This is a genomic window from Streptomyces umbrinus (assembly GCF_030817415.1).
Taxonomy (GTDB): domain Bacteria; phylum Actinomycetota; class Actinomycetes; order Streptomycetales; family Streptomycetaceae; genus Streptomyces; species Streptomyces umbrinus_A.
In genome coordinates this window covers 7,438,345-7,553,687 of the sequence record NZ_JAUSZI010000002.1, presented here as the reverse complement: position 1 = coordinate 7,553,687, position 115,343 = coordinate 7,438,345, and the positions used below count along the sequence as shown (strand labels likewise).

Genomic DNA, 115,343 nt, shown 5'->3' with positions numbered 1-115,343 from the left:
TTCGTGTCCCGGGTGGAAGCAGATCCGCCACGTCATACGTCTGAACGGGCCTTACGTCTCTATGGCCCGTCCGCCAATGTGCGGCCGTGCACACCCGATGACGGGGACCTCCGGCGCGGGGCCGTAGCGGGCGGGGAGTCGTCGCTCGCACTTCGCTCCTGCCAGGGCGAAGCGGCTTCCCGCGCCGGAGGCGATCAGGACCCGGGCGGGACGGGGGGCATGCGCGAAGTCGGTGACTCCGGCGAACACGCCCTCCCTGCCCGGGAGTTCAAACACTTTGTCCTCTTTATTCCCCTCTGTGCGCACAGTACAACCGCCGCCGGGGAGGTGTGGCTCGTCGGTCATGTCGGCTTCCCCTCACAGCAGCCCGACGGCGGTGTCGACCGCCGCCCCGACATCGCCGTCGGCCGGGTAGAGCAGCGAGCGACCGACCACCAACCCCTGCACGGTGGGCAGTTGGAGGGCGCCGCGCCATTTCTCGTACGCGCCCTCCTGGTCGGCGCCGACCTCTCCGCCGAGCAGGACGGCCGGGAGCGTGGAGGTCTCCATGACGCGGGCCATGTCGTCCGGGTTCTCCGTGACGGGGAGCTTCAGCCAGGTGTACGCCGAACTGCCGCCCAGGCCGCTCGCGATGGCGATGGACCGGGTGACGGCGTCGGCGCCCAGGCCGTTGCGGAGGGTGCCGGTGGTGGGGTCACGGCGGCTGAGGAACGGCTCGACGAACACGGGGAGCCGGCGCTCGGCCATGTCGTCCACGGCACGGGCCGTCGACTCCAGGGTGGTGAGCGAGCCCGGGTCGTCGTAGTCGATCCGCAGCAGCAGCTTGCCCGCGTCGAAGCGGAGCCGCTCGATGTCCCGCGGGCGGTGTCCGGTGAACCGGTCGTCCAACTCCCAGGCCGCACCCGCGAGTCCGCCCCGGTTCATCGAGCCCATGACCACCTTGTGGTCCAGCGCGCCGAGCAGCAGCAGGTCGTCGAGGATGTCGGCGGTCGCGAGCACGCCGTCGACTCCCGGGCGGGAGAGAGCGAGGCAGAGCCGTTCGAGCAGGTCGATCCGGTTGGCCATGGCGAGCCTGCGGTCGCCCACGGAGAGGGCTCCGCGGGCGGGGTGGTCGGCGGCGACGATCATCAGCCGCCCGGACTCACCGAGGAGCGGCCTTCGGGGCCGCCGCGCGGCGGCCTCCTCGACGGCTTCGGGGCGCTGGGCCCGGATCCGGACGAGTTCCGAGATGTCGATGCGCGTCGGGGCGCCCGCCGCGGAGGCGTACGCCCCCGTGGCGCCCTCCTCGCGCCGGCCGGCCCCCTCGTATCCCGCTCTCACAGCACCGCCCCCGCCTTCAGGGCCTGCTCGACCTCCGCCGGGGTCGGCATGGCGGAGGAGCACTCCAGGCGGGACGCGACGATGGCGCCGGCGGCGTTGGCGTGCCGCATGATCCGCTCCAGGTCCCAGCCCGCCAGGAGGCCGTGGCACAGGGAGCCGCCGAACGCGTCGCCCGCGCCCAGTCCGTTGAGGACCGTCACCGGGAGGGGCGGGACCTCCGCCGACTCGCCCTTGCGGTTCACGGCCAGGACGCCCTTGGGGCCCTGCTTGACCACGGCCAGCTCGACACCCGCGTCCAGGAGGGCGCGGGCGGCCGCGTGGGGCTCGCGCACGCCCGTCGCGACCTCCACCTCGTCGAGGTTGCCGACGGCGACCGTGGTGTGGCGCAGGGCCTCGGCATAGAAGGGCCGGGCGGCCTCTGGATCACTCCAAAACATCGGCCGCCAGTCCAGGTCGAAGACCGTGGTGCCGGACTTGGCGCGATGGGCGAGGGCCGCGAGCGTCGCCGTACGGCTGGGCTCCTCGCTCAGGCCCGTACCCGTGACCCAGAAGATCCGGGTGTCGCGGATGGCGTCCAGGTCCAGTTCGTGGGCGTCGATCTCCAGGTCGGGCGCCTTGGGGAGCCGGTAGAAGTACAGCGGGAAGTCGTCCGGCGGGAACACCTCGCAGAAGGTGACCGGCGTCGGCAGCCCGGGCACCGGCGTCACCCAGCGGTCGTCGACCCCGAAGTCCCGCAGCGCCTCGTGCAGATACGCCCCGAAGGGATCGTCACCGGTCCGCGTCACCACGGCCGTACGCCGCCCGAGCCGAGCCGCCGCGACCGCCACGTTGGTCGCCGAACCGCCGAGGAACTTCCCGAAGGAGGTCACCTGCGGGAGCGGCACCCCGGTCTGCAGCGGGTAGAGGTCCACGCCGATCCGCCCCATGGTGATGAGGTCGTACGCACTGGACTCCGCCGACTCGGCCATCGAGTTCCCTTCGTATCGGTTGACCCAAGGTCTAGCGGCGCCCGCAGAGCCCTGTCAATTGGTTGTCCGGACATTCGGACCAGGCCTTGACACCTCTCCCCGGCGGACCTGAAGCTGGCGCTCATGACGTCGTTGTCGCCTCAGTCATCGCCTCAGTCCTCACTGTCGCGCATCCGCATCGGCTCGGCCCCCGACTCGTGGGGCGTGTGGTTCCCCGACGACCCCCAACAGGTCCCCTGGCAGCGGTTCCTCGACGAGGTCGCCGAGTCCGGATACGAGTGGATCGAGCTGGGCCCGTACGGCTATCTGCCGAGCGAGCCGGCCGTCCTCGCGGACGAGACCGCCCGCCGCAACCTGCGGGTATCGGCCGGCACGGTCTTCACCGGGCTGCACCGCGGCCCGGACGTGTGGGACGCCACGTGGGCCCATGTCTCGGACATCGCCGCGCTCACCCAGGCGATGGGCGCCGAACACCTGGTCGTCATCCCGTCCTTCTGGCGGGACGACAAGACCGGCGAGGTCCTGGAACCCGACACGCTCACCGCCGAGCAGTGGCGCCACCTCACCACGCAGACCGAGCGGCTCGGGCGCGAGGTGCGCGAGCGGTACGGGCTGAAAATCGTCGTCCACCCGCACGCGGACACGCACATCGACAGCGAGGAGAACGTGGCGCGTTTCCTCGACGGCACGGACTCGTCGCTGGTCTCGCTGTGCCTGGACACCGGCCACTACGCCTACTGCGGCGGCGACAGCGTCAAGCTCATCGAGACGTACGGGGAGCGGATCGGGTACCTCCACCTCAAGCAGGTGGATCCCGAGATCCTGGCCGACGTGCGGGCGAACGAGGTTCCGTTCGGGCCGGCCGTGGCGCGTGGCGTGATGTGCGAACCGCCGTCCGGGGTGCCGGCGCTGGAGCCGGTACTGGCTGCCGCGCAGAAACTGGACGTGGAGTTGTTCGCCATCGTCGAGCAGGACATGTATCCGTGCGAGCCGGACAAGCCGTTGCCCATTGCTCAGCGCACGCGGGCGTTCCTGAGGTCCTGCGGAGCGTGAATCGGCTGCGGGCCGGTGGGGGCTTGTCGCGCAGTTCCCCGCGCCCCTAAAGGGGCGCGATGCGTCAGCCGTGTCACAAAAGACCGCTTCCTGTCACACATGTCGCGTGTACGCGGGTCTTGCGTCACACCCGGGCGACAGGCACTACCCGGCGATCACGCTGTGTCGTTGAGCGGGCACAGGCTTTGTGATCGCCAGCGCAGTGCCCGGCTCCCCCGACGGCCGCCCCTCGGCCGCCGCTGTGGCGCGCGCAGGGAGGTGCAACTCATGACCGACCGAAGGCTCTGGTCGTACAAGGAGATCGCGGCGCACATCAAGGTGCAGCCGGACACCGTGCGGTCCTACCGCAAGCACGGGCTGCTGCCCCCGCCCGACCACGTGGAGAGCGGCAAGCCCTACTGGTACGCCGACACGGTCCGCGCCTGGGCCGCCTCGCGGCCCGGCAACAGAGGCCGCAGAGACGACTGATCAGCTCCCGGCACGCCAACTCGGTCCCCGCACGGCAGACGTGCGGGGACCTTCTCATGTCGGCCCGGGAGCGAGCACCTCACGCCCACGGCTCGATGATCGTCACTCCCGCCCCCGGCGCCGTCCCCATCTCCGCCAGCGCGGCGGGGGCCTCGTCCAGCGGAATCGTGGACGTCACCAGGAGGTCGGGGCGCAGCAGCCCGGCCCGTACGGACTCCAGCATCGGCGGGTAGGCGTGGGCGGGCATGCCGTGGCTGCCGAGGAGTTCGAGTTCGAGGCCGATCACCCGGGACATCGGCAGTGTCGGGTCCTGCGGCAGCAGGCCGACCTGGACGTGCCGGCCCCGGCGGCGCAGGCTGCCGACCGACGCCGCGCAGGTGGCCGGAGAACCGAGGGCGTCCAGGGACAGGTGGGCGCCCCCGCCTGTCAGTTCACGGACGGCCTCCGCCGTCTCCTCGGGCCGGGCGTCCCGGGACACCGCCACGCACTCCGCCGCCCCGAACTGCCGTGCCAGCTCCAGCGCCCGGGGCGAGAGGTCGACCGCGACGACCCGTGCGCCGGCCGCCGCGGCGATCATCACGGCGGAGAGCCCGACCCCGCCGCAGCCGTACACGGCCACCCACTCCCCCGGCGCCACCCGCCCCTGCGCGACGACCGCACGGAACGCCGTGGCGAACCGGCAGCCCAGCGAGGCCGCCGTCCCGAAGGACAACTCGTCCGCCACGGCGACGAGGTTCACGTCGGCGTGGTCCAGGGCCGCGAACTCGGCGAACGACCCCCAGTGCGTGAACCCCGGCTGGGTCTGCCGCTCGCACACCTGCTGATCGCCCGCCGCGCAGGAGGCGCAACTGCCGCAGGCGCAGACGAAGGGCACGGTGACGCGGTCGCCGGGGCGCCAGCCGGTCACCAGGCCGCCCACCGCCTCTACTGTTCCGGCCAGTTCGTGTCCGGGCACGTGCGGCAGGGTGATGTCCGGGTCGTGACCCTGCCAGCCGTGCCAGTCGCTCCGGCAGAGGCCGGTGGCTGCCACCCGGACCACGACGCCGTGGGGCGCGGGTGCCGGGTCCGGGACGGTTCGCAGTTCGGCCGGCTTTCCGTATTGCTCGAACACCACTGCGCGCATGTGGTTTGCCCCTCCGCCGTTGGCACGTGGATCACTGTTCCCGAGCGAACGCTGGACGCCCCGCGGGGAGCACCGATTTTGCCTGCGGGTCCGTGGGGGCTGGGCGCGCAGTTCCCCGCGCCCCTATCGGGGCCCGGCCTGCATATGCCAGAAAGGCGCATAACAACCACTTGCCACAAAGTGCGGACAAATCTTCCGAGGCCGGCTCTCCGAGTCGCACTTTCGAGTCCGAGGGACCTGTCGTGACCCAGCCCCCGCCGCCCGGCGCACCCCGAGCGCGCATCCCCGGCCCTCAGCAGCCCCCTCCCTCCTATCCGCGGACCCGCACCGGGCTGTGGCGGCGGTGCCTGTGGGGCGGGCTCGCGCTCTGGGGACTCGGCACGCTCGTCACGTACGCGACCGGGAACACCACCCTGCTGCCGACCCTGATCCTGCTCGGCAGCTTCCTGGTCCCGGTCGTCTTCGTGCTCTGGGCGTACGAGCACCACGGCCGCGATCTGGGCGTGAACGTGATCCTCGGCTGCTTCCTGACCGGTGGCGTACTGGGCGTGCTCGGCGCCTCGGTGATGGAGTACTACCTGCTCCATCCGTCCCTCTGGATGTTCGTCGGGGTCGGGCTCATCGAGGAGGCGGTGAAGGCGGCCGCGCTGATGTTCGTACTGCGCCGGCAGACCCGTATCCGCGGACTGCGCGCCGGACTCGTGCTCGGGGCGTCGGTCGGGTTCGGGTTCGCGGCCCTGGAGAGCGCGGGGTACGCCTTCAACGCGGCCGTCTCGACCGAGGGCATCGATCTGCGGGCGCTGCTGGAGACCGAGATCCTGCGGGGCGTGCTCGCCCCCTTCGGGCACGGCCTGTGGACGGCGATCACGGGCGCGGTCCTGCTCGCGCACCGCCGCCCGAGCGGACACTTCGCGTTCACCGCCCCGGTCGTCGGCACGTACGTCGGTGTCGCGCTCCTGCACGCCCTGTGGGACTCGACACACGGCATCGCGCTCTGGCTGGTGGCGCGGCTGACAAGTGCGCCGCTCAACCCCGCACTGTTCGGGCCGGGTTACCTGCCGGCCGTGACGGACCAGCAGAAACATCTCTTCACGCTGTTCTCGGTCGGTGGCACGGTCGCCGTGTCGTTGATGGGCATCGCCTGGGTGCGTTCGCCGGCCCGTCGCGACCCCTCTTGGCGAAATACCCCCTAGGGGTACGGTGTGGATAGTGTGAGGCTCTCGTGGGCCACGCACGCCCCACACGTCTCGACGAGGAGCAACGACATGACCGCCCAGACCGACACCCCGGGCTCCCTCACCACCGTCTATCAGGTGAGCGGGATGAGCTGCGGACACTGCGAAGGCTCGGTGTCGAGCGAGATCTCCGAGATCGCCGGTGTCACCTCGGTGAAGGCCGTCGCCTCCACCGGCGAGGTGACCGTGGTCTCCGCCGCCCCGCTCGACGAGGAGGCCGTGCGCGCCGCCGTCGACGAGGCCGGCTTCGAGCTCGTCGGCAAGGCCTGACACCGGCGAAACCCGGAGCACGGAGATGACCAGCACCACCGCAACCACTCCGATAGGCGCGACCTCCGAGGTCGAGCTGACGATCGGCGGAATGACCTGCGCCTCCTGCGCGGCCCGCGTCGAGAAGAAGCTCAACCGCATGGACGGGGTCACCGCCACGGTGAACTACGCGACGGAGAAGGCGAAGGTCTCGTACGCGCAGGGGGTGCTGGTCACCGACCTGATCGCCACGGTGGTGAAGACGGGGTACACGGCCGAGGAGCCGCCCCCGCCGAGGATCGAGCCGCCGGAGGCCGACGCCGGAGAAGCGGTCGAGCCGGACCCCGAGCTGTCCTCCCTCCGCGAGCGCCTCACCGTCTCCGTCCTCCTCGCCCTCCCCGTCGTGCTGCTGTCGATGGTCCCGGCGCTGCAGTTCGACAACTGGCAGTGGCTGGCGCTCACTCTCGCCGCGCCCGTCGTCGTGTGGGGCGGACTGCCCTTCCACCGGGCGGCGTTCACGAACGCCCGGCACGGCGCGGCCACCATGGACACGCTCGTCTCGGTCGGCACGCTGGCCGCGTTCGGCTGGTCCCTGTGGGCGCTCTTCTTCGGCGACGCGGGGATGGAGGGCATGCGGGACGAGGGCTTCTCGCTCACCGTCTCCCGTACGGAGGGCTCGTCGGCCATCTATCTCGAAGTCGCCGCCGGAGTCGTCGCCCTCATCCTCCTCGGCCGCTATCTGGAGGCCCGCTCCAAGCGCCGCGCGGGTGCCGCCCTGCGCGCCCTCATGGAGCTGGGCTCGAAGGACGTCTCGGTCGTACGGGACGGCCGTGAGGTCCGCGTTCCAGTGGCCGCTCTGGCCGTGGGCGACTGTTTCGTCGTACGGCCCGGGGAGAAGGTCGCCACGGACGGCACGGTCGTCGAGGGTTCCTCGGCGGTCGACGCGTCCATGCTGACCGGCGAGTCGGTGCCGGTGGACGTGACGGTGGGTTCGGCCGTCACGGGCGCGACGGTGAACGCGGGCGGACGGCTCGTCGTCGAGGCGACCCGGGTCGGCGCGGACACCCAGCTCGCGCGGATGGCACGGCTGGTCGAGGACGCGCAGAACGGCAAGGCCCAGGTGCAGCGCCTCGCCGACCGGGTCTCCGGCATCTTCGTACCCGTCGTGCTGCTGATCGCGGTCGGCACGTTCGGGGGCTGGCTCGGTGTCACCGGTGACATGGCCGCCGCGTTCACCGCGGCCGTCGCCGTGCTGATCATCGCCTGCCCGTGCGCCCTGGGCCTCGCCACCCCGACCGCGCTCATGGTCGGCACCGGCCGCGGCGCCCAGCTCGGCATCCTCATCAAGGGCCCCGAGGTCCTGGAGTCCACCCGCCGCGTCGACACGGTCGTCCTGGACAAGACCGGCACGGTCACCACCGGCCGCATGACCCTCCAGGAGGTGTACGCGGCCGACGGCACCGACGAGGAGCGCGTGCTGCGGCTCGCGGGGGCCCTGGAGCGCGCCTCCGAGCATCCGGTCGCCCGGGCGGTCGCCGCGGGCGCCGAGGCCCGCACAGGCCCTCTGGCGGCCGTGGACGGCTTCGAGAACGTGGCCGGGCTCGGTGTGCGCGGCACGGTCGAGGGCCACGAGGTCCTCGTCGGGCGGGCCCGCCTCCTCGAAGAGGCCGGGATCGCGCTGCCCCAGGAGCTGGTCACGTTCAAGACGCGGGCCGAGGAGGACGGACGTACGGCGGTGGCCGTCGCCTGGGACGGAGTGGCACGCGGTGTCGTCACCGTCGCCGACGCGGTCAAGGAGACCAGCGCGGAGGCGGTACGCGCCCTGCGCGCCCTGGGCCTGCGGCCGGTGCTGCTGACCGGGGACAACCGGACCGTCGCCGAGTCCGTGGCCCGCGCGGTCGGCATCGACACCGCCGACGTGATCGCCGAGGTACTGCCGCGGGACAAGGTCGACGTGATCGAGCGGCTGCGGAGCGAGGGGCGGACGGTGGCGATGGTCGGCGACGGCGTCAACGACGCGGCCGCGCTGGCCACCGCAGACCTGGGCCTGGCCATGGGCACCGGCACGGACGCGGCGATCGAGGCGAGCGACCTGACACTCGTACGGGGGGATCTGCGGGTGGCCGCGGACGCCATCCGGCTGTCCCGGAAGACCCTCTCCACGATCAGGGGAAACCTCGTCTGGGCCTTCGGCTACAACGTGGCGGCGCTGCCGCTCGCCGCGGCCGGACTGCTGAACCCGATGATCGCGGGCGCGGCCATGGCCTTCTCCTCAGTGTTCGTGGTGACGAACAGCCTGCGGCTCAGGGCATTTTCATGACGAAGAGGTAAGAGTCCCCCTAGAGTCCGGCACACGCCTTCACATAAGCTCTTCACAAGGCTCGCGCATCATCCTTACGCTTGGGTTCCGGTAGCGATATCGGAGCGCTTGCGCATCTTCAGGACATACGCAAGAGACGCAGATCACAGTGATGTGAACGTAACCATCGAAGGGGTTCGTGAGTCTAGATTGACGATGTCAGAGACGTCTTGGGGGGCGAATCTGACATCTGGGGACGTCTTGGGGGACGTTCTCGGAATTGCGTTGCCGGGGCACGTACAGCGGGGAGCTTTGAGCGGCCCTCCCGTACGTACGGGTCCCGGCAGACCGCAGCTCACCAGTCCGACCAGTTTTGCTCGTTTTGCTCGCAGCGACTCAGGCGCTGCCTTCAGACGCCCGGCCGGATCCCGTGGGGGGAATCCGCACCGGGACATGGGAAGGCGCCCCGATCTACGGCCCGTGGGGGGACCGTAGCGGGGCGCCTTCTGTTATCCGTACGACTTGTGCAACTGAGGAGGGGGCGTCCCTGGCCAGGGACGCCCCCTCCTCTTTCAGGGGCGCGGGGAACTGCGCGACCAGCCCCCGCGGACCTGCAGACGAACGAACTGCCTAACGCTCTTCAACAGGAACGAAGTCCCGCTCGACAACACCCGTGTAGATCTGGCGCGGGCGACCGATGCGCGAACCCGGCTCCTTGATCATCTCGTGCCACTGGGCGATCCAGCCCGGCAGGCGGCCGAGGGCGAACAGGACCGTGAACATCTCGGTCGGGAAGCCCATGGCCCGGTAGATCAGGCCGGTGTAGAAGTCCACGTTCGGGTAGAGGTTGCGCGAGACGAAGTACTCGTCGGAGAGCGCGTGCTCCTCCAGCTTCAGCGCGATGTCCAGCAGCTCGTCGGACTTGCCGAGGGCCGAGAGGACGTCGTGCGCCGCGGCCTTGATGATCTTGGCGCGCGGGTCGAAGGACTTGTACACCCGGTGGCCGAAGCCCATCAGGCGGACGCCGTCCTCCTTGTTCTTCACCTTGCGGATGAAGGAGTCGACGTCGCCGCCGTTGGCCTTGATGCCTTCCAGCATCTCCAGGACCGACTGGTTGGCGCCGCCGTGCAGCGGGCCCCAGAGGGCGCTGATGCCGGCGGAGATCGAGGCGAACATGTTCGCCTGCGACGAGCCCACCAGACGGACGGTGGAGGTCGAACAGTTCTGCTCGTGGTCCGCGTGCAGGATGAGCAGCTTGTCGAGCGCGGAGACGACGACCGGGTCCAGGTCGTACTCCTGGGCGGGGACCGAGAAGGTCATGCGCAGGAAGTTCTCGACGTACCCGAGGTCGTTGCGCGGGTAGACGAAGGGGTGACCGATGGACTTCTTGTACGCGTACGCCGCGATCGTCGGAAGCTTGGCGAGAAGACGGATCGTCGAGAGGTGACGCTGCTTCTCGTCGAACGGGTTGTGGCTGTCCTGGTAGAACGTCGACAGGGCGCTGACCACCGACGACAGCATCGCCATCGGGTGGGCGTCGCGCGGGAAGCCCTGGTAGAAGCGCTTGACGTCCTCGTGCAGCAGGGTGTGCTGCGTGATCTCGTTCTTGAAGACGGAGAGCTCGTCGACCGTGGGCAGCTCGCCGTTGATCAGCAGGGAGGCCACCTCAAGGAAGGTGGAGCGCTCGGCCAGCTGCTCGATCGGGTAGCCGCGGTAGCGGAGGATGCCCTGCTCACCGTCGAGGTAGGTGATGGCGGATTTATAGGCGGCGGTGTTTCCATATCCGCTGTCCAGCGTCACCAGACCGGTCTGGGCGCGGAGCTTCCCGATGTCGAAGCCCTTGTCGCCGACGGTGCTGTCGATCACCGGGTAGGTGTACTCGCCGTCGCCGTACCGCAGTACTACAGAGTTGTCGCTCACGTCATCCCTCACCGACGTTGTGCCTCTTCTTCGAGGTGCCCTGACTGTCTCTACCATCCCCCATTTGGCGCAGGAGAGTGCACTCGGGGTCGACCATTGGGCCTATTGGCGGCACTCAGTGCCGCCAACCTGTTCATCCTGCCCGGTTCCTCCTTCTTCCGAAAGTGCCGTGTGACGTTTCCGACTCGTTTGATCGATCATTTTTTGCGGGTGTGGCTTGGGTGGGGCTGGTCGCGCAGTTCCCCGCGCCCCTAAAGACGCGCCAGCCGTGTGGTGTCTGGTCGGGGCCGCGACGGGGCATCCGATCGCAGCTGTGTCATCCCGCACCCATTGGTTGCCCATCAGAGGTCGTGCTGCGATCGGATGCCCCGACACGACCCCTTCGGCCGGAGGGCGACTGCCGGAGGGTGGGGGCGGGCCCCTTCAGGGGCGCGGGGAACTGCGCGCTCAGCCCCCGCCGGGCCGGCAGATGCGCACCGTCCTCGGCCACGCTCGTTGGGGGCGCGGGGAACTGCGCAATCTTTTGGCTTTTAGGGGCGCGAGGAACGGCGCGAGCAACCCCCGCCGGGGCGACGGGTGAGGTCAGTCCGGGAGCCGTGTGCCGGAGAGGCGGTGGGCCAGGGCCGTGCAGCGGCGGCCGGCGGAGACCGTGCGGACGGCCTGGCCGAGGGCCTTGCGGGAGCCGACAAGGACCACGATCTGCTTCGCACGGGTGACGGCCGTATACAGAAGGTTGCGCTGGAGCATCATCCAGGCCCCCGTGGTGACGGGGATGACGACGGCGGGGTACTCACTGCCCTGGGACCGGTGGATCGTCACCGCGTACGCATGGGCCAGCTCGTCGAGTTCGTCGAACTCGTACGGGACCTCCTCGTCCTCGTCCGTCAGGACGGTGAGGCGCTGGTCGTCGAGGTTGAGGGAAGTCACCACCCCCACCGTGCCGTTGAAGACGCCGTTCTCGCCCTTGTCGTAGTTGTTGCGGATCTGGGTGACCTTGTCGCCGACCCGGAAGACGCGGCCGCCGAACCGCTTCTCGGGCAGGTCGGGGCGGGCCGGCGTGATGGCCTGCTGGAGAAGGCCGTTGAGGGTGCCTGCGCCTGCGGGGCCGCGGTGCATGGGCGCCAGGACCTGGACGTCACGCCGGGGGTCCAGCCCGAACTTGGCCGGAATGCGCCGCGCAGCCACATCCACCGTCAGGCGCCCCGCCTCCTCCGTGTCGTCCTCGACGAAGAGGAAGAAGTCCTTGAGGTTGTCGGTGATCGGATGCCGGCCCGCGTTGATCCGGTGAGCGTTTGTCACCACTCCCGATTGCTGGGCCTGACGGAACACCCGGGTGAGACGGACCGCCGGCACCGGGCCTCGCTCGGCGAGCAGGTCGCGCAGCACCTCGCCCGCGCCCACACTCGGAAGCTGGTCGACGTCCCCGACGAAGAGCAGATGCGCCCCCGGAGGGATCGCCTTCACCAGCTTGTTGGCGAGTAGGAGGTCCAGCATCGATGCCTCGTCCACGACCACCAGGTCGGCGTCCAGGGGGCGGTCCTTGTCGTATGCCGCGTCGCCGCCCGGCTTCAGCTCCAGGAGCCGGTGCACGGTGGAGGCGTCCGCGCCGGTCAGTTCGGCAAGTCGCTTGGCTGCGCGCCCTGTCGGCGCGGCCAGCACGACCTTGGCCCGCTTCGCCTTGGCCAGCTCCACGATCGAACGGACCGTGAAGGACTTGCCGCAGCCGGGGCCGCCCGTGAGCACCGCGACCTTCTCGGTGAGGGCGAGCCGGACCGCCGCCTCCTGCTCGGGGGCCAGCTCCACCCCCGTACGGTCCTTGAGCCAGGCCAGCGCCTTGTCCCACGCCACGTTCCTGAAGCCCGGCATGCGGTCCTCGTCCGTACGCAGGAGGCGCAACAGCTGGGCCGAGAGCGACAGTTCGGCTCGGTGGAAGGGGACCAGGTAGATGGCGGTGACCGGTTCGCCGCCGTCCAGGCCGGGCACGCGCTCCCGTACGACACCCGGCTCCTCGCTCTCCTCGGACGGCGCCGCCAGTTCCGCCAGGCACTCGATGACCAGGCCCGTGTCCACCTGGAGCAGTTTCACCGCGTCCGCGATCAGCTGCTCCTCCGGGAGGAAGCAGTGGCCCTGGTCGGTGGACTGCGAAAGGGCGTACTGCAGACCGGCCTTGACGCGCTCCGGGCTGTCGTGCGGGATGCCCACGGACTGGGCGATCTTGTCGGCGGTGAGAAAGCCGATGCCCCAGACGTCGGACGCGAGCCGGTAGGGCTGGTTCTTGACCACCGAGATCGACGCGTCGCCGTACTTCTTGTAGATGCGGACCGCGATCGACGTCGACACCTCGACGGTCTGGAGGAAGAGCATGACCTCCTTGATCGCCTTCTGCTCCTCCCAGGCCTCGGCGATCTTCTTGGTCCGCTTGGGACCGAGCCCGGGCACCTCGATGAGCCGCTTCGGCTCCTCCTCGATGATCTGGAGGGTGTCCAGGCCGAAGTGCTGCGTGATGCGGTCGGCGAAGATCGGGCCGATGCCCTTCACCAGGCCGGAGCCGAGGTAACGGCGTATGCCCTGGACTGTGGCCGGCAGAACCGTCGTGTAGTTCTCCACCGTGAACTGCTTGCCGTACTGCGAGTGGGAGCCCCAACGCCCCTCCATACGCAGGGACTCCCCCACCTGCGCACCGAGCAACGCCCCGACGACCGTGAGGAGATCACCGCCACCTCGACCCGTGTCCACCCGGGCCACCGTGTAGCCGTTCTCCTCATTGGCGTACGTGATCCGCTCCAGCACGCCTTCCAGAACCGCCAGGTTCCGCGCCGCGCTCTCGGCCTGGGTCCCCGCCTGATTGGACATGATCCGACGTTACCGCCCACGTCTGACAGCGCGGGGCGAGCCGTCGGCAGTGCCTGGCCGCCGGAACCGAGAGGACGTTCCCAGGCCCTTATGACTCTTGACCTTGCCCAAAGGTGAAGGCCGACAGTGTCTGTGGCGACCATGCCGGCGAGCTGAGCGCGCTTGGCTCTGACCGAACCCGGATGCGAGGAACCCGCATGGATGACGACGCTCTCCTGGCAGAGCAGATGGCCTACTACAGGGCCGGCGCAGCCGAATACGACCGGCCCTATGCGGAGCGCGAAGACCTGCAGGAGTTGCTGGCTGTCATGGATGACCTCCCGATTGCCGGGGATGTGTTGGAGTTGGCCTGCGGAACAGGCCAGTGGACCGCGCTGCTCGCCGTGCGGGCTCAGTCGGTGACGGCTGTCGACGCGGCAGCCGAAGTGTTGGCCCTCGCACGTGCGCGCACCGCGTCCCCCGCCGTCCAGTTCCTTGAGGCCGACCTGTTCGAATGGCAGCCGCCACGGCGCTACGACACTGTGTTCTTCGCCTTCTGGCTCTCCCATGTCCCGCCGACGCGGTTGCCCGACTTCTGGAACACCGTCGCCGCCGCAGCCGCAGAGGAGGAAGTCCTCGCGAACGAGCCGGCCCCAGCGGCGCTGCGCCGGCTCGATGACGGCAGCCAGTACCGCATCGTGAAGGTGTTTCACGATGCCCGGACACTCACGGACGACCTCACAGCGCTGGGATGGTCGGTCCGCATCAAGCCCCTGGCCGGGAACTTCATCGGCATTGCAGAACCGCCGACCACCGCCGGCCAAGAAGGCGCACCCTCGGCAGCATTCTGAGCCGTGCGGTGAAGATGCCGTGCTTGATACGTCACTGGGCCAGGAACTGCGTTATACGGGTTGGTACTGGTGGCATCAGCCGACTACACGGGGCGCTGCTGATTCTCGATGTACTGGCGTACAACGGTCAGTGGTGCCCCGCCGCAGGAGCCGGCGAAGTAGGAGCCGGACCAGAAGCGTCCGCCCCACAGGTGGCGGCGTACATGTGTGCCGTACTCCTTGCGCAGGTAACGGGAGGAGACGCCCTTGAGACTGTTGACCAGCTTGGAGAGCTGGACGGTGGGCGGATAGTGCACCAGCAGGTGCACGTGGCCCTCTCCGCCGTTGAACTGCTGCAGTTCGGCCCCGAAGTCCGTGCAGACCTCGTGCATGATCTCCTCGCAGCGCGTCAGCATCTCGTCGGTGAGCGCCCCATGCCGGTACTTGGTGACAAAAACCAAATGAACATGAAGACTATCGATCACATGACGACCAGCTCTGACATCGAGATTCGGCGTCCATCTAGGTGACATAAACCAAATGCTACAGTGATCACGTGAGTAGCGAACTCGCATGGGAGAAGCGGCAGTTCGGGCACCGTGCCCGACTGGCACTGATGCCTGCGCAGGCCCGGCTCCTGGACGACCAGGCCCACGCCGCCCGTACGACGTGGAATCTGTTGCACGACCTGTGGACGATGACACCCAAGTGCCAGCGGTCCCTGTCCCGCATGGACGCGGCTGTGCGCCGGGCTCGCAAAGAGATCGAATGGCTCGGCGTCCTGCCCGCGCAGGCCGCGCAGGCAGTCCTCAAGACCTATGTCCAGGCTTGGAAGAACTGCTGGGACGGGCGCGCCGAAGAACCAAACTTCAAGGCCCGTATCCGCACGGTGATGTCCGTGGACATCCCCCAGGGTCGGGACCTGAACATCACCCGCGTGCACCGCCGCTGGGACATGGTCAACATTCCCAAAATCGGCCGCGCCCGGTTCCGCTGGACCAGGGATCTCCCCGTCGGCAAGCACGCCAACAAGGAGAACCGCATCACCGGGGCCCGGCTGGTCAAGGACGCCCTTGGGTGGCACATCGCCTTCCGCGTACAGACCTTGGAGGTCATGCCCGAGCCCCACCAGGGGCCCGAGGTCGGCATCGGCGCTGGGGTGAACCTGCCCCTCGCCCTGTCTGACAGCAACCACCAGGACCACGGCCGCCACGCCCGCACCGAGGGCGGAAAAGCCGACCGGGACAAGTGGCTGACCGCCGAGGAAAAAGCCAAGTTGCTCCGCCTGGAGCAGCGGGCCGCCCACCGCAAGAGCTTCCGCAAGCCGAAAGAACACAGCTCGAACCGGCTGCGGAACACTTACGACCAGATCAAGCAGCTCCGCGCAACAGCCACGCGCCGCGCCGCTGACTGGCAGCACAAGACCACCACCAACCTCGCCCGCACGTACGGCACGGTCGTGGTGGAAGCACTCAACATCGCGAACATGGTCAAGTCCGCCAAGGGAACCATCGAGCAGCCGGGGAAGAACGTCGCGCAGAAGTCCGGCCTGAACCGTTCCATCAGCCAGGAGGCATGGGGCCGTACCGTGACGATGCTGACGTACAAGACCGCCCGGTACGGGGGGACCCTGCACAAGGTCCCCGCCCCGAACACCTCCCTGCGCTGCTCCGCCTGCGGCTTCATCACACCCGGAAGCCGGGAGGACCAGGCCACGTTCGTATGCAAGAACCGGGACTGCGGATGGTCGGGCCATGCCGACTGGAACGCGGCCCGGAACGTCTTGCACCTGTACCGGATGGGCCGCGCGCTCATCCCGGCTGCTGGGAGAGCAGTCGTCAGGCGCACTCGTGGCGTCAAGCCCACCACCGCAAGGTAGGTAGGAATCTCCCTCCTGAGGCTTGCCGAAGGAGGGAGAGCACTTCAACAGGAGTTCAACCTGGTCCCCGATCTGACGGTCGCCGAGAACATCTTCCTCGGCCGCCAGCCGCGTCGCTTCGGGATGATCGACCGGAAGACGATGGAGGCTGACGCCGCCGTGCTCCTGGAGCGGGTGGGCGTGAACGTGTCCCCCCGCGCGCGGGTGCGTGAACTCGGTATCGCGCGTCTCCAGATGGTCGAGATCGCCGCCTTCGGTGTGACCTTCGTGATCGTCTCGGCGGGCATCGACCTGTCGGTCGGTTCCGTCGCCGCGCTGTCCGCCACCGTCCTTGCCTGGTCGGCGACTTCGGAGGGCGTACCGGTCTGGATCGCGGTGATCCTCGCGATCGCCACCGGCATAGCCTGCGGCCTGGTCAACGGCGTCCTGATCTCGTACGGGAAGCTGCCGCCGTTCATCGCGACGCTCGCCATGCTGTCGGTGGGCCGCGGTCTGTCGCTGGTGATCTCGCAGGGCAGCCCGATCGCGTTCCCCGAGTCCGTCTCGCACCTCGGTGACACGCTCGGCGGCTGGCTGCCGGTGCCGGTCCTCGTGATGATCGTCATGGGGCTGATCACGGCCCTGATCCTGGGGCGTACGTACATCGGGCGTTCCATGTACGCGATCGGCGGCAACGAGGAGGCGGCCCGTCTCTCCGGTCTGCGGGTGAAGAGGCAGAAGCTCGTCATCTACGCGCTGTCCGGTCTCTTCGCGGCCGCCGCGGGCATCGTGCTCGCCTCGCGCCTCTCCTCCGCGCAGCCGCAGGCCGCGCAGGGCTACGAGCTGGACGCGATCGCCGCGGTCGTCATCGGCGGCGCCTCCCTCGCGGGCGGTACGGGCAAGGCGTCCGGGACGCTGATCGGCGCGCTGATCCTGGCGGTGCTGCGCAACGGCCTCAACCTCCTCTCCGTGTCGGCGTTCTGGCAGCAGGTCGTCATCGGCGTGGTCATCGCGCTGGCGGTGCTCCTCGACACCGTGCGACGCAAGGCCGGGGCGACTCCGGTCACGGCCGGTGCCGGGGGCTCGTCGGGCCTCAAGGGGCCACAGGCCGTCAAGTACGCGCTCGCCGTGGTCCTCGTGGCGGCGATCGTGGGCGGGCTGAGCCTGTTCAACAACGGCTCGTCCTCGTCGAACCCGAAGGTCGGCCTGTCCCTCTCCACCCTGAACAACCCCTTCTTCGTACAGATCAAGGAGGGTGCGCAGGCGGAGGCGAAGAAGCTCGGCGCCGACCTGACCGTCACGGACGCGCAGAACGACGCCTCGCAGCAGGCCAACCAGCTGCAGAACTTCACCAGCGAGGGCGTCGACTCGATCATCGTCAACCCGGTGGACTCGGACGCGGCGGGCCCGTCGGTGCGCTCCGCGAACAAGTCCGACATCCCCGTCGTCGGCGTCGACCGTGGCGTCAACAAGGCGGAGACGGCCGCGCTCGTGGCCTCCGACAACGTCGAGGGCGGCAAGCTGGGCGGCAAGGCGCTCGCCGAGAAGCTGGGCGGCAAGGGCAAGATCGTCATCCTGCAGGGTCTGGCCGGTACGTCCGCGAGCCGTGAGCGCGGCGCGGGCTTCGCCGAGGGCCTCAAGGCCTACCCGGGCATCGACGTCGTCGCCAAGCAGCCGGCCGACTTCGACCGCACCAAGGGCCTCGACGTGATGACGAACCTGCTCCAGGCCCACCCGGACGTCCAGGGCGTCTTCGCCGAGAACGACGAGATGGCGCTCGGCGCGGTCAAGGCGCTCGGCTCCAAGGCCGGAAAGTCCGTCCAGGTCATCGGTTTCGACGGCACGCCCGACGGTCTGAAGGCTGTCAAGGAGGGCACGATGTACGCCTCCGTGGCACAGCAGCCGAAGGAACTCGGCAGGATCGCGGTGGAGAACGCGCTGCGGGCGGCCGACGACAAGGAGGTCCAGAAGACGGTGAAGGTTCCGGTGAAGGTGGTCACGGCGAAGAACGTGGACGAGTTCACCGGCTGACCCCGACCGATGTCGAGGGGCGGGTGGACGGCGGCTGCCGTCCACCCCGCCCTCAACTCACCCCCACAGGGAGACTGTTCATGTACGACTACGACCTGCTGGTCGTGGGATCGGCCAACGCCGACCTCGTCATCGGTGTCGAGCGGCGGCCGGGCGCCGGGGAGACCGTCCTCGGCTCCGACCTGGCCCTCCACCCGGGCGGCAAGGGCGCCAACCAGGCGGTCGCCGCCGCCCGGCTCGGGGCGCGTACGGGTCTGCTGGCCCGGGTCGGCGACGACGCGCACGGCCGGCTGCTGCTCGACTCGCAGCGGGCGGCCGGGGTCGACACGGCCGGGGTCCTCGCCGGCGGGGCGCCCACCGGGGTCGCGCTGATCACGGTGGACCCGTCCGGCGACAACAGCATCGTCGTGTCGCCCGGCGCGAACGGCCGCCTCACCCCGGCCGACGTCCACGCGGCCTCGGCCCTGCTCGCGGCCTCCCGGGTGGTCTCGGCCCAGCTGGAGATCCCGCTGGAGACGGTCGTGGAGGTCGTACGCGGTCTGCCGTCCGGCACCCGATTCGTACTGAACCCGTCCCCGCCCCGGGAGTTGCCCGAGGAGGTGCTCGCGGCCTGCGATCCGCTGATCGTGAACGAGCACGAGGCGCGGGTGGTGCTCGGCGCCGACGCGGGCGACACGCCCGAGCAGTGGGCCGAGGCGCTCCTCGCGCTCGGTCCGCGCTCGGTGGTCGTCACCCTGGGCGAGGAGGGCGCGCTGGTCGCCGACGCCTCCGGCACGGCCCGGGTGCCGTCCGTGAAGGTGAACGCCGTGGACACGACTGGCGCGGGCGACTCGTTCACCGCGGCGCTGGCCTGGCGCCTCGGCGCCGGGGAGTCCCTCGCGGACTCGGCGGCGTACGCGGCCCGCGTGGGCGCCGTCGCCGTCACCCGTGAGGGCGCTCAGGCGTCCTTCCCCACCGCCGAAGAGGTTGCCGCACTGTGAAGAAGGCCGGAATCCTGAACCGTCACCTCGCGGGTGCGATAGCCGAGCTGGGTCACGGCGACGGCGTACTGATCTGCGACGCGGGCATGCCCATCCCGGCCGGGCCGAGGGTGGTGGACCTCGCCTTCCGCGCGGGCGTCCCGTCCTTCGAGGAGGTCCTGGAGGGCCTGCTGGAGGAACTGGTCGTGGAGAGTGCCACGGCGGCGAAGGAGGTACGGGAGGCGAACCCGGAGGCGTCCGCGCTGCTGGCCCACCGCTTCCCCTACGCGCTGACCCATGTCTCCCACGAGGACCTGAAGATCCTCTCGGCGAACGCCCGCCTGATCGTGCGGACCGGCGAGGCCCGCCCGTACGCGAATGTGCTGCTGCACTGCGGGGTCTTCTTCTAGGCCCCGGTGAGCCCTGGGCATGAGTGCCCGGACAAGCTTCGAGCCGGACAAGCTTCGAGGGGGCCCGGTCCGTCGACCGGGCCCCCTCGGTTTCCCCTCCCCCAAAACCAGAACCCCCGCGATCCCCCCGGATCCCCCTCCAGAAGTCCTGATGCCAAGTACGACCCACGGAGTGCGGGGAGGGTTGCACGGTCTCTTGAGATTTTTTTGAGGTCCGACGAGGGGGCTGATGCGAGGCCCGTCGGCGCCGGTCCCGCCGGAGACGGTCGCTGCCTCAGTCGCCCTCGGCGCGGACCCGGTCGGCGATGCCCAGGGTCAGCTTCTCCGCCTGGTCCTCGAGGTTCCACTTGCCGTCCTGGTAGGCGTGGTTGCTCACCCAGTACACGAGGACGCCGTCGCGCAGCGACCTCGTGAGGACCGCCAGCGACCAGTCGTTGCCCCCGTCGTGCCACACGACGCGCCCTTCGGGGCTCTCTCGGACGGCCCAGCCGTATCCGTACCAGCCCTCGTCGGAGTCGGGCACCCGCACGCGGGGCGCGAACAGCTTCTGCCTGGCCCGCTCCGGCAGGACCGCGTCACCCGAGAGGGCCCGGTGCCAGCGGAACATGTCCTCGGCGGTGGAGAGCATTCCGCCGTTGCCGCGCAGGTTCCAGTACGGCCCGTCGGCGGCCCAGGGATGGTCGAGGGGCCTGCCCTTGCTGCGCCCCTTGCTGTCGTACTCCACCGCGACCAGGTGCCGCGGCCACCGGGGCAGTACGTATCCGGTCCGCTCCATCCCCGCCGGACCGAACAGCTGCCGGGCGAGGAACGGCTCGTAGCCCTCCCCGGACGCCTTCTCGACGATCGCGGCGAGCAGGCTGTAGCCGGTGTTGGAGTAGTGGAACTCCTTCCCCGGGGCCGACTGCGGCTTCGACGCCAGGGCCTGGCGCACCATCTCGTCGCGGGAGACGGGGTCGTAGTCGTCGCCGAGCCCCTCGACCAGGCCCGATGTGTGCGTGAGCAACTGCTCGATGGTGATGTCCTGTTTGTCCTCGGGGACCGGGCCGAGGAACCGGCTGATCCGGTCGCTCACCCGCAGCCGGCCCATCACCTCCAGCTTCAGGATCGCGGCGGCGGTGAACTGCTTCGTGATCGACATGACGTCGTAGACCGTGCGGCAGCTCGCGGGGGTACCGGCCGCGCGGTCCGCCGTCCCGAAGCCTCCGCAGTACGCGAGTTCGTCGCCGCGTGCGGCGATCACGGTCCCGCCGGGACCGGCGGGAATGGTCCGGCGCAGGAAGTCGGCGACCGACTCCCCGTCGCGCGCCTTCGCGGCGGACCCGGCGGCCGGCCGCTCCTTGGCAGGCACTTTGGCGCGCTCCTTGCCTGGCCCGGCGGCGCGTTCTTCGGCGCAGGCACCCAGCGTCAGCAGGGTCGCCAGGGCGGTGACGGCGACGGCGGTACGGCGGCAGCGGGGCAGACCCATATGACCTATGACCTCCAACATCGGGAATCCGCACCGAGGTTGACCGCCGCCGTCGCCGTTCCTCAAGCTGTCAGGGTGTTCGAGCTTGTGCGAACCCGTGTACGTCCAGCTCACCAGGGGGACCACCGTCATGCCCACCGCACCGCCCATCCCGCCGGACACCGACGCGGCCGCCTTCGTGGCGGCACTGCGGCGCCTCAAGGCGTGGTCGGGCCTCAGCTATCGCCGGCTGGAACGCCGGGCGGCGGAGGCGGGCCACTCCCTGCCGTACTCCACGGCGGCGACCATGCTCGGCCGGGAACGGCTGCCCCGCGAGGAGTTGGTCGCCGCGTTCGTCGCGGCATGCGGGATTCGGGGCGCCGAGGCGGAGGCGTGGCTGGACGCGCGCACCGGCATCGCGTGCGGGCCGCCGCCTGCGCTTGTGCCTGTGCCGGTGCCTGTGGACGCCACACCTGCGTCCGTGCCTGTGGTCGCCACGCCCTTGAACACCGCACCGGCGCGCACCAGGCCCTGGCGCGCGCGTTGGACCCTCGTCGCTGCGGCTGCGCTAGTCACCGCGCTCCTCGGCGGGGCGTCGGCGTCCGGTGTCTTCACCGACGACGAAGAGGTGCACGAGACGCGGACGTCGGTCCGCCTGTGACGGGGTCACGGGCGGACCGACGTCCGCGGTCCGGGGCGTATGGAACGGTACGGCCGTTCCTCAGGCCGCGTGTTCCACGAACCGTGCCGCCGTCTCGGCGAGGACCTCGCGGCCGTCCCTCGCCCACAGCCCGTCGTTGAACAGTTCGACCTCGATCGGGCCGGTGTAGCCGGCCGCCTCGACGTACGCCTTCCACTCGCGCATGTCGATCGAGCCGTCGCCGATCTGACCCCGGCCGTTCAGGACGCCCTCAGGCAACGGGGTTGTCCAGTCGGCGAGTTGGAAGGTGTGGATGCGGTCGCCGGCACCCGCGCGGGCGATCTGTGCGGGGGCCTGGTCGTCCCACCAGATGTGGTACGTGTCGACCGCGACGCCGACCTGGTTCGCGGGGAAGCGTTCCGCCAGGTCGAGGGCCTGGGTGAGGGTCGAGACCACACAGCGGTCGGAGGCGTACATCGGGTGCAGCGGCTCGATGGCCAGCCGGACACCGTTGGCGGCCGCGTACGGGCCCAACTCCCCCAGCGCGTCCGCGATGCGCTCCCGCGCGCCGTGGAGATCCTTCGAGCCCGCGGGGAGGCCGCCCGAGACGAGGACGAGCGTGTCCGTGCCCAGGGTGGCCGCCTCGTCGATGGCGCGGCGGTTGTCGGCCAGGGCCTCGGCGCGTTCGGCCGGGTCGATGGCCGTGAAGAAGCCGCCGCGGCAGAGGGTGGTGACGTCCAGACCTGCGTCGCGGACCAGCTTGGCCGTCTCCTCCAGGCCGTACGTCTGGACCGGTGCACGCCACAGGCCGACGCCCGGTACGCCCAACTCCAGGCAGGCCCCGACCAGTTCGGGCATCGAAAGCTGCTTGACCGTCATCTGGTTGATGCTGAAACGGGAGAGGTCGCCGAGGGGGTGAACAACAGTCGCATTTTTCATCAGTAGTTATCTGCCTTCATCAGCTTTTATCCTGATTGCGTGAAGCTTTCCGAGTGGGCGGCGCGCAACGGCGTGCACTACCAGACCGCGTGGAGCTGGGCGAAGGAGGGCCGTATGCCGGTCCCTGTTGCGCAGACGCCGTCCGGTATGTGGCTGGTCGAAGAGTCCACTCCCGAGGTCGCTGGGCGGACGGTGGCGTACTGCCGTGTCTCGACCGGCGACCAGAAGATGGATCTCGACCGGCAGGTCTCCCGTGTTGTTCAAGGAGCAGGCGGGCTGGGGCTCGCCGTTGCCGAGGTTGTGACCGAAGTCGGGTCGGGATTGGAAGGGAAGCGGCGGAAGCTGCACCGTGTCCTGTCGGACCCGGCCGTTACCGTCATCGTCGTGGAGCATCGCGACCGGCTGGCCCGCTTCGGCGTCGAGCATCTGGAATCGGCACTGTCGGCTTCTGGCCGGCGCCTGGTGGTGCTCGACCCGCAGGAGACGACCAGCGACCTGGTTCGGGACATCACCGAAGTCCTCACCTCGATGTGTGCCCGGCTGTATGGGCAGCGGGCGGCGAAGAACCGGGCGGCACGCGCTATCGCCGAGGCCACCGCCCCGGCGGCGGAGACGACCGGGTGAGCGGGGTGGAGCCTGCCGGGAGCGAGAAGAAGAAGCGCCGGGGGTTCGAGGCGCGGCCCGGCTTTCACGTCGTGGGCCACAGGCTCGCCCTCGACCCCAACGCGTCCGCCCTGCAGGCCCTGGCCTCGCATTGCGGGGCGGCGCGGGTCGCCTACAACTGGGCGGTGCGGTATGTACTGGCGAGTTGGTCGCAGCGCGCAGCGGAGGAGACCTACGGCGTCCCCGAGGCAGAGCGCGTTCCGTGGCGGTCATGGTCGCTGCCGTCGTTGCGGAAGGCGTTCAACGATGCCAAACACACCGACCCGTTCCTGCGGGAGTGGTGGGCGCAGAACTCGAAGGAGGCCTACAACACCGGCCTCGCGAACGCTGCCGCCGCGTTCGACAACTACGCCAAGTCCCGGCGTGGCGAGCGCAAGGGCGCCCGGGTGGGCAGGCCCCGTTTCAAGCCGAAGCGGAAGTCTCGTCCGGCGTGCAAGTTCACCACCGGCACCATCCGCCTCGATGACCGGCGGCATATCGTCCTGCCCCGCCTCGGCCGGATCCGCCTCCACGAGGACGTCCAGCCTCTCGTAGACGCGATCACCGAAGGCGGGATGCGGATTCTGTCGGTGACGGTGCGGTTCGAGCGGGGCCGCTGGTTCGCGGTCCTGCAGACCGAGGAACGCCACACCATCACCCCTGCCACCCGGCCCGGCACGGCAGTCGGGATCGACCTCGGCGTGAAGACCCTCCTCGTCACGGCGGACTCGGCCGGCGAAGTCCGCGAAGTCGCGAACCCCAAGCACTTCGACCAGGCCCTCACACAGCTCCGGAAGGCCTCCCGGACCGTCTCCCGCCGACGCGGCCCGGACCGGCGCACCGGACAGGCCCCGTCCCACCGCTGGGAGAAAGCCAACGCGGTCCGCAACCGGGTGCACCACCGGGTGGCGAACCTGCGGGAAAACCATCTCCACCAGGCCACCGCGCGTATCCCCGCCGAGTACGGCACCGTCGTGGTCGAGGACCTCAACGTCAAAGGCATGGTCCGCAACCGGCGTCTGTCCCGCCGAATCTCCGACGCGGCGTTCGGGGAACTGCGGCACCAGCTCACCTACAAGACCCAGCGCCACGGTGAACGCCTGATCGTCGCCGACCGCTGGATGCCCTCCTCGAAGACCTGCTCCCGCTGCGGTGTGGTGAAAACCAAGCTGCCCCTCGGCGTGCGTGTCTTCGAGTGCGACGCCTGCGGACTCGTCCTGGACCGGGACGCGAACGCAGGCCACAACCTGGCCGCCCTCGCGGCGGCCAACCGTAAGACGGGTACCGGAGTGGCCGGAGACCCGGGCCCCACCCTGATGGTGGTGCCGAAGCCTCGTGGAGCCAAGCAGAAGACCCGCACCGCCCGAACCCGCAAGGGGACGGGCACGCGGGCGGCTGGCGCAACACCCCGCCAGGGGACGGAAACGAGAGATCGTCGACAGGACACCAGGCGCGAGCAACTCGCGCTCTGGTGACACCGTCACGAACCTTCCGTGCGGAAACGCCCGGAATGCTGAGAGTCGCTGAGACTCGAAGCAACGGCTCGTGCTCACTGGTTCACCTCACACTCCCACTCCGTACAGAGAGAGCAGGTTCTTCATGCGTGCTTCCGCGAGGGCCGGGTCCGGGAACAGGCCCAGCCCGTCGGCGAGTTCGTACGCGCGGGCGAAGTGCGGGAGCGAGCGGGACGACTGGAGGCCGCCGACCATCGTGAAGTGCTCCTGGTGGCCCGCGAGCCAGGCCAGGAAGACCACGCCCGTCTTGTAGAAGCGGGTCGGGGTCTGGAAGAGGTGGCGGGACAACTCGACGGTGGGGTCGAGGAGTTCACGGAAGCCGCCCGTGTTGCCGGTGTCGAGGACCCGTACGGCCTCGGCGGCCAGGGGCCCCAGCGGGTCGAAGATGCCGAGCAGGGCATGGCTGAAGCCCTGGTCGTCGCCCGCGATCAGCTCGGGGTAGTTGAAGTCGTCGCCGGTGTAGCAGTGCACCCCGTCGGGGAGCTTGCGGCGCAGGTCGATCTCGCGCTGGGCGTCGAGGAGGGAGACCTTGATGCCGTCGACCTTGTCGGGGTGGGCGGCGATGACCTCCAGGAAGGTGTTGGTGGCGGCGTCGAGGTCGGTGCTGCCCCAGTAGCCTTCGAGCGCCGGGTCGAACATCGGGCCGAGCCAGTGCAGGACCACCGGCTCGGCGGCCTGGCGCAGCAGGTGGCCGTAGACCTCCAGGTAGTCCTCGGGCCCCTTGGCGATGGCGGCCAGCGCCCGCGAGGCCATGAGGATGGACCGCGAGCCGGATTCCTCGACGAGGGCCAGCTGCTCCTCGTACGCGGCCCGCACCTCGTCCAGGCTGTACGGGTAGCCGACCTCGGTGACCGGCAGCTGGTCGGTGCCGACGCCGCAGGCGATCAGGCCGCCGACCGCCTTGGCCTCGGCCGACGAGCGGCGGATCAGCTCGGCCGCGCCCGCCCAGTCGAGCCCCATCCCGCGCTGGGCGGTGTCCATCGCCTCCGCGACGCCGAGCCCGTGGGCCCACAGATGGCGGCGGAAGGCGAGGGTGGCGTCCCAGTCGACGGCGGCCGGGGAGTCGGGGGTGGTGTCGGCGTACGGGTCGGCGACCACGTGCGCCGCCGAGTAGACCGTACGGGAGGTGAAGGGGGCGCCGGTGGTGAGGGGCAGTGGTTCGGTGCGGGGGGTGTAGGCGCGCAACACGCCGTCTGCGTTGGGTAGTTGGATCTGCCCGTTCGTCACAGCGCGATCTCCGGTACGTCGAAGCGGCGGCCCTCGGCCGAGGACTTCAGGCCCAGTTCGGCGAGCTGGACGCCGCGGGCGCCGGCCAGCAGGTCCCAGTGGTAGGGCGCGTCGGCGTAGACGTGCTTGAGGAAGAGCTCCCACTGGGCCTTGAAGCCGTTGTCGAACTCGGCGTTGTCGGGGATCTCCTGCCACTGGTCGCGGAAGGAGTAGGTGGCGGGGATGTCGGGGTTCCAGACCGGCTTGGGTGTCGAACTGCGGTGCTGGACACGGCAGTTGCGCAGGCCCGCGACGGCCGAGCCCTCGGTGCCGTCGACCTGGAACTCGACGAGTTCGTCACGGTTGACGCGAACGGCCCAGGAGGAGTTGATCTGGGCGATCGCTCCGCCTTCGAGTTCGAAGACACCGTAGGCGGCGTCGTCGGCCGTGGCGTCGTACGGCTTGTCCTGCTCGTCCCAGCGCTGCGGGATGTGCGTGGCGGTCAGGGCCTGGACGGACTTCACGCGGCCGAACAGCTCGTGGAGTACGTACTCCCAGTGCGGGAACATGTCGACAACGATGCCACCGCCGTCCTCGGAGCGGTAATTCCAGGACGGGCGCTGGGCCGACTGCCAGTCGCCCTCGAAGACCCAGTAGCCGAACTCTCCGCGGATGGAGAGGATGCGGCCGAAGAAGCCGCCGTCGATGAGCCGCTTCAGCTTGAGCAGGCCCGGGAGGAAGAGCTTGTCCTGGACCACGCCGTGCTTGATGCCGGCGGCGGTGGCCAGGCGGGCCAGTTCCAGGGCGCCGTCCAGGCCCGTCGCGGTCGGCTTCTCGGTGTAGATGTGCTTGCCCGCGGCGATCGCCTTCTGGAGCGCCTCCTCGCGGGCCGAGGTGACCTGGGCGTCGAAGTAGATCTCGACGGTCGGGTCGGCGAGGACCGCGTCGACGTCCGTGGAGATGTTCGCCGGGTCCAGGCCGTGCTGCTCCGCGAGTGCCTTCAGGGCGTGCTCGCGGCGGCCGACGAGGACCGGCTCGGGCCACAGCACGGTGCCGTCGCCGAGGTCGAGACCGCCCTGTTCGCGCAGGGCGAGGATCGAGCGGACGAGGTGCTGGCGGTAGCCCATGCGCCCCGTCACACCGTTCATCGCGATGCGCACCGTCTTGCGTGTCACGTGATTCCCTTCGTACGCGTCCCGCGCCGCGTACGCCCCACAGGTGGACCCCGGTACGTCCGGTGCACCCTGGTGAACTGGTGAGCGTCACAGCAAGCGCTTTCTATATGTAGAGAAGCTAGCCTCTGAGGAGCGGTCTGGACAAGACCGTGACGGGGATGAGTTGTTCGAGGGGGCGAACAACTGGGGGGTTCGGCCTTAAGGTCTGCACGGAGCGGTGCGGTGTGCCCGTGCGGTGTGTGCACGTGCGCGTCGGGGCTTGGAGCGCCCGCGTGTGCAGGGGCTTGGACGAGACGTATGACGAGATGCGCGACCGGAGGACGACGAAGATGACGGTGACCCTGGCGGACGTGGCGGCCCGCGCGCAGGTCTCGCCCGCGACGGTGTCGCGCGTGCTGAACGGGAACTATCCCGTGGCCGCCTCCACCCGTGAGCGGGTGCTGCGGGCCGTGGACGAGCTGGATTATGTACTGAACGGCCCCGCGAGCGCGCTCGCCGCGGCGACGTCCGACCTGGTCGGGATTCTGGTGAACGACATCGCCGACCCGTTCTTCGGGATCATGGCGGGGGCGATCCAGGGGGAGATCGGGGGGCCGGGGGGTCGGGCCGGTGGGGAGCGGCTCGCTGTCGTGTGCAACACCGGGGGTTCCGCCGAGCGGGAGCTCACGTATCTCACGCTGCTTCAGCGTCAGCGGGCCGCGGCGGTCGTGCTGACCGGTGGGGCCGTGGAGAACACCGCGCATGCGGAGGCCGTGGCCACGAAGCTGCGCAAGCTTGCGGCCGCGGGGACGCGGGTCGTGCTGTGCGGGCGACCGCCCGCGCCGGCCGACACCGACGCGGTCGCTCTCACCTTCGACAACCGGGGTGGGGGGCGGCGGCTCACCGAGCATCTGATCGAGCTCGGGCATCGGCGGATGGGGTATATCGCGGGGCCCGAGGAGCGTACGACGACTCGGCATCGGCTGGAGGGGCATCGGGACGCGCTTGCCGCGCACGGCATCCCTGACGAGGCTTCGCGGACCGTGCATGGACGGTACGACCGGCGGGCCGGGTACGAGGCGACTCTTGAACTGCTGCGTCGTGATCCGGAGTTGACGGCTGTTGTCGCGGCGAACGACACGGTTGCGCTTGGGGCGTGTGCTGCTCTGCGGGACTCCGGGTTGCGGATTCCGGATGACGTGTCTGTCGTGGGGTTCGATGATCTTCCCTTCAGCATTGACGCGGTGCCTGCGTTGACGACTGTGCGGTTGCCGTTGGCGGAGGCGGGGACTCGGGCTGGGCGGATCGCGATGGGGCGGGAGGAGGCTCCGCCTGGGGGGATTGCCACGATTCGGGGGGAGTTGATGGTGCGGGGGTCTACGGGGGCGCCCAAGAACTCCTGAGGTTGGGGTGTTGGGTGCGGGTTGTGTGTGGCTGGTCGCGCAGTTCCCCGCGCCCCTGAAAGATGCGCCTGCCGTTTGTCGTCCGGTCGGGGCCGCGACGGGGCATCCGATCGCAGCTGTGTCATCCAGCGCCTACACGTTGCCCATCAGAGGTCGTGCTGCGATCGGAAACCCCGACACGACCCCTCAGGGAGGAGAGCGGCTGCCGGAGAGTGGGTGGTCATTTGAAGCCCTTCAGGGGCGCGGGGAGCTGCGCGCCCAGCCACGCTGCCGGAGGAGGACGTGCGGCTGATCGCCCGCCGTAAGCACTTCCATGGCGCACGCGTCATCAACTACCTGCGCCTGACCGGACGTCTCGCCCCCGACCGGCACTCGGATGCGGCCTTGGCCGGGGCCCGGCACCTCGCCGACACCGCCCCCCGTTCCGCGGCCCGCTCAACCGGTGGATCGACGTCCTGTGCGGCACGGCCCAATGACCCAGCCGGCCGCTCGCCCCGTCGACCATCTGCTCCTACCTGCGCCTGGCCGCGCCCCCGCTGCACACCTGGTACGAGGACGGCATCACCAATCTGCGGGCCGTCACCCGTGCCCACATTCGAGCAGGCCCTCGAACCGGTACAGGGAGAAGCCCCCAAGTCCCTGGCCACCGCCCTGCGCTCCCTGTTTCACGCCCTCAAACGCGAGAGACTCATCTTCCGCGACCCGGCCCGCGCTGTCTCCCTGACCACCGCCGTCGTGCTGCCGCGACCGCTGGCCGACGACATGCTGCGCGGCGCTCTCGGCTGCCTCCCCACGCCCGCGACCGGCTCAGCTTCGCGCTCGCCGCCGCGCACGCCCTGAGCGTCCACGACCAGCGCCATCTGCTGCTGGACGACCTCGGCCACAGCCGCGCCACCCTCCTCGTGCGCCGCACCGGCAAGCCCGTCCACACCCTCTACCTGGACGAACTCACCTACCGCCTAATGGGACCTGCCGGGTCGGAGAGACTCGGTGCCGTAGCCGCCAGCAGGTGAGCACTTTCGCCGCCGGAAGCAGTCGAGTTCTGGTGTCAGACCGTGCCCCTGCTGGTCGGCCGGGAGGCCAGACCGCTGATGGGGTGGCGTGCCCGCCGGGCAGTGGGGCGTGAGCACTGGATCCATTAGGCCGCGCGCCGCCTTCCGCGGGCTGCAGGAAGCGAAGTGCCGTGCAAGGAGGGAAAGTTGCTGCTGATCGGCGATGACTGGGCCGAAGACCATCATGACATCGAGGTCCAGGACGAGGCAGGCCGGAAACTCGCTGCGGCGAGGCTGCCGGAGGGCGTGCAGGGGATCGCGAAGCTGCACGAGCTCCTCGCGAAGCACGGTGGCAGGGACCTGGATCCGGCTGCGGTGGTGATGGGGATTGAGACTGACCGGGGCTCGTGGGTGCAGACCCTGATCGCCTCCGGCTACCAGGTCTACGCCATCAACCCGAGGCAGGTCGCCCGGTTCAAGGAGCGGTACGGCACGTCCGGCGCGAAGAGTGACAAGGGCGACGCGCACGCGCTCGCGGACATGGTCCGTATCGACCGGGACCAACTGCGGCCCGTCGCCGGCGACAGTGAGCAGGCCCAGGCCGTCAAGGTCGTCGCCCGTGCCCACCAGACCATGATCTGGGAACGTACCCGCACTTTCCAGCGTCTGCGCAGCACGCTGCGGGAGTACTTCCCCGCCGCCCTGTCCGCTTACGCAGACCTGGAGCTGACCAGCACGGACGCCCTGGAACTGCTGATCAAGGCGCCCACCCCCGCAGTCGGGGCGAAGCTGACGCGCACCCAGATCACCGCGGTCCTGGCCCGTCACCGCCGCCGCCACCGCGACGCGAAGGCCGCGACCATTCAGACCGCCCTGCGCGAGCCGCAGCTGGGCCTGCCCGAGCCCGTCACGGCCGCCTACGCGGCCACCGCCACCGCCCACGCACGGCTGATCATCGCGCTGAATGAGCAGATAGCCGCGCTGGAAGTACAGGTGAAGGCCCATTTTCTGGCGCACCCGGATGCTGAGATCTACCTCTCGATGCCCGGCATCGCAGAGATCACCGGCGCCCGGGTGCTCGCCGAGTTCGGAGACGACCCCAGCCGCTACGCGTCCGCGAAGGCCCGCAAGAACTACGCCGGCACCAGCCCCGTCACCCGGGCCTCCGGCAAGAGCCGCACCGTCCAGGCCCGTTACGTCCGCAACAACCGCCTCGCCGACGCCCTCCAGCGCCAGGCATTCGCAGCCCTGCGCGCCTCACCCGGCGCCCGCCACTACTACGACAAGCAACGCGCCCGCGAAACGGGTTACAACCCGGCCCTCCGCCAGGTCGGCAACCGCCTCGTCGGCATCCTCCACGGCTGCCTCAAAACCCGCACCCACTACGACGAAGCGACCGCCTGGTCACACCACACCCACACCCATGCCGCTTGACCTCAAACGACATGGGGTGTCTGACACGGCAGTGGCTGGCCGAACGCCACCGACGCCGGCCCACCACCAGACCAGCCGTCTGCGCGTGGACCGCATCCTCAACGAGGCCCAGCACACCGACGACCCCCTCCACCTCATCCGCCTCTTCGGTTACTTGGGCAGCGGATCAGGTCGACGAGCGGCGACCGAGGGGCTCTGGCCCTTGTTCTTGCCCGAGGTGATGACGAGTTTCTGGGCGATCTGCGGTACGGGCACACCCTGGCGGTCGCCGCGTTCGTTTACGTGGTCGGCCACACAAGTGGTCGGCGCACCCCGAAGCGAGCCGCAGTGGCTACCTTCACCCCCACGTCCGCAAATACTTGGCTAGCCACATGATTACTGTTACGTTGATTAGGTGGCCAGCCACACTTTTGGTGGCCAAAGGAAATGGAGTCATCATGGAAGCAATCGTTTTCGACCAGTTTGGCGGCCCGGACGTGCTGCACCAGGCGGACATCGAGGTCCCGCAGCCCGGCCCCGGGCAGATCCGCGTCCGCGTGAAGGCGGCCGGGCTGAACGCGCTGGACGGCAAGATCCGCTCCGGGGCCCTGGAGGCCGTGTTCCCCACGCCGCTGCCCTCCGTCCCCGGTCACGAACTCGCCGGGGTGGTGGACGCCCTCGGTGAGGGCGTGCAGGACGTGCAGGTGGGCGATGAGGTGCTGGGATGGTCGGACACCGGCTCGTACGCCCAGTACGCGCTGGCCACCACCGTGGCCCCCAAGCCCGCCGGCCTCGACTGGCAGCACGCGGTCGCGCTTCCGGTGGCCAGCGAGACGGCCGAGCGGGTCCTGAACCTTCTCGGCGTCACCGCCGGGGAGACCGTGCTGATGCACGGCGCGGCCGGAGGGGTCGGCACCCTGGCGGTCCAGGTCGCCACCGCCCGCGGAGCGCGTGTCATCGCCACCGCCGGCCCCGCCAACCAGGACTACCTCGCCTCGCTCGGCGCCACCGCGACCGTTTACGGCGAGGGCCTGGTCGAGCGGGTCCGGGCACTGGCCCCCGACGGCGTGGACGCGGTGTTCGACGTGGCCGGGAAGGGAGCCCTTGAGGACTCCATCGCCCTGCGGGGCGGCACCGAGCGCATCGTCACCATCGCCGACTTCCGCGCACACCAGCTCGGCATCACCTTCGCCAGCGGTGGCCAGGAACGCTCGGCCGCCCGTCTGGCCGCCCTGGCGCAGGATGCCGCGACCGGCAAGGTCGTCACCACCGTCACCGCCTACCCGCTCGATCAGGCCGCCACGGCTCAGCAGGTCAGCGATGCCGGGCATGTCCGGGGCAAGCTCGTCCTCACCGTCGACTGATCACGCCCGCCTCTCCTCCGCCACGCCCCTCGCTTTCCCGATGACCACCTGGCCATCACCGCACCGAAGGACCATTCATGCTGAATTCCCTGTGGACGCCGACCACCGTCGGTGACGTCTCTCTCCCGCACCGCCTGGTCATGGCCCCCATGACCCGTGACCGCTCCACCCCTGAAGGCGTGCCGACCGAGCTGAACGCCGAGTACTACGCCCAGCGGGCCTCGCACGCGCTCATCATCACCGAGGGAACCCAGCCCTCCGCAGACGGCCAGGGCTACCTCCTCACTCCCGGCATACACAATGACGAGCAGATCGCCGGGTGGCGCAAGGTCACCGACGCCGTGCACGCGGCCGACGGCCGGATCGTCATCCAGCTGATGCACACCGGACGCATCGCCCATCCCGACAACACCCCCCACGGGCGCCGGCCGGTCGCCCCTTCGGCGATCCGGCCGCAGGGCGCGATGTTCACCGCGTCCGGGCCCCAGGAGATGCCGGTCCCCCGTGCTCTGTCGACGCAGGAGGTCGCGGCGACCGTCGAGGACTTCCGCCGCGCCGCAGCGGCCGCCGTCGCGGCAGGCGCCGACGGCGTGGAGATCCACGCCGCCAACGGCTACCTGGTGCACCAGTTCCTGTCCGACAACACCAACCAGCGCACCGACCGCTACGGCGGCTCCCTCGACAACCGCATCCGCTTCGCCGTCGAGGTGGCCGCTGCCGTGGCCGACGAGATCGGTGCCGGCCGCACCGGCCTGCGCATCTCTCCCGGAAACCCCTACAACGACATCGCCGAGTCCGACACCGCCGAGCTGTATCCGGCGCTCCTGCGCGCCCTCAGCCCGCTCGGCCTTGCCTACCTCCACGTGATGCACGCGGGCGACGACTCGCTGCTGGGCACCCTGCGCGCGCTGTGGCCGACCACGCTGATCCTCAACCGGGCCGGTGCCGACCTGCCCACCCGCGCCAAGGACGTCGACAACGGCACGGCCGACCTTGTCGCCGTCGGCGCCCTCGCGCTCGCCAACCCGGACCTGGTCGAGCGGCTACGCTCTGACGCGCCGCTGAACACTCCCGACCCGGCGACCTTCTACGGCGGCGGAGTGGTCGGCTACACCGACTACCCCACCCACACCGTCTGAGGAACCCAACCATGCCCGCCCCCACACCTCGCCCCCCCACCACGGCCAGTGAGGGGCAGATGAGCTACGCGATCTACCAGCTCGCCCGCGCTCACCGCGCCCGCGCCGCCGCCATACTCCGCGAGATGGACCTGCATCCCGGACAGGAACTGCTGCTGATGCACCTCCTCGACCGGGACGGCCAGACCCAGTCCGAGCTGCTCGATAGCCTCGACGTGGACCACTCCACCATCTCCAAGGCACTGCGCCGCATGCAGGACGCCGGCCTGCTCGTCCGCGAGCCTGCCGAACACGACCGGCGCGTCATGGTCGTCCACCTCACCGACAAGGGCCGTGCCATGCGCGAGCCGATCGCAGCCATGTGGCGGGCCCTGGAGGAAACCTCCGCGCGGAACCTGTCGGCGCAGCAGGCAGAGTCCTTCGTCCGTATCGCCTATGCCATAGCCGACGCGATCAACAACCCCGCTCTTCCGCAGGAAGAGTCCGAGTAACTCCCCGACTGTCGGAAGAAGCCCGGCGAGTCGAGCCGACGGATGCCGCTGGCCCCCTTACGTCAGGGAGAACAAGGCTGAGCGGGGCCCCAGCGCCAGGGGCAAGCACGAGCTGTCCCGGTGCAGGCAGGCGGAACTCGTCCGGGGGAAGGGGCAACACCCCCAAGGGGATGTCGAGCTTTTCCCGGTCGTCGGCCGGCCGCACATCGAGGACGGGCGCATCACCCGCGTCCGGGTCGCCTTCGACCTACGCAAGCTCCCGCAGGCCGGCGGTGACCCGCGCCGCGGATCCGCCCACCACAGGCCCGCCCCCTGAGCGACCGGGCCGACGGCGCCCACGTCCGCAGGCACCACTGCCCCGCCGGCCCAATCCCCTCACTACTGACCTGATGAAAGTGAGACCCCCATGACCACCCCCCTTCCCGTCCTCGTCGTCGGCGCGACCGGCTCCCTCGGCGGCAAGGTCGTCGACGAACTGCTGGCACGCGGCAAGAACGTCCGCGCCCTGGTCCGGCCGACCACCGACGCGAGCAGGCTCGAAAGCCGGGGTGTCGAGATCGCCCGCGGCGACATGCTCGACCTCGACTCGCTCGTCGCCGCCATGAACGGCGCCGATGCCGTCATCACCACCGCTGCCGGCTACACCCGCGGCGGCAAGAACGCGCACGACATCGACACCGTCGGCAACGCCAACCTTGCCGAGGCCGCCCACCGCGCCGGCATCCGGCGCTTCGTCCTGACCAGCATCCTCACCAGCGACCAGACGCCCCACGTCCCGCACTTCTGGCACAAGAAGATCGCCGAGGACAAGCTCGAACAGCTCGGCGTCCCGTTCGTCGCACTGCGCCCGGGGGCGTTCCTCGACCAGATCGCGACGATGGCGGGCAACCCGATCGACAAGGGCCGCCTGATTTGGATCGGCAAGACCACCGTCCCGCTGACCTTCGTCCACACCTCCGATCTCGCGGCCTACCTGGCGGCCGCAGTCGACTCCGAGGCCGACAACGGTGAGCGCATCGACATCGGCTGGGACCGTCCGGTCACCATGCGCGAGATGGCCGACCTGATGGGCAACCGGGCCGGAAAGAAGATCAAGGTGTGGGCCGTACCTTCCGCCGTCGCCCGCACCGCAGGAGCCGTCGTCGGCCGCTTCATGCCTCTGGTCAAGGACATGGCCGCGATGTTCGGCTGGTTCGAGACCGGACGCTACGTCGCCGACCCCCGCCGCCAGGAGCAGCTGTTCGGCCCCGCCCCCACGGCCGAGGACGCTCTCGTCCGGTACACCGACGAGCTGCGCACCGCACAGCACCGGTGACAGGCCCGCGTCCCGTTCTCGCCACACGACGGCCTGACCAGGACGCCTCGGCCCTATCCCTCCTGGACCCGCGGAAGGAAACACTCTGCGGAGGACTACAGCGCGTCCAAGCGAGCCCGTTGGCCCGGGCTGAGGCGGAGCCCGCCCGCCGCCACGTTCTCCTCCAGGTGGGCGACCCTCGCCGTGCCCGGGATCGGCAGCATCACCGGTGAGTGGCCGAGGAGCCACGCCAGTACGACCTGCGTGGGCGTAGCGCCCAGTTCGGCCGCCACCGCCGCGATCTCCGCCGTGTCCCCCGACGACCCCCACGCCACGGTCCGCCACGGCAGGAAGGCGATCCCCGCCGCCGCGCAGGCATCCAGCACCGGCTCGTGCTCCCGGTCGAGCAGGTTGTAGCGGTTCTGGACGCTCGCGATGTCCACGACCTTCCGAGCCTGGTCGAGCTCCTCGACGGTGACCTCGGACAGCCCGATCCGCCCCACCTTGCCCGCGTCCCGAAGCTCCCGCAGCGCCCCGAGCTGGTCGGCGAGCGGGGTCGCCGGGTCGATGCGGTGCAGCTGCAGCAGTTCGATTCGCTCCATGCGGAGGCGGCGCAGGGCCTTGTCGACCTGGGCCCGCAGGACCTCCGGGCGGCCGTTCAGCTCCCACTCCCCCGAGGACTCCGACCGTTCGAGGCCGATCTTGGTGGTGACGAGCAGCCCGTCCGCGTATGGGTACAGCGCCTCGGCCAGGAGTTCCTCGTTGGCTCCCCCGCCGTACATGTAGGCGGTGTCGATCAGTGTCACTCCGAGGTCGACGGCCCGTCGGGCCACCGCGATTGCTGCCTCGCGGGCGTCGGCCGGCTCGGTGGGCAGGTGCATCGCCCCGAACCCGAGCCGGCCCACCTCCAGGTCCCCGCCGATACGGAACGTGCTCGATGTGGTCGTCGTCATCTACGAGTCTCCCCCTCGTTCGAACGGCCACGCTAACAGCGCACCCAGACCAACAAAACCCGTGCGCGTATCGGCCACAGCGGGCATAATCTCTGACTGAGTCAGCTATCCAGCCCGGTGTGTGAACCCCAAGGCAGGTGTCAAAGGCAGGTGCCGGACGTCATGACCATTCAAGAGATCCGTGCTTTCAACCGCTTCTACACGAACCTCATCGGCGCGCTCGACTACAGCCGCCAGCTCCACGCCCCGTACACGCTCACGGAGTCCCGCGTGCTGTACGAACTCGCCCACTCGCCCCGTACGGACGCGGCCGACCTCCGCGGTGAACTCTGTCTGGACTCCGGGTACCTGAGCCGCCTGCTCGCGAAGTTCGAGAAGGACGGGCTGATCGAGCGGGCTCCGTCGGAGAAGGACACCCGGCGGCGCCGGATCACGCTCACGGCCCGCGGCCGGGAGACCGCCGATCTGCTGAACGAGCGCTCGCGGGAGGCCGTCGGCTCGCTGCTCTCGACCGTGCCACCGGAGGATCGGTCCCGGCTCACCGACGCCATGCGGGACATCCGCGAGATTCTTTCGGACGCGAGCCGACGGCCGCCCCGTCGGGAGGACGTACTGCTGCGCGAGCCGGGGCCCGGCGACCTCGGCTGGGTCGTGCAGCGCAACGCCGCGCTCTACGCCTCCGAGTACGGCTTCAACACGGACTACGAGGGCCTGGTCGCCCGGATCGTCGCCGACTTCGCCGAGGACCACGACCCGCACCTGGAGCGCGTGTGGATCGCGGAGCTCGACGGTCGTCCGGTGGGCTGCGTGATGTGTGTACGGGACGAGGCACCCGGCGCCGCCCGGCTGCGCCTCCTGCTCGTCGAGCCGGACGCGCGCGGTCTCGGCATCGGCGATCAACTGGTGGGCGCCTGCGTCGAGTTCGCGCGCGGTGTCGGCTACCGGGAGATGGTCCTGTGGACGAATGACGTCCTGTCCGCTGCCCGTCGCATCTACCAACGCCACGGCTTCGTCCTCGTCGACGAGAAGCCCCACCGCTCCTTCGGCACCGACCTCAACGGCCAGGACTGGCGCCTGGACCTGCACGGCATGGGCTGACACACCTGGCCGGGCGGGGCGCCCCTCATGGGGCGCCCCATGAGGGGCGCGGGGAACTGCGCGACAAGCCCCCACCGGGCCCGCAGCCGACCCACTTACGGACCCCCGACGGAGTCACACGTGCGGGCGTCGCCCCTTCTCCTTCGCCCGTTCCAGGTGTTCCGCCGTGTCGTCCGGGAGGCGTGGTGCTCGCGGGCGGGAGTGGGAGAAGCGGAACGCGGAGGTGAGGTCGCCGAAGGTGTCGCCCGGAGTCGGCGTCCGGACCCGTCCGCCGCGCGGGAGTGACAGAAGACGAGCGGCGGGTACTGTCCGACTCATGAAGCTGGCCTTCTCCACCCTCGGCGTTCCCGGACTCCCGATCAGCGACGTGGTGCGCCTCGCCGCCACGCACGGCTATCACGGCGTCGAGCTGCGCGCGCATCCCGAGGAGCCGGTCCACCCCGGCATCGACCTAGCCGAACGGGCCGACGTGGCGGCCGAGTTCAAGGCCGCGGGCATCGAGATCCTCGGCCTCGCCGGGTACGCGCGCGTCGCGGCGCCGGGCGATGACGGCCCCGTGATCGCCGAGATCCGCGGCCTCCTCGAACTGGCCCGGGACCTCGGCGCCCCCTACATCCGCGTCTTCCCCGGCGGCGGCCCCGACCAGACCCCCGAGGAGGCCGACGCCACGGCCGCCCGGCGCCTGGGCACGGCCGCCGAGTACGCCGCCGACCTGGGCGTACGCATCCTTCTTGAGACCCACGACTCGCATCGCACGGGAGCCGACGCGATCCGCATCCTCGGCCTGGTCGGCCACCGCCAGGCCGGCGCCCTGTGGGACGTCATGCACACCTGGCTCGGCGGCGAACAGCCCCCGTCCACCTTCGCCGCGCTCTCCCCGCACCTCGGCTACATCCAGGTCAAGGACATCGCCTCCGCCGACGACACCACCCCGCTGCCGCTCGGCACGGGCGTCCTCCCCCTCACCGAGTGCGTCGAACTCCTCTCCCGCGAGGGCTGGGACGGCTGGCTGTGCTGGGAGTACGAGAAGCGGTGGTACGAGGCCGCGGCCCCACTTGAGGGGTTGCTGGGAGCCGGGCGGGAGCATCTGTCGCGGTTGCTGAACGAGTCGGCGTAGGGCGGCGCCGCCTCGACTGGCCCGTTGGGACGCCCATAGGGGTGCCTACCGTGTGAGCACCCTCGCCCATACCGTCTTGCCGATCACTCTGCCTCTGAGTTCCCAGCTCTCCGCCAGGGCCGCCACGAGGGGCAGGCCTCGACCCGACTCCGCCTCCAGGGACGGGACTTGGGGTTCCGGGAGGCGGGGCGACGCGTCGGAGACCTCCACCTCGACCGCCTTGTCGCCGTCGTAGGTGAGCGCCACCTCGAAGAAGCGGTCGGGTACGCGGGCGTGGCGTACCGCGTTCGTCGCCAGCTCCGACACGATCAGTTCGATCGCCTCCGCCGCGTCGGTCGGGATCCGCCATTCCGTGAGTACGGACCTGGCCCCTCGGCGGGCCTCCGGTACGGAGCGGGTCACCGGTGTGAGCCTGCGCCGCCATGTCCGGACTCGAAGGTCGCGGACGTCTCGGAAGTCTCGGAGGTTTACTCCGTCACTTTCTGTGTTCACATGAACACTGTCGGCCCTGGTGGCTACCGTCACCAGTGACCGAGCGTCGACGCCTCCGGTGGGCAACTGGGCTTGTGTGGGCGTTGATTGGCGTTGAGGCGTGTTGAGCACGGTGGCCGTGTGAAGGGGGAGGTTCGCGATGGCGCAACCCAAGAAGAACTCGTCGTCACCCGCCGCGCAGTATTTCGCGGAGGTACTGCGGATGCTGCGTACGAAGGCGGGGTTGTCGCAGAACGAGTTGGGCGAGCGGATGGCTTATACGGGGGCCGCGGTGAGCGCCGTCGAGACGTGCGCGAAGCCGGCGACCGATGAGTTCATCGAGGCCGCGGAGAAGGCGCTGGAGGCGGGTGGATTGATCGCGGCTGCGGCCAAGTATTTGCGGCTGGAGCGCTATCCGGCCCACTTTCAGGGGTTCGTTCAGCTTGAGCAGGAGGCGTTGAGCGTTTCCTCGTACTGCGTCGTGCTGATCGATGGGCTTCTGCAGACCCAGGAGTACGCACAGCGCCTGTTCGACCACGCCTTTCCCCCTCTGGAGGAGGACGAGGTCGATCGCCTGGTGGCAGCTCGGATGGAGCGCAGGGCTCTGTTCGACAGGAAGCCAATTGCGGTAACTAACGTCATCCTTGAGGAGTCGGCGCTACGACGGCTGATCGGAGGACCCGAGGTCATGCGCGCCCAGTACGAATACCTCATCACCTGCTCGGAGCGCCAGAACGTCACGCTGCAGGTCATGCCCTCCGCACGGGCGGGGCACGCGGGGCTCCCGGGTCCGATGAAGCTGATCGAAACACCGGAGCAGATCTCGCTCGTCTACTTGGAGGGGCAAGGCAACAGTTCGCTGGTTTCCAAGGCGGACGAGGTCGGCGTACTGGCTCGGCGATATGCGATGATCCGCTCGCAGGCCCTTGGGCCAGAGGAATCCGTAGGCGTAATCGAGCAGTTGGCGGGTGAGCTATGAGCGAGCTGACATGGTTCAAGAGCAGCTACAGCGACAACACCGGCGGTGATTGTGTCGAGGCCGCCTTCACTTGGCGCAAGAGCAGCTACAGCGACTCGGGCGGCGGTGATTGCGTAGAGGTGGCCACCACCTCCGCCATCCACATCCGTGATTCCAAAGACATCGCACGCCCCTCCCTCCGGGTCTCCCCCGTCGCCTGGCGTCTCTTCATAGCTGACGTAAGGACCGCCTCCCACCCCTCATGCTGATCCGCGAAGCCCTCCGCAACCTCCGCCTCACCTGGCGTCCCCTCTACCGGTTCACGCTCATCGTGACCGGCCTCGCCACCCTCGCGGGGAGCGCCATCGTGGGGGCCGGGTTCCTCCTGTCGTGGGGGACGTTCGAGGAGGTGCGGAGGAGTGCGGACCAGGATGTCGCCTACGAGGACCCCATCGCGGCGTACATCGACGGGACGATGGAGAACCTGCAACAGGTCGGCGCGGGCGTCACCGTGCTGCTGCTGGCCCTCGCCGCGGGCGTCGTCGCCGTGTTGCAGACCGCGTACACCGTGGCCTTCGAGCACACGTCGGAGGAGGGTCAACAGACCCTGACTGTACGTGAGTTGTGGGCGCGTATGCGTCCGCATGTCGGGGTCGCCTACTGGGTGCAGTGGCGGGTCTGGCTGCGCGTCGGAGCGGTGGGACTGCTGGCGCTCATGACCTCGGTCGTCGCGGACTCGGGGGAAGTGCCGGGTGTCGAGCGGACGTTGGTCGGTGAGACCGCGACCTGGCAGTACCGGCTCGTGGGCGGGGTCCTCCCGATCACCATCGCGGCGCTCGCCCTACTGGTGTACTTCCGCCACTGCGTGGCCACCGCCGCGCTGGTGACCGAGAACTCCTCGTCCAGGGCGGCGGTACGACGTGCCTGGGCGCTGACGAAGAGGGCGCCCTGGAAGACGTACGGCATCGGGTTGCTGCTCGCGGCCGCCGTCGTGCTCGCCTTCGTCGTGCTGCGGTACGCGGCGGGTCCCGTCGCGCACGTACTGGGCCTCGGCATGTTGTGGCTGAGCGACGACAACCCGTACATCACCGGGGTGCTGGTCCTGATCACGCCGACGGCGGTGGCCCTGCTCCTGCTGCCGCTGGTGGTCCTGCCGTTCGTGTGCTCGGTGGTCGCCGTGCTGTACCGGGATCTCAGCGCGAGGGAGCCTCGCGTCGCCACTCCGGTGGCGTGACACCGGCCTCGCCCCACAACGACCGCAATCGAGCGGCCCAAAACAGCACCACACCAACCTCGTTGTGCACTCCCGTGCCCACCCGTACCAATTTCCGGGAATCGGTGGATTCAGGGGAACCCATCCTCGCCACCCCCCGTCCAACCCGCATGCTGCCGGATGAGTCACCGCAGTGCGGTGTCGGCCTCGCTGCTGGCTGCGAACGCTGACTTACCCTCTCCGCCGCCTGCGGCCGGCAGCACGCCGTCATCGGCGCGCCCCCCTCCAACAGCGCCGATGGCGGCCCCTCTTGCGTCAGGCGCTCCGTACGTGGGTCAGCAGCTGCCGGACGTGCCGGGTCGCGGGGTGGTCAGGCCCCAGGTGGCGTTCGCTGTCGGTCAGGGTGTGCGCGAACAACTGCGCGCCCATCTCCCCGTTGCCCGCCGTGTGGTGGGTGTAGGCGAGGTTGCCGCGGGAGAGGAGCGTGTACGGGTGGCCGGGGCCCAGCGTGCGTTCGCGGTCGGTCAGGGTCCGCTCGTGGAGGGGGATGGCCTGGGCCGGTGCGTCTGTGAGTTCGTGGGCTCGGGCGAGGTTGTCCCGGCATTGCAGGGTGCGCAGGTCGTCCGGGCCGAGGACACGCTCACGGCCGGTCAGGGCGTCTTCGTAGAGCGGGATTGCGCGGGCCGGGTCGCCGGCTGCCTCGTGGCCGCCCGCGAGGTTGTTCCGGAAGGTGAGGGTGTCGGGGTGGTCGGGCCCCAGGACGCGTTCCCCGTCGGCCAGGATCTGTTCGAACAGCCGCACTGCGCGATCCGGGTGCCCCGCCTGCTGACAGGCACCGCCGACGTTCGTACGGGCGAGCAGGGTGTCGGGGTGGTCGGGGCCCAGCGTGCGTTCCCGGTCGGCCAGGATCCGCTCGGACTCCGACACCTCGTCGTCGGCGGATGGTGGCTCCTCCACCGGGCGGTCCCCCACCGGCCGGTCCCTGTCCGCCGGGAGGGTCGGTAACCCCTCCGCCGACGGGCCCTCCGCGGCCCTTTGCAGTTCCTCGCGAAGCGCGTCCATGGTCTCGGCACATCCCGTGCGTGGCACTCCGGACATGGCATCGTCCCCTCGTCTGCCGGTCTTCTGCCGCTCGTCTGCCCTTCGTCTGCCGCCCGTTCAAGCGTACGGCGATCGGCCCAGGGCACCCTCTCCGGAAGGGCTCGGGCGGGGTGTATCCGCCGTGTCGGCTGCCCGTGCTATTGACTGGCAGAAATTTCCCGGATATCCGTGACTCCTTGGAAGTTTCCTTCATACTCGCCCCTCCACGGGCCCTTCGGGCCCTCTCCGGAAGGAGCGCACGTGCACACCTCCAGACGTACGCTGCTCGCGGCGACCGCGGGCGCGGCGGCGGTTGTCGCCGTCGGCGGCGGTCCGGCGCTGGCCGAGGACGACGACACCGCCAGGCACGACGACAAGAGGCTCCGGGCCCTGATCTCCCGTATGACGCTCGAAGAGAAGGTCGGGCAGCTCTTCGTGATGCGGGTGTACGGGCACTCGGCGACCGCGCCCGACCAGGCCGACATCGACGCCAACCTCAAGGAGATCGGCGTACGCGATGCCGCCGAGCTGATCGCGAAGTACCGGGTCGGCGGGATCATCTACTTCGGGTGGGCGCACAACACCCGTGACCCGCACCAGATCGCGGACCTGAGCAACGGCATCCAGAAGGCCGCGCTGGCACAGCCCCGCGGGCTGCCCGTGCTCATCTCCACCGACCAGGAGCACGGCATCGTCGCCCGCGTGGGCAAGCCCGCCACGCTCTTCCCGGGTGCCATGGCCCTCGGGGCCGGCGGCTCGCGCACGGACGCCCGTACGGCGGGGCGGATCGGCGGTGCCGAACTGCGCGCGATGGGCGTCCGGCAGGACTACGCGCCGGTCGCCGACGTGAACGTCAACCCGGCCAACCCGGTCATCGGCGTACGGTCCTTCGGTGCCGATCCGCAGGCGGTGGCGGGGATGGTCGCCGCGCAGGTGAAGGGGTACCAGAGCGCCGGGGTCGCCGCCACGTCCAAGCACTTCCCGGGGCACGGGGACACCGAGACCGACAGTCACTACGGCTTCCCGGTCATCGAGCACACCGAGGCGCAGTGGGCCGAGCTCGACGCTCCGCCGTTCCGCGCCGCGATCGCCGCCGGGATCGACTCGATCATGACCGCGCACATCATGGTTCCGGCGCTCGATCCGTCCGGCGACCCGGCGACCCTCTCCCGGCCCATCCTCACCGGCATCCTGCGCGAGCGGCTCGGCTACGACGGGGTCGTGGTGACGGACTCGCTGGGCATGGAGGGTGTCCGGACCAAGTACGGGGACGACCGGGTGCCCGTGCTCGCGCTCAAGGCCGGTGTCGACCAGCTCCTCAATCCGCCGAAGCTGGACGTCGCCTGGAACGCGGTCCTCCAGGCCGTCCGCGGGGGCGAGCTGACGGAGGCGCGCCTCGACGAATCGATCCTGCGGGTGCTGCGGCTGAAGGCCAAGCTGGGGCTGATCAAGGATCCGTATGTCACTCGGCGCGGGGTGGACCGGGTCGTGGGGATCTCGTCGCATCTCAAGGCCGCTGATCGCATTGCCGAGCGGACCACGACTCTTCTCGTCAACTCCGGTGGGCTGCTGCCGCTTTCGCGTCGTACGCATCGGACCGTTCTTGTCGTCGGGGCCGATCCCGCCTCGCCGTCCGGGACCACCGGGCCGCCCACGACCGTGCTCGGCGCCGCGCTGACCGAGCTGGGCTTCACGGCGACTGTTCTCTCCACGGGCACGGCCCCCACCGACGCGACCATTGCGAAAGCCGTCGCGGCGGCCCAGGGCGTGGACGCGGTGCTCGTGGGGACGTACAACGTCACCGCCGCCTCCACTCAGCGGACGCTCGTGAACCAGTTGCTCGCCACGGGTCGGCCGGTGGTCGCGCTCGCCATCCGCAATCCGTACGACGTGGCCCAACTGCCCGATGTCAAGGCCTACTTGGCGGCGTACTCCTGGACGGACGTCGAGCTGCGCGCCGCCGTGCGCGTGCTCGCGGGGCGTGCCGACCCGGTGGGCGAACTGCCTGTGCCGGTGCAGAAGGCGGACAAGCCGACGGAGGTGCTGTACCCCGTCGGGCACGGTCTGAGGTACTAGCCCCGACGTACCGGGCCCGGCCTACTGGGCCTGGCGTACGGGACCTACGCCGCACACCCGGCGCACCGACCCCAACTGACGCAAAGCACCCCGTACGCCTGGCGGGGCCCGCCACGACGGGTCACGCTGGGCGGGGGGATCGGGGGGAGTGCCATGCGCGATGGACGGGGCGTGGGAGCACGTCGTACGGGGATGGTGTGCGGGCTGCTGATACTGGTGGCGGCGACGCTCACGGGATGCCAGCAGTCGTCCGGGACCGAGGAGCGCAGGCTGGACGAGGCGACTCCGGCTCCGACGCGGGCCTCGGGATACGGGGTGGTGTTCCTCGCGATCGACGAGTGCAGTTCGTTCGGGCGCGAGTCGTTCACCGAGGTGCCGTGCACCAGCGAGAAGGCGGCGGCCCGGGTGGTCGCGCGGCACGACGGGAAAGTCGGCGAGGGGCCGCCCTGCCCCGCCACCACGGACTTCGTACTGCACATCAGCGAACAGAAGCCCTCGGCCGACGAGGACGGCGACGGCGCGGTCCCGCAGGGCTACGCCTGTATGCGCAATCTTGAGGCCCCGCATCCGGGCGACCCGGGCGGCGGCGGTGGCCCCCGCACCATCGTGGGCGACTGTGTCTACAGCGCGGGCGAGGGCGAGGTCCGTGAGACGTCGTGCGACAGCACGGGCAAGAAGGCGCCGGAGTTCAAGGTGACCGCGGCGGTGGAGAAGCGCACCGGCTGCCCGCCCTCGACGGCGCTGTACGTCCAGCTGGGCGGGCCGAAGCCGGTGGGCTGCGCCCGCCCGGTGTAGCCCCGGGGTTTCCCCGGGGACTCCACCGAACGGGCGCGGCAAAGCGATTGCGGCGTCGGCCGGTTACGGCCTGAGCTGACGCTCCGCCTTGCGCTTGTCGAGCTTCGAGTCGTACTTGGCCAGCGGCTTCGCCTTGTCCGGGTTCGCCTGGACCGCGGCGGAGGCGACGCCCGCCCACTCCAGGATCCGGGCCGTGGCGAGGGCCTTCTGGTCGGCGACGAGACCCGCGACGTTGGCGCCGTGGTTCATGCCGGGGGCCGTGAAGACGTACGAGTCACGCGCGCCCTTCCCGAGGTGGAACGGCTCGGCGCCCCACGGGTCGTTCTGGCCGTACACGAACAGCATCTGGTTCGCGTTGCGCTTCACCCAGGCGTCGACGTCGTGCATGGCGCCGGGCTGGAACTTCATGGAGATGTCGCGCGGCACGAAGTTCCGCGGCGGCTGGTAGCCGTACCGGATCAGCTTCTTCTCGATGTGCGGGAAGCCGATGGTCGGCGCGCCGAGCTGCGTACCCGCCTGGTAGTAGTACGGCGTGTACGGCTCCAGGCCCTGGTCCGTGTAGAAGGAGAAGCCGGAGATCGTGTCGACCGACGTCCAGATCTCCTCGTCGGTCGCGTTCTTCGCGTCCGCCGGGATCGACTCGCAGTCGGCGAGGGTGCTGTACTGCCAGAAGCCCCAGACGTAGTCGAGGACGACCGCCTCGTAGGCCTTGTCCAGGCTGCCGACGGTGTTGAAGGTGTAGCCCTCGGCGGCGGCCACCTCCTTGTACTTCTTCTCCAGTGCAGTACGGCGGACGAGTGCCTCGCGCTGCACCGCGTTCAGCCGGGTGCGGCACTCCTTGGTGCCGACCTTCGCGAAGAACCGGTCGTACGCCGAGTCCTCCTTGTTCACCACGTCGTTGGGGGCGACGTACGCGACGACGCCGTCCATGTCACGCGGGTAGAAGCGCTCGAAGTAGGTGGCGGTCATGCCGCCCTTCGAGCCGCCGGTGGAGACCCACTTCTTGTCGTAGATCGGCTTGAGGGCCTTGAAGATGCGGTGCTGGTCGCTGGCGGCCTGCCAGATGTCCAGCTTGGTCCAGTCGGCCGGCGCGGGCCGGGACGGAGTGAAGTAGCGGTACTCCATCGAGACCTGGTTGCCGTCCACGATCTGGGTCGGCTCGCGGCGACTCGGGGTCGTGGAGACGTTGTAGCCGCCGGTGTAGAAGACCGTCGGGCGGGCCGTGTCCTTGTGCAGCACGGTGATCCGCTGCTGGAAGGTGCCCTTGGACGGCTTCCGGTGGTCGACGGGCTGGGTGTAGTTGAGGACGAAGAAGCGGTAGCCCGTGTAGGGCTTCTCCTCGATCAGGCTCATGCCCGGGATCGCGAGGAGCCGGTCCTTGATGTCCGCGGCGTCGTCGGTGACGACCTTCGTGCCGGTGGCGTCCGGCTGGGCGGCGGTGGCCGCCCCGGCCGTGCTCACGGTGCCTATCAGCACCACGAGCGACAACAGCCATCTGAGCGTCTTGCGCATGCGTTCTCCCCTGAATACGCAGATGTCCGCCGGAACCTAGCGGAGCAACTGCTGTCGCACCAGGGGATGTTGGGTGCATTACGGACAGGATGGTACGAAGATCGCGCAACTCGGCCGGGAGAGTCCGCTCGGCGGAGAATCCGGTCAGCAGAGAATCCAGCCCGTGCTCACCGAGCCCGAGCCGACGGCGCCCTTGATCCACACGCAGCGGTTGCCGGCGTGCACCTTCACCGGGCCCGCGTACCTCTTGAACATCCCGTCGTTGGGGACCGCCTGGTTCCCCCACGCCCGCACGCTCACCATCATGTACTTGCGGGCGCCCACCTTCTTGGGACGGGTCACCGCGCAGACGTAGCCGCGCTTCTTGTAGACCTGCACGTACCCGGTGGAGAAGGTCACCGTGCGCACCTTCCGGCCGGGGCACGGGCTCGCCGCCGACGCCTCGCCCACGCCGGGGCCCGCGAGCGCCAGCAGCCCCGACGCGGTCACCAGAGCGGTGCCGAGCGCCAGACGTCGGCGTATCACGCCCATGTCCACTGGTGTCCCTTCCACGGCCCGCAGCAATCGGCGTACTGATGTACGGACGCATGACGTACGGCGGATGGTTGCGTCGTCCGGCCGACGGAGCCCTTCCGCGCCCGCGGAGAGGGACAGCGGAAGGGGCTACTGCGTCACTTCGACGTACTGACGGTCGCGACCTCGTCCTGGTCGGGCTCCCCCACGAACGTCCGCCACAGCTCCGCGTACCGGCCGCCCCGTGCGAGCAGTTCGTCGTGTGTGCCGTCCTCCGCGACGCGGCCGTCGGCCACGACCACGACGCGGTCCGCGCGGGCGGCCGTGGTCAGGCGGTGGGCGACCACCAGTGTGGTGCGGCGGCCCGCGATGCGGTCGGTGGCCTGGTTGACCTGGGCCTCGGTGGCCAGGTCGAGGGCGGCGGTGGCCTCGTCGAGGAGCAGGATGTCCGGGTCGACGAGTTCCGCGCGGGCCAGCGCGATCAGCTGCCGTTGCCCGGCGGAGAGGTTGCGGCCGCGTTCGGCGACCTCGTGGAGGTAGCCGCCGTCCAGCGTGGCGATCATGTCGTGCGCGCCGACCGTGCGGGCCGCCGCCTCCACCTCGGCGTCGCTCGCGTCCGGACGGCCGTACGCGATGGCGTCCCGGACCGTGCCCAGGAACAGGTACGCCTCCTGCGGGACGACGCCCAGACGGTGGCGGTACGACGTGATGTCGAGGGAGCGCAGATCGGTGCCGTCGACCGTGACCCGGCCGCCGGTCGGGTCGTAGAAGCGGGCCACGAGCTTGACGAGGGTCGACTTCCCGGCGCCCGTCTCGCCGACGAACGCGACGGTCTGCCCGGCCGGGATGCTCAACGAGACCTCGCTGAGGGCCTCTTCTGCTTCGTCGGCGGAGCCGTACGCGAAGTCCACGTCCTCGAAGACGATCTCGCCCCGCAGGGACAGCACTTCGAGCGGCTCGTCGGCGGCCTTCGTCGACGTGGGCTCCTGGAGCAGTTCCTGGATCCGGCCGAGCGAGACGGTCGCCTGCTGGTATCCGTCGAAGACCTGCGAGAGCTGCTGCACGGGGGCGAAGAACAGGTCGATGTAGAGGAGGTACGCCACCAGCGCACCCGTGGTGAGGGTGCCCGCGTCGACCCGGCCCGCGCCCACGATCAGGACCGCTGCCGCCGCGACCGCCGACAGCAGCTGCACGAACGGGAAGTAGATCGAGATGAGCCACTGGCCGCGGATACGCGCCTGGCGGTAGCTGTCGCTGCGCTCCGCGAACCGCTCACCGCCCGCGCCCTCGCGGCGGAACGCCTGGAGGATCCGCAGCCCGGACACCGACTCCTGGAGGTCCGCGTTCACCACGGACACGCGCTCACGGGCGAGTTCGTACGCCTTCACGCTGGCCCTGCGGAAGAAGAACGTACCGATGATCAGCGGCGGCAGCGTCAGGAAGACGACCACTGCCAGACCCACGTCGATCACCAGCAGGGCGACCATGATGCCGAAGAAGGTGACGACCGAGACGAACGCCGTGACCAGGCCCGTCTGGAGGAACGTGGACAGCGCGTCCACGTCCGTCGTCATCCGGGTCATGATCCGGCCGGTCAACTCGCGTTCGTAGTAGTCGAGTCCGAGGCGCTGGAGCTGGGCGAAGATCTTCAGACGCAGCGAGTACAGGACGCGTTCGCCCGTGCGTCCGGTCATGCGGATCTCGCCGGTCTGCGCCACCCACTGGACGACGACGGTCACCAGGGCGAGGGCGGACGCGGCCCAGACGGCGCCGAGGGCGACCTCGGAGACGCCCTGGTCGATGCCGTGCCGGATCAGGACCGGCAGGAGCAGACCCATGCCCGCGTCCACGGCGACCAGGCCGAGACTCACGAGGAGGGGGAGCCCGAAGCCGCGCAGCAGACGCCTCAGGCCGTACGACTCCTCCGGCGTGACCGCGCGTGCCTCGTCGATCTCGGGAATGTCGGTGGCCGGGGGCAGCGCGTCGACCTGGGCGAGGAGTTCGGGGGTCGCGGGCGATCCGTCGAGGGCGGTGTCCTTGGGCTCGCGGTCACCCGTCCACAGGTGTGGGGTGACGCCCCGCTCGGCGTCGAACTCGGCGTCCAGCTCCTCCCGTACGGAGGTGTCCTCCTGCGGACAGGCCGGCCGGGCGTGACCGGGCGAGACGCCGCCCAGCTCGTCCGGGTCGGTGAGCAGGCGCCGGTAGAGCGGTGACCGTTCCGTCAGCTCGCGGTGCGTGCCGATGTCGGCGAGGCGGCCCTCGTCGAGGACCGCGATGCGGTCGGCGAGGTTCAGGGTGGAGCGGCGGTGGGCGATGAGGAGCGTGGTGCGGTCCGCCATGACCTGCTTGAGGGCCTCGTGGATCTCGTGCTCCACACGGGCGTCCACGGCCGAGGTCGCGTCGTCCAGGACCAGCAGACGGGGGTCGGTGAGGATCGCGCGGGCCAGTGCCACACGCTGGCGCTGGCCGCCGGAGAGGGTGAGGCCGTGCTCGCCGACCTTGGTGTCGTAGCCCTCGGGCAGCGCGGCGATGAAGCGGTCCGCCTGGGCGGCCCGGGCCGCCTTCTCGATCTCCTCCCGGGTGGCCTCGGGACGGCCGTACGCGATGTTGGCGCGGACGGTGTCGGAGAAGAGGAAGGAGTCCTCGGGGACGAGCCCGATCGCGGCCCGCAGCGAGTCGACGGTCAGCTCGCGCACGTCGTGGCCGCCGATGAGGACCGCGCCCCTGGTCACGTCGTAGAAGCGGGGCAGCAGGAGGGAGACCGTGGACTTGCCGGAACCGGAGGAGCCGACGACCGCGAGGGTCTCGCCCGCGCGGATCTCGAACGAGAGGCCGTCCAGGACCGGGCGGCTGTCCTCGTAGGCGAAGGACACGTCGTCGAACTCGACGGTCGCGGGGGCGTAGGCGGGCAGCGGTTTCGTGCCGTCCTTGATCGACGGCCGGGTGTCGATCAGCTCCAGGACGCGCTCGGCGCCGGCCCGGGCCTGCTGGCCGACCGTGAGGACCATCGCGAGCATGCGGACGGGTCCGACCAGCTGGGCGAGGTAGGCGGAGAAGGCCACGAAGGTGCCGAGGGTGATCTGCCCCTTGACCGCCAGCCAGCCGCCGAGAGCCAGCATGGCCACCTGGCCGAGGGCCGGGACCGCCTGGAGCGCCGGGGTGTACCTGGAGTTCAGCCGGATCGTGCGCAGCCGGCCCGCGAAGAGCTTGCGGCCGATCTCGCGGAGCTTGCCGGTCTCCTGGTCCTCCTGGCCGAAGCCCTTGACCACGCGTACGCCGCTGACCGCGCCGTCCACGACACCGGCAACGGCGGCCGCCTGCGCCTGGGCGTACCAGGTGGCGGGGTGGAGCTTGGAGCGGCTGCGCTTGGCGATGACCCACAGGGCCGGGGCGACGGCGAGGGCGACCAGGGTGAGCGGCAGCGACAGCCAGGCCATGATCACGAGGGAGATCAGGAAGAGCAGTACGTTCCCGACCGTCATCGGGAGCATGAACAGCAGTCCCTGGATGAGCTGGAGGTCGCTGGTCGCGCGGCCCACGACCTGGCCGGTCGACAGCTCGTCCTGGCGACGGCCGTCGAGGCGGGTGATCGTCTCGTACATGTCCGTGCGCAGGTCGTGCTGGACGTCGAGCGCGAGGCGGCCGCCGTAGTAGCGGCGGATGTAGGTGAGTACGTAGACGACGACTCCGGCGCCGATGAGCGCTGCGGCCCAGGGGGCCATGCCCCGGGTGTGGTCCCCGACGACGTCGTCGATGATCACCTTGGTGACCAGCGGGACCAGGGCCATGACGGCCATGCCGCCGAGCGAGGCGCCCAGCGCGAGCACGACGTCCTTCGGGTACCGCCAGGCGTACCCGGCCAGCCGTCGTGCCCATCCCCGCTGTGTCGCCACGAGTGCCTTCCATCCGTCCAGTCGTTCTGATCGTCCGGAAGGCACCAACGCGGACGGGAGGGGATTTCATCCCTCCGCAACAATCGGGGCAGTAGTGGGGCGGTAGTCGGGGTGGTGATCCGGGCAGCGTCAGAGGCGGATCCGGAGGGAGTAGAAGCGGGTGATCTGGACCGGGTTCTGGTTGTCGTCGCTGACCAGAAGCAGGTTCAGCCGGCCGTGGCGGCCGCCCGTGACCGCGAGACCCTCGATGTTGTCGAGGAGCGGGTTGGGCTGGGGCTGCTTGGCCTGGGCGCCTAGTGAAGGACAGTTCACGAGGTCGGCGAGCAGGGTCTTGCGGGCGAGGCGTACGCCGCTCTGGCCGCTCAGGGTGTCGATGCCGGACGTGTCCGTGGCGCGGCGCAGGTCGGCCAGGTAGAGCCGGACCGTGTTGCCGACGCCCGCGGTGAAGCCGCGTTCCAGGACGAGGAGGCGGCCGTCGGGGGTGGCCGTGGTCTCGGAGACGTTCAGACCGGTGTCGGTGCGGTAGCCGTACTGCGCGTCGAGGGCGAAGTGGCCCCGCTGCCGCTCCCAGGTCTGGAAGCGGACGATGCCCGTGGTGTCTCCCGCGAGGGAGCCCTCCATGCCGGCCAGCAGGGTGTGGCGGCCGGGGAGGAAGGTCAGGCCCTCGAAGGTCTGGTTCGAGGTGGCCCGGCCCACGGGGGCGACCCTGAGCGCGTCCGGTACGGGGAGGCGGTCGAGGATGCCGCCGTCGCGGGCGTAACGGCGTATGGAGGGCTCGGTCTCGGACGACACCAGTCGGGTGCCGTCGCGGTCCACGGCCAGGCCCTCGGAGTCGAGCGCGGCACCGCTCTCGTCGGCGAGCGGGACGACGGCGGCGGGCCGGAGCGTCTTCCGGTCCAGCGTGAAGAGTGCGGACCGGTCGGAGACCGCGGCGATCCGGCCGTCGCGGTCCACCGCGAGCGCGGAGAAGTTGCCGACGAACGTGCCCTCGTACGTCGTCTTGTCGAGCGCGTCGGAGAAGCTCTCGATGGAGACGGAGGGCGAACAGGCGTTGCCGCGCTGGGCGTTGGCGGGCGCTGCCGCGGTGAGGCAGGTGGCTGCCGCCAGGGCGGCCGTGACGGTGGCGAGGAGTGGTCTCAGGCGCATGGCGTCACGGTAGGCGGAGGTGGGTTGAGGGGGAGGGTACTGGCCGTTAATTCCAGGTAGGCGGAGGGACGGTGGGCTTGGCCAGGGAGCGCTCGGGGCCGGGGGCGGAGGTTCCGGGGAGCCGGAGGTTCCGGGGGGGGCGGGCGGCCGGGAAGCCGGAGATGCAGGGGCCCGGGGAGCCCGAGATTCCGTGGAGCTAGGGGATTTCGAGGGCCGGGCGGCCTGGAAGCCAGGAAGGCCGGGAAGCCGAGGATTCCTGGGAACCGAGGACTCCGGGGAGCCCGGCGGGCCGCACAAGCTGGGCAGCCGGGAAGCCCGGCGAGCCAGAGAGCCAGGGGCCGGGAAGGTGGGCGGCCGGAGGCCCAGGAGGCTGAGGACCCCGGAATGCCCAGAAGGGACACGGGGAGCCCGGCAAGTCCGGGATTCCGGGGAGCCCGCGGGATTCCGGCGAGCCCGGGATTCCGGCGAGCCAAGGGCCGGAGTCGAGGGCCGGGGATCGGGAGCCGGAGTCGCGTGGGCACCGGTGCCCACGCGGCTCCGGCCAAGTCCCGGGCCTCAGTCCTGGTAGACCTTGTTGTTGCCCGCGCCGCCGGAGAGCGTGTCGTTGCCCTCGCCGCCGTGGATCACGTCGTCGCCGGTGTTGCCGAAGATCGTGTCGTCGCCCTGCAGGCCGTACAGGGTGTCGTTGCCCCTGCCGCCGTAGAGGGTGTCGTTGCCGGAGCTGCCGCGCACGATGTCGTCGCCGTCGTCCCCGTACAGGGTGGTGTAGCCGAGGTCGTCCTCGCCGGTCACCGTGAGGATGTCGTTCCCGGCACCGCCGCTGCAGTGGTAGGCGCAGCCGGTGAGGATGGTGTCGTTGCCGGCTTCGCCGAAGGAGCCGTTGACCCAGACACCGTCGATGCCCTCGAGGTGGTCGTCGCCGTCCCCGCCCTGGAGGACGTTCGCGCCCTTGCCACGGATGACGTCGTCGCCCGGGCCGCCGTCGAGGGTGCCCTGCGTGAAGACGTCGTCTCCGACCGTCACGGTGTCGTCGCCGTCACCGAGGTCGACGTCGTAGATGTCCGAGTCGTCGGACCCCAGGGGCTCGGGCTCCACGCACTCGACGACGGTGTGGTCGGTCGCCGACGGGTACGTACACACGTCCGTGCTGGTGATGGTGATCTCGAACTTGTCCCGGAAGGTGACGAGGTAGTCGCCGCCGAACTCGTCCGGGTCGACGTCGATGGCCTTGGTGGAGATCTGGAGGTCGTTCACCTGTCCGGCGGCGGCCCGGTACCAGATCGCGCCGTCATAGCGCTCGACGGTGGCCGTGGAGGCCGCCGTGTCGGCTTGGGCGGCGGGCGCGGCGAGTACGGCTCCTCCCAGAGCCAGGACGAGGGTGGAGGTGGCGGCGATGCTTCGTAAAACGCGCATGCGAAAGAGGCCCTTCGTGGAGTGCGTGCTGAACGGAGTCGGAGTCGTGGTCGACGGCGAGGGCGCCGGTGAAGTCGTCGGCGCCCTCGCCGCGATCGGCGATCGGACGGCCGGTGCGGTCCGTACGGTCTGTGCTGTCCGTGCGGTCTGTGACGGGTGTGCCAGGTGTTGTTTCCGATCACCCATTCAGACAGCGGACCGGGGGTGAGGGTTGCACCGGAAAATCGCTTCTTTTCGCCGAACTCCGCAGGTCAGCGGGGGTTGCTAGCACTCCGTGGTGAGCTCTTGCGGAAGCCCGGGTGAACGTTCTCCCTCATCGCGGAGGCGCCCTGATGCCGGACCGTCGTCATGACGAGTTTCGCGACCGTGGCCGGCGGCATGCCGGTGGTGGCGATCAACTCGGCCTCCCCGCGCAGCCAGAGCAGTGCCTCGTCGTAGTCGTGGAGATGGTCCAGGCGCCGCCGGCGGGAGCCGACGCTCTCCGGGTCCGTGTCGTTCTGGATGCGTTCGACGAGCGTGTTGTGGTCGGCGTGCAGGACGAAGTGGCGTAAGGGAATGCCCGCTTGGACCAGTCCCGTGCGGATCTCACGCCAGTACGGCTTCTCCAGCACGGTCTGCGGCACGACCAGCGTGCCGCCCACGTGGTCGAGCACCTGCCGCGCGGTCTCCACCACAAGACCGCGCCACGGCGGGAACTCCTGGAAGTCACGGGCGGGCTTCCCCAGGACGTGCCAGAGCATGTAGCCGACCTGTTCGGCGTCCAGGAGCCTGGCGTCCGGGAGGAGGGTGGTGAGTTGCCTGGCGGTCGTGGTCTTGCCGACGCCGAAGGCGCCGTTGAGCCAGATGATCATGAAGCGGGCACCGCCGGGAAGGCTTCCTGTGGGTCGGTCGTGGGCGTGTAACGCTGCGCTCTGGTCGGCACGAGGTCCTTGTGGATGGCTTTGGCCACGGCCTGAATCGTCGTCACGCCGTAGTTCATGGTGCTGTTGCCGTGGGTCAGGACCGAGATCGTGTAGTCGTGGCCCGCGCCCTTGAAGGTGCCCACACTGTGGACCCGCCAGCCGTGCGTGGAGCGGGACAGCCAGCCGTTCTTCACATGGACGGCGACGGAGGAGGGCGCTCCCGCCGGAGTGCCCCAGCGCTGCGAGGAGACGACCCTGCCCATGAGCTTGAGCACGTAGGCCCGGGAGTTGTCGCTCAGAACCGTGTTCCTGGCGGTGAGCAGCGCGAGGAGCTTCTGCTCGTCCTGGACGGTGATCTGGGTGAGGCCCCAGTAGCCGTTCGCCCCCGGTTTGGTCCGGGTCATACCGGCCGCGCTGAGGAAGCCCTTCACCTTCGTCGTGCCGAGCTGGTTCCAGAGCTTGGCCGTGGCCGCGTTGTCCGACTTGGTGATCATGGCGGTGGCCAGATCGGACTCCCGCTGGGTGAGAAGGCGGTTGGTCTTCTTGGCGTCCCAGAGAAGCGTGGCGAGGACGGTCACCTTGACGACGCTGGCCGAGTCGTAGGCCTGGGTCGGTCTCAGCGCGCAGGTGGTGTTGGTACTCCGGTCGTGGAGGCCGACGGCCACGGTGCCTCCGCGGTTCGCGAGGGCCGTGGTGATGTCCTTCTGCAGTTTGGTGGCCAGGGCCGGCTGGTTCGACGTACAGGTCGCCTGCGGTGTCGCGGCCGCGGCCGCTGGTGCCACGGCCACGGTGAGCGGCACTAGGACACCGGCACCGAGGCCCGCACAGAACACACGGGTACGCCGGGATATCCGGTGAGTCATCGAGTACTTCCATCCCCTCGGGTACGAACGAGCGCGCCTCGGCGCACTCGCCTCTCTCGACTCACCGGGACGGCCAGAGGTTGTACGCGGGTTTCTGGAAGGGGAGTTGGGCGGGCTTTGGGCCCGGAGAGGACACGTACCAGGACGCGTACCAGGTGCGCGGGGTGAGGTGCACCGGCAGAGGTGGCAAGGGGTGTTCGGCTTGTTCGGAGGTGCTGTTCCGGGCCGGCCACGGCAACACTGAGGTCATGGAGGTGGTCAGCACGGCCGAGGTGCCGGTGGCAGAGCGATTCGCCTTCTGGCGCGAGATGAGCTCGAGGATGTGGGTGCCTCTCGACATACGCTGCGAACCGCACGGGGAAGGCGCGTTTCGCGCCCGGGCCGGTTTCAACGGGATCGGTCCTGTGCAGGCGACTCTGCTCACCGCGACGCCGCATTCGATCCATCGCACACCCAGACTGGTCCGCCAGGCCGATCCGGAATCGTTCCTCGTGACCTGTGCCGTACGCGGTCGTGTGGTCGGGGAGCAGGACGACCGGCGTGCGGTGCTGCGCGCCGGCGATCTGGTCCTGCGCGACAGCTCACATCCCTATCTGACCCGGCTGGTACCGAGCGGCCCGACGGGGCAGGTGCTGGTCCTGCGGTTCCCGCGTTCGTCGCTGCCGTTGCCCGCCCGGGAACTGCGGCATCTGTGCGCGGTCCGCATCCCGGGCACCCGGGGCGTCGGTGCGCTGTCCTCGGCCTTCCTGCTGCAACTGGCCCGGCAGATGCACGAGTTCAGCCAGGCCGACACCGTGCGGCTGGCCACCCTCACCCTCGACGTGCTCACCGCCGCGTTCGCCCACGCTCTGGACATGGAGAAAGTGGTGCCGCCTCCCACCCGGCAGCGTGCGCTCATGGCGCGGATCCACGCCTTCATCCGGGACAACCTCGGCGACCCGGATCTGACCCCGGACGCGATCGCCTCGGCCCACCACATCTCCCTGCGCTACCTGCACAAGCTGTTCCAGCGGGACGGGTACGCCGTCGCCGGCCACATCCGCGCACGACGTCTGGAGCAGTGCCGACGCGACCTCGCCGACCCCCGGCTGGCCGACCGCCCGATCCACGCGATCGCCGCCCAATGGGGTTTCACGAGCCCCGCCCACTTCAGCCAGACATTCCGTAACGCCTACGGCCTCGCGCCAAGCGAGTTCCGCCGTCACGGCACAGCAGTGCGCGCTGACTGAAGACCTGTGCACGCCTCCGTAACGACAGACCCGAGTGCGGAGCGCATCCTCCTTCAGAACGGGCGGAGTACGGGGGTGCACGCATGCACACCACGCCTGCTCGAACCGGCGCGGGACGTCCGGATCCCAAGGCACTGGTCCGGCCGTCCGCACGGTCAAGTACACGAGACAGGAAGGTAAATGCCCACATGACAAGCGCACCACGTGTGTCACGAAAGGGACTTCTGGCCGCCATCGCCGCGTTCATGGTCCTGCTTTCGGCGCTCTCGATAAGCGCTCCGCCGGCAGGAGCGGCCGAGAGCCGACGCTGGCCCGAGCTGAGTCAGTACTGGCCCGACGGCAGGAACGGCGGGCCCAGGGAGTACGCGTTCCACGATGTGAGCACGGACACGCGGAACTACCACCTCAACCACTGCCCGCGCGGGTACCTGTGCGTCGCCGCCGGTGAGGGCGACGGTCAGCACACCGTCTTCATCCTCTACTACTGCACCTCACGCTCCCTCTACTACTTCCATGACAGGGGTGCGGTCACCAACAACCAATACGGTTCGTGGGCCAGCGTGATGTACGAGGATCATTCGCCCTACACACTCATCGAGTCGAACAACCGTTCAGTGTCCATTCCCTGGGACCCGATCTACTACCTCGACCCCTGCATCTGACGCGAGTCGGCGCCGGCGGCCCTGGCGAGGGGCTGCCGGATCCCCTCGATGCTCGCGCGAGAGCCGCGGCTACTTCTGGGTGACCCGTTCGGCGATCCCCTTCTTGATCGTCACCTCGACCGTCAGGTTGCCTGCCTCGGCGGCGGCGTCCAGGTCATCTGCGGTGCACTTCTCGGCTTCCGCGGTCTCGGGGTCACCGCAGATGTCGCCGCCCTGGATCTCCGTGTCCTCGGCGACCCAGAAGGCACGCTCGCCGACCAGCAGCTTGCCGGGCGCCAGGAACGTCAGCTTGCCGGAGAACGTACCGTCCGAACCGGCCGGCGCCTCCGAGGAGTCGCCGCCCCCGCCCTCCGCGGCGAAGACCTTGGTCGCTATGCCCTTCTCGATCGACACCTCGGCCTTGGTGTTCCCGGCCTTGGCCGTGTCGTCCAACTGGTCGGCGGTGCAGTTCTCCGCCCCCGCGGTCTCGGGGTCACCACAGATCCCGGCGCCCTGGATCACCGTGTCCTCGGCGACCCAGAAGGCACGCTCCCCCACCAGCAGCTTGCCCGGCGCCAGAAACGTCAACGTGCCGGAGAACGTACCGTCCGAACCGGCCGGCGGCTCGGAGGAGTCGGCGCCACCGGAAGCCGCGGGAGAACCGGCAGTCGCCGAGGAGCTGGGAGAGGCCGAGGCACCGGCAGGAGAGGAGGCATCCGCGCCGGCGGAGTCCTCGGGGCCGCACGCGGTGAGGAACAGACCCGTGGCGGCCAGGAATCCTACGGCGGCGAGCGTACGGGAGCGGGTGCGGCTGAGCGACATGTCGGGGTGCCCTTTCGGCGTCATTGCTTGTTGATCTCAACACGTCAAACGCCGTACGCAGCAAGCGCGTTCATCGGCAGTCACTCCTGTTGCACAGCCGGTATGAACCGCCGGTAACTGTTACAGGGCGGCGCCCGCTGTGACCGTCCGACCCTGTTGCCGATCAGCTCCCTCCGTCTACGACCGTCCAGCCCTTTACGTGTTCATACGCTTCCATGGGCCCCCCTTCCCCCACTCACAGCCGGGCCCCAGGTTCACCACAGCCCTCGCCCACACCGCTTTCGCACGATGCACGCGTGACATCTGCCACCGATCCGTACCCCCACGCCCCCGAGGCCGCCCAGGCCGCCCCCGCAGCAGACCGGGCCGCCTCCTCCCCGCCTCCCGCCGAGACCGGCGCGCGGCCCGGGAAGCCACCCCGCTGGTCGCTTCCCGCGCTGATCGCGATCATGGTTCTGGCCGGGGTGCTGTACTCCTGGAACTTCTCCTCGTCCAGCCTGAACAGCTTCTACAGCGCCGCCGTGTACAGCGGTACGCAGAGCTGGAAGGCGTGGTTCTTCGGGTCGCTGGACGCGGGGAACTTCATGACCGTCGACAAGCCCCCCTTCGTACTCATGGTGATGGGGCTGTCCTGCCGGGTCTTCGGGTACGGCACCTGGCAGATGATGCTGCCGCTGGTCGCCTCCGCCCTCGGCACGATCTGGATCCTGCACGCGTCGGTCAAGCGGGTCTGGGGACACGGCGCCGCGGCTGTCGCCGCGCTCGTCCTCGCCCTCACCCCGATCACCGTCGCCATCAACCGGGACAACAACCCGGACACGCTGCTCGTCTTCCTGATGGTCGCGGGCGCCGCCCTGGCCCTGCGCGCCGTCCACAACGGCAGGCTGCTCCCCCTCGTCGGCTCGGCCGTCTGCTTCGGCCTCGCCTTCAACACCAAGATGCTCCAGGGGTACATCGCCCTGCCCGCCGTCTTCGCGGTCTACCTGTACGCGGCCCAGGGCGGCCTGCTGCGCCGGCTCCGCAACCTCGCGATCGCCGCGGTCGCCCTCGCCGTCTCCAGCTTCTGGTGGGCTGCGGCCGTGTCGCTGGTGCCCGCCTCCGACCGGCCGTACATCGGCGGCTCGACGGACGGCACCGCCTGGAACCTGATCATGGGCTACAACGGCCTGGGCCGCGTCTTCGGCGGCGAGGGCAACGGCGGCGGTGGAGGCGGTGGCGGAGGCGGCTTCTCCGGGACCGCCGGGATCGGCCGGATGTTCAACGAGGTGCTCGGCGGACAGATCTCCTGGCTGCTCCCCTTCGCCGGCGTCGCGCTCGTCGGCGGCCTCGTGCTGCGCGGCGGCGTTCCTCGTACGGATCTGACGCGGGCCGCACTGGTCCTGTGGGGCGGCTGGACCGCCCTGCACTACCTCACCTTCAGCCTCGCCGAGGGCACGATGCACCCCTACTACACGACCGCTCTCGCCCCCGGCATCGCGGCGCTGTGCGGAGGCGGCGGGCTGATGCTCCTGCACGCCTTCCGGACCGACAAGAAGTGGCTGTGGGTCCTGCCCGCCGCGTTCGCCGCGACTGGCATCTGGGCCGTCGTATTGCTGCGCCGGGCCACCGACTGGAACTCCTGGCTGTGGCCGACCGTCGCCGTGGTGATGGTCCTGGCGATCGTCGGGCTCCTCCTCTTCCGGTCGGGCCGGCGCGTACGGCTGCTCGCCGTCGCCCTGACCGCGGCCGTCGCCGCCTCCCTCGCCGGACCGACCGCGTACGCGGCCTCGGTGACCGCGGGTTCGGGCGGCGGCATGAGCGGTACGAACCCGACGGCCGGCCCCACCACGGGCGGCGGCATGGGCGGCGGACCCGGCGGCGGTGGCGGCGGTGGCCGGGGCGGCTTCCCCGGCGGCGGTGGCGGCCAGGCACCGGGCGGCCGGCAGCAGGGCGGTCAGCAGGCGGGCGGCGAGGCCCCGGGCGGCGGCCAGCAGCAAGGCGGCCAGGAGCAGGGCGGCACCCCGCCGAACGGCACCGCGGGCACCGGCGAGCAGGGCGGCGACACCACCTCCCGGCCCGGCGGCATGGGCGGAGGCGGTGCCATGGTCGGCGGACCCGGCGGCGGCGCCGACAGCGCGATGGCCTCGTACCTGGAGAAGCACCGTGACGGCGCCAAGTGGCTGGTGGCGGTGTCCAGTTCGCAGAGCGCGGCCCAGCTGATCGTCAGCACGAAGCAGCCCGTCATCTCCATGTGGGGCTGGTCCGGCAGCGACAAGGCCATGACCCTCGCCAAGCTGAAGGAGCTCGTGAAGAAGGGCGAGCTGCACTACATCGTGCTCGGCGGCGGCATGGGCGGAGGCGGCGGTGGCAGGGGCGGCGGCGACAGCGCCGGCTCCGAGGTGACCGCATGGGTGCAGGAGCACGCGACGGTGGTGAGGGCGAGCGAGTACGGCGGCACCGACTCCTCCGACGCCGACTCGGACTCCGGCTCCGGCTCCGGCACCTCGGACAGCTCCGAGACCGGCTCCGACGCCGCCGGCTCCCAGACGTCCCAGAACACCCAGGCGCTCTACCGTCTGGACGCCTCGGACGTCAACTAGGGCAAACCCTCCCCCGATTGGGGAGAACCCTCGCTCTTCGCAGCCCCTGGACCGGCAACGGCCAGGGGTTGCGTCGTATGCGAGAACGTCACACAAACGCCTCCTCCCGGTTACACGAGCGACCCCATGTCCATGTCACGCTCCCGATTGACCGAAGTGTCAACACGCGTAGAACGCGGGCCCGTTGAGCTGGATCCCGCGTCCCGGCGCGTGCCGTTCCCGGGAAAGGGCACCCCCATGTCCGTTGCGCACAAAGGCAGTTGGAAGGCGCTGGCGGTAGGCGTTTCCGCCGTCCTCGTCGGCCTCACGCTCCCGACGGTAGCCGCGACCCCCGCCGCGGCGACGACCACCGCGTACGACGACACGTACTACGCGGGCGCGATCGGCAAGACCGGCACGGCCCTCAAGAGCTCACTGCACTCGATCATCAGCGACCAGACCGCGATCTCGTACTCCGCGGTCTGGAACGCGCTCAAGGTCACCGACCAGGACCCGAACAACAGCAGCAACGTGGTCCTGCTGTACTCCGGCATCTCGCGGAGCAAGACCCTCAACGGCGGCGCGACCGGCAACTGGAACCGCGAGCACACGTGGGCCCAGTCGCACGGCGACTTCGGCACCTCGGCCGGCCCCGGTACCGACCTGCACCACCTGCGCCCCGAGGACGTCCAGGTCAACAGCATCCGCGGCAACAAGGACTTCGACAACGGCGGCAGCAGCTTCACCAACAGCGGCGGCAGCCTCACCGACTCGAACTCCTTCGAGCCCCGCAGCGCCGTCAAGGGCGACGTGGCCCGCATGATCCTCTACATGGCCGTCCGTTACGAGGGCGACGACGCCTGGGAGGACCTGGAGCCCAACGACGCCGTCACCAACGGCAGCGTCCCCTACCACGGCCGCCTCTCGGTCCTGAAGCAGTGGAACGAGGCGGACCCGCCCAGCGCCTTCGAAGAGCGCCGCAACGAGCTCATCTACTCGAACTACCAGGGCAACCGGAACCCGTTCATCGACCACCCCGAGTGGGTCGAGGCGATCTGGTAGACCGACGGTGACCCGCGCTGAACTCCCTGTGACAGAAAGGGAGTTCAGCGCCACACCTGTCCCCTCGGTTACGAACCCATGACATTGGGGCGTACAACCGGGGGCGCTCCGATCGAGTCGAACTGACTGAACGCGGCATTCCGCGTGCAGAACCGACCGACTCGAAAGGCTTACGTATGTCCCGAGCACACCGCCGAACTCGTACCGCGCTCACCGCACCCCTGGCAGCCGCGGTGCTGCTCGCCGGAGGATTCGGCGCCATGGCCCTCACCGGGGCCTCGGCGCAGGCGGCCACCGGGTCCGCGGACGCGCAGGACGACTTCAACGGCGACGGCTACGCCGACCTGGTCGTGGGAGCCCCCAACGCCACGATCTCGAGCAAGGCCAAGGCGGGCTATGTAGCCGTCACGTACGGCTCCGCCAGTGGCGTCTCAGCCTCCAACAAGAAGCTCATCAGCCGCTCCACCAGCGGCGTTCCCGGCTCCGCCGTCGCGAGCGAACACTTCGGGACCAACTTCACCAAGGGTGACCTCGACGGCGACGGCTTCAGCGACCTGGTGATCTCGGGCGGCAAGGCCGGCTCCGTCATCCTGTGGGGCTCCGCCTCCGGACTCACCGGCGGCACGGCGATAGCCGGGTACGGCCAGTCCCCCACGACCGGTGACTTCGACGGCGACGGCAAGACGGACCTCGCCCTGTTCGAGCAGGTGTCCTCCTTCGGCGACGAAGCCCCCAGCAGCGCCGCCGCCGTGTGGAAGGGCCCGATCTCGCGAACCGGCACGCCCACCGCCGTCCTGCCCGTCCTGGACAAGTCCCTGTGGTGGGGCTACGACGCCGACGACGCCTCCTGCGCCACCAACGGCGGCTGCGAGGAGGACGCCGACTCCATCAGCGGCCCCTACACCTCCACCGAGACCGGTGACGTCAACGGTGACGGCAAGGACGACATCGTTGTCTGGGAGTACAAGGGCGACGGCGTCTACGGCAACCGCCTGCTCCTCGGTGGCGGCAGCACGGGCTTCAAGGGCGGCTGGGTCCCCGGTGAGGCCGCCGGCAACAGGACGGGCACCGGTGTCGGGGACGTCGACAACGACGGCTTCGACGACGTCGTGGTCGGCAACGACTGGGGCAGCGGCACCGTCAAGGTCGCTCTCGGTTCGGCCACCGGCCTGTCCTCGGACCGCGTCCAGACCTTCAACCAGGACAGCCCCGGGTTCCCCGGAGTCGAGGAGGAGGAGGACGAGATCGGCGCGTCGGTCTCGGTCGCGGACGTCACGGGTGACGGCTACGCCGACATCGCGCTCGGCATCCCGGGCGAGGACATCGGCGACATCTACGACGCCGGCTCGATCGCCCTGGTCCCCGGCAGCGCCTCCGGCGCCACGGGCGCCGGAACGAAGACCTTCCATCAGGACACCGCCGGTGTCCCCGGAGTCGCCGAGAACAGCGACGAGTTCGGTGTGAGCACCTCTCTCCTGGACCTCAACGGCGACGGTCACTCCGACCTCGCGGCCGGTTCCACGGCCGAGAACGCCCAGAACGGCGCGGTCTGGGTGCTGAAGGGCACGGCGAGCGGCCTCACCACCACGTCGTCGTTCGCGTTCGGCGCCGGTGACCTCGGCGCGCCCGCCACGGCGGCGCACTTCGGCGCGTACCTGCGCTGAGCGAGCGGTCCACGGACATGACGGTGGGGCGGCCTCGTGCCGCCCCACCGTCATGTCCGGGCCGGATCTCCGGGTCAGGGGCGGTTCAGCCCAGGTGCGTAGGCGCGAACATCCGCAGCAGCGCCGGCAGCACGACCACCGAAGGGCCGGGCGTGGCAAGGGACTTGGCGAGGTCGTCGGCGAGGGTGTCCGGGGTGGTCCGTACGCCGGGGACGCCGAAGGACTCGGCGAGCGCCACGTAGTCGGGGCGGGACAGTTCCGTCGCCGTGGCCTGGCCGAAGGCGTCGGTCATGTACTCGCGCAGGATGCCGTAGCCGCCGTCGTCGACGATGAGCCAGGTCACGTCGAGGTTGTGCTGCCTGGCGGTGGCGAGTTCGGCGATGGAGTACAGCGCGCCGCCGTCGCCGGAGACCGCGAGGACGGGGTGGGTCGGGTCGGCGACCGCGCCGCCGATGGCCGCCGGGAAGGCGTAGCCGAGGCCGCCCGCGCCCTGGGCGGAGTGCATGGTGTTCGGCCGGCGGGCATCGAAGGCGGACCAGGCCCAGTAGGCGAGGATCGTCATGTCCCAGAAGCTGGCCGACCGGTCGGGCAGGGCCTCGCGTACGGCGGCCAACACCCTTTGTTCCAGGGTGAGTTCCTGGGCGTCGATGCGCTCGCGGACGAGGTCGAGGACGGTCCGTACGCGGTCCGCGGCGTCCGCGTCCTCCCGTACGGGCACGGTTTCGAGGAGCGCCGACAGGGCGAGGCGGGCGTCCGCGTGGATGCCGAGGGCCGGGTGGTTGGACTCCAGTTTGCCGAGGTCGGCCTCGATCTGGATGACGCGGCCGCGGGGCTTGAACGTGTAGTAGTTCGAGGAGAGTTCGCCGAGGCCCGAGCCGACGACGAGCAGGACGTCGGCGTCCTCCAGGAAGTCCGTGGTGTGCCGGTCCTCCAGCCAGGACTGGAGGGAGAGCGGGTGGTTCCAGGGGAAGGCGCCCTTGCCGCCGAAGGTGGTGACGACGGGCGCGTTCAGCCGCTCGGCGAGCTGCCGCAGCTTGCCGGACGCGTCGGACCGTACGACTCCGCCGCCCGCGATGATCGCGGGGCGGGCCGCCTTCGAGAGCAGGTCGGCGGCCACGGCGGTCAGTTCGGGGCGGGGCGGGAGGTCGTGGGGCGCGGCGTCCGCGGCCGTGACGACGGGCAGTGACGTCTCGGCGAGCAGCACGTCCTGCGGGATCTCGACCCAGACCGGGCCGTGCGGGGCGGTGAGCGCCGATTCCCAGGCCTCGGCGATCGCGGAGGGGATCTGCGACTGCGTACGGACCGTGTGGACGGACTTCACGACGCCCCTGAACGAGGCCTGCTGGTCCGGGAGTTCGTGCAGATAGCCGTGCCGTCCGCCGCCGAGTCCCGCGCTGGGGATCTGGCTGCTGACGGCGAGGACGGGGGCGCTCGCGGCCGCCGCCTCCTGGAGCGCGGCCAGCGAGGTCAGCGCGCCGGGGCCGGTCGACAGGAGCAGCGGGGCGGCCTCGCCGGTGATCCGGCCGTACGCGTCGGCCGCGAACCCGGCGTTGTTCTCGACCCGCAGGCCGATGTAGGCGAGGTCGGAGCGGCGCAGCGCGTCGAACATGCCGAGCGCGTGCTGGCCGGGCAGGCCGAAGACGGTGGTCGCGCCGAGACCGGTGAGGGTCTCCACGACCAGGTCTCCGCCGTTGCGTCCGGGGGGCGGGTTGAGTGCGGCCTCCGTCTGCGCGACGGTCGGGCGGAGCACCAGGTCGTGGTCGTGGGTCACTTGGCGTCGGTCTCCTCGGGCGCCTGCGCGTTCTTCTCACGGGCCTGCGCGATCTGGCGGGACATGATGGTGGTGAGTTCGTACGCCGTGTGGGACGCGGCGACGGAGGTGATCTCGGCGTGATCGTACGCGGGCGCGACCTCGACGACGTCGGCGGAGACCAGGTGGCAGGAGGCCAGGCCGCGCAGGATCTCCAGGAGTTCGCGCGAGGTCATGCCGCCGGCCTCGGGGGTGCCGGTGCCGGGCGCGTGGGCCGGGTCGAGGCAGTCGATGTCGATGGAGATGTAGAGCGGGCGGTCGCCGATGCGCCGGCGAAGCTGGTCGGCGACCTCGTCGGCGCCGCGCCGGTAGATGTCGGCGGAGGTGACGATGCCGAAGCCGAGCTTCTCGTCGTCGGTGAGGTCCTGCCGGCCGTAGAGCGGGCCGCGCGTGCCGACGTGGGAGAGGGCCTCCGTGTCCAGGATCCCCTCCTCGACGGCCCGGCGGAACGGGGTGCCGTGGGTGTACTCGGCGCCGAAGTACGTGTCCCAGGTGTCGAGGTGCGCGTCGAAGTGGAGCAGCGCGACCGGGCCGTGCTTCTTGGCGACCGAGCGCAGCAGCGGCAGCGCGATGGTGTGGTCGCCGCCGAGGGTCATCAACCGGGCGCCGGTGCCGAGGAGTTCGTCGGCGGCGCCCTCGATGGTCTCGACGGCCTCGTTGATGTTGAACGGGTTCGCGGCGATGTCGCCGGCGTCCGCGACCTGGGCGAGGGCGAAGGGCGAGGCGTCCTGGGCCGGGTTGTACGGGCGCAGGAGCCGGCTAGCCTCGCGGATCGCGTTGCCGCCGAAGCGGGCTCCGGGCCGGTACGAGACGCCCGCGTCGAACGGCACACCGACGACGGCGACGTCGGTGGTGCCGACCTCGTCGAGCCGGGGCAGCCGGGCGAAGGTCGCCGGTCCCGCGAACCGTGGCACGCGGGACGAGTCGACGGGGCCGCGGGGCGTCTCGTAACTGCTCATGGGGGTAATGCCTTCTTTCCTGCGATTCACACGCTTCATCGCGTATGTGCTGCTTCTCCGACTCTACTGGTGAGCCGGAACCGATTCGGACACGGGTTCGGAGGCGCGGCCCGCGAGCCGCTCGCGCCAGGCGGCGAGGACCGCCGCGTCGGTCGCCGGGGTGGCCAGCGAGACGATCACGTAGACGGCCAGGGAGGAGAGGAGCCCGTAGTAGATGGGTTCGTTGGCGAGGATTCCGTAGGACGCCATCAGGCCGATCACCGCGAGGCCGCCGACCACGACGGCGGCGAGGGCGCCCTGGGCGGTGCCGCGCTTCCAGAGCAGACCGCCGAGGATGGGCACGAGGAGACCGCCGACGAGCAGGTTGTACGCGACGGTCAGGGCCTCGATGACGTTGTTGAGCGCGATCGCCGTACAGATCACCGCGACGCCCATGATGAGGATGAAGGCGCGGTTGCCCCTGACCTCGTCGCGCTCCTCGTCGGAGGCGGTGGTGTCGGAGGCGGTGGTGTCGGAGGCGGTGCTGTCGGAGGCGGTGGTGACGGCTCCGCGCAGCCGCGACCAGATGTCGTTGTTGGCGACGGTCGCGCAGGCGATGAGGGCCCCGGAGGACGTCGACATCACGGCGGCGAGGGCGGCGGCGAGGACCAACCCCCGCACACCGATGGGCAGTTCGTCCTTCACGATGGTCGCGAAGGCGTCGTCCGGGCTGCCCAGCTTCGGGTAGAGGACCTTGGCCGCCGTGCCGATGACGGCACCGGCGAGCGCGTAGACCAGGCAGTACGTGCCCGCGACCGTGCCACCCCACCTGGCCGTCGTGTCGCTGCGCGCGGTGAACACGCGCTGCCAGATGTCCTGCCCGATCAGCATGCCGAACGTGTAGATCAGCACGTACGTGAAGATCGTCTCGCCCCCGATGCCCAGCGGGTCGAAGTACTCGGTGGGCAACTGCGCCTTCATCTCGCTGAACCCGCCGGCCTTGACGACGGCGATCGGGAGCAGGAGCAGCAGCACACCGATGGTCTTGACGACGAACTGCACCATGTCGGTGAGGGTGATCGACCACATGCCGCCGAGCGTCGAGTACGCGACGACGATCGAACCGCCGAGGATGATCGCGACCGTACGGTTCATGTCGAAGAGGACGTCGAAGATCGTGGCGTACGCGATGGTCGACGTGACCGCGAGCATGAGGGTGTACGCCCACATGACGACGCCGGAGATGACACCGGCCCGGCCGCCGTACCGGAGATCCAGCATCTCGGAGACGGTGTAGACCTTCAGCCGGGCGATGCGGGCCGAGAAGAAGACGGAGAGGGCGAGGAGACCGAGACCGATGGTGAAGACCATCCAGGCACCGGAGAGCCCGTACTGGTAGCCGAGGCCGACGCCGCCGATGGTGGACGCGCCGCCGAGGACGATCGCGGCCATGGTGCCGGAGTACATCGTCGGGCCGAGCCGCCGCCCGGCGACCAGGAACTCGCTCTTGGACTTGGCGCGGCGCATGCCCCACCAGCCCATGGCCAGCATGCCGACCAGATAGACGACGATCACTGTGTAGTCGACGGCCATTGGGGGCTCCTCTTCGCGCGTTCGGTGGCGTGTCGTGCGTGTGGGTGATGGGGCTTCGCCGGTGACTGACGGCTCACGTGTCCGCATGGCGACTTCGCATGGCGTGTTCGCTTGACGTGTTCGCTTGACGTGTTCGTGTGGCCGGTTCGCGGGGACATCCGCCCGTACCCGCGGCCTCCGGTGGGGACGACCCTAGGTGGCCGGAAAGCAACGAAGAAGTGTACGTTTCATCCACAGTCACCGGATCCGATGGAGGAAACGTCCACCATGCCGGACCCTGCCGTTCCAGGCCCCGCCCCTGCCGTCCCACCCACACCTCCCGTCCCTCTCGCCGCACTGCTGGCCCGGGAGGACCTCGGCCTGCGGCAGATCGCGGGACCCCAGGATTCGGCCACGGTGATCCACTGGGCGCACACCTCGGAGATGGCGGACCCGTACCCGTATCTGCTCGGCGGCGAGCTGCTGCTCACGGCAGGAGTGCACGTGCCGGAGGCGGCGGGCTCGGGCACCTACTTCGACGACTACGTCTCCCGGATCGTCGAGGCGGGCGGCGCCGCCCTCGGCTTCGGCGTGGCCCCGGTGCACGACACGGTCCCGCGCGCCCTCGTCGTGGCCTGCGACGACTACGGGCTGCCCCTCGTGGAGGTCCCGCCCCGCACGACCTTCTCCGGCGTGGCCCGGGCGGTCTGGCAGCTCATGGCCCAGGCCCGCCACACCGAACTCCGCCGCGTCACGGAGGCCCAGCAGAGCCTGGCCGCCGCCGCGGCCCGCCCGGACCCGGTCCCGTCGGTCCTGCGCCAGCTCGCCCAGCGGGTGGGCGGCCGGGCCGCGCTGTACGCCCCGGACGGCGGGGAGGTGGCTTCGGCGGGGCGGATGCCGGGTGCGGCGGGTGCGGGCGGGGGCTTGCGCGCGGGCGCGGGCGCGGGCCTGAGCCCGGGTGTCGGCGCGGGTGGGGGCCCGAGCCCGGGCGCCGGCGCGGGTGCGGGACCGAGCCCGGGTGCGGAGGTGAGCGAGGCGCTGGCCGGGCTGGTGGCGGTGGTGCGGCCGGCCACCGAGGACGGTTCCGGGACAGGGGGCGGTTCTGGGGCAGGGGGCAGATCCGGTTCCGACGGCAGCTCGACGGCCGGCCCCAGCCCTTCCCCCTCTCCCTCCTCCGCGAGTGACACCGCCGCAGGGGTCCACCTCGCGGCGTACGCCCTCGGCACCGGGCAGGGCTTCGTGCTGGGCGTGGCCGCCCCGCGCCGCGATCCCGGCGACCACACGATCGCGTCCGTGGGCGCGGTACTCCTCTCCCTCCTCACCGGCGAGCACCAGAGCAGCACGGGTGCCGCGCGCTCCTCGGCCCTGGTACGGCTGCTCCTCGGCGCCGCTCCGGATGAGGTCGCGCCGCTGCTGGGCGGGGGTGAGCGCTGGGTGGTGGTGCACGCACGGCCGGACGGTCCGGCGCCGGACGCCGTCACCGCGTCCGCGCTGGGGGCGGCGCTCGGTTCGGCACTGGTGGATGTGGACGGTGACGTCGTACGGGTCCTCGTGCCCGCGGGCCACCGTGAACTCGCCGCTCAACCGGGCTGGACATGCGGCGCCAGCGCCCCGGTCGGCCCGCAGGAGTGGGCGTCCGCGGACACACAGGCGGGCCGTGCCCTGTCCCGTGCGAGAGCGACCCGGGCCCGTCTGGTCCGCCACGGCGAACACCCGGGCCTCGCCGACCTGGTCCCGCCGTCCGAGGCCGCGGCTCACGCCCGTACGGTGCTGGCCCCCATCGCCGCGAACCCGGCCCTCACGGAGACCCTCCGCACCTGGCTCTCCCTCCACGGCAGCTGGGACCGCACGGCGGTAGCCCTCTCCGTCCACCGCAACACGGTCCGCCAACGCATCGCCCGCTGCGCGACCCTGCTTTCCACGGACCTGGACGACCCGGACGTACGCATGGAGCTGTGGTTCGCGCTGCGGCACGCGTAAGCGGCTCTTCGGCCTGAGAAGCAGGGGCGCAGCCCCGCTTCTCAGGGGCGCGGGGAACTGCGCGACAAGCCCCCACCCACCCGCACCCGACACACAACCCCACTCCACGCCCTCCACCCCGCCCCAAACCCCGAGTGACCCATGTCCCACGGTTCGATACACCGGGGCCACCAAGCGGAGCGCACCGGCAGAATGGGGGCATGCCGATACCCGGGACCCCCAGCCGCGCCGACCTTGTCGACCACCTCGTACGGACGCGTATCGCGGGCGACGTAGCCACCCCCCGCGAGAACAACCTCTCCCACTACCGCAAGCTGGCGAACGGCGACCGCAACTACTGGCTCGGCCTGGAGCTCGGCGACCGCTGGACCGACGAGCAGGACGTCCTGGCGGTGATGGCCGAGAGGTGCGGCGTGAACGACGACCCGGAGTACCGCTACGGCCAGGACACCATCGACCCGGACCTGACGGTCGACGCCCTGGAGCGGATGGCCGGCCGGCTGCGCAAGGCGGCCGCGGGCAAGCAGCGCGTGCTGTTCGCGACGGGCCACCCGGGCGGCCTCCTCGACGTGCACCGCGCAACCGCCGCCGCGCTGCGCTCCGCCGGCTGCGAGATCGTCGTGATCCCGGACGGCCTCACCACGGACGAGGGATACGTCTTCCAGTTCGCGGACGTCGCGGTCCTGGAACACGGCGCGACCCTGTGGCACACCCACTCGGGCGAGCCGATGCGCGCGATCCTGAAGGGCCTGGAAAGCGCGGGCCGCCCGCTGCCCGACCTGGTCGTCGCCGACCACGGCTGGGCCGGTTGCGCGGGCCAGCTGGGCATCGACTCCATGGGCTACGCCGACTGCAACGACCCGGCCCTGTTCCTCGCGGAGTCCGAGGGCACGGTCCAGGTGACCGTCCCCATGGACGACCACGTCACGAGCCCCCGCCACTACGACCCGATGACGGCGTACCTGCTGGACGCAGCGGGCCTCATGGACACCGAACCCGACGCAGAAGACACAGACACAGACTGAGCCCTTGTGTGCGGCACAAGGCAGTCCGTCAGGGCCGGCCGTCGCCGCTCATCGCGGCACCTCCGGGTGTCTGTGTACCGGCTCGGCGTTTCGTGTCGAGGTCCGTGGGCTGATCGACCGTGAAGATGTCCTCAGCCACCGGGGCGGTGACGGCACGCCGGAGCCAGTGGCGCAGGATCTCGGGGTCGCCGCAGCCGGTGATGCGCTCACGGGCATCCTCAGGGACATCGATGCCGCGCTCCGCCAGGACGGCCAGGACGTCCTCGCTTGCGCGGCGCGCCTCGCCCTCCGCAAGGCCCTCCGCAAGGCCCTCCGCAAGGCCCTCCGCAAGGCCTTCCGCAAGGCCTTCCGCAAGGCCCTCTGCAAGGCCCTCCGCCAAGGCCTTCGACCGGGCCTCCTCGCGGACTTCTTCAAAGAGGGGCGACTTGTAGAAAGAAAGGTCCACGGCCACTAGTTTCCTCCAAAGTGCTGCGGCAGGCAGCTTGCCCAGGCCCTGTGAGATGAATTCGATGACGGGGTTCTTGACGGCGTCCGGTGTGTCCCGCAGGACGGTCGTCATTGCTTTGAGTATGGCCCCGATGTCCGGGTTCCTGGCGTGGGTGATCGCACACAGCGTCGCGAGTGCGAGGTCCTTGCGGGCCTCGGCGGGGTCGGTGATCACCGGCATGTTGTGCGGGCCCGCGACCAGCGGGCGCAGGGTGAGCAAAGGCCACTGCCGAGGGCCGAAGTGCACCGGTCGCGCTGCCCATTCGGCGGTCGCGAGGTCCTGGCAGACGACGAGCAGTATCGGCTGCAACCGGTACTTCGTGAGCAGGTACGAAGCGTAATACGCCCAGCTCGCGGGCTTGTCGGGGTCCTTCTTGCCCTGGGCTTCGACGGCGAGGAGCAGCGGCTCGTCGTCCTCTGTCTCCAGCCGCAGCAGTGTGTCGACGCGACGTTCGAGCGGACGGGCCTCTGTGAGGTCGGTCGGCAGGACGGTGAACGAGGTGGGTGAGCCGAAATCGACGCCCAGCACCTCGGAGACCCGGGAGAAGAGATCCGGGTGCTCTTGGAAGATGCGGTGCATCGCCTCGTGGGGCGAGCTGACCATACGGGTTCCTGTCTGGGCGAGGTGGGGTGGTACGGCAAGTCCATTGCTTCAGGTACCTGCCTGGGCCGTTCGTGCGGTGAGCGCGGGGAGTGCCGAGCCGCGGGTGGGCGCCGTCAGGTGAACGCTGGGACGGGTTGCCGGAACTCGCGGCAGTCGCGACAGCGGCCGGGCTCAGGTCCGCGGAAGGCGCGGTCGCAGCCGTCGCAGTTGCGGAGGGGGTGCCTCACGGGCGGGGGCGATTCGGGGGCGCGATACGGAGGTAGGGGCGGGAGTTGGGCCGCGAGGCGGTGGGCCAGGAAGGCGGCCGGGCGACGCAGAGGCTCGACCGGCAGGTCGTTGGCCAGGGCGTGGCGTACGGCGGTCGGGGTGAGGTCGCGCTCCAGCCAGGCGGCGACTCCGGGGGCGAGGTGTTCGGCGTCGGTGGCGGGCAGGAAGAGGCGGGGGTCTTCGCGGCGGAGGCCCGCCAGGACGTCGATGGCCGTCCGGAGGAGGGCCGGGGAGGCGTACGCGGGCTTCGGTACGGCGGGGAGGGCACGGCGTGGGGGCTGCTTCCGCTGCTCGGCCGCCCGCCTGGCCTGAGGCCTGGCCTGAGGTTTGACCCAGCCCTTGGATTCGTCGTCGGAAGCGTCCCCGTGTCGCCCCGGCTGGTTGCAGGAGACCGTGCGGGTGACGATCCGCCCGCTCTCCGTGCGTTCGCGGGTGCGGCGCAGGTAGCCGTGGGTCTCCAGTTCGCGCAGGGCGGCGGCGATACGGGTCGACCCCTCGGGGAAGCGGGCGGCGAGGGTCTTGATGTCTGCGCGGGCGCCGGTGGGGAGCGACTGGATGTGGACGCCGAGTCCGATGGCCAGCCCTGACAGCTCCGGGTGCTGGGCGAGGTGGTTGCCGACGACCGTGAAACGGGTGGTGTGGCGGGAGTTGTCGTGCACGATGCCGCCGCCCGGGTGGGTGTTCGCGCGGGCGCTCCGGGGCGGGTGGTTTCTGCCCGCGGTACGGGTCTGGGCGTGCGGGCGCACGCTAGTGTTCTGCGTATCCATCGGGAAGGTGCTTCTTCCTCTGTGGTCAGGCCCTCGCATTGGGATTGCCGTCCCGGCGGGGGCCGTCGCATGTCTGCGGTCGTGTGGCTGCTGCGGTTGTGTGGTGCCGCGCTGAGCGTAGAGCAGCCAACCTGTCCCGAAGCCAGCCGAGTTGGTGATGTTCACTCGCCCGAGTGAGCGCCCGCCGTGGGCGGGAGGGGTGGGGCTTGGTGGGGTTTCTTTCCGCCTCGTGTTTCTTTGGGAAGAGCGCCAGACCCACCGGAACACACGCCCTCAGGCTCCGGTGAGTGCGGTGCCAGGTCGAGCTCCGCCCATACGGTTTTTCGGGGGACGGGGCCCAGTTCGACGCCCCAGCGGTCCGCGAGGGCCTCGACGAGGAGCAGGCCGCGTCCGGACTCGGTGTCGGGGGACGGGTGGCGGTGGCGCGGGAGGTCGTCGCCGCGTGTATCCGTCACCTCGATGCGGAGAGTCTCACCGCGGGCCAGGAGGGCGAGACGGAAGTCCCGCCCGGGGAGGCGGCCGTGGGTGGCGGCGTTCGCGGCGAGTTCGGCGACCAGGTGCTCTGCGGTCTCGGTCACGCCGTACGGCAGGTCCCAGGTACGCAGCCACTCCGCGCCCAGGAGCCGGGCGAGGCGGGCGCCGCGTGGCGTGGGCGACAGCAACACGCTGAAGTGACGGGTGGGGGTGTCGAGTTGGGTGGACCTTTCCTTGTTCACGTCACTGAGCGTGGCGGCGCGTGCTTACCGTGACCAGTGACGACGCCGATGCGTACGGTGACTGTCCGGAGCTTGTCCACTGCTGTCCGGGCTGTCGGTACCGGCCGTGGGGGTACGGGCGTTGCGGCACGGAAGTACGACGGAGGGGTGCGCTATGTCGGTGGACGGCGAGGTACGACGGCTCAAGAGCGAGGCGGACGAGCCGGGTTGGGAGGTCGACCCGGACGACGACTGGGGAGTGGCGGTCGTCGCGACCGTGGGGCGGCAGCTCAGGCTGCGGCGGGAGGCGGTGGGGATGCGGGCCGCCGAGTTCGGGGCGGCGGTGGGGTACGGGGAGGACCTGGTCTACAAGATCGAGGGCGGCAGGCGGATCCCCCGGGGCGAGTATCTGGACAGGGCGGACGAGGTGTTGGGGGCGGGTGGGTTGCTCTCAGCGATGAAGGAGGATGTGGCGAAGGTTCGGTACCCGAAGCAGGTACGGGACTTGGCGCAGATGGAGGCCAGAGCGGTTGAGCTGGGCGTGTACGTCGGGCTCAGCATCCACGGCCTGTTGCAGACACCTGAGCATGCGCGAGCCCTGTTCGAGGCTTGGCAGCCCGCGTACTCGCCCGAGGAGGTGGAGCGCATGGTGACCGCTCGTATGGCGCGGCAGTCCATCTTCGAGCGCTCGCCTGCACCCGCGCTGAGCTTCGTCCAGGAAGAGGCGACACTCCGCCGTCCCGTCGGAGGCACAATGGTGTGGCGTCAGCAGCTCGAACATCTGCTGGAGGTGGGGCGGTTGCGTAACGTCACGCTTCAGGTGATGCCGACGAACGCGGAGGCTCACCCAGGGCTGGACGGGAAGATCGAAGTGCTGAAGTTCGCGGACGGCACAGCGGTCGGCCGCTCCGACGGTGCGTACAGCGGCCGACCGACCTCCGATCCGAAGCAGTTGCGGATCCTGGAGCTGCGGTATGGCACCATCCGGGCTCAGGCTCTTACCCCACGGGAGTCGCTGGCCTTCATCGAGCAACTGCTGGGAGAGACATGATCCGCAAGGCTTCTGCCGGAGACAGCTCCGAGCTGGGGTGGTTCAAGAGCAGCTACAGCGACGGCCCTGACGGCAACTCCTGCGTCGAGATCGCCCTCGCCCCCAGCACGGTGCACGTCCGCGACTCCAAGAACGTGGATGGGGCTCAGCTCGCGCTTGCGCCGGAAGCGTGGGCGGACTTCGTGGCGTACACGTCGAGGAGCTGACCTCACCGCTCCTAGACCAGGACCAGGACCAGGCCCAGGATCACCGAGGAACCCGTACAACCCCCTCCTGGATCACCGTGACCGCCAGCCGCCCGTCCTGCGTGTAGATACGGGCCTGGCCGAGGCCCCGGCCGCCGGACGCGGACGGTGACTCCTGGTCGTACAGGAGCCATTCGTCGGCGCGGAACGGGCGGTGGAACCACATCGCGTGGTCCAGGGAGGCGCCGACGACGTCCCCCGTGACCCAGCCGCCGCGTCCGTGGGCGAGCAGTACGGAGTCGAGGAGCGTCATGTCGGAGACGTACGTGGCGAGGCAGACGTGCAGGAGCGGATCGTCCGCGAGCTTGCCGTTGGCGCGGAACCACACCTGGGAACGCGGCTCGCGAGCCTCCCCGACGCTGGCGAACGGCGGCGCGTCGACGTAACGGAGGTCGACGGCCTCACGGGCCTCCAACAGCCGTTCCACGACACCCTGTTCGCGATACAGGTCCGCGTACCGCGGCAGCAGCTCGGCCGCCGTCGGCAGGGTCTCCGGATCGGGCGCGGGCGGCATGTCGGCCTGGTGCTCCATGCCCTCCTCGTACGTCTGGAAGGACGCGGAGAGGTGGAAGATCGGCTGCCCGTGCTGGACGGCGACCACCCGGCGGGTCGTGAAGGACCGGCCGTCGCGGATCCGGTCGACGGTGTAGACGATCGGCGCGCCCGCGTCCCCGGCGCGCAGGAAGTACGCGTGCAGCGAGTGGGCGAACCGGTCGTCGGGGACCGTACGCCCCGCGGCGACCAGTGCCTGCGCGGCGACCTGCCCGCCGAAGACGCGGGGGACGACGGCGAACCGGGACTGGCCGCGGAAAATGTCCTGCTCGATCTGCTCGAGGTCGAGCAGATCGAGCAGGGCTTCAAGTGCCTGACTCATGTGTCAGTTGTACCGTGCAGTGATTTCTCGGATGGTTTCCCGGGCCTTACAGACCCATGTCCTTGGCGATGATCGACTTCATGATCTCGCTGGTACCGCCGTAGATGCGGTTGACCCGGTTGTCCGCGTACAGGCGGGCGATCGGGTACTCGTTCATGAAGCCGTAGCCGCCGTGCAGCTGGAGGCAGCGGTCGATGACGCGGTGCGCGACCTCGGTGCAGAAGAGCTTCGCGGACGCGGCCTCGGCGGGGCTGAGTTCGCCCGCGTCCAGGGCTTCGAGCGAGCGGTCGGCGACGGCCTGCGCGGCGTCCACCTCGGCCTGGCAGGCGGCCAGTTCGAACTTGGTGTTCTGGAAGTGCGAGACCGGCTTGCCGAAGATGGTCCGCTCCAGCACGTACTCCTTGGCGAACCGGACGGCCGCCGCGGCCTGCGCGTACGCGCCGAACGCGATGCCCCAGCGCTCGGAGGGCAGGTTGCCGCCGAGGTAGTAGAAGCCCTTGTTCTCCTCGCCGAGGAGGTCCTCGACGGGCACCTTCACGTCGACGAACGCCAGCTCGGCGGTGTCGGAGGTCTTCAGCCCGAGCTTGTCGAGCTTGCGGCCCACCGAGTAGCCCTCGGCCTTGGTGTCCACGGCGAAGAGGGAGATGCCGAAGCGGCGGTCCTCGGCCGTCGGCGCGGACGTACGGGCGCAGACGATCACGCGGTCGGCGTGCACACCACCGGTGATGAAGGTCTTGGCGCCGTTGAGGACGTAGTGCGAGCCGTCCTCGGAGAGCTTCGCGGTGGTCTTCATGCCCGCGAGGTCGGAGCCGGTGCCCGGCTCGGTCATCGCCAGCGCCCACATCTCCTCGCCGGAGACGAACTTCGGCAGGAAGCGCTTCTTCTGCTCGTCGGTGGCGAGCGCCTTGATGTAGGGCAGGCCCAGCAGCACGTGCACACCGGAGCCGCCGAAGGAGACACCCGCGCGGGCCGTCTCCTCGTACATCACGGCCTCGAACTTGTACGAGTCGATGCCGGCGCCGCCGAACTCCTCGTCCACGCGGATGCCGAAGACGCCCAGCTCGGCGAGCTTGTAGTAGAAGTCGCGCGGCGCCTGGCCGGCCGCGAACCACTCGTCGTAGACGGGGACGACCTCGGCCTCGATGAAGGCCCGGAGGGTCTCCCGGAACGCCTCGTGATCCTCGTTGAACACCGTACGGCGCACCGCCGCCACCTCCACCTGGCTCATGAGTCCATGTCTAAGCGCTTGCTCAGAACATCACCGTACCGGCGAGTAGGCGGCAGCGTCCAGAGGAGCACCCGCGTAACGCTCGTCACGCTGCGGCGGCCGAGAAGGCGCCTCTCGCCATGCGATGGAGCAGCTCCGCCGTGCCCGCGCGGCCCGGGAGTGCGCCGGGGCGGCCCAGGTGAGGGGTGGAGTTCAGCAGCCCGAACACCGAGTGCACCGCCGAGCGGACCGCCGGTTCGGCCAGCCCCGGATAGACCTCGCGGACGACCTCCACCCACAGCTCGACGTACTGCCGCTGCAGCTGCCGCACCAGCTTGCGGTCGCTTTCCCGGAGGCGGTCCAGCTCACGGTCGTGCAGGGTGATCAAGGGACGGTCGTCGAGCGCGAAGTCGATGTGCCCCTCGATGAGCGAGTCGAGGAGCGCCTCCGGGTTCCCGTCGGACTCCGCCAGCCGGCGCTTGCCGCCGGTCAGCAGCTGCCCGCTGATCCCCACCAGCAGCTCGGCGAGCATCGCGTCCTTGCCCGGGAAGTGCCGGTACAGGCCGGGGCCGCTGATGCCGACCGCCGCCCCTATCTCGTCGACCCCGACGCCGTGGAAACCGCGCTCGGCGAAGAGCCGCGCGGCCTCCTTGAGGATCTGCTCGCGGCGGGTGGGGGCGTCGGTTCTCGTGGCCATGGACGCAATTCTAGACAGGGAGGTTAGCGCTCGTTAACCTGGAGGAAACGCGTTAACGCTCATTAACTTGGTTCATGGCCCACAGCAACTCGGCTCATGGGCCGGCGACAGCTTGGTTCATGCGCAAGCGACAGCTTGGTTCATGGGCGACGACGGCTTGGTTCATGGACCGGTGACCACCGGGTGAGGGGACCGCAGAATGCACGAGGCACCGGAGCTGACGACCGCGGGGGACCCCGCGGCGGAGGCCTGGCGGGCCAACGAGGAGGCGCACCGCACGCTCGTCGACGAGCTGCGGGGCAAGCTGGCCGCGGCCCGTCTCGGCGGCGGTGAGCGGGCCCGCGCCCGGCACACCGCCCGCGGCAAGCTGCTGCCGCGCGACCGCGTGGACACGCTCCTCGACCCCGGCTCGCCCTTCCTGGAGCTGGCCCCGCTGGCGGCCGACGGGATGTACGAGGGGCAGGCCCCGGCCGCGGGCGTCATCGCCGGGATCGGCCGGGTGAGCGGCCGCGAGTGCGTGGTGATCGCCAACGACGCCACGGTCAAGGGCGGCACGTACTACCCGATGACGGTGAAGAAGCACCTGCGCGCCCAGGAGGTGGCGCTGGAGAACCGCCTCCCCTGTGTGTACCTGGTGGACTCGGGCGGCGCCTTCCTCCCCATGCAGGACGAGGTCTTCCCCGACCGCGAGCACTTCGGGCGGATCTTCTACAACCAGGCCCGGATGTCGGGGGCCGGCATCCCGCAGATCGCGGCCGTCCTCGGCTCGTGCACGGCCGGCGGGGCGTACGTCCCGGCGATGAGCGACGAGGCCGTGATCGTGCGGAACCAGGGCACGATCTTCCTCGGCGGCCCGCCCCTGGTGAAGGCCGCCACCGGCGAGGTCGTCACGGCGGAGGAACTTGGCGGCGGCGAGGTCCACTCCCGCGTCTCCGGCGTCACGGACCACCTCGCGGAGGACGACGCGCACGCGCTGCGGATCGTCCGGACCATCGTCTCCACACTCCCCGACCGCGGCCCCCTCCCCTGGTCGGTCACACAGGGCATCGAGCCGAAGGTGGACCCGGCCGGGCTGTACGGCGCGGTGCCGGTGGACTCGCGCACCCCCTACGACGTGCGCGAGGTCATCGCGCGCGTCGTCGACGGCTCGCGCTTCGCCGAGTTCAAGTCCGAGTTCGGGCAGACCCTCGTCACCGGCTTCGCCCGGATCCACGGCCACCCGGTCGGCATCGTCGCCAACAACGGCATCCTGTTCTCCGAGTCCGCCCAGAAGGGCGCCCACTTCATCGAGCTGTGCGACCAGCGCGGCATCCCGCTGGTGTTCCTGCAGAACATCTCGGGCTTCATGGTGGGCCGTCAGTACGAGGCCGGGGGCATCGCCAAGCACGGCGCCAAGATGGTCACGGCCGTCGCCTGCACACGCGTACCGAAGCTGACGGTGGTGGTCGGCGGGTCGTACGGCGCGGGCAACTACTCGATGTGCGGCCGGGCGTACTCCCCGCGCTTCCTGTGGATGTGGCCGAACGCCAAGATCTCGGTCATGGGCGGTGAGCAGGCCGCCTCGGTCCTCGCGACCGTCAAGCGCGACCAGTTGGAGGGGCGCGGCGAGTCCTGGCCGGCGGAGGACGAAGAGGCCTTCAAGGACCCGATCCGCGCCCAGTACGAGACCCAGGGCAACGCCTACTACGCCACCGCCCGGCTCTGGGACGACGGTGTGATCGACCCGATGGAGACCCGGCAGGTGCTGGGACTCGCTCTGACGACTTGCGCGAACGCCCCGCTGGGTGACCCCCAGTTCGGCGTCTTCCGGATGTGAGGGGACAGACGTGAGGGGACGAACGACGATGTTCGACACGGTACTTGTGGCCAACCGGGGCGAGATCGCCGTACGGGTCATCCGTACGCTCCGGTCGCTGGGCGTCCGCTCGGTGGCCGTCTTCTCGGACGCGGACGCCGACGCCCGGCACGTGCGCGAGGCGGACACGGCGGTACGGATCGGTCCGGCGCCGGCCGCCGAGAGCTATCTGTCCGCGGAACGGCTGCTGGAGGCGGCGGCGAGGACGGGGGCGCAGGCGGTGCACCCCGGCTACGGATTCCTCGCGGAGAACGCCGACTTCGCGCGTGCGTGCGCCGACGCGGGGCTTGTCTTCATCGGCCCTCCGGCGGACGCCATCTCGCTCATGGGCGACAAAATCCGCGCCAAGGAGACGGTGAAGGCGGCGGGGGTTCCGGTGGTGCCGGGGTCTTCCGGTAGTGGGCTGACGGATGCGGAGTTGGCCGAGGCCGCGCGGGAGATCGGGATGCCCGTACTGCTGAAGCCGTCGGCGGGCGGGGGCGGCAAGGGGATGCGGCTCGTGCGGGACGCTTCCGCGCTGGCGGACGAGATCGCCGCCGCGCGGCGTGAGGCGCGGGCCTCCTTCGGTGACGACACGCTCCTCGTCGAGCGGTGGGTCGACCGGCCGCGGCACATCGAGATCCAGGTCCTCGCGGACGGCCACGGGAACGTGGTGCATCTCGGCGAGCGCGAGTGCTCCCTCCAGCGCCGGCACCAGAAGATCATCGAGGAGGCGCCCAGCGTGTTCCTCGACGAGAAGACCCGCGCCGCGATGGGCGAGGCTGCCGTCCAGGCGGCCCGCTCGTGCGGGTACTCGGGGGCGGGCACGGTCGAGTTCATCGTGCCGGGCGTCACTGTGCCCATCGGGGGGACACCCCCCGAACCCCCCGTGTCCTCGTACTACTTCATGGAGATGAACGCGCGTCTCCAGGTCGAGCATCCGGTGACCGAGATGATCACCGGGATCGATCTCGTGGAGTGGCAGTTGCGGGTGGCGGCGGGTGAGCGGCTCGCGTTCGCCCAGGACGACGTCACGCTCACCGGGCATGCCGTCGAGGCCCGGATCTGTGCCGAGGATCCGGCGCGGGGGTTCCTGCCGTCCGGCGGTACGGTCCTGCGGCTGCACGAGCCCCAGGGGGACGGCATCCGCACGGACTCGGGGCTGTCCGAGGGCACGGAGGTCGGGTCGTTGTACGACCCGATGCTGTCCAAGGTGATCGCGTACGGGCCGGACCGGGCGACCGCGCTGCGGCGGCTTCGCGGGGCGTTGGCGGGGACGGTGACACTCGGGGTGCAGACGAACGCGGGGTTCCTGCGGAGGCTGTTGGGTCATCCTGCGGTTGTCGCGGGGGAGTTGGACACGGGGTTGGTGGAACGGGAGGTCGAGGGGCTGGTTTCGACCGGGGTTCCGCCGGAGGTGTACGTGGTGGGTGGGTTGCTGCGACAGGCGGCGCTCTTCCCCAACCCCACCCCTTCCCGAAGCTGGGGGCTGCGCCCCCAGACCCCCGCCAATCGGCCTGAACGGCCTCGTCCTCAAACGCCGGACGGGCTGAATGAGTCCGGCTGGGTCGATCCGTTCTCCGTGCCCAGTGGGTGGCGGCTCGGTGGCGAGCACGCCTGGACCGTGCACCACCTCCGGGTGCCAGGGCACGACCCCGTGACCGTCCGCGTGCGGGGCACGGCGGAGGGCGCGGAGTTCCGGCTCGACGGCGTAGACGGCGCAGCCGAACCTGTCGACGAGCCTGGTGGCGCAGCCGCCATCTCCTGGGGGTCCAGGGGCTTGACCCCGGTTTCGGGAAGGGGTGGGTCTGGGGAAGAGAACCGCTTTTCGCAGCCCCCCACCGTCACCCTCCATCTCGCCGGCCGGACCCACACCTTCCACCACACCTCCACCTGGCTCGGCCGCGACGGTGACGTCTGGAATCTGCTGGATCACGACCCCGTCGCAGCCTCCCTCACCGGCGCGGCACACGCGGGCGCGGACTCCCTCACCGCGCCCATGCCCGGCACGGTGACCGTCGTGAAGGTGGCCGTCGGGGACGAAGTGACCGCCGGGCAGAGCCTGTTGGTGGTGGAGGCGATGAAGATGGAGCACGTCATCTCCGCCCCGCACGCCGGCACCGTCACCGAGCTGGACGTCACCCCGGGCACGACGGTCGCCATGGACCAGATCCTGGCCGTGGTGGCGCCGAGCGAGGAAGCGCAGGAGGAGGAGAAGGCATGACCACCCCCGAGCTAGGGCTGCCCATGGCCGTACCAGCCGAGGGACTCCCGGCCCACGTCCGCATCCACGAGGTCGGCGCCCGCGACGGACTGCAGAACGAGAAGGCGACCGTCCCGACGGAGACCAAGGCGGAGTTCGTACGGCGGCTGGCCGACGCCGGCCTCGGCACCATCGAGGCGACGAGCTTCGTCCACCCCAAGTGGGTGCCCCAACTGGCCGACGCGGAGGACCTGTTCCCCCTCGTCCGCGACCTGAGCGACCTCTCGGGCACGGCCCTCCCCGTCCTCGTACCGAACGAACGGGGCCTGGACCGGGCGCTGGCACTCGGCGCGACCCGTATCGCGGTCTTCGCCAGTGCCACGGAGTCCTTCGCCAAGGCCAATCTCAACCGGACCGTGGACGAGGCGCTGGCGATGTTCGAGCCGGTGGTCGCGCGGGCCAAGGCGCAGGACGCCCACGTGCGCGGCTACCTCTCCATGTGCTTCGGCGATCCGTGGGAGGGTCCGGTGCCCGTCCCCCAGGTCGTACGGGTCTGCCGTGCGCTCATGGACATGGGCTGCGACGAGCTGAGCCTGGGCGACACGATCGGAGTGGCGACCCCGGGACACGTGGGCCGGCTCCTCACAGCGCTCAACGAACAGAACATCCCCACCCCCTCCCTCGGCGTGCACTTCCACGACACGTACGGCCAGGCGCTCTCGAACACCCTGGCCGCGCTCCAGCACGGCGTCACGACGGTGGACGCGTCCGCGGGCGGCCTCGGCGGCTGTCCGTACGCGAAGAGCGCCACCGGCAACCTCGCCACCGAAGACCTCGTGTGGATGCTGACGGGCCTCGGCATCGACACCGGGGTCGACCTCGACCGTCTCACCGCCACCAGCGTGTGGATGGCCGAACAACTGGGCCGACCCAGCCCGTCCCGCACCGTCCGCGCCCTCTCCCACCAGGAGTGATCCCCATGCCTCTCGACCACCGCCTCTCCCCCGAACTCGACGAGCTCCGCCGTACGGTGGCCGACTTCGCGCACGACGTCGTGGCGCCGAAGATCGGCGACTTCTACGAGCGCCACGAGTTCCCGTACGAGATCGTCCGCGAGATGGGCCGCATGGGCCTGTTCGGGCTGCCGTTCCCGGAGGAGTACGGGGGCATGGGCGGCGACTACATGGCCCTCGGCATCGTGCTGGAGGAGCTGGCCCGCGTCGACTCGTCGGTGGCCATCACCCTGGAGGCGGGCGTCTCGCTCGGCGCGATGCCGATCCACCTCTTCGGCACCGACGAGCAGAAGGCGGAGTGGCTCCCCCGCCTCTGCTCCGGCGAGATCCTCGGCGCCTTCGGCCTCACCGAGCCGGACGGCGGCTCGGACGCGGGCGCGACCCGTACGACGGCCCGCCTGGACGAGACGACGAACGAGTGGGTGATCAACGGCACCAAGTGCTTCATCACCAACTCGGGGACGGACATCACGGGCCTGGTCACGGTGACGGCGGTGACCGGCCGCACCGAGGCGGGCAAGCCGCTCATCTCCTCGATCATCGTGCCGTCCGGCACCCCCGGCTTCACGGTCGCGGCCCCCTACTCGAAGGTCGGCTGGAACGCCTCCGACACCCGGGAGCTCTCCTTCGCCGACGTCCGCGTCCCTGCCGCGAACCTGCTCGGCTCCGAGGGCCGCGGCTACGCGCAGTTCCTCCGCATCCTGGACGAGGGCCGCATCGCCATCGCGGCCCTCGCGACGGGCCTGGCCCAGGGCTGTGTGGACGAATCACTGAAGTACGCGAAGGAGCGCCACGCCTTCGGCCGCCCGATCGGCGCCAACCAGGCGATCCAGTTCAAGATCGCGGACATGGAGATGAAGGCCTACACGGCCCGCCTCGCCTGGCGCGACGCGGCCTCCCGCCTGGTGGCGGGCGAACCCTTCAAGAAGGAGGCGGCCCTGGCCAAGCTCCACTCCTCCACCATCGCCGTCGACAACGCCCGCGACGCCACCCAGATCCACGGCGGCTACGGCTTCATGAACGAGTACCCGGTCGCCCGCATGTGGCGCGACTCCAAGATCCTGGAAATCGGCGAGGGCACGAGCGAGGTCCAGCGGATGCTGATCGCGCGGGAGTTGGGGTTGGTGGGCTGAGAGCCGCCGTACCGTCGTCGGTCTGCGCCGACTCGCCCGCAGACCGACGTCCGGTGTTCACGCTTCCCGCGCGCCCTCTCCATTGGCGTCATGCGCGCGGGCGAAGAACCCGGACGTGTCCAACTCGAAGTCGAAGGGCGCGGGCACGTGCAGCGACTCCCCGAAGGGAACCGAGTGCCGGGACCGATAACCCTTCGAAGACGGATCCCAGAAGGCAGTCACCTCCTGAACCTGCATGTCGAGCACCAGGTACACGGGCACGACCCGACCGTACGTGTCCAGCTTGTCGAGCCAGTCGGCGTCCTTGGTGGAGTCGGAGGTCAGCTCCGCGGCGAGGGACAGAGCGGCACCGTCGGCATGGCGGCCATCGGCGTCGAAGGCCATCTCGTCGGCGACGTGCAGGTCAGGGCCGAACCCCCGCTCAGAGCCGGGGAAAGTGAAAAGAAACGGCGCAACGTCGACGTCGTGCCCCTCCGGGGCATGGGGTTGCAACTGCAGCCGCAGTGACTTCATCACCTTCTTGTAGCGCAGCTTCGACCACGGCGACACGATGATCTTCCCCCGGATGAGTTCGGCCTTGTAGCCGTCAGGTGTGTCCAGCTCCTCGACGATTCGGAGCATGTCCTCGAAGGCTCCGTCCGAAGAGGCGTCTATGGCCGTCGGGCGCTCGGTCATGGTGGTCACCACGGTCCTCCGCTGGTTACAGAGCGTGTCGCGTTTCCACGATAGCGCGGGGCCACCCTGGCCGCCCCCCGCTTGATCACCGGCCGCTCGGCCGTCACGCGGCGGCTCCGGCACGATCAGCCACCGACACCCCCAGCTCGCACCACAGCAGCTTCCCGCTCGTCCCGAAGAGATCATCTCCGAGCGGATACCCGCCCCACGCGTCCGCGAAGTGGCATACGAGGAACAGTCCACGCCCACCGTCGGCCTCCACCGGCACAGGCGCAGGACGCAGCGGTCCTGAGCGCTTGTCGAACGAGGGCGGGATATGAGGGTTGGCGTCCCAGACACTCACCCGCAGTCGGCTGCCACCCAGGCCGCGAAGGCGGAGGGCGGCGGGGCCGACGGAGTACCGGTAGGCGTTGGTGACGAGTTCGGAAGCCAACAACTCTGCGGGGTCGAGGAGTTGAGACATTCCGTGCCCGGTGAGCACGGCGCGGAGGGTGATGCGGGCGATACGCGCGGCGCGGGGATCGTGGGGCAGCTGGAGGGCGTACGCCCAAGTCGGGTCCGCTTCACACTCCAGCGGGGACGGCGGCGATACGGTGACCATGAAAGCCTCCTGCGGTGGGGGGACTTGCTTCATTCGACTCGCTCGACGCCCGACCGGGGGTGACGGTGGCGGTGCCACGTACAGGCACGTACGCGGTGCACTTCCGGCTTACCGGCGGGGGTGGTTGAGCGGTTCGGGTCTCACCGTAGCGGCGTACGTAGAATGGTTTCTACGAAATCTGCGGATACATCCGACGCTCCACTCGTGTGGGTGACCGCGCAAGGCAGAGCGAGGAGCAGAAGAACATGCCGCCACGGCAGACACCCACGGCACGCCAACTCCGTCTGGGTGTAGAACTGCGCAAGCTGCGCGAGCAGGCGGGTCTGACCGCACGCGAGGCCGGCGAGATGATCAGCGCCAACCAGGCGCGTATCAGCAATATCGAAACCGGCCGTTTCGGCCTCAGCGAACAGCGCATCCGCACTCTCGCCCACAACTACGCCTGCACCGACGGGGCCTTGGTCGACGCCCTCGTGGCCATGGCGGCATACCGCGAACGCGGCTGGTGGGAGGAGTACAGGGACACGCTGCCGTCCCGCTTCCTCGATGTCGCGGAGATGGAACACCACGCGCGGGCCTTGCGCATGGCCCAGGTCATCAACATTCCAGGCCTGCTCCAGACCCCCGAGCACGCCCGTACCCTCTTCCGCCTGGCGGTTCCAGCGCTCCACCCGCACGAGATCGAGTACCGCGTCTCCCACCGCATCAAGCGTCAGGGCATCCTTCATCGCGAACAGCCACCGCAGTACACGGCGATCATTCACGAAGCCGCCCTGCGCATGCGCTTCGGCGGACGCGATGTCGCCCGGCCGCAGTTGGAGCATCTGTCCAAGATGAGCGAGCAGCCGCACATCACCCTGCGGGTAATCCCCTTCGACGGCACCGTGTTCCCCACCGTCGGCCACGGCCTGGACTACGCCTACGGGCCGGTCCCCGCACTCGACACGGCGCAGCTCGATGCCGCGCACGGTAGCGAACTCATCCATGCAGCAGCGCAGTTGACGAAATACCGGCTGATCCTGGACCGCATGGAGGAAGCGGCCCTGGAGCCCAACGCCTCCCGCGACCTCATCCACCACATCACCCAGGACACCTGAAGGCCGAGCCATGACCAAGACCGAACCGACCTGGCAGAAGTCCACCCACAGTGAGGAGGCCTCCTCCTGCGTCTATGTCGCTACCCCGTCCCCCGGAACGATCCTTCTCCGGGAAAGCGACGACCCGGAAAGCGTCCTCACCACCGGCGCGCCCCAGCTCGCGGCCCTGATATCCACCTTGCGCACATCACACAAGCCACCTCTGCCATAGAACCGAGGCGAGGGTCATCCGATCCAGCCGACTACGCTCGGGCATCTTCTCCGGCCAGGGCGCCAGCAACGGCGCCGACCGGCGCTCACTTGCGTTGCGCTTCACGCAGACGCTCAACCTGCTTGTTGATCAGATCATCAGGGAAAGAGGAGCTGCCTCCGATATTCATCCTCTGGAAGGCCACGATCACGTTTCCGGATCGAACCACAGTGAACTGCTCATCCCGGTCCCCCAAGTCCTTGGTGGGGATGATTTCCCGGAAACGCACGGCTTCGTCTCCCACATTCAGAGCCTTCCCCACCTTGACGGCTGCCTTGAATTTCCCTGCAAGGTGTTCGCCCGAGTAGGAGTGGCACGCGCCAAGCGCCTGCTCAAGTTCGGCAAAGGCTTTGCGTGCTTCACCCTGTTCGTACGAGGCAATGATCGATGAGCCTGCATAGATGTCTCCCTCCCAGTCGAAGAGCTGAGAAACGACGACGGATGCATTCTCGCCGATTCGAATATCGACCATCGCATTACAGGAAGGGTCAGAAACCGGCGGGAACGAGGGCCTACCGCTCTTCGTGTCGAAATCCTGTAGCGCGATCCCGCCCTCTCGCACCTGCGAGACCTCACCCTCCTTGAAGGTGAGCGCCCTCAACTGTGCTTTCGTGAGTGGCACCAGGAAAGCCTCGGCAGACTCGGTCGACTTCTCTGCCCCACCCACTTGCCGCGCATCGGTACTCGAGGAACACGCGACGGTAGTAAGTGTCCCAGCTGCCAAGATAAGCATGACTGGGATGAACCGTGGCACGCGCGCATACATGGACTCTCCGAGGGTTGTTCGAATCGAAGGCAGGTATCAAAAGTCACCGAATTTGAACGGCACGGTCACTCCGCTTACGCCGCCGGATCTCCCTAAAATTTTCCCTCTCAGGCAGGCCCTCGGCTTGGAGCACAATATTTGGCGAAGCCACCCGGAAGGAAGATCTGCCCGTCCGGGTGTCAGCTGCCAGTGAGTCGCAATGTCGGGCCATAGTCACCGGAGCTGTCCGAGACGGTGATCTCGAGCTCCCGGTCAGAGAAAGCCTTCTGTACCGCCGCTCGCCACATGACGGCAATGGTCTCCGCCAGTTCAGGAAGTGCGGTGTACTCCGACTCCAAGGTGATCACAAAGTAGTCCCACAAGTGGACATGGTTCACTACCGATTCGACTGCCCGCCAATCACCTGACAGACGGCCGTACCAGTCATCGATGGATTTTCCGTCGAACTTGAAACCGAGGAATACGCGGCCACGGTATTCCACGAGCTTCGGCCAGTACAAGTCCGCCAGAGCAGCAGCCTCAGCCACTGAGACGTTGGCAGACATGAAGCCCTGGAGGTGGTACCCGTCGACCTCGGCGCCGGTCACCCACTCCGACAACTGCGGCAACCCTCGAGGATCCATTACGTTGACTCTCTTTGGTCTAGAGCTCGCTTGCTTGACGACACAGCCACGAACTGTTGCGTCAACACCCCATGGGCGGGAGGTCGTCCGGACTCGTCGGGCTGGCGGTCTAACCCTGGTACGGGGAGAATCGGCCGTCGGGAGTCTAGCTTCGGTGGAATTCCTGGACGTGCAAGGTTTTAACACCTTTATGAGATTTTCCGACGAGGTTCACAACCTATTCGCTAGCACGCTGCGCTTCATCTCGAACTTCTGACGGCAAAACCTCAGAGATCGCCATTTCAAGGAGAAGTCTTAGAACGACTCCTGGATCGAAACCTTCTCGATGAGACATTTCAATTGCCCATGGAGCGGCTAGCTGCATCCAGTACGAACGGCCGGACTTCCATGCCGACTCGACCGTCAACTCAATGAGCCTTTCTGGAGTTGGAACTCCTCCCCGGCCGAGATCCACCCAGGAGTGGGAAAATTCAGCCAAGGCTCCAGAAAGATCACGTTCCAGGTAGGGCCACATGGGAACGAACCCGGAGCTAGCAAGGGAGGCTCGCCCTTCTGCTTCCACTCCGACCCCGATAAGGCCGTCTGGCATGATTCCGATCCATGCCCCGTCCCCTCGATACACCACCGGATTCCAATTGGTCATCTTAGCCCCATGGCCTGTAATCGAAGTCAATCCCTTGGTCACTCATGAATTTCTGGAACTGCTGGCGCGTGGAGTCTGTCCATCTGTGTCCATAGTGGCCACTGTTTTCTGTGAACACAAGGCGACCATTGTCCCGGAAGAGCGTGCCGCCCAGGACGGCGCACCCTTGTCCATGCCCGCCTTTTCAGCAAGCTGTTCATGCGGACTGAGACCTCCGGGAATGCGCTCGCGGTCTCCCGCCAGAAATCTCCCTGCACCCGAATCGAAGACAAATTCAGTCTCCGGCTTCGTCGAGGTGAAAGCCTTTAGGAAGTCGGCAGATCCCCCACCCGGCCCCAACTCGACGTCTCCACATCCACTGTTGTGAACCAGAACCGGCGTGGCTCCCGCCAGCACATAGTACGTGTGCAGTTCATCAACGGTCAGGTTGTGCACACGGGCGATCTGGGTCCAGCGCTGGATGGCCTCGATCTGGACCAGGGTGCCCGCAGAGGTGCGGAGCCACTGACTGGGCTTGAGGTCGCCGGCATCCACCCACTGACGCAGGTCGGTGACCCAGAAAGGGTGATTGTCGGTTGCGGTAACTGTCTGCCAACTTCCCCGTTCATCCTCAACAGCGATCTTTACAAGGTTCTTGACGCCTTCGCTCAAAAGCTCAGCGGTCACCTCTTGCGGCGCCGTCTTCCCCGTCTCGGGATCCGTCGCCAAGACTTCGTCACCGACCCGCAGGTCCTCGATGGCCTTGGCGGTGCCGTCGGCCATGAGTACCTGGGTGCCGGGGAGGAAACTCCTCCTCACGCAAGCCATTGCCGCGGCGGCCGCGTTGTCGCCCCTCTTGACCAGCTTCGCCGCCTTGGCGAGCTTCCCCACCGGCAGCAGCCCCACTGCCGTCCATACGCAGCCGCTGACACTTCCCTTGGCGCAGTCGATGGCGTCGCGTACGCCGATGAACTCCAGGAAGTCCTGCGTCGGGCTGACCCACCCCAGAGCATTGAGCGCTTTGCAGGCGTCGCCGGACGGGTCACTTAGACACTTACCGTCCGACCACTTGACGAGCAGCTGGGTATACGTCTGGTTCTTCCACGGGTCGTACCCACGGTTCCGGAGGTCTTCCTCCGTGGGAATGGCCACCCCGGGGACGATCTCAGGTTGCTTGCTTGAGTTGCCACCGCCGCTGTTGCCAGCGCTGTTGCCGCCCGTGCCACCACCACCGTGGCTGATCTCGTACGCGACGTTCCCGTCGTGGTCGTAGCACGCGTTGTGCGTGCACCCGGGCCCGTTGTCCGCGGTCCAGGCCGTGTCCGGGTTGTCCACGCTGCAGCCGTCACAGTAAAGACCGCTCGGGTCCGACTGAGTGATGGGGCTGTTGTTCGCGTAGCTGTAGCCGTTGAGGGACCAGGCGTTGTTGCCGTCGAGGACAGGGTCGACGCTGATGAACTGGCCGATGGCAGGGTCGTATTCGCGAGCCCCGACATGGGTCAGGCCAGTCGTCTTGTCAGCGGGCTTTCCTAGGAAGGCCTTGTCGTCCGGCCAGGTGGTGGGCTCGCCTCCGCGTGGATCTCCGAATGGTGTGAGATAGCGGCGGGTGGCCGTCTGGGTCGCGTCGGCCTTGACGCTCAGGCTCATGGTTCCGTGGTGGTCACCCGCCTGGAAGGTGAGTTCGTTCTTGCCCGCGCCGACGGTGCGTACGGCGCCTCCGGCGTAGTACCGGGTGCCCGAGAGCGCCTTGGTCTTGCCGCCGCCCGAGACCGAGAGCTTCACCTCGGTGGCGCCGAGGTACAGGACTGAAGTTCCCCCCGCGAACTGGACAGCGGGTGTTTACGCTGCCGGGGCGAGGTTCTGCCTGAGCAGGGATCTCGTTTCGAGCGGGGTGACGTACCCGTAGTCGGGGTGCCGACGGAGTCGGCTGCGGTTGTACTCGACCTCGATGTAGCGGAAAACGTCGGCCCGGGCCGCCTCGCGGGTCTCCCACACGGTCGTCCCGATCTCCGCTTTCAGGATGGCGAACCAGCTTTCCGCGGCGGCGTTATCGTAACAAGAGCCGACGCGTCCCATCGACTGCCTCATGCGCAACTTGCCTATTTCGGTGCGGAATTCGTCACTCGTGTATTCACTGCCGCGATCCGTGTGCATGATGCAGCGGTACTCCAGGCCGCCACGCCCGGCCGCCATCCGCAGGGCAGCGACCGGCAGCTCGGCGCGGTGGTGGTCGGCCATCGCCCAGCCGACCACCTCCCGCGTCGCGAGATCGATGCAGGTCGCCAGATACAACTTGCCTTCCAGCGTGACAAGTTCGGTCATGTCTCCGACCAAGCGCATCCCGGGCCGGGGTGCGGTGAAGTCCCGGCCGATCAGGTCGAGCGCGAACACCGCCCGCTTCGCCTGCCGGGTCAGGCCCCGACGCCGGCGGCGGGTGATCCCGGCGATCCGGTGTTTGCGCATCAGCCGCTCGACCTTCTTGGAGTTCACCGCCCGCCCGGCCCGCCGCAGGGCGGCGTGGACACGCGGGGCCCCGTAGGCACCGCGAGATCCGGCATGCAGCACCCGGATCTCGCCCACCAGCACCTCCTCGGCCCGCTCCCGCACCGCCCGGGCCGGCCCTGCCGCCCTGTGCGCGTAGTAGGTGGAACGGGACACCCCCAGCACACGGCACAGAAACGCAACGCTGTGACCTGCGAGATTCCCCTCCGATGCCTTCTCCGCATCGATGAGGTGACACCGTGCCGCGGTGCCTACCTCATCTTGTCCTGAGCGAAGAAGGCGGTCGCTTTTCCCAGAACCTCGATCGTGGCCTCCTGCTCGCGGACCTTCCGCCGCAGCCGGACCAGCTCCTCACGCTCCGCAGTGGTCAAAGCCCCGGCGGGCCCCTCACCGCGGTCGATCTTCGCCTGCTTCACCCACCCGCGCAGCCCTTCCGGACTCACGCCCAGATCCCTCGCCACCTCGGTGACCGTCTTCTCCGAGGACAACGCCAAGGCGACCGCGTCCCGCTTGAACTCGGCCGTGTACCGCTTACTCATGTTGCTCTTCTGGCTCACTACCTGTGACTGCTTCCTCCGGGACCATCCGTCCCAGTATCAAGCTGTCCGACCGGCAGGGGGAACCTCAGGACCGTCTCGCCGTCGGTGGTGGCAGCGCGGCGGATGAGGAGTTCCCCGTCCGCGTCGTAGACGTACTTGGTGCCGGTGGCCGGCTGGGAGTCGGCCGCGGGCTCGCTGGTTTCGCCGAGCCGGCCTTCGCTGTTCCAGGCCAGAGTCTGCGTCGACTTGGTGCCCGGCCTGCTGGTGGTGTTGCCCGTGGCGTCGTACTTGTAGTCGTGCGTGGTCGGAGTCGAGCTTCCCGGCACCTTTGTTTCGGTCTTCGTCAGAGGATGCGGCTGTCCGGTGGCGGTGCCGTGGGTGGAGTTGATCGTGGTGTCACCGGAAAGGCCGTGCTGGGTCTCGGTCTTGCGCTGGCCCGCGTTGTTGTACGTGTAGCTGGACCAATAGGGCGCTGCACCCCCCAAGTTGGACGTGCTGCGGCCGGAGGCTGCGCAGTCCGCGGTATTCGGGGTCCAGGCCTCCGTGAGGCGGCGGTGCCCGTCGTAGGCGAAGCACTGGTGATCCGCCTGTGAGGTGCCCTGCCAGGTGGCGGTGTCGGACACCGCGGTGACGTTGCCCACGGCGTCGTAGGAGTACTTGAGGTCCTGCACCATGTAGCTGTGGGTGTCGGTGGTGACGTCCGACTCCGTCAGTCGGCGCGTGCCGTCCTCGTACTGGTTGGCGACATAGACCTTCTTGCCCGCCGAGTCGGTACCCAGGGTCTGCTGCTCCAGCAGGCCGACGGGCGTGTACGTGGTGCCCAGCAGATAGCCGGTCGCGCCCTTGGCCGTGTTGGGCATGCCCAGGGTGTTGTACGTGTAGTCGATCTGCTCGTAGGTCTGCGTGCCCGTGGCGGGCATGCCCGCCACGACCGGCTCGCGGGTGTACTGCACGGTTCCGTCGACGTTGTAGGCGGTTTCGAACTTCAGGGTCTGCGGCACTCCCGCCGCGACGAGAGGTTCGTCGGCTGCCGCGGGCAGCTGCAGTTCGGAGGACAGGGGCTGGTAGAGGCTGTTGTAGCTGGTTACCTTCTGCGTGTAGGTCTTGCCGCCGACGTAACGGGTGGCGGCTGCCGGGTAGCCCTTGCCGTTCACGACCGTGTCGAAGGTCCAGTTGGCGAGTTTGTTCGCGTCGGTCTTCTCGGTCTGCCACAGGTCCGTCTTACGGCCGAGTTCGTCGTAGCCGTGGATCAGCTTTCGCTGTTCGGCATCCGTGCTGGTGTCGAGCAGGTCAAGGCTGGTGTACGTGGACGTCGTGGTGCCGCTGTCCGGGTCGGTGGCGGTCGTTCGGCGGCCCTTGAGGTCGTAGCCGTAGGACCACTGCTTTTCGTCGGTCCCGGTGATGGTCTGCGTCTGGCCGCCGTCGGCATAAGTGAACTTGGTGGTGGCCGGCGTGCCGGTCGCGGTGGGGTTGGGGTACTCGCGCCGCTCGGTGACCTGCCCGAGCAGATTGCTCATCACGGTCACGGCATTACCGCCGGCGGGCGCGGTGGTGGTGACGGAGTCTCCGGTGTAACTGCTGCTGGTGGTCCAGCGCGTGGTGTTGTAGGTCTTGGTCACGACCTGGGTCGACCGACCGGTGCCGTCATAGCTCGTGTCGGTGTGCAGCGGGGCGGATCCACCCGCTGTGCCGACCAACTCGCCTGACGGAGCGGTGGAGTCCCAGAGGTCGGCGTTGGTCTCGACCGCCAGGCCGCGGTCGTCGTACATGGTCTCGTTGACGACCCTGCCGCCTCGCGGGGAGGGCGCCTGTGTCTGTCGCGGTCGCTGAAGTGCGTCGAAGATCTCGTAGCTGGTGTTGTACTGGGTCTTGCCGAGCGTCGACGTCGAGAGCCACGAAGGGGCAGTGCTGGAGATGCTGTAGCCGAACTTGTAGTTGCCGCCCTGACTCAGGGCACGGGACCGGTTCGGCAGCCACACCTCCGTCATCCTGCCGAGGCTGTCATAGCTCTGTTCGGTGATTCTGTTGTTGGGGTCGGTGGTCTTCACCGGGAGGCCTCGGCTGGCGTCCATCACCGTGACGGCCTTGTGCTGCTTGGCGTTGAGGACCTCGATCTGGGTCAGCGGACCGGCAGCCGCGGGAGTGTAGGTGGTCCGGGTGCTGGTCCCGATGTTGTTCGAAACCACGGTCGCGCGGCCGAGGGTGTCGTAGTCGGTCGCGGTCACCTTCTGCCAGATCGGATTGTCCGAGGCGTCATAACCGTTGACGCGGCCGATCCACCGCACCTGGCCCTTGGTGGGCTCTTGTGTGGCCGACCACGTGGTGGTGTCGTACGCGGTGGCGGTGTCGGCGATGACATCGCCGGGACGGGAATCGTCAGTGGGAAGGTCAAGCAGGCCTGTGGCCACGCTGCACGCCTTGGCGACCATCTGTTCACGGGAGACCAGCGCGGTCAGCCCTGCCGTGCTGTTGCGGGCGTACCAGGTTCGTGTGCAGACCTCGTCGCCGGAAGCCTCCGTGCCGGAGTCCTCCACCGTGAGGGGCATGCCGTAGTCGTCGAAGGTCGTCCGAGTGGTGCGCGTCCTGTCCATGGCGGTGACGCCCGAGGTCACCCGGGTGCGGGAGTGGCTGGCCTCGGTACGGACGTAGTAGGCCTCGGTGTCGGCGTACGACTTGTGTTGCGTGGCGGTGTTCTTCGACCAGGGGTCGTTGACCTTCCCGGAGACCTCCTCACCGCCGTCGTAGGTGACCTGCTCTCGGGTGACACCCGCATAGCGATCCAGGTCGGTGATCTTCGGGGCTTTGATCCCTGTGACCTCCACCGTGCGGGTGGAGCCGTCCTTCTGCTTGTCGCCGTGCATGCCGCGCAGGAAGACGGTGGTGTCCTTGGACTTCGGTCCGGTGTCGTCACCGATGGTGCGCGTGACCTTCTCGAAGCCGCGCCAGACGGACCAGGTGCGTTCCTTCTCCACCGTCATGGGGTCGTCGTTGTAGTGCCACGCACCACCGCCGGAGTAGTCGTAGTGGTGGCTGACGGCCAGAGTGCCGCCGTAGACGGAGCCGAGGCGCACATCCGAGACCGGGTACTTCTGGAACCAGTCGAGCCGGGGGACGGAGCCGCCGTTGGGCGACCAGTACACCGGGTAGCAGCGCTTGGTGTTGTTGTCCTCCGCCGGTTTGGTCATACCGGCGGTGCACTCGGCGGGCAGGTAGTTGACCGTGGTCTGTTGGCCGGTTTCGGAGACGATGGTGGACAGGCGCGGCTTGCCCAGCGGCAGGATGTTGTCGGCCGTGCCGTCCACCCGGTTCTTGAACATCTGGTGGCCGAACCTGACGGCGGGCAGCGCGATGTCGGTGCCGTAGGTTCCCGTGCGCTGGATCTCGTCCAGCCACAGGGACTGGTCCGACGAGTCGCCGACCTAGTCGGGTTTGTAGTCGCTCCAACTGCTCACCCAGGTGCCGTCGGCCTGCCGTCGCTCCATCACCCACTCGGCCTGGAGCAGTCCTTCCGAGTCCCCCTTGCTGTGCTCGACCTTGGTCTGCACAGACGCCTGCACATACGGCTCAGCCCGGGTGACGACGACGGGGTTGGAGGAAGAGGTGGAGCACTGCACGTCGTCCGGGTCGCCGCCCATGTTGCCCGGCCAGATCCCATACCGGGCGGGCACCCCGGGCTGGTAGGCGAACTCCACCTCGAGTTCGGCGTTGTCGTCGAAGCGCTTCCAGGCGGTGACGTCCGATTCGTCCTTCGCCTTGAGCATGAGCGTCAGGTTGTCGATCTTGCCGTCGGCGAAGTTCCGCACCGTGGAGTTCAGGTTCTCATCCGACTCGTCCGGATTGTCGTTGAACTCGATCCACGAGTTCGGCTGCTCCGGCGAACACGCGGTGCCACGTGCCGCCGCAACGTACTTGTCTCCCAGCTGGTCCCAGCTGTTGTCCGACTTGGGTCCGCCCGGGCCCGGCCACTTGCTGCCCGAAGAGATTCCGTCGGTGCGCTCCAGGTCCACCCAGGCCGGGTTGCAGTCGAACGACCACGTCTCGTACGCCCGGAAGGTCGAATCGATCACGTACTTGCCGCGCAACGCACTCGCGGAGTTGAACTGGAAGTACATCCGGTTCGTGTACCAGGCACCCGTGGTGCACGCGCCCTGGGAGTTGGAACCGCACCGGCCGATGCCGTAGCCGGCCCCGTCGAACATCCAGAAACTGTCGCCGTCGGAGGACAGAACCGTGCGGTACGTGTGCCCGAGCCCAACCGCCGGATCGATATAGACCGGATAGACAGTGCCGGCCCTTTCCAGCATCTCGGCGTCCGGCACGATGGCGATGCTGTCGCCCTCGACCTGCACAGGCATCACCGCGGAAGCGGCACCGTTACCGGGGCCGACAGCCAGGTCGTCCTCCTCACCCTCGGCTGCGGCAGCACCCTCGCCCATCATGGCCTGAGGACCAGAACCCCCGGCGGCCTCACCGGCGGAGTCCCACATACGCCCCGGTGGTCCGGTGAAGACCTCCACCCCGTCCTCGTTCTCGGCCACCAACCCACCATTGGTGTTGGGCCGGACCTCCAGCCCCTCGCTGTCGACGCCGAGAACCACCTTGTCCAACGCCGGACTCGTAGCCGCCTGCGGTGTCTTGACCACCAGAACCTCGCGATACGACTCCGGCGTCGCCGTCAGCAGCAGGTCGACGCCGGGAAGCACCTCGCGGTACGTGGCCGTATCCCCGTCCAGAACCGGTTCCGGCAGTTCACGATCCCAGCCCAGGGTGAGCGCACGCCCCTTGCGGTCCCCGATGCGGATCATGTCCGAACCCGCACCCCCGCCGGCGAAGGACAGGTCCACCACCGCGCCCTTCGGCGCGATACGGCCGTCGGCGCGCTTCTCCAGCGTGACGTCGACCGGCCGCCATGCCCCGTCGGCACCCTTGACTCGCCGCGGAGTGGTCGACTGAGTGAGTTTGAAGCTGCCGTCCGGCTGGGCGAACACCTGCGAGTACTCGGTGCGCTCGTGGAGCACCTCCACGGGCTCCCCGGTCTCGGCAGCCAGTGCCGCCGAGGATCGGGCCGCCTGCGGAATGCTCCCCGCCGCGGCACTCCGTTGCGTCGACGGCACCTCGGCATGGGCTGCACCGCCATAGCCGGTCATCGGCAGCACACCCCCGACGACCGCCACCGAAAGCGCTGTCACAAACGCTCTACCGCTGCCGCGCTTACACACAGACAAGCCCACCCCGTGCCTCCCCCGACCCCATGAAATCCCCAACAGGTTCGCCAGGCCGGCTGCGCTGGCCTCCTCGGTGGGGGGAAAATCGGGGTGGGCGCCCGGTAAGCCGAAGACTCTGTGATGCCGGTCAGCTCGCCCAACAGGATGGCGATGGGGATCCGCTAGCGGACTTCGGTTTGCGCCACGGCCACCACGGTGACCGGCAGCGCGTGTGTCAGACTCAGCGACTTCCCGGATCCCTCCGGGCGCCCGTTCGATCGGCACGCGTGCGGGAGGGACACGGCGATGGCCAGACAGGACGTGAAGGACGAGGTCCTCTATCTGCGGGCGGCGGGGCTGGATCTGGGCAAGCGGTTCCTGCTGGCGTGCGTACGCACGCCGTGCTTGAAGCGGCCGGGAACCTGGACGCTGGAGACCGAGCGGTTCGCCACCACCCCGGCCGAGATCCGGCGTCTGCTGGCCTGGCTACTCGAGCGCCGGGTCGAGGTGGTGGTGCTCGAGGCCACCTCGGACTACTGGCGCCACCTCTACTACACCTTGCAGCCGCATCTGAACCTGATGCTGGTCAACCCGGCCCACCTCAAGGGCATTCGGGGGCGCAAGAGCGACCCCAGCGACGCCGCGTTCCTGGCCCGGGCGGGCGCCTCGGGCATGGTGATGGGCTCCTTCGTGCCCGAGCGGGAGATCCGCGAACTGCGGGACCTGACCCGCCGCCGCACGCAGCTCATCACGGCACGCGGGCAGGAGGCCCAGCGGCTGGAGAAGGAACTCGAGGACACCGGCATGAAGCTGTCCTCGGTGCTCAGCGACATCACCGGGGCCAGCGGACGCGCCATCATCAACGCACTGATCGGCGGCGAGCGTGACCCCCAGGCGCTGGCCGACCTGGCCATCCGGCGGGCCCGCAGCAAGATCCCGGCCCTGGTTGAGGCACTGGACGGCACGTTCACCGAGCACCACGCGTTCATGTGCCGGCACTACCTCGACGAGATCGACCACCTCACCGCCACGGCCGACCAGCTGGACCAGCGGATCACCGCGCTGCTGACCCGCCTGGAGCACAACAAGGACATCGAGAACCTGGACACCATCCCCGGCATCGGCCCCGCGGCGGCTGAGATCATCATCGCTGAGACCGGTGGGGACATGACCCAGTTCGCCACCGCCGGCCATCTCGCCTCCTGGATCGGGGTCTGCCCGGGCATGAACGAATCCGCCGGCGTCACCAAATCCGCCCGTACCCGCAACGGCAACAGCAACCTGAAACGGCTGTTGGGCATCGCCGCGATGTCGGTGACCCGGAACAAGGACTGCTATCTCAGCGCCTACTACCGGCGCATCGCCGCCCGCCGCGGACGACAGCGGGCCCTGGTCGCGGTGATGCGCAAACTCGCCGTCGCGATCTGGCACATCCTCCGCCACAAGACCCGCTACCAGGACCTCGGCGCCGACTACTTCACCCGCCGCGACCCTGAACGCGCCATGCGTCGCATGACCAAGGAAGCCAACCGCCTCGGCCTCACCGTCCGCTTCGAGCCCATCGCAGCAACGGCCTGACCAGCACACTCACTCAACTTTTCGTGTCAGGGAGTCACGGGATGTTCACAGTTGAGGCACCCTACATATCCGTGGTGCGCACATGTCAAGGGCAAAACCCGAGGCCAACGGGGCGTGAGCGACAAGGGAGTTGAGCCTCATTGGCCGAAAAGATCACACCAGCGGCCTCCCCTATGCCCGGGGTGCACAGGCTGCTCACAGGCGCCATCGTGGACCGCTCCGGGCGTTCCAGTAGGTGAGGGCCGCCTCCTGGACAAGTAATGAGGTTAGGCTAACCTACCTTTCGCACTGTCCGGTGGGTCATCCGCCCTGTTCGAAAGCAGCCACGCCATGTCCAACGCCCGTGCCACCCACCTCACCCGCCGCGGCATCCTCGCCGCCGGTGGCGCCCTCGGCCTCGGTGCCGCGCTCGCCGCCTGCGGTGACGAAGACTCGAAGAGCGGTGGCTCGGGGGACGCGACGAAAAGCGCCGCCGCTTCCGGCCCGTGGAGCTTCGAGGACGACCGCGGTACGACGGTGAAGCTGGACAAGATCCCGGCCAACATCGTCGCCTTCACCGGTGTCGCCGCCGCCCTCTACGACTACGGCATCGAGGTCAAGGGCGTCTTCGGTCCGACGAAGACCAAGGACGGCAAGGCCGATGTCCAGGCCGGCGACATGGACATCAGCAAGGTGACGATCCTCGGCAACACCTGGGGCGAGTTCAACATCGAGAAGTACGCGGGGCTCGCCCCCGACGTCCTGCTCTCCACGATGTTCGACGACGCCGGCACCCTCTGGTACGTCCCCGCGGAGTCCAAGGACAAGATCCTCAAGCTCGCCCCGAGCGTCGGCGTCTCCGTCTTCGACCGCCAGCTGCCCAAGCCGCTGGAGCGCATGCTCGCGCTCGCCGAGTCGCTGGGCGCCGACGTGAAGGCCGCCAAGACCGTCGAGGCGAAGAAGAACTTCGAGACGGCCGCCGAGCGGCTGCGCAAGGCCGCCAAGTCCCGCCCGGAGATCAAGGTCCTCATCGGCTCCGCGAGCCAGGACATCTTCTACGTCTCCGGCTCGAACCTCTCCATCGACCTGGAGTACTTCAAGGCCCTCGGCGTGAACCTCGTCGAGCCCCCGGCCGACACCCTGAAGGCCAGCGGCGGCTGGTTCGAGAACCTGAGCTGGGAGAACGTCGACAAGTACCCGGCGGACATCATCATGATGGACGACCGCACCGCGACCATCCAGCCCGCCGACATCACCAAGGCCACCTGGAAGAAGCTCCCCGCGGTCAAGGCCGACCAGGTCATCCCCCGCACCCCCGAGCCGATCCTCTCCTACGACAAGTGCACCCCCATGCTCAACACCCTCGCCGAAGCGATAGAGAAGGCCAAGAAGGTCGCCTGATCCGTTCGGTTCGGGCCGCCCCTTCAGGGGCGCGGGGAACTGCGCAATCTTTTAGGGGCGCGAGGAACTGCGCGACAAGCCCCCACCGGCCCGCACCCGGGAAACAACAGAACCACCCGCCCCCTGACGCAACTCAGGAGCCAAAAGCCATGCCGACGGCAGTAGCCGCCCCGTTCCGTTTCTTCACCCTTCAGGTCACACGGACGAGGCGGCTCAGCCCGTCCCTCGTCCGCGTCACCTTCACCGGCCCGGACCTCCACGCCTTCGCCTCCAACGGCCAGGACCAGAGCCTCTCGCTCTTCCTCCCCCGCCCGGGCCAGCAGACCCCCGTCATGCCGATGGAGTACGGCGACGGCTGGCGCCAGGCCTGGATCGACACCCCCGAAGACGTCCGCGCGGTCATGCGCTCGTACACCCTGCGCGCCCTGCGCCAGGACGCGAACGGCGCCACCACCGAGATCGACATCGACTTCGTGCTGCACGGCACGGAACCCGGCGCCGCAACTCCCGCGGGCCCGGCCTCCCGCTGGGCCGCGGACGCCGAGGCCGGCGACCGGGCCGTCCTGCTCGGCCCGTCCGTCGCCGACAACACGGCGATCCGGTTCCGCCCGCCCGCCGACGCCGACCTGATCGTCATCTGGGCCGACGAGACGGCCCTGCCCGCCGCCTCGGCCATCCTGGAGACCCTGCCCGCCGGCACGAAGGCCCGCGTCTGGCTGGAGGTCCCGCACACCGGCGACCGCGTCGAACCCACCACCTCCGCGGACGCGGAAATCACCTGGCTCGTACGCGACGAAGTACACGCCGACGCACCCAACGACCTGCGCGGCGCCGCGCCCAAGGACATACACGGCGACGCACCCGCCGAAGCAACCCCCCTCGCCCTGGAAGCCATCCGCACCGCCCAACTCCCCTCCGCCCAGGCCCCGTACGCCTGGATCGCAGGCGAGTCCGGCTGCGTGAAGGCGCTCCGCCGCCACCTCGTGCGGGAGCGCGAGATCGACCGCAGGCGGGTCACGTTCGTCGGCTACTGGCGGCGCGGACTCAGCGAGGAGCAGCTGCGCGAACGAGGCGAGTGACGGGAGCAGTGACGGGCGAAGAAGTGGGCGAAGTAGCAGGCGAAGTGACGAGAGGGAGGCATAGCTCACAGCGTGACGGGTGGGGCGGACACCGATAGGAAGTTAGGTTAGGCTTACCTAAGTTCAGAGAGTCGCCCCCCACCTCTCTCCCGCGCCCGTTTCTCTCCTGTCCCCCGGAGGACTCCCCCATGCGCTCGCACCTGCTCAATGACACGACCGCGGAGCGGTACCGCCGCTCCGTGACCGAAGGAATAGAGCGGGTGGCGGCCAAACTCGCCACCACCGACCGTCCGTTCACAGGCGTCACGGTCGACGCCCTCGCGCCCCGGATCGAGCAGATCGACCTCGACAAGCCGCTGCACGACACGACCGCGGTGCTCGACGAGCTGGAGGACGTCTACCTCCGGGACGCCGTCTACTTCCACCACCCCCGCTACCTCGCGCACCTCAACTGCCCGGTGGTCATACCCGCCGTGCTCGGCGAGGCGGTCCTCTCCGCCGTCAACTCCTCCCTCGACACCTGGGACCAGTCGGCCGGCGGCACCCTCATCGAGCGCAAGCTGATCGACTGGACCAACGACCGCATCGGGTTCGGGCCCTCCGCCGACGGCGTGTTCACCTCCGGCGGTTCGCAGTCCAACCTCCAGGCGCTGCTGCTCGCCCGCGAGGAGGCCAAACCAGGGCGGGCAGGGTGGGAAGCGTCGGCCTCGCACGCCAAACTGCGCATCTTCGCCTCCGAGGTGAGCCACTTCAGCGTCAAGAAGTCGGCGAAACTCCTCGGCCTCGGCCAGGACTCCGTGGTCTCGATCCCCGTGGGCAACGACAAGCGCATGCAGACGGTCGCGCTCGCCCGTGAGCTGGAGCGCTGCAAGCGCGACGGCCTGGTCCCGATGGCCGTCGTCGCGACCGCCGGCACCACCGACTTCGGCTCCATCGACCCGCTGCCCGAGATCGCCGAGCTGTGCGAGCAGTTCGGTGCCTGGATGCACGTCGACGCCGCGTACGGCTGCGGACTGCTCGCATCTCTGAAGAACCGGCACCGCATCGACGGCATCGAGCGCGCCGACTCCGTGACCGTGGACTACCACAAGTCCTTCTTCCAGCCGGTGAGTTCGTCCGCCGTACTGGTCCGCGACGCGGCCACCCTGCGCCACGCGACCTACCACGCGGAGTACCTCAACCCGCACCGGATGGTGCAGGAGCGCATCCCCAACCAGGTCGACAAGTCCCTCCAGACCACCCGCCGCTTCGACGCCCTCAAGCTGTGGATGACGCTGCGCGTGATGGGCGCCGACGGCATCGGCCAGCTCTTCGACGAGGTCTGCGAACTGGCCGGGGAGGGCTGGAGGCTGCTCGCCGCCGACCCACGCTACGACGTCGTGGTCGAGCCGTCGCTGTCCACCCTCGTCTTCCGCTACATCCCGGCGGCCGTCACCGACCCGGCCGAGATCGACCGCGCCAACCTGTACGCCCGCAAGGCCCTGTTCGCCTCCGGCGACGCGGTGGTCGCGGGTACGAAGGTCGGCGGCCGCCACTTCCTCAAGTTCACCCTGCTCAACCCCGAGACCACGGCGGACGACATCTCCGCCGTGCTCGACCTGATCGCCGGCCATGCCGAGCAGTACCTGGGAGAGTCCCTTGACCGCGCTTCCTGAATCCGCGCTTCCTGGATCCGCCGTACGGATCCACGACTTCATCGGCATCGGGCTCGGCCCCTTCAACCTCGGCCTCGCCTGTCTCACCGAGCCGATCGACGAACTCGACGGTGTCTTCCTGGAGTCCAAGCCGGACTTCGAGTGGCACTCCGGGATGTTCCTGGAGGGCGCACACCTCCAGACCCCGTTCATGTCGGACCTGGTCACCCTGGCCGACCCGACGTCCCCGTACTCCTTCCTCAACTACCTCAAGGAATCGGGCCGTCTGTACTCGTTCTACATCCGCGAGAACTTCTACCCGCTGCGGGTCGAGTACGACGACTACTGCCGCTGGGCCGCCTCGAAACTGACCAGCGTCCGTTTCAGCACGACGGTCGCGGAGGTCTCGTACGCCGATGACGTGTACGTCGTCCGCACGACGGCCGGTGCCGAGTTCCGCGCCCGGCACCTCGTCCTGGGCACCGGCACTCCCCCGTACATACCCGAGGCCTGCCAGGACCTCGGCGGGGACTTCATCCACAACTCCCGCTACCAGCAGCACAAGCGGGAGCTGCAGGCCAAGAAGTCGATCACGCTCGTCGGCAGCGGGCAGTCCGCGGCCGAGATCTACTACGACCTGCTGAGCGAGATCGACGTCCACGGCTACCGGCTGAACTGGGTCACGCGCTCGCCGCGCTTCTTCCCGCTCGAATACACCAAGCTGACGCTGGAGATGACCTCCCCGGAGTACATCGACTACTTCCACGCGCTGCCCGAGCGGACCCGCTACCGCCTCCAGACGGAGCAGAAGGGCCTGTTCAAGGGCATCGACGGCGAGCTGATCGACTCGATCTTCGACCTGCTCTACCAGAAGAACCTCGGCGGCCCGGTCCCCACCCGCCTGCTCACCAACTCCGCCCTCAGCAGGGCGAGTCACGAGAACGGCACGTACACCCTGGGCCTGCGCCAGGAGGAGCAGGGCAAGGACTACGAGCTGCACTCCGAGGGCCTGGTCCTGGCGACCGGCTACAAGTACGTGGAGCCCGAGTTCCTGAGGCTCGTCCGCGACCGCATCGTCTACGACGAGCAGGGCAATCACGACGTGGCCCGCAACTACGCCATCGACACGACCGGCCGCGGCATCTTCCTCCAGAACGCCGGCGTCCACACCCACTCGATCACCTCACCCGACCTGGGCATGGGCGCGTACCGCAACGCCTACATCATCCGGGAACTGCTCGGCACCGAGTACTACCCGGTGGAGAAGTCCATCGCGTTCCAGGAGTTCGCGGTATGAGCGCCGCCGGAACCGGCAACACCGTCGGCACCCTGAGCCTGCGCCCCCTCGACCCCCTCAAGGACGCCGAGCTCCTGCACTCCTGGGTGACGCATCCCAAGGCCGCCTTCTGGATGATGCAGGAGGCGAAGCTCCAGGACGTGGAGCGGGAGTACATGGCCATCACGGCCAACGAGCACCATCACGCGTATCTCGGGTTCCACGACGGACGGCCCGCGTTCCTGATGGAGAAGTACGACCCCCGGTACATCGAGCTGGTCGGGCTGTACGAGCCCGAGCCCGGTGACGTCGGTATGCACTTCCTGGTCGCCCCCACCGACCGGCCCGTGCACGGCTTCACCAGGGCCGTCATCACCGCGGTGATGGACGAGCTGTTCGCCGACCCGCGCACCCGGCGGGTCGTCGTCGAGCCGGATGTCAGCAACAAGGCAGTGCACGCGCTGAACGAGGCCGTCGGCTTCGTCCCGGCGCGCGAGATCGACAAGCCGGAGAAGCGCGCGCTGCTCTCCTTCTGCACGCGCGAGCAATTCTTGGCCACCCGAGGAGTTTCCCTGTGACCCTGTCCGACGCCGTGGCACATCTGTCCCCCCACCGCTGGGCCCGGGCCAACCGCCTCCTCATCCGCAAGGCCCTCGCCGAGTTCGCCCACGAACGGCTGATCACCCCGGAGCCGACCGACAGCAGCGATGGCAAAGACGGCAACCCCGCCGAGTACGCCATCCGCAGTGACGACGGCCTGACCCGCTACCGGTTCACCGCCACCCGCCGCGCCCTCGACCACTGGCAGGTCGACGCCGAGTCGATCACCAGGCACCGGGACGGCGGCGAACTCCCCCTGCACGCCCTGGACTTCTTCGTCGAGCTGAAGGGTGCGCTCGGTCTGAGCGACGAGGTGCTCCCGGTCTACCTGGAGGAGATCTCCTCCACCCTCGCCGGCACCTGCTACAAGCTCACCAAGCACCGGCTCACCTCCGCCGAGCTCGCGAAAAGCGGCTTCCAGGAGATCGAGACGGGCATGACCGAGGGCCACCCCTGCTTCGTCGCCAACAACGGGCGACTGGGCTTCGGGGTCCACGAGTACCTCTCGTACGCTCCGGAGACGGCCAGCCCCGTACGGCTCGTGTGGCTGGCCGCGCACCGCTCGCGGGCCGCCTTCACGGCGGGCGTGGGCATCGAGTACGAGTCGTTCCTGCGCGAGGAGCTGGGCGAGGAGACGGTCGCGCGGTTCGACGACACCCTGCGCGGCCAGGAGTTGGACCCGGCGGACTTCCTGTTCATCCCGGTCCACCCCTGGCAGTGGTGGAACAAGCTCACCGTCACCTTCGCCTCCGAGGTCGCCCAGAAGCGACTGGTGTGCCTGGGCGAGGGCGACGACGAGTACCTGGCCCAGCAGTCGATCCGGACGTTCTTCAACAAGAGCGCCCCCGAGAAGCACTATGTGAAGACCGCCCTGTCGGTCATCAACATGGGCTTCATGCGCGGCCTGTCCGCCGCCTACATGGAGGCGACCCCGGCCATCAACGACTGGCTGGCCGGGCTCATCGACAACGACCCGGTGTTGAAGTCGACGGGCCTGTCGATCATCCGCGAGCGGGCGGCCGTCGGCTACCGGCACCTGGAGTACGAGGCCGCCACCGACCGCTACTCCCCGTACCGGAAAATGCTCGCCGCCCTGTGGCGGGAGAGCCCGGTCCCCTCGCTCCGGGACGGCGAGTCCCTGGCCACCATGGCCTCGCTCGTCCATGTCGACCACGAGGGCGCGTCGATCGCGGCCACGCTCATCGAGCGCTCGGGGCTGACGCCGGTGGAGTGGCTGCGCCGCTATCTGCGGGCCTACTTCACACCCCTGCTGCACAGCTTCTACGCGTACGACCTGGTGTTCATGCCGCACGGCGAGAACGTCATCCTCGTGCTCAAGGACGGTGTCGTCGAGCGGGCGATCTACAAGGACATCGCCGAGGAGATCGCCGTCATGGACCCGGACGCGGTACTCCCGCCGACGGTCGAGCGGCTGCGCGTCGACGTGCCCGAGGACAAGAAACTCCTGTCGATCTTCACGGACGTCTTCGACTGCTTCTTCCGCTTCCTCGCCGCGAACCTGGCGGGCGAGGGCGTCCTGGAGGAGGACGACTTCTGGCGGACGGTCGCCGACTGCGTACGCGAGTACCAGGAGGCCACACCCGAACTCGCGGACAAGTTCAAGCAGTACGACATGTTCGCGCCCGAGTTCTCGCTGTCCTGCCTCAACCGTCTCCAACTGCGCGACAACGAGCAGATGGTGGATCTCGCCGATCCCGCCGGAGCCCTCCAGCTCGTCGGGAACCTGAAGAACCCCATCGCCGGGCTGTAAGCACGGACCTGCACACCGACTTACAGCTCCCACAAGCAGGCGGGCGTCCCCCAGAACGGTCCCAGGGGGCGCCCGCCGCCGTGTTCACCTGTCGAGCGTCAGCTGCTCGGTAACTACTCGGCGGGCCAGGGGACTTGCGACGACCGGTAGTAGCCGGTCCCCATCGCGTCCCACCGCGGCGCCTGTGCCGCGAGCCGCACCTTGTACGTGTCCCAGTCGTGTGTAAACGCGGGCGACCAGCCGAGCTCGGCCACCCCGGGCAGCCGCGGGAACGCCATGTAGTCGAGGTTCGCCGAGGTGGCGAGGGTCTCCGTCCACAGCGGCGCCTCGACACCCCGGACCGCCGAACCGGGCACGCCCGCAAGGTAGTTGCCGGGATCCCAGTCGTAGGACCGCTTGACCTCCACCAGGCCGGCCCAGTCGAGGCCGAGCGGGGTGTCCGCGTTGTACTTCATGTCGAGGTACACCCGGTCGGCGGGCGACAGGACGATCCCGGTCCCGTTCCGCGCGGCCGCCGCGACCTGCTCCTTCTCGGCGGCGTTCGTGTCGTCCAGGCCCCAGTACTGGGCCAGCGCGCCCTTGGCGGGGGTCGCCCCGGTCAGCTGGTGCCAGCCCATGACCTTCTTCCCGTACTTGGCGACGACCGGCTGCACCTTGGTCATGAACTCCACGAAGTCCTCGTGGGGCGTCGAGTGCGCCTCGTCGCCCCCGATGTGGATGTACCTGCCGGGCGTGATCGCGGCCAGCTCACGGATCACGTCGTCCACGAAGTCGTACGTCACCGGCTTGCCGACGCACAGCGAGCTGAAGCCGACCTCGGTGCCGGTGTAGAGCGGGGGCGCGACCCCGTCGCAGTTCAGCTCCGCGTACGAGGCGAGCGCCGCGTTGGTGTGGCCGGGCATGTCGATCTCGGGCACGACTTCGAGGAAGCGCGAGGAGGCGTACCGGACGATCTCCTTGTACTGGGCCTTCGTGTAGAAGCCGCCGGTTCCGCCGCCGACCTGCGTGGACCCGCCGTACGAGGCGAGCCGCGGCCAGGAGTCGATCGCGATCCGCCAGCCCTGGTCGTCGCTCAGGTGCAGGTGCAGCGTGTTGACCTTGTAGAGCGCCAACTGGTCGATGTAGCGCTTGACTTGATCGACGCCGAAGAAGTGCCGGGAGACGTCCAGCATCGCGCCGCGGTAGCCGTAGCGGGGCGTGTCGGTGATGGTGCCGCCGGCGACCGCCCAGGGTCCGGGCTGTACGGAGTCCTTCTCGACCGCGGCCGGGAGGAGCTGGCGCAGGGTCTGCACACCGTGGAAGAGCCCGGCGGGCTCCCGGGCCGTGATGGTGACGGCACCCTTGCCGCTCTTCAGCCGGTAGCCCTCCGCTCCGAGCGCGGAGTCCTTGCGGGCGAGCTGGAGCCGGATGCCGTCGCGTCCGCCGTCGTCCGTGACCGGCAGTCGATAGCCGGTCGAGGGACGCAGCACATCGGCCAGATACGAGCCGATGCGCCGGGCCTCCCCCGAGTCGTCCACGCGGATGCGCGTACTGCTGGTGATCCGGTACGGGGATCCGCCCGCGTCGACAGAGGCGGGGACCGGAATCACCTGGCCGAGCGGAGTAGCGGTTCGGTCGGCGGCGGCCGGTGCCGCGCCGACGACGGAGATACCTGCAGCCACCACGAGCAGCAGCGTACCGAGGAGTCGGGGCGTTCTGTGCTGTCTCACATGCGCTCCCTTCGAATGGGTATAGACCACTCTCCCGCACGGGCGGTGAAACAATCACCCCCATGGCGGAAATCATCCAACGGGACGGCACGTGGACCTTCGACGGCGACGCCCTGCGGCTCGTGCCCGGCCGTGACAAGAACGTGGGCCTGCTGCGCAAGACGTTGGGCGAACTCGCCGTACCGCTGGGCGCGTTGGCCGGAGTCTCGTTCGAGCAGGGCAAGAAGTCCGGGCGGCTCAGGCTCCGGCTGCGCGACGGCGCCGACCCGCTGCTGCACGCGACCGGCGGCAGACTCACGGACTCCCACGACCCCTACCAGATGACCGTCGACTCGGACCGCTACGGCGTCGCCGAGTACTTCGTGGACGAGATCCGCAACGCGCTGCTCCTGGACGAGGTGCCCGCCACCGCCGTCGACCGCTATCTGCTGCCGGGGCCCGCGGTGCCCCTGTCGGTCTCCGCGGGCGACGGCACCGCGAGCTTCGACGGGGAGACCATCCGCCTGGAGTGGAACTGGAAGACGGAGGAGGCCAAGTCGGCTGCCGGGGCCCGCACGCTCGCCCTGGCCGACATCCAGTCCGTGGAGTGGCATCCCGCGGTCGGCCTGGAGAACGGCTTCCTGCGCTTCACCGTCCGGGGCGCACCCACGAAAGCACCACCGAAGTACGACCCCAACTCGATCGACCTGTGGGGCTTCAAGAAGGACCCCCTGATGGCCCTGGTAGCGGCAGCGGTCCAGGCCCGCCTCCCCCACCCGTCGGCCCCGTCCCCCACGGACACCCCACCGAAGCAACTCACCCCCACCCCGGCCCCACCCCCGGAAGCCGACCACGACGCCCTCCTACGCCGCCTCCGCGAACTCGGCGACCTCCACAAGTCCGGCGTCCTGACGGACGAGGAATTCACCTTGGCCAAGCAGGCGGTACTGAGGGGCATGTAGCCCTTCAAAGACGGCGCCCGCGCCCCCGGTGGGGGCGCGGGCGCCGTCTTTCAGGGGCGCGGGGAACTGCGCGAGCAACCACAACGCACCCGCAGCCGCCGACCCACAATCAGCTCAACGAACCCGCCGCGCCACAGTGAAGTGGTCAACCTCCTCACCGGTCTCGGCGATCCCCCGCACCTTCAACGTGGCAAGCCGCCCCCGAGACGCCAGCGTCACATCCACCCGCAGGAACGAGTAGTCGAGATACCGCACCCGCGACCAGGCAACGGTCTCATTGACCTTGCCCTCCTTCGTGTTGATGAAGGAGGCGACGGACTCGACCTCATTCTCATGCCCCTCGTACGACACCGGCGCGGTGAACGCGTACAGACTGCGCCCCGCCGCCCCCGCCGTCACGTACACCACACCGTCCGTCTCGGGATAGGCCGTACCGCCGATCGGCAGCTTCTTGGTGACCTCGCCCGCCTTGATGACGTCCGTGCGCTCGTACTGGTGGTTGTGGCCGTTGATGACGAGATCCACCGTGTACTTCTCGAACAGCGGCACCCACTCCTGTCGCACACCCCCCTCCGAGGCGTGCGAGGTGGAGGTGCAGTAGGCGCAGTGGTGGAAGAAGACCACGACGAAGTCGACGTCCTTCGAGGCGCGGTACTTCTTCAGCTGCGCCTCGAGCCACTTGGTCTGCGTACCGCCGGAGATCCCCAGGTTGGCCGGGATCTCGAAGGAGATGTCGTTGGCGTCGAGCGAGATGACCGCCGTGTTGCCGTAGACGAAGGAGTAGACGCCCGGCAGGTTCTTCTTGTCGGGGCCGTTGTCCGGGAGGTTCCAGCGGGCGTCCTCGCCGCCGTAGCCGTTGGGCGAGTACCAGGCCTCCATGTCGTGGTTGCCGTAGGCCGGCATCCACGGGACGGACTTGGCGACCGACTCGGTCTGCGCGAGGAACTGGTCCCACACGCGCGAGTCGAACCCGGCGTCGGCGGTCTGGCCCGCACCGGCCGGGTCGGCGTACGCGATGTCGCCGGCGTGCAGGTGGAAGGCCGGGTTCTGGCCGAGCAGCAGGCTGTTGTTGGCGAGGCCGTGGTAGCCGACGCCCTCGTCGCCGAAGGCCGTGAAGGTGAACGACTCCTTGTGCGCGGGGGCGGTGGTGAAGGTGCCGAGCGTGCCGAGCAGGTGCGCCTCGGCCGGGTCGAAGCCCGCGTGGCCGACGCCGTAGTAGTACGTCCGGCCGGGCCGCAGGTGGGTGAGCTTGGCGTGCACGTAGTACTGGGTGTGGTTGCCGCTCGCGCCGACGCCGGCCGGGGTGAAGAGGGTACGGACCTCGGCGTCGATCTTGTGGGAGAGGTCCCAGGGGTGGGCGCCGATGCGGACGAAGGGCTTCTTCACCGGGACCGGGACCTGCCAGGAGACGGTGATCTCCGTACGGGGGTCGCTGCCCCAGGCGAGATGGCGGCCGAAGGGGGCGACGAGCGCGCCGTCGACGCTCTCGGTGCGCGCGGCGGTCCGCGTCGGTACGGAAGTCTTCGTCGCCGCCTGTGCGACGGCGCCGGGCACGAAGGCCCCGCCCGCGACGGCGCCCAGCGTGACGGCGCCGCCGCTGATCATCGTGCGCCGCGAGAATCTGGCGCGAAGGTATTCGTGCTGCTCGGCCATGCTCATGCGCGCGGCGAGCTGCTCCGGTACGCCCATGCGTGGAGTGTCCATGGCCGAAAAGGTGCTCCTGGCAACCATCGCACCGCAGGCCACAGGATGAACAGGCCCCAAACAGCCTCCCATAAGAGTTTCAACAGCCTCGTGCCCGAAATCGGGCAGGATTCTTGCGATTGCCAGCGCTTTACCTCAGGATCGACGGGTGCACGACGAACTTGTTGATCATCTGACGCGCTCCTCACCCCTCAGCCGGGGCGAGGCACTGCGGGTGATCCAGGACGTCCTCGCCTACTTCGACGAGGCGACCGACGACTACGTCCGTCGCCGCCATCGCGAGCTCCAGGCTCAGGGACTGGTGAACTCGACGATCTTCGAACGGATCGCGGCAGACCTGAAGTACCGCGCGGTCGCACCGCCCGAGCTCACGCTCAGACAGCTGCGCCGCATCGTCTACGGCTGATCGCCGGACAAGACCAACAGCACGACAGAGCCGAACAGAACGACAGAGCCGGTCACGACGGAGCCGCTTCGGCGCGGCCGGCCGACAGAGGGGAACCGAAGAACGTATGTGCGGAATCGTGGGATACATCGGCAGGCGTGATGTGGCACCGCTCCTCCTCGAAGGCCTGCAGCGCCTCGAGTACCGCGGCTACGACTCGGCGGGCATCGTCGTGACGTCTCCGAAGACGGCCGGCCTGAAGATGGTCAAGGCCAAGGGCCGCGTCCGTGACCTGGAGGCCCGCGTCCCCAAGCGCTTCGCCGGCACCACCGGCATCGCCCACACCCGCTGGGCCACCCACGGCGCCCCCTCCGACGTGAACGCGCACCCTCACATGTCGGCCGACAACAAGGTCGCCGTCGTCCACAACGGCATCATCGACAACGCCTCCGATCTGCGGAAGAAGCTGGAGGCCGACGGCGTCGAGTTCCTCTCCGAGACCGACACCGAGGTCCTCACCCACCTCATCGCCCGCTCCCAGGCCGAGAAGCTGGAGGACAAGGTCCGCGAGACCCTCCGGGTCGTCGAGGGCACGTACGGCATCGCCGTCATGCACGCCGACTTCGCGGACCGCATCGTGGTGGCCCGCAACGGCTCGCCGGTCGTCCTCGGCATCGGCGAGAAGGAGATGTTCGTCGCCTCGGACATCGCCGCGCTCGTCACCCACACCCGCCAGATCGTCACGCTCGACGACGGCGAGATGGCGACGCTGAAGGCCGACGACTTCCGTACGTACACGACCGAGGGCACGCGCACCACGGCCGAGCCGACCACCGTGGAGTGGGAGGCCGCCTCGTACGACATGGGCGGCCACGACACGTACATGCACAAGGAGATCCACGAGCAGGCCGACGCCGTGGACCGTGTGCTGCGCGGCCGGATCGACGACCGGTTCTCGACGGTCCACCTCGGTGGCCTGAACCTGGACGCCCGCGAGGCGCGCCAGATCCGCCGCGTGAAGATCCTCGGCTGCGGCACCTCGTACCACGCGGGCATGATCGGCGCGCAGATGATAGAGGAGCTGGCCCGTATCCCCGCGGACGCCGAGCCCGCCTCGGAGTTCCGCTACCGCAACGCGGTCGTCGACCCCGACACGCTGTACGTGGCGGTGTCCCAGTCCGGTGAGACGTACGACGTGCTGGCCGCCGTGCAGGAGCTGAAGCGCAAGGGCGCGCGGGTCCTGGGCATCGTGAACGTGGTCGGTTCGGCCATCGCCCGCGAGGCCGACGGCGGCATGTACGTGCACGCGGGCCCCGAGGTCTGTGTCGTCTCCACCAAGTGCTTCACCAACACCACGGTCGCCTTCGCGCTGCTGGCGCTGCACCTGGGCCGCACCCGTGACCTGTCGGTCTCCGACGGCAAGCGGATCATCGAGGGCCTGCGCAGGCTGCCCGGCCAGATCACGGAGATCCTCGACCAGGAGGATGAGATCAAGAAGCTCGCCGAGCAGTACGCCGAGGCGCGCTCGATGCTCTTCATCGGCCGGGTCCGCGGCTATCCGGTGGCCCGCGAGGCCTCGCTGAAGCTCAAGGAGGTCTCGTACATCCACGCCGAGGCCTACCCCGCCTCGGAGTTGAAGCACGGCCCGCTCGCGCTGATCGAGCCCGCGCTGCCGACGGTCGCGATCGTCCCGAACGACGACCTGCTGGAGAAGAACCGCGCGGCCCTGGAGGAGATCAAGGCCCGCAGCGGCAAGATCCTCGCCGTGGCCCACGAGTGCCAGGAGAAGGCCGACCAGACCATCGTCGTCCCGAAGAACGAGGACGAACTGGACCCCATCCTGATGGGCATCCCCCTCCAACTCCTCGCCTACCACACGGCCTTGGCCCTGGGCAGGGACATCGACAAGCCGAGGAACCTGGCGAAGTCGGTCACGGTGGAGTAGCCCCGCCGCGGCGCGCCCCCGTAAGGGGCGCGGGGAACTGCGCGACCAGCCCCCACGACCCGCAGGGGCCGAACAAGAGGACGGACCCGCCGTGTTGCCACCAGAACACGGGGGTCCGTCCACGGGCCGGGGCCGCCCAAAACCCCGGCAGGCTGCCAATTAGCCGGTTGCCGTCACGCCCCGGCCGGCAGCACGACGCGGCATGGCCGTAGGCCAGTGAGCCAGCGCCGCAGTCGCGGCATACCAGGCGGCCAGCCCGCCGACGACCGCGAACCACCCGCCCACCTTCGCAAGCGCCGCGGAGTCACCGAACTGCGCCACGGCGAGCAACACCATCGCCACGAAGAGCAACCCGTACGCACCCCTGGTGAGCGGGGCCGAGGCGGACGCCCCCAGCGTCAGACTCAGCGCGACGAGCGCGAAGAGCAGCAGGAACAGCCCCGCCGCGTTGTCGGAGACCTGCGTGTCGGCACCGACACCCCAGGTGAACCAGAACGCCCCGAGCCCGGCAAAGGCCGTACCCGTGAACGTGTCGCGGTCGCGGAAGGCCATGAGGCCGGCGACGAAGAGTGCGATGCCACCGACGTAGGTGGCGAGAGAGACGGAATCGGCTGCCGTGACACCGTCGATCACTTCGGTGTGACCGAGGCCGAAGGCCAGCAGGGTGAGTCCGAGTGCGAGATGGCCGAGGGTCCAGGTGGTGCTTCCCGCGGAGACGTCATTGTCCACGGCGGGCTCCCTTCGTGCATGTGCTGTTGTGCGGTGACCGGTATATGCCCTTCACAAGCGCACAAACACATCTACGCGTGAGTAGATTTACCCGACACGTAAAGGAAGTTGACCTCACCCGCGGCTCATCTCACCTGGGACAACGCCGAGTTGCGAAACGGCAACACCGAAGGCGTTCGAACAGGGGTCGAAACATGGGCGATCAGCGGTCGGTCGGGGAGCGGCCGGAGGCCGATCAGGGGATGACGACCACCGGGCGCTGCGCACGCTTCGCGAGCCGGCCGGCGACGGAGCCGAAGATGCGTCCGACGATGCCGTGGGTCGATCCGACGACGATCGCGTCCGCCTCGTACTCCCGCCCCACCTCTTCGAGTTCGTGGCAGATGTCCCCGCCGCGCTCGACGAGGATCCAGGGGACCTCGGCCAGATACTCCGCGCAGGCGAGTTCGAGCCCGAGCACCTCGGTGCGGTGATCGGGGACATCGACGAAGACCGGGGGCTCGCAGCCCGCCCACACCGTGGTGGGCAGCCGGTTGGCGACGTGGACGATGATCAGGCCCGAGCCCGAGCGGCAGGCCATGCCGATCGCGTACGCGAGGGCGCGCTCGCTGGACGTCGATCCGTCGAAGCCGACGACGACGCCGTGCTTGAAGGCGGGATCGCAGGACTGACGTGGTTCTTCCGCCGCCAAGGGCTCGGCCGCCGTGGGATCGGCGACGGGGCGCTTGCGGTCCGCGGGTTCGAATTCGTGACCGGCCATGAGTGTCTCGGCGTTCGGATCCTCGTGGGTGGGACGACAGGTGCTACGGAGCTGTGTCCGGGAATCATCTTCCCAACCCCATACCCCCAAGGGTACGGCGGCACGCCTCCTCTGCCCAGATCCCGCTCTCGCCGCGGGAGGGTTCCAGGGAGCATGCACGAGAGAACGCCCGTAACGCAATGGTTGCTGCCCCGTACAGGCGGTTTGCACAGCGTTCACCCAGGCAGGAAGCCCCCGGGCAGGGGTTCTGGGTGCCAGGTGGCCTGGGGCGCCCTTTCAGAGCGCGGGGACGGGGGCGCCCCTTCAGGGGCGCGGGGAACTGCGCGACCAGCCCCCACGCACCCGCAGACAACGCACGGACCCCGACGCGGCATCCAGAGTTTCCCGGGGCACCCCCGGGATACTCCCCGTGACCGCCGGGTCGAACCCGCGTTGAACCCCTGTAAGCCACCGCCCCAGGGAGCCCCACCGTGTCCGGACAACCCTCGACCGCGCCCCAGCCCCCCTCCAGCTCCAGGACACCCGCCGCCCGCTCCGCCGCCACCCAGGACACGGTGAGCGACGTGGTCCGCTGGGCGGCCTTCAGCTGCGTCCTGGTTCCGGTCGTCCTCGTCGGGTACGGGACCTCTCTGGCGGGCGCCGCCGGCGCGGCCCTCGGTCTGGCCGCGGTGACGGGGGCATGCCGGGTGCTGCTGCGCCGGTCCGAGCGTGGCGCGGCACGGCTGCGCACGGAGGAGCCGGCACCGCAACGCGCGCCCCGCGTCGAGGACCCGGCGCCGCATCATGTGCCCCGCGGCAGGGTCGGCGCGGGAGCGCACCGGGGCGGTCGGCATGCCGGTGGAAATACGCCGGTTGACTGACCGGTTTCCGCGCACGAGCCCGTTGCTTTTCAGCCAACTTCTGGACACCGCGCACCCCTTGGCCGACCAGGCCCCCAACCCCCGTTCGACCTGCACTGAAAGGGTCCAGTAGGGTGCCCGCACCCTACTGGGACCGGCCACGCGGGCCAGGCGCACTTCCCTGTACGGCCCACGAGTGCAACGCTTCGTGATCGAATGCTTCACGCCAAGTTGCCATGTCGACAATCTGCCGAGTGCTGAACTGGCCACCTCGGCACCACGGGACACAGTAGATTCGATCTTGACGTCTTACGGCGGGGGACTCGTGCAGGACCGAGGGGAAACGTGCAGGAGCGACACAACCGAGGAGCCGCGACCACCGAGGGGGGCTTAGCAGTATGAGCCACGACTCCACTGCCGCGCCGGAAGCCGCGGCCCGGAAACTTTCCGGGCGACGCCGCAAGGAGATCGTCGCGGTGCTGCTGTTCAGCGGCGGCCCCATCTTCGAGAGTTCCATACCGCTTTCGGTGTTCGGGATTGACCGCCAGGACGCCGGCGTGCCGC

97 protein-coding genes and 4 pseudogenes (1 of these 101 running past the window's edge) are annotated in these 115,343 nt (G+C 69.2%); 54 read left to right on the top strand and 47 right to left on the bottom strand.

The genetic code is table 11. The features are described from left to right. Positions 1–99: 99 nt before the first annotated feature. The 3 genes and pseudogenes from QF035_RS33445 to iolC all read right to left on the bottom strand — a co-directional run. Positions 100–318: pseudogene (locus QF035_RS33445) on the bottom strand (5-deoxy-glucuronate isomerase); the annotation flags it as partial. Between the two features lie 39 nt (positions 319–357). Beyond that, positions 358–1,236 (bottom strand): Cgl0159 family (beta/alpha)8-fold protein, encoded by an 879-nt coding sequence (locus QF035_RS33440; protein WP_307531627.1) that lies wholly within the window; start codon positions 1,234–1,236, stop codon positions 358–360. An 80-nt stretch (positions 1,237–1,316) separates the two neighbouring features. Beyond that, entirely contained in the window at positions 1,317–2,288 is a 972-nt protein-coding gene (iolC, locus tag QF035_RS33435) for a 5-dehydro-2-deoxygluconokinase (protein ID WP_307524174.1), read from the bottom strand. A gap of 123 nt (positions 2,289–2,411) precedes the next feature. On the opposite strand from iolC, the gene QF035_RS33430 reads away from it, so the two are divergent. After that, positions 2,412–3,341: a sugar phosphate isomerase/epimerase family protein gene (locus QF035_RS33430; protein ID WP_307524172.1), complete on the top strand. Its 930-nt coding sequence runs from the start codon at positions 2,412–2,414 to the stop codon at positions 3,339–3,341. Positions 3,342–3,608: 267 nt separating this feature from the next. Beyond that, positions 3,609–3,809 (top strand): helix-turn-helix transcriptional regulator, encoded by a 201-nt coding sequence (locus tag QF035_RS33425; RefSeq protein WP_307524170.1) that lies wholly within the window; start codon positions 3,609–3,611, stop codon positions 3,807–3,809. Between the two features lie 79 nt (positions 3,810–3,888). Here the strand turns inward: QF035_RS33425 and QF035_RS33420 are convergent, their stop codons facing one another. Continuing rightward, entirely contained in the window at positions 3,889–4,932 is a 1,044-nt protein-coding gene (locus QF035_RS33420; protein ID WP_307524168.1) for a zinc-dependent alcohol dehydrogenase family protein, read from the bottom strand. A 242-nt stretch (positions 4,933–5,174) separates the two neighbouring features. Between QF035_RS33420 and QF035_RS33415 the strand changes: the two genes are divergently transcribed. The 3 genes from QF035_RS33415 to QF035_RS33405 all read left to right on the top strand — a co-directional run bounded on the left by QF035_RS33415 (position 5,175) and on the right by QF035_RS33405 (position 8,736). Then, positions 5,175–6,125 carry a PrsW family intramembrane metalloprotease gene (locus QF035_RS33415; protein ID WP_307524167.1) on the top strand — a complete coding sequence of 317 codons (951 nt, stop codon included), beginning with the start codon at positions 5,175–5,177 and terminating at the stop codon, positions 6,123–6,125. A gap of 72 nt (positions 6,126–6,197) precedes the next feature. Next, a complete protein-coding gene (locus QF035_RS33410) occupies positions 6,198–6,437 on the top strand; it encodes a heavy-metal-associated domain-containing protein (RefSeq protein ID WP_269649508.1) in 240 nt (79 codons plus the stop codon). A gap of 25 nt (positions 6,438–6,462) precedes the next feature. Then, complete coding sequence (locus tag QF035_RS33405; RefSeq protein ID WP_307524165.1) at positions 6,463–8,736, top strand: heavy metal translocating P-type ATPase; 2,274 nt, start codon at positions 6,463–6,465, stop codon at positions 8,734–8,736. A 609-nt stretch (positions 8,737–9,345) separates the two neighbouring features. Here the strand turns inward: QF035_RS33405 and QF035_RS33400 are convergent. Both QF035_RS33400 and recD2 read right to left on the bottom strand, forming a co-directional pair. Further along, the gene (locus tag QF035_RS33400; protein WP_055615570.1) at positions 9,346–10,635 is read right to left on the bottom strand and encodes a citrate synthase; all 1,290 of its coding nucleotides are present in this window, start codon (positions 10,633–10,635) and stop codon (positions 9,346–9,348) included. A 582-nt stretch (positions 10,636–11,217) separates the two neighbouring features. Further along, positions 11,218–13,488, bottom strand: a complete 2,271-nt coding sequence (recD2, locus tag QF035_RS33395; RefSeq protein ID WP_307524163.1) for an SF1B family DNA helicase RecD2 — start codon at positions 13,486–13,488, stop codon at positions 11,218–11,220. A gap of 197 nt (positions 13,489–13,685) precedes the next feature. Here recD2 and QF035_RS33390 point away from each other — a divergent pair, with 197 nt between their 5' ends. Further along, positions 13,686–14,318 carry a class I SAM-dependent methyltransferase gene (locus QF035_RS33390; protein ID WP_307524161.1) on the top strand — a complete coding sequence of 211 codons (633 nt, stop codon included), beginning with the start codon at positions 13,686–13,688 and terminating at the stop codon, positions 14,316–14,318. Positions 14,319–14,401: 83 nt separating this feature from the next. On the opposite strand, the gene tnpA is transcribed toward QF035_RS33390, so the two are convergent. After that, positions 14,402–14,830 carry an IS200/IS605 family transposase gene (gene tnpA, locus QF035_RS33385; RefSeq protein WP_307524159.1) on the bottom strand — a complete coding sequence of 143 codons (429 nt, stop codon included), beginning with the start codon at positions 14,828–14,830 and terminating at the stop codon, positions 14,402–14,404. A gap of 83 nt (positions 14,831–14,913) precedes the next feature. On the opposite strand from tnpA, the gene QF035_RS33380 reads away from it, so the two are divergent. From QF035_RS33380 to rbsD, 4 genes and pseudogenes are all read left to right on the top strand, one after another. Continuing rightward, a complete protein-coding gene (locus tag QF035_RS33380; RefSeq protein ID WP_307531625.1) occupies positions 14,914–16,176 on the top strand; it encodes an RNA-guided endonuclease InsQ/TnpB family protein in 1,263 nt (420 codons plus the stop codon). 243 nt (positions 16,177–16,419) lie between these two features. After that, positions 16,420–18,186, top strand: a pseudogene (locus QF035_RS33375) (ABC transporter permease/substrate-binding protein); the annotation flags it as partial. Between the two features lie 80 nt (positions 18,187–18,266). Next, positions 18,267–19,166, top strand: a complete 900-nt coding sequence (locus QF035_RS33370) for a ribokinase (protein WP_307524157.1) — start codon at positions 18,267–18,269, stop codon at positions 19,164–19,166. Next, the gene (rbsD, locus tag QF035_RS33365) at positions 19,163–19,555 is read left to right on the top strand and encodes a D-ribose pyranase (protein WP_307524155.1); all 393 of its coding nucleotides are present in this window, start codon (positions 19,163–19,165) and stop codon (positions 19,553–19,555) included. Before QF035_RS33370 ends, rbsD begins: the two co-directional genes overlap by 4 nt. Positions 19,556–19,829: 274 nt before the next feature. On the opposite strand, the gene QF035_RS33360 is transcribed toward rbsD, so the two are convergent. Next, on the bottom strand, positions 19,830–21,152 hold the full coding sequence (locus tag QF035_RS33360) for a serine hydrolase domain-containing protein (RefSeq protein ID WP_307524153.1): 1,323 nt from the start codon (positions 21,150–21,152) through the stop codon (positions 19,830–19,832). Between QF035_RS33360 and QF035_RS33355 the strand changes: the two genes are divergently transcribed. After that, complete coding sequence (locus QF035_RS33355) at positions 21,151–21,660, top strand: hypothetical protein (protein ID WP_307524151.1); 510 nt, start codon at positions 21,151–21,153, stop codon at positions 21,658–21,660. The two genes, QF035_RS33360 and QF035_RS33355, sit on opposite strands and share 2 nt — an antisense overlap. Positions 21,661–21,720: 60 nt before the next feature. On the opposite strand, the gene QF035_RS33350 is transcribed toward QF035_RS33355, so the two are convergent. Then, complete coding sequence (locus QF035_RS33350) at positions 21,721–22,518, bottom strand: sugar phosphate isomerase/epimerase family protein (RefSeq protein WP_307524149.1); 798 nt, start codon at positions 22,516–22,518, stop codon at positions 21,721–21,723. Between the two features lie 99 nt (positions 22,519–22,617). On the opposite strand from QF035_RS33350, the gene QF035_RS33345 reads away from it, so the two are divergent. Further along, positions 22,618–23,202, top strand: a complete 585-nt coding sequence (locus QF035_RS33345) for an IS607 family transposase (RefSeq protein ID WP_307524147.1) — start codon at positions 22,618–22,620, stop codon at positions 23,200–23,202. Continuing rightward, positions 23,199–24,695: an IS607 family element RNA-guided endonuclease TnpB gene (gene tnpB / locus QF035_RS33340; RefSeq protein ID WP_307524145.1), complete on the top strand. Its 1,497-nt coding sequence runs from the start codon at positions 23,199–23,201 to the stop codon at positions 24,693–24,695. Before QF035_RS33345 ends, tnpB begins: the two co-directional genes overlap by 4 nt. An 87-nt stretch (positions 24,696–24,782) precedes the next feature. Here tnpB and QF035_RS33335 read toward each other — a convergent pair whose 3' ends face one another. Further along, positions 24,783–25,961, bottom strand: a complete 1,179-nt coding sequence (locus QF035_RS33335) for a dihydrodipicolinate synthase family protein (RefSeq protein WP_307524143.1) — start codon at positions 25,959–25,961, stop codon at positions 24,783–24,785. Continuing rightward, a complete protein-coding gene (locus QF035_RS33330; protein ID WP_307524141.1) occupies positions 25,958–27,115 on the bottom strand; it encodes a Gfo/Idh/MocA family protein in 1,158 nt (385 codons plus the stop codon). The genes QF035_RS33335 and QF035_RS33330 overlap by 4 nt, the downstream gene beginning before the upstream one ends. Positions 27,116–27,444: 329 nt before the next feature. Here QF035_RS33330 and QF035_RS33325 point away from each other — a divergent pair, with 329 nt between their 5' ends. The 3 genes from QF035_RS33325 (at position 27,445) to QF035_RS33315 (ending at position 30,923) form a co-directional block, all read left to right on the top strand. Then, positions 27,445–28,497: a LacI family DNA-binding transcriptional regulator gene (locus QF035_RS33325; protein WP_189838461.1), complete on the top strand. Its 1,053-nt coding sequence runs from the start codon at positions 27,445–27,447 to the stop codon at positions 28,495–28,497. A 585-nt stretch (positions 28,498–29,082) separates the two neighbouring features. Further along, positions 29,083–29,337, top strand: coding sequence for a hypothetical protein (locus tag QF035_RS33320; RefSeq protein ID WP_307524139.1), 255 nt, complete (start codon positions 29,083–29,085; stop codon positions 29,335–29,337). Between the two features lie 359 nt (positions 29,338–29,696). Continuing rightward, positions 29,697–30,923, top strand: coding sequence for an IS110 family transposase (locus QF035_RS33315; RefSeq protein ID WP_307523286.1), 1,227 nt, complete (start codon positions 29,697–29,699; stop codon positions 30,921–30,923). A gap of 150 nt (positions 30,924–31,073) precedes the next feature. Here QF035_RS33315 and QF035_RS33310 read toward each other — a convergent pair whose 3' ends face one another. Continuing rightward, positions 31,074–31,217 carry a hypothetical protein gene (locus QF035_RS33310; protein ID WP_307524137.1) on the bottom strand — a complete coding sequence of 48 codons (144 nt, stop codon included), beginning with the start codon at positions 31,215–31,217 and terminating at the stop codon, positions 31,074–31,076. Positions 31,218–31,360: 143 nt separating this feature from the next. Between QF035_RS33310 and QF035_RS33305 the strand changes: the two genes are divergently transcribed. The 4 genes from QF035_RS33305 to QF035_RS33290 all read left to right on the top strand — a co-directional run bounded on the left by QF035_RS33305 (position 31,361) and on the right by QF035_RS33290 (position 35,211). Further along, the gene (locus tag QF035_RS33305) at positions 31,361–32,266 is read left to right on the top strand and encodes an NADP-dependent oxidoreductase (protein ID WP_307524135.1); all 906 of its coding nucleotides are present in this window, start codon (positions 31,361–31,363) and stop codon (positions 32,264–32,266) included. 77 nt (positions 32,267–32,343) lie between these two features. After that, positions 32,344–33,405 carry an alkene reductase gene (locus QF035_RS33300; protein ID WP_307524133.1) on the top strand — a complete coding sequence of 354 codons (1,062 nt, stop codon included), beginning with the start codon at positions 32,344–32,346 and terminating at the stop codon, positions 33,403–33,405. 11 nt (positions 33,406–33,416) lie between these two features. Next, complete coding sequence (locus tag QF035_RS33295; protein ID WP_307524132.1) at positions 33,417–33,896, top strand: MarR family winged helix-turn-helix transcriptional regulator; 480 nt, start codon at positions 33,417–33,419, stop codon at positions 33,894–33,896. 406 nt (positions 33,897–34,302) lie between these two features. Next, on the top strand, positions 34,303–35,211 hold the full coding sequence (locus QF035_RS33290; protein ID WP_307524130.1) for an SDR family oxidoreductase: 909 nt from the start codon (positions 34,303–34,305) through the stop codon (positions 35,209–35,211). 95 nt (positions 35,212–35,306) lie between these two features. Here QF035_RS33290 and QF035_RS33285 read toward each other — a convergent pair whose 3' ends face one another. Next, complete coding sequence (locus tag QF035_RS33285) at positions 35,307–36,143, bottom strand: aldo/keto reductase (RefSeq protein ID WP_307524128.1); 837 nt, start codon at positions 36,141–36,143, stop codon at positions 35,307–35,309. A gap of 162 nt (positions 36,144–36,305) precedes the next feature. On the opposite strand from QF035_RS33285, the gene QF035_RS33280 reads away from it, so the two are divergent. Continuing rightward, the gene (locus QF035_RS33280) at positions 36,306–37,241 is read left to right on the top strand and encodes a bifunctional helix-turn-helix transcriptional regulator/GNAT family N-acetyltransferase (RefSeq protein WP_307524126.1); all 936 of its coding nucleotides are present in this window, start codon (positions 36,306–36,308) and stop codon (positions 37,239–37,241) included. A gap of 114 nt (positions 37,242–37,355) precedes the next feature. Here the strand turns inward: QF035_RS33280 and QF035_RS33275 are convergent, their stop codons facing one another. Next, positions 37,356–37,559 carry a hypothetical protein gene (locus QF035_RS33275; protein WP_307532059.1) on the bottom strand — a complete coding sequence of 68 codons (204 nt, stop codon included), beginning with the start codon at positions 37,557–37,559 and terminating at the stop codon, positions 37,356–37,358. Here QF035_RS33275 and QF035_RS33270 point away from each other — a divergent pair. Further along, positions 37,558–38,358: a sugar phosphate isomerase/epimerase family protein gene (locus tag QF035_RS33270; RefSeq protein ID WP_307524124.1), complete on the top strand. Its 801-nt coding sequence runs from the start codon at positions 37,558–37,560 to the stop codon at positions 38,356–38,358. The two genes, QF035_RS33275 and QF035_RS33270, sit on opposite strands and share 2 nt — an antisense overlap. A gap of 45 nt (positions 38,359–38,403) precedes the next feature. Here QF035_RS33270 and QF035_RS33265 read toward each other — a convergent pair whose 3' ends face one another. Continuing rightward, entirely contained in the window at positions 38,404–38,760 is a 357-nt protein-coding gene (locus tag QF035_RS33265; RefSeq protein ID WP_307524123.1) for an ATP-binding protein, read from the bottom strand. Positions 38,761–38,989: 229 nt separating this feature from the next. On the opposite strand from QF035_RS33265, the gene QF035_RS33260 reads away from it, so the two are divergent. Genes QF035_RS33260 through QF035_RS33250 form a run of 3 tightly spaced genes read left to right on the top strand, consistent with a single transcriptional unit; the run spans position 38,990 to position 41,021 of the window. Next, positions 38,990–39,808, top strand: a complete 819-nt coding sequence (locus QF035_RS33260; protein ID WP_307524121.1) for a helix-turn-helix domain-containing protein — start codon at positions 38,990–38,992, stop codon at positions 39,806–39,808. Continuing rightward, complete coding sequence (locus QF035_RS33255) at positions 39,805–40,056, top strand: DUF397 domain-containing protein (protein WP_307524119.1); 252 nt, start codon at positions 39,805–39,807, stop codon at positions 40,054–40,056. The genes QF035_RS33260 and QF035_RS33255 overlap by 4 nt, the downstream gene beginning before the upstream one ends. Further along, positions 40,050–41,021, top strand: a complete 972-nt coding sequence (locus QF035_RS33250; protein WP_307524117.1) for a hypothetical protein — start codon at positions 40,050–40,052, stop codon at positions 41,019–41,021. The genes QF035_RS33255 and QF035_RS33250 overlap by 7 nt, the downstream gene beginning before the upstream one ends. A gap of 294 nt (positions 41,022–41,315) precedes the next feature. Here QF035_RS33250 and QF035_RS33245 read toward each other — a convergent pair whose 3' ends face one another. Then, positions 41,316–42,098: a tetratricopeptide repeat protein gene (locus tag QF035_RS33245; protein ID WP_307524116.1), complete on the bottom strand. Its 783-nt coding sequence runs from the start codon at positions 42,096–42,098 to the stop codon at positions 41,316–41,318. A 243-nt stretch (positions 42,099–42,341) separates the two neighbouring features. On the opposite strand from QF035_RS33245, the gene QF035_RS33240 reads away from it, so the two are divergent. Both QF035_RS33240 and QF035_RS33235 read left to right on the top strand, forming a co-directional pair. Further along, the gene (locus tag QF035_RS33240; protein WP_307524114.1) at positions 42,342–44,156 is read left to right on the top strand and encodes a glycoside hydrolase family 3 protein; all 1,815 of its coding nucleotides are present in this window, start codon (positions 42,342–42,344) and stop codon (positions 44,154–44,156) included. A gap of 153 nt (positions 44,157–44,309) precedes the next feature. Next, positions 44,310–44,951, top strand: a complete 642-nt coding sequence (locus tag QF035_RS33235) for a hypothetical protein (RefSeq protein ID WP_307524112.1) — start codon at positions 44,310–44,312, stop codon at positions 44,949–44,951. 63 nt (positions 44,952–45,014) lie between these two features. On the opposite strand, the gene QF035_RS33230 is transcribed toward QF035_RS33235, so the two are convergent. From QF035_RS33230 to QF035_RS33200, 7 genes are all read right to left on the bottom strand, one after another. Next, entirely contained in the window at positions 45,015–46,463 is a 1,449-nt protein-coding gene (locus tag QF035_RS33230; RefSeq protein WP_307524110.1) for a S28 family serine protease, read from the bottom strand. Positions 46,464–46,607: 144 nt separating this feature from the next. Then, on the bottom strand, positions 46,608–47,000 hold the full coding sequence (locus QF035_RS33225; protein WP_307531623.1) for a hypothetical protein: 393 nt from the start codon (positions 46,998–47,000) through the stop codon (positions 46,608–46,610). A gap of 134 nt (positions 47,001–47,134) precedes the next feature. Beyond that, positions 47,135–50,869 carry an ABC transporter ATP-binding protein gene (locus QF035_RS33220; protein ID WP_307524108.1) on the bottom strand — a complete coding sequence of 1,245 codons (3,735 nt, stop codon included), beginning with the start codon at positions 50,867–50,869 and terminating at the stop codon, positions 47,135–47,137. Between the two features lie 129 nt (positions 50,870–50,998). Then, positions 50,999–52,015: an esterase-like activity of phytase family protein gene (locus tag QF035_RS33215; RefSeq protein WP_307524106.1), complete on the bottom strand. Its 1,017-nt coding sequence runs from the start codon at positions 52,013–52,015 to the stop codon at positions 50,999–51,001. 555 nt (positions 52,016–52,570) lie between these two features. Further along, positions 52,571–53,428 (bottom strand): calcium-binding protein, encoded by an 858-nt coding sequence (locus QF035_RS33210; RefSeq protein WP_307524104.1) that lies wholly within the window; start codon positions 53,426–53,428, stop codon positions 52,571–52,573. Between the two features lie 251 nt (positions 53,429–53,679). After that, positions 53,680–54,279: an AAA family ATPase gene (locus tag QF035_RS33205; protein ID WP_307524102.1), complete on the bottom strand. Its 600-nt coding sequence runs from the start codon at positions 54,277–54,279 to the stop codon at positions 53,680–53,682. Next, a complete protein-coding gene (locus QF035_RS33200; protein ID WP_307524100.1) occupies positions 54,276–55,193 on the bottom strand; it encodes a serine hydrolase in 918 nt (305 codons plus the stop codon). Before QF035_RS33200 ends, QF035_RS33205 begins: the two co-directional genes overlap by 4 nt. A 248-nt stretch (positions 55,194–55,441) precedes the next feature. On the opposite strand from QF035_RS33200, the gene QF035_RS33195 reads away from it, so the two are divergent. Next, positions 55,442–56,422, top strand: coding sequence for an AraC-like ligand-binding domain-containing protein (locus QF035_RS33195; protein WP_307524098.1), 981 nt, complete (start codon positions 55,442–55,444; stop codon positions 56,420–56,422). Between the two features lie 188 nt (positions 56,423–56,610). Then, on the top strand, positions 56,611–57,084 hold the full coding sequence (locus tag QF035_RS33190; protein WP_307524096.1) for a hypothetical protein: 474 nt from the start codon (positions 56,611–56,613) through the stop codon (positions 57,082–57,084). A gap of 69 nt (positions 57,085–57,153) precedes the next feature. Here QF035_RS33190 and QF035_RS33185 read toward each other — a convergent pair whose 3' ends face one another. Then, complete coding sequence (locus QF035_RS33185) at positions 57,154–57,909, bottom strand: hypothetical protein (RefSeq protein ID WP_307524094.1); 756 nt, start codon at positions 57,907–57,909, stop codon at positions 57,154–57,156. A 272-nt stretch (positions 57,910–58,181) separates the two neighbouring features. Here QF035_RS33185 and QF035_RS33180 point away from each other — a divergent pair, with 272 nt between their 5' ends. From QF035_RS33180 to QF035_RS33170, 3 genes are all read left to right on the top strand, one after another. Further along, positions 58,182–60,464 (top strand): ArnT family glycosyltransferase, encoded by a 2,283-nt coding sequence (locus QF035_RS33180; RefSeq protein ID WP_307524093.1) that lies wholly within the window; start codon positions 58,182–58,184, stop codon positions 60,462–60,464. 237 nt (positions 60,465–60,701) lie between these two features. Next, the gene (locus QF035_RS33175) at positions 60,702–61,505 is read left to right on the top strand and encodes an endonuclease I family protein (protein WP_055616271.1); all 804 of its coding nucleotides are present in this window, start codon (positions 60,702–60,704) and stop codon (positions 61,503–61,505) included. 176 nt (positions 61,506–61,681) lie between these two features. Next, positions 61,682–63,169, top strand: coding sequence for an FG-GAP-like repeat-containing protein (locus tag QF035_RS33170; RefSeq protein ID WP_307524091.1), 1,488 nt, complete (start codon positions 61,682–61,684; stop codon positions 63,167–63,169). 85 nt (positions 63,170–63,254) lie between these two features. Here QF035_RS33170 and QF035_RS33165 read toward each other — a convergent pair whose 3' ends face one another. From QF035_RS33165 to QF035_RS33155, 3 genes are all read right to left on the bottom strand, one after another. Then, a complete protein-coding gene (locus tag QF035_RS33165) occupies positions 63,255–64,940 on the bottom strand; it encodes a thiamine pyrophosphate-binding protein (RefSeq protein WP_307524089.1) in 1,686 nt (561 codons plus the stop codon). Further along, entirely contained in the window at positions 64,937–65,938 is a 1,002-nt protein-coding gene (gene speB / locus QF035_RS33160; protein WP_307524088.1) for an agmatinase, read from the bottom strand. Before speB ends, QF035_RS33165 begins: the two co-directional genes overlap by 4 nt. Positions 65,939–66,001: 63 nt before the next feature. Then, entirely contained in the window at positions 66,002–67,510 is a 1,509-nt protein-coding gene (locus QF035_RS33155; RefSeq protein WP_307524086.1) for a sodium:solute symporter, read from the bottom strand. 249 nt (positions 67,511–67,759) lie between these two features. Between QF035_RS33155 and QF035_RS33150 the strand changes: the two genes are divergently transcribed. Both QF035_RS33150 and QF035_RS33145 read left to right on the top strand, forming a co-directional pair. Further along, entirely contained in the window at positions 67,760–69,469 is a 1,710-nt protein-coding gene (locus QF035_RS33150) for a PucR family transcriptional regulator (RefSeq protein WP_307524084.1), read from the top strand. 200 nt (positions 69,470–69,669) lie between these two features. After that, positions 69,670–70,494, top strand: a complete 825-nt coding sequence (locus QF035_RS33145; RefSeq protein WP_307524083.1) for a phosphatase — start codon at positions 69,670–69,672, stop codon at positions 70,492–70,494. A gap of 28 nt (positions 70,495–70,522) precedes the next feature. Here QF035_RS33145 and QF035_RS56300 read toward each other — a convergent pair whose 3' ends face one another. The 3 genes from QF035_RS56300 to QF035_RS33130 all read right to left on the bottom strand — a co-directional run bounded on the left by QF035_RS56300 (position 70,523) and on the right by QF035_RS33130 (position 73,334). Continuing rightward, positions 70,523–71,584, bottom strand: coding sequence for a hypothetical protein (locus QF035_RS56300; protein ID WP_307524082.1), 1,062 nt, complete (start codon positions 71,582–71,584; stop codon positions 70,523–70,525). A 113-nt stretch (positions 71,585–71,697) separates the two neighbouring features. Then, positions 71,698–72,618, bottom strand: coding sequence for a helix-turn-helix domain-containing protein (locus QF035_RS33135; RefSeq protein WP_307524080.1), 921 nt, complete (start codon positions 72,616–72,618; stop codon positions 71,698–71,700). Between the two features lie 161 nt (positions 72,619–72,779). Beyond that, complete coding sequence (locus QF035_RS33130) at positions 72,780–73,334, bottom strand: ATP-binding protein (protein ID WP_307524078.1); 555 nt, start codon at positions 73,332–73,334, stop codon at positions 72,780–72,782. Positions 73,335–73,488: 154 nt separating this feature from the next. Here QF035_RS33130 and QF035_RS33125 point away from each other — a divergent pair, with 154 nt between their 5' ends. Both QF035_RS33125 and QF035_RS33120 read left to right on the top strand, forming a co-directional pair. Further along, positions 73,489–74,364 (top strand): helix-turn-helix domain-containing protein, encoded by an 876-nt coding sequence (locus QF035_RS33125; RefSeq protein WP_307524076.1) that lies wholly within the window; start codon positions 73,489–73,491, stop codon positions 74,362–74,364. After that, positions 74,361–74,570 (top strand): DUF397 domain-containing protein, encoded by a 210-nt coding sequence (locus tag QF035_RS33120; protein WP_307524074.1) that lies wholly within the window; start codon positions 74,361–74,363, stop codon positions 74,568–74,570. The genes QF035_RS33125 and QF035_RS33120 overlap by 4 nt, the downstream gene beginning before the upstream one ends. Positions 74,571–74,610: 40 nt before the next feature. On the opposite strand, the gene tesB is transcribed toward QF035_RS33120, so the two are convergent. The 3 genes from tesB to QF035_RS33105 form a co-directional block, all read right to left on the bottom strand. Beyond that, the gene (gene tesB / locus QF035_RS33115; RefSeq protein WP_307524072.1) at positions 74,611–75,483 is read right to left on the bottom strand and encodes an acyl-CoA thioesterase II; all 873 of its coding nucleotides are present in this window, start codon (positions 75,481–75,483) and stop codon (positions 74,611–74,613) included. Positions 75,484–75,529: 46 nt separating this feature from the next. Further along, complete coding sequence (locus tag QF035_RS33110; RefSeq protein ID WP_307531621.1) at positions 75,530–76,687, bottom strand: acyl-CoA dehydrogenase family protein; 1,158 nt, start codon at positions 76,685–76,687, stop codon at positions 75,530–75,532. 109 nt (positions 76,688–76,796) lie between these two features. Beyond that, entirely contained in the window at positions 76,797–77,387 is a 591-nt protein-coding gene (locus QF035_RS33105; protein WP_307524070.1) for an SACE_7040 family transcriptional regulator, read from the bottom strand. 199 nt (positions 77,388–77,586) lie between these two features. Here QF035_RS33105 and QF035_RS33100 point away from each other — a divergent pair, with 199 nt between their 5' ends. Genes QF035_RS33100 through QF035_RS33085 form a run of 4 tightly spaced genes read left to right on the top strand, consistent with a single transcriptional unit; the run spans position 77,587 to position 83,570 of the window. Next, the gene (locus QF035_RS33100) at positions 77,587–79,203 is read left to right on the top strand and encodes a carboxyl transferase domain-containing protein (protein WP_307524068.1); all 1,617 of its coding nucleotides are present in this window, start codon (positions 77,587–77,589) and stop codon (positions 79,201–79,203) included. Positions 79,204–79,231: 28 nt separating this feature from the next. Then, on the top strand, positions 79,232–81,445 hold the full coding sequence (locus QF035_RS33095) for an acetyl/propionyl/methylcrotonyl-CoA carboxylase subunit alpha (protein WP_307524066.1): 2,214 nt from the start codon (positions 79,232–79,234) through the stop codon (positions 81,443–81,445). Beyond that, entirely contained in the window at positions 81,442–82,398 is a 957-nt protein-coding gene (locus QF035_RS33090) for a hydroxymethylglutaryl-CoA lyase (RefSeq protein ID WP_307524064.1), read from the top strand. The genes QF035_RS33095 and QF035_RS33090 overlap by 4 nt, the downstream gene beginning before the upstream one ends. A gap of 5 nt (positions 82,399–82,403) precedes the next feature. After that, positions 82,404–83,570: an acyl-CoA dehydrogenase family protein gene (locus tag QF035_RS33085; RefSeq protein WP_307524062.1), complete on the top strand. Its 1,167-nt coding sequence runs from the start codon at positions 82,404–82,406 to the stop codon at positions 83,568–83,570. 57 nt (positions 83,571–83,627) lie between these two features. Here QF035_RS33085 and QF035_RS33080 read toward each other — a convergent pair whose 3' ends face one another. Together QF035_RS33080 and QF035_RS33075 are read right to left on the bottom strand one after the other, a co-directional pair. Beyond that, positions 83,628–84,245: a Uma2 family endonuclease gene (locus QF035_RS33080; RefSeq protein WP_307524061.1), complete on the bottom strand. Its 618-nt coding sequence runs from the start codon at positions 84,243–84,245 to the stop codon at positions 83,628–83,630. Between the two features lie 103 nt (positions 84,246–84,348). Further along, complete coding sequence (locus QF035_RS33075; protein ID WP_307524060.1) at positions 84,349–84,846, bottom strand: ATP-binding protein; 498 nt, start codon at positions 84,844–84,846, stop codon at positions 84,349–84,351. A gap of 245 nt (positions 84,847–85,091) precedes the next feature. Between QF035_RS33075 and QF035_RS33070 the strand changes: the two genes are divergently transcribed. Together QF035_RS33070 and QF035_RS33065 are read left to right on the top strand one after the other, a co-directional pair. Continuing rightward, the gene (locus QF035_RS33070) at positions 85,092–85,943 is read left to right on the top strand and encodes a helix-turn-helix domain-containing protein (RefSeq protein ID WP_307531619.1); all 852 of its coding nucleotides are present in this window, start codon (positions 85,092–85,094) and stop codon (positions 85,941–85,943) included. A gap of 10 nt (positions 85,944–85,953) precedes the next feature. Then, on the top strand, positions 85,954–86,154 hold the full coding sequence (locus QF035_RS33065) for a DUF397 domain-containing protein (protein ID WP_307524059.1): 201 nt from the start codon (positions 85,954–85,956) through the stop codon (positions 86,152–86,154). An 85-nt stretch (positions 86,155–86,239) separates the two neighbouring features. Here the strand turns inward: QF035_RS33065 and QF035_RS33060 are convergent, their stop codons facing one another. From QF035_RS33060 to QF035_RS33025, 8 genes and pseudogenes are all read right to left on the bottom strand, one after another. Continuing rightward, positions 86,240–86,815, bottom strand: coding sequence for a hypothetical protein (locus QF035_RS33060; RefSeq protein WP_307524058.1), 576 nt, complete (start codon positions 86,813–86,815; stop codon positions 86,240–86,242). Between the two features lie 323 nt (positions 86,816–87,138). Continuing rightward, complete coding sequence (locus tag QF035_RS33055) at positions 87,139–87,567, bottom strand: hypothetical protein (protein WP_307524057.1); 429 nt, start codon at positions 87,565–87,567, stop codon at positions 87,139–87,141. A 659-nt stretch (positions 87,568–88,226) separates the two neighbouring features. Further along, positions 88,227–88,379: a polymorphic toxin type 43 domain-containing protein gene (locus QF035_RS33050; protein WP_373466996.1), complete on the bottom strand. Its 153-nt coding sequence runs from the start codon at positions 88,377–88,379 to the stop codon at positions 88,227–88,229. A 263-nt stretch (positions 88,380–88,642) separates the two neighbouring features. Further along, positions 88,643–89,851 (bottom strand): annotated as a pseudogene (locus QF035_RS33045) (RHS repeat-associated core domain-containing protein); the annotation flags it as partial. 192 nt (positions 89,852–90,043) lie between these two features. Then, a pseudogene (locus tag QF035_RS33040) lies at positions 90,044–90,943 on the bottom strand (IS3 family transposase); the annotation flags it as partial. A 14-nt stretch (positions 90,944–90,957) separates the two neighbouring features. Further along, positions 90,958–91,245: a transposase gene (locus QF035_RS33035; protein WP_123471932.1), complete on the bottom strand. Its 288-nt coding sequence runs from the start codon at positions 91,243–91,245 to the stop codon at positions 90,958–90,960. Positions 91,246–91,262: 17 nt separating this feature from the next. Beyond that, positions 91,263–94,562, bottom strand: a complete 3,300-nt coding sequence (locus tag QF035_RS33030) for a hypothetical protein (RefSeq protein ID WP_307524055.1) — start codon at positions 94,560–94,562, stop codon at positions 91,263–91,265. Positions 94,563–94,664: 102 nt separating this feature from the next. After that, positions 94,665–96,434 (bottom strand): hypothetical protein, encoded by a 1,770-nt coding sequence (locus tag QF035_RS33025; protein WP_307524054.1) that lies wholly within the window; start codon positions 96,432–96,434, stop codon positions 94,665–94,667. 321 nt (positions 96,435–96,755) lie between these two features. Here QF035_RS33025 and QF035_RS33020 point away from each other — a divergent pair, with 321 nt between their 5' ends. The 7 genes from QF035_RS33020 (at position 96,756) to QF035_RS32990 (ending at position 105,767) form a co-directional block, all read left to right on the top strand. After that, a complete protein-coding gene (locus QF035_RS33020; protein ID WP_307519984.1) occupies positions 96,756–98,027 on the top strand; it encodes an IS110 family transposase in 1,272 nt (423 codons plus the stop codon). Between the two features lie 330 nt (positions 98,028–98,357). Then, positions 98,358–99,407, top strand: a complete 1,050-nt coding sequence (locus QF035_RS33015) for an ABC transporter substrate-binding protein (protein ID WP_307524053.1) — start codon at positions 98,358–98,360, stop codon at positions 99,405–99,407. A gap of 149 nt (positions 99,408–99,556) precedes the next feature. Beyond that, complete coding sequence (locus QF035_RS33010) at positions 99,557–100,486, top strand: siderophore-interacting protein (RefSeq protein ID WP_307524052.1); 930 nt, start codon at positions 99,557–99,559, stop codon at positions 100,484–100,486. 188 nt (positions 100,487–100,674) lie between these two features. Continuing rightward, positions 100,675–102,141 (top strand): lysine decarboxylase DesA, encoded by a 1,467-nt coding sequence (gene desA, locus QF035_RS33005; protein ID WP_307524051.1) that lies wholly within the window; start codon positions 100,675–100,677, stop codon positions 102,139–102,141. Continuing rightward, positions 102,125–103,417, top strand: a complete 1,293-nt coding sequence (locus QF035_RS33000; RefSeq protein WP_307524050.1) for a lysine N(6)-hydroxylase/L-ornithine N(5)-oxygenase family protein — start codon at positions 102,125–102,127, stop codon at positions 103,415–103,417. Before desA ends, QF035_RS33000 begins: the two co-directional genes overlap by 17 nt. Then, positions 103,414–103,974 carry a GNAT family N-acetyltransferase gene (locus tag QF035_RS32995; protein WP_307524049.1) on the top strand — a complete coding sequence of 187 codons (561 nt, stop codon included), beginning with the start codon at positions 103,414–103,416 and terminating at the stop codon, positions 103,972–103,974. Before QF035_RS33000 ends, QF035_RS32995 begins: the two co-directional genes overlap by 4 nt. Next, positions 103,971–105,767 (top strand): IucA/IucC family protein, encoded by a 1,797-nt coding sequence (locus QF035_RS32990; RefSeq protein ID WP_307524048.1) that lies wholly within the window; start codon positions 103,971–103,973, stop codon positions 105,765–105,767. Before QF035_RS32995 ends, QF035_RS32990 begins: the two co-directional genes overlap by 4 nt. Positions 105,768–105,880: 113 nt before the next feature. On the opposite strand, the gene QF035_RS32985 is transcribed toward QF035_RS32990, so the two are convergent. Next, positions 105,881–107,476: a beta-N-acetylhexosaminidase gene (locus tag QF035_RS32985; protein ID WP_307524047.1), complete on the bottom strand. Its 1,596-nt coding sequence runs from the start codon at positions 107,474–107,476 to the stop codon at positions 105,881–105,883. Between the two features lie 62 nt (positions 107,477–107,538). Here QF035_RS32985 and QF035_RS32980 point away from each other — a divergent pair, with 62 nt between their 5' ends. After that, the gene (locus QF035_RS32980) at positions 107,539–108,417 is read left to right on the top strand and encodes a DUF4429 domain-containing protein (protein ID WP_307524046.1); all 879 of its coding nucleotides are present in this window, start codon (positions 107,539–107,541) and stop codon (positions 108,415–108,417) included. A 114-nt stretch (positions 108,418–108,531) separates the two neighbouring features. Here the strand turns inward: QF035_RS32980 and QF035_RS32975 are convergent, their stop codons facing one another. Further along, entirely contained in the window at positions 108,532–110,106 is a 1,575-nt protein-coding gene (locus QF035_RS32975) for a purple acid phosphatase family protein (protein WP_307531617.1), read from the bottom strand. A 163-nt stretch (positions 110,107–110,269) separates the two neighbouring features. On the opposite strand from QF035_RS32975, the gene QF035_RS32970 reads away from it, so the two are divergent. Further along, positions 110,270–110,527 carry a hypothetical protein gene (locus QF035_RS32970; RefSeq protein WP_055616059.1) on the top strand — a complete coding sequence of 86 codons (258 nt, stop codon included), beginning with the start codon at positions 110,270–110,272 and terminating at the stop codon, positions 110,525–110,527. Between the two features lie 106 nt (positions 110,528–110,633). Next, complete coding sequence (glmS, locus tag QF035_RS32965) at positions 110,634–112,451, top strand: glutamine--fructose-6-phosphate transaminase (isomerizing) (RefSeq protein ID WP_307524045.1); 1,818 nt, start codon at positions 110,634–110,636, stop codon at positions 112,449–112,451. A 159-nt stretch (positions 112,452–112,610) separates the two neighbouring features. On the opposite strand, the gene QF035_RS32960 is transcribed toward glmS, so the two are convergent. Together QF035_RS32960 and QF035_RS32955 are read right to left on the bottom strand one after the other, a co-directional pair. Then, complete coding sequence (locus tag QF035_RS32960; protein WP_307524044.1) at positions 112,611–113,180, bottom strand: acetate uptake transporter; 570 nt, start codon at positions 113,178–113,180, stop codon at positions 112,611–112,613. 235 nt (positions 113,181–113,415) lie between these two features. Continuing rightward, positions 113,416–113,940, bottom strand: coding sequence for a universal stress protein (locus QF035_RS32955; protein ID WP_055616056.1), 525 nt, complete (start codon positions 113,938–113,940; stop codon positions 113,416–113,418). A 470-nt stretch (positions 113,941–114,410) separates the two neighbouring features. Between QF035_RS32955 and QF035_RS32950 the strand changes: the two genes are divergently transcribed. Together QF035_RS32950 and QF035_RS32945 are read left to right on the top strand one after the other, a co-directional pair. Further along, complete coding sequence (locus QF035_RS32950; protein WP_373466772.1) at positions 114,411–114,800, top strand: hypothetical protein; 390 nt, start codon at positions 114,411–114,413, stop codon at positions 114,798–114,800. 377 nt (positions 114,801–115,177) lie between these two features. After that, positions 115,178–115,343 carry the 5' portion of a helix-turn-helix domain-containing protein gene (locus tag QF035_RS32945; protein WP_307524043.1) on the top strand. The gene runs 1,064 nt beyond the window's last position, so the window shows 166 of its 1,230 coding nt (coding positions 1–166); its start codon is at positions 115,178–115,180; its stop codon lies beyond the right edge, outside the window.

Bases quoted from the DNA above. Each gene is read 5' to 3' on its own strand.
- QF035_RS32995 (WP_307524049.1), top strand. From the start codon at position 103,414: ATGAGCGCCGCCGGAACCGGCAACACCGTCGGCACCCTGAGCCTGCGC.
- QF035_RS33260 (WP_307524121.1), top strand. From the start codon at position 38,990: ATGGCGCAACCCAAGAAGAACTCGTCGTCACCCGCCGCGCAGTATTTC.
- QF035_RS33185 (WP_307524094.1), bottom strand. From the start codon at position 57,909: ATGACGCCGAAAGGGCACCCCGACATGTCGCTCAGCCGCACCCGCTCC.
- QF035_RS56300 (WP_307524082.1), bottom strand. From the start codon at position 71,584: ATGGTCAGCTCGCCCCACGAGGCGATGCACCGCATCTTCCAAGAGCAC.
- QF035_RS33135 (WP_307524080.1), bottom strand. From the start codon at position 72,618: ATGGATACGCAGAACACTAGCGTGCGCCCGCACGCCCAGACCCGTACC.
- QF035_RS32980 (WP_307524046.1), top strand. From the start codon at position 107,539: ATGGCGGAAATCATCCAACGGGACGGCACGTGGACCTTCGACGGCGAC.
- QF035_RS33175 (WP_055616271.1), top strand. From the start codon at position 60,702: ATGTCCGTTGCGCACAAAGGCAGTTGGAAGGCGCTGGCGGTAGGCGTT.
- QF035_RS33080 (WP_307524061.1), bottom strand. From the start codon at position 84,245: ATGACCGAGCGCCCGACGGCCATAGACGCCTCTTCGGACGGAGCCTTC.
- QF035_RS33075 (WP_307524060.1), bottom strand. From the start codon at position 84,846: ATGGTCACCGTATCGCCGCCGTCCCCGCTGGAGTGTGAAGCGGACCCG.
- QF035_RS33190 (WP_307524096.1), top strand. From the start codon at position 56,611: ATGACAAGCGCACCACGTGTGTCACGAAAGGGACTTCTGGCCGCCATC.
- QF035_RS33275 (WP_307532059.1), bottom strand. From the start codon at position 37,559: ATGAGTCGGACAGTACCCGCCGCTCGTCTTCTGTCACTCCCGCGCGGC.
- QF035_RS33150 (WP_307524084.1), top strand. From the start codon at position 67,760: ATGGAGGAAACGTCCACCATGCCGGACCCTGCCGTTCCAGGCCCCGCC.
- QF035_RS33285 (WP_307524128.1), bottom strand. From the start codon at position 36,143: ATGACGACGACCACATCGAGCACGTTCCGTATCGGCGGGGACCTGGAG.
- tesB (WP_307524072.1), bottom strand. From the start codon at position 75,483: ATGAGTCAGGCACTTGAAGCCCTGCTCGATCTGCTCGACCTCGAGCAG.
- glmS (WP_307524045.1), top strand. From the start codon at position 110,634: ATGTGCGGAATCGTGGGATACATCGGCAGGCGTGATGTGGCACCGCTC.
- QF035_RS33020 (WP_307519984.1), top strand. From the start codon at position 96,756: ATGGCCAGACAGGACGTGAAGGACGAGGTCCTCTATCTGCGGGCGGCG.
- QF035_RS33355 (WP_307524151.1), top strand. From the start codon at position 21,151: ATGCCCACCGCACCGCCCATCCCGCCGGACACCGACGCGGCCGCCTTC.
- QF035_RS33125 (WP_307524076.1), top strand. From the start codon at position 73,489: ATGTCGGTGGACGGCGAGGTACGACGGCTCAAGAGCGAGGCGGACGAG.
- QF035_RS33155 (WP_307524086.1), bottom strand. From the start codon at position 67,510: ATGGCCGTCGACTACACAGTGATCGTCGTCTATCTGGTCGGCATGCTG.
- QF035_RS33145 (WP_307524083.1), top strand. From the start codon at position 69,670: ATGCCGATACCCGGGACCCCCAGCCGCGCCGACCTTGTCGACCACCTC.
- QF035_RS33245 (WP_307524116.1), bottom strand. From the start codon at position 42,098: ATGTCCGGAGTGCCACGCACGGGATGTGCCGAGACCATGGACGCGCTT.
- QF035_RS33430 (WP_307524172.1), top strand. From the start codon at position 2,412: ATGACGTCGTTGTCGCCTCAGTCATCGCCTCAGTCCTCACTGTCGCGC.
- QF035_RS33105 (WP_307524070.1), bottom strand. From the start codon at position 77,387: ATGGCCACGAGAACCGACGCCCCCACCCGCCGCGAGCAGATCCTCAAG.
- QF035_RS33405 (WP_307524165.1), top strand. From the start codon at position 6,463: ATGACCAGCACCACCGCAACCACTCCGATAGGCGCGACCTCCGAGGTC.
- QF035_RS33360 (WP_307524153.1), bottom strand. From the start codon at position 21,152: ATGACGGTGGTCCCCCTGGTGAGCTGGACGTACACGGGTTCGCACAAG.
- QF035_RS33200 (WP_307524100.1), bottom strand. From the start codon at position 55,193: ATGACTCACCGGATATCCCGGCGTACCCGTGTGTTCTGTGCGGGCCTC.
- QF035_RS33170 (WP_307524091.1), top strand. From the start codon at position 61,682: ATGTCCCGAGCACACCGCCGAACTCGTACCGCGCTCACCGCACCCCTG.
- QF035_RS33270 (WP_307524124.1), top strand. From the start codon at position 37,558: ATGAAGCTGGCCTTCTCCACCCTCGGCGTTCCCGGACTCCCGATCAGC.
- QF035_RS33085 (WP_307524062.1), top strand. From the start codon at position 82,404: ATGCCTCTCGACCACCGCCTCTCCCCCGAACTCGACGAGCTCCGCCGT.
- QF035_RS33290 (WP_307524130.1), top strand. From the start codon at position 34,303: ATGACCACCCCCCTTCCCGTCCTCGTCGTCGGCGCGACCGGCTCCCTC.
- QF035_RS33030 (WP_307524055.1), bottom strand. From the start codon at position 94,562: ATGTTCAAGAACCGGGTGGACGGCACGGCCGACAACATCCTGCCGCTG.
- QF035_RS33350 (WP_307524149.1), bottom strand. From the start codon at position 22,518: ATGACGGTCAAGCAGCTTTCGATGCCCGAACTGGTCGGGGCCTGCCTG.
- QF035_RS33425 (WP_307524170.1), top strand. From the start codon at position 3,609: ATGACCGACCGAAGGCTCTGGTCGTACAAGGAGATCGCGGCGCACATC.
- iolC (WP_307524174.1), bottom strand. From the start codon at position 2,288: ATGGCCGAGTCGGCGGAGTCCAGTGCGTACGACCTCATCACCATGGGG.
- QF035_RS33015 (WP_307524053.1), top strand. From the start codon at position 98,358: ATGTCCAACGCCCGTGCCACCCACCTCACCCGCCGCGGCATCCTCGCC.
- QF035_RS32955 (WP_055616056.1), bottom strand. From the start codon at position 113,940: ATGGCCGGTCACGAATTCGAACCCGCGGACCGCAAGCGCCCCGTCGCC.
- QF035_RS33255 (WP_307524119.1), top strand. From the start codon at position 39,805: ATGAGCGAGCTGACATGGTTCAAGAGCAGCTACAGCGACAACACCGGC.
- QF035_RS33095 (WP_307524066.1), top strand. From the start codon at position 79,232: ATGTTCGACACGGTACTTGTGGCCAACCGGGGCGAGATCGCCGTACGG.
- QF035_RS33420 (WP_307524168.1), bottom strand. From the start codon at position 4,932: ATGCGCGCAGTGGTGTTCGAGCAATACGGAAAGCCGGCCGAACTGCGA.
- QF035_RS33390 (WP_307524161.1), top strand. From the start codon at position 13,686: ATGGATGACGACGCTCTCCTGGCAGAGCAGATGGCCTACTACAGGGCC.
- QF035_RS33070 (WP_307531619.1), top strand. From the start codon at position 85,092: ATGCCGCCACGGCAGACACCCACGGCACGCCAACTCCGTCTGGGTGTA.
- QF035_RS33295 (WP_307524132.1), top strand. From the start codon at position 33,417: ATGCCCGCCCCCACACCTCGCCCCCCCACCACGGCCAGTGAGGGGCAG.
- QF035_RS33230 (WP_307524110.1), bottom strand. From the start codon at position 46,463: ATGCGCAAGACGCTCAGATGGCTGTTGTCGCTCGTGGTGCTGATAGGC.
- QF035_RS33250 (WP_307524117.1), top strand. From the start codon at position 40,050: ATGCTGATCCGCGAAGCCCTCCGCAACCTCCGCCTCACCTGGCGTCCC.
- QF035_RS33300 (WP_307524133.1), top strand. From the start codon at position 32,344: ATGCTGAATTCCCTGTGGACGCCGACCACCGTCGGTGACGTCTCTCTC.
- QF035_RS33305 (WP_307524135.1), top strand. From the start codon at position 31,361: ATGGAAGCAATCGTTTTCGACCAGTTTGGCGGCCCGGACGTGCTGCAC.
- QF035_RS32975 (WP_307531617.1), bottom strand. From the start codon at position 110,106: ATGGGCGTACCGGAGCAGCTCGCCGCGCGCATGAGCATGGCCGAGCAG.
- QF035_RS33090 (WP_307524064.1), top strand. From the start codon at position 81,442: ATGACCACCCCCGAGCTAGGGCTGCCCATGGCCGTACCAGCCGAGGGA.
- QF035_RS33120 (WP_307524074.1), top strand. From the start codon at position 74,361: ATGATCCGCAAGGCTTCTGCCGGAGACAGCTCCGAGCTGGGGTGGTTC.
- QF035_RS33370 (WP_307524157.1), top strand. From the start codon at position 18,267: ATGTACGACTACGACCTGCTGGTCGTGGGATCGGCCAACGCCGACCTC.
- speB (WP_307524088.1), bottom strand. From the start codon at position 65,938: ATGAGCAGTTACGAGACGCCCCGCGGCCCCGTCGACTCGTCCCGCGTG.
- recD2 (WP_307524163.1), bottom strand. From the start codon at position 13,488: ATGTCCAATCAGGCGGGGACCCAGGCCGAGAGCGCGGCGCGGAACCTG.
- QF035_RS33065 (WP_307524059.1), top strand. From the start codon at position 85,954: ATGACCAAGACCGAACCGACCTGGCAGAAGTCCACCCACAGTGAGGAG.
- QF035_RS33210 (WP_307524104.1), bottom strand. From the start codon at position 53,428: ATGCGCGTTTTACGAAGCATCGCCGCCACCTCCACCCTCGTCCTGGCT.
- QF035_RS33380 (WP_307531625.1), top strand. From the start codon at position 14,914: ATGCCTGCGCAGGCCCGGCTCCTGGACGACCAGGCCCACGCCGCCCGT.
- QF035_RS33195 (WP_307524098.1), top strand. From the start codon at position 55,442: ATGGAGGTGGTCAGCACGGCCGAGGTGCCGGTGGCAGAGCGATTCGCC.
- tnpA (WP_307524159.1), bottom strand. From the start codon at position 14,830: ATGTCACCTAGATGGACGCCGAATCTCGATGTCAGAGCTGGTCGTCAT.
- QF035_RS33235 (WP_307524112.1), top strand. From the start codon at position 44,310: ATGCGCGATGGACGGGGCGTGGGAGCACGTCGTACGGGGATGGTGTGC.
- QF035_RS33100 (WP_307524068.1), top strand. From the start codon at position 77,587: ATGCACGAGGCACCGGAGCTGACGACCGCGGGGGACCCCGCGGCGGAG.
- QF035_RS33010 (WP_307524052.1), top strand. From the start codon at position 99,557: ATGCCGACGGCAGTAGCCGCCCCGTTCCGTTTCTTCACCCTTCAGGTC.
- QF035_RS33035 (WP_123471932.1), bottom strand. From the start codon at position 91,245: ATGAGTAAGCGGTACACGGCCGAGTTCAAGCGGGACGCGGTCGCCTTG.
- desA (WP_307524051.1), top strand. From the start codon at position 100,675: ATGCGCTCGCACCTGCTCAATGACACGACCGCGGAGCGGTACCGCCGC.
- QF035_RS33280 (WP_307524126.1), top strand. From the start codon at position 36,306: ATGACCATTCAAGAGATCCGTGCTTTCAACCGCTTCTACACGAACCTC.
- QF035_RS33215 (WP_307524106.1), bottom strand. From the start codon at position 52,015: ATGCGCCTGAGACCACTCCTCGCCACCGTCACGGCCGCCCTGGCGGCA.
- QF035_RS33205 (WP_307524102.1), bottom strand. From the start codon at position 54,279: ATGATCATCTGGCTCAACGGCGCCTTCGGCGTCGGCAAGACCACGACC.
- QF035_RS33325 (WP_189838461.1), top strand. From the start codon at position 27,445: ATGACGGTGACCCTGGCGGACGTGGCGGCCCGCGCGCAGGTCTCGCCC.
- QF035_RS33410 (WP_269649508.1), top strand. From the start codon at position 6,198: ATGACCGCCCAGACCGACACCCCGGGCTCCCTCACCACCGTCTATCAG.